This window comes from Nostoc sp., from assembly GCF_036916575.1.
Taxonomy (GTDB): Bacteria; Cyanobacteriota; Cyanobacteriia; order Cyanobacteriales; family Nostocaceae; genus Nostoc.
Window position 1 is genome coordinate 57,672 of sequence record NZ_JBALGC010000123.1, and the last position, 91,836, is coordinate 149,507.

The 91,836-nt window shown below is 41.6% G+C and carries 88 protein-coding genes and 4 pseudogenes (1 of these 92 cut by a window edge); 52 read left to right on the forward strand and 40 right to left on the reverse strand.

The window, feature by feature from the left end:
* The 4 genes from cax to V7L29_RS27360 all read left to right on the forward strand — a co-directional run.
* Position 1 carries a 1-nt sliver of a calcium/proton exchanger gene (gene cax, locus V7L29_RS27345; RefSeq protein ID WP_334689701.1) on the forward strand. Its footprint begins 1,133 nt before the window's first position, so only 1 of the gene's 1,134 nt is visible here; the start codon falls outside the window, past its left edge; its stop codon straddles the left edge of the window (only 1 of its three bases is visible, at position 1).
* Between the two features lie 121 nt (positions 2-122).
* Positions 123-284 carry a hypothetical protein gene (locus V7L29_RS27350; protein ID WP_334737420.1) on the forward strand — a complete coding sequence of 54 codons (162 nt, stop codon included), beginning with the start codon at positions 123-125 and terminating at the stop codon, positions 282-284.
* Entirely contained in the window at positions 268-1,473 is a 1,206-nt protein-coding gene (locus V7L29_RS27355) for a serine/threonine-protein kinase (protein ID WP_334737421.1), read from the forward strand. The genes V7L29_RS27350 and V7L29_RS27355 overlap by 17 nt, the downstream gene beginning before the upstream one ends.
* Entirely contained in the window at positions 1,470-2,207 is a 738-nt protein-coding gene (locus V7L29_RS27360) for a DarT ssDNA thymidine ADP-ribosyltransferase family protein (RefSeq protein ID WP_334737422.1), read from the forward strand. The genes V7L29_RS27355 and V7L29_RS27360 overlap by 4 nt, the downstream gene beginning before the upstream one ends.
* A 675-nt stretch (positions 2,208-2,882) precedes the next feature.
* Here V7L29_RS27360 and gndA read toward each other — a convergent pair.
* Together gndA and V7L29_RS27370 are read right to left on the reverse strand one after the other, a co-directional pair.
* Positions 2,883-4,304: pseudogene (gene gndA / locus V7L29_RS27365) on the reverse strand (NADP-dependent phosphogluconate dehydrogenase); the annotation flags it as partial.
* 755 nt (positions 4,305-5,059) lie between these two features.
* Complete coding sequence (locus tag V7L29_RS27370) at positions 5,060-5,977, reverse strand: LysR family transcriptional regulator (protein WP_334689699.1); 918 nt, start codon at positions 5,975-5,977, stop codon at positions 5,060-5,062.
* Between the two features lie 131 nt (positions 5,978-6,108).
* Between V7L29_RS27370 and V7L29_RS27375 the strand changes: the two genes are divergently transcribed.
* The 7 genes from V7L29_RS27375 to V7L29_RS27405 all read left to right on the forward strand — a co-directional run bounded on the left by V7L29_RS27375 (position 6,109) and on the right by V7L29_RS27405 (position 11,841).
* Positions 6,109-7,017, forward strand: coding sequence for an NmrA/HSCARG family protein (locus V7L29_RS27375; RefSeq protein WP_334689698.1), 909 nt, complete (start codon positions 6,109-6,111; stop codon positions 7,015-7,017).
* Positions 7,018-7,073: 56 nt separating this feature from the next.
* Positions 7,074-7,838, forward strand: a complete 765-nt coding sequence (locus tag V7L29_RS27380) for an SDR family NAD(P)-dependent oxidoreductase (protein WP_334689697.1) — start codon at positions 7,074-7,076, stop codon at positions 7,836-7,838.
* 201 nt (positions 7,839-8,039) lie between these two features.
* On the forward strand, positions 8,040-8,783 hold the full coding sequence (locus V7L29_RS27385; protein WP_334737423.1) for an SDR family NAD(P)-dependent oxidoreductase: 744 nt from the start codon (positions 8,040-8,042) through the stop codon (positions 8,781-8,783).
* A gap of 135 nt (positions 8,784-8,918) precedes the next feature.
* Complete coding sequence (locus tag V7L29_RS27390; RefSeq protein ID WP_334737424.1) at positions 8,919-9,269, forward strand: cupin domain-containing protein; 351 nt, start codon at positions 8,919-8,921, stop codon at positions 9,267-9,269.
* Positions 9,270-9,716: 447 nt separating this feature from the next.
* Positions 9,717-10,526, forward strand: a complete 810-nt coding sequence (locus V7L29_RS27395; RefSeq protein WP_334737425.1) for an alpha/beta fold hydrolase — start codon at positions 9,717-9,719, stop codon at positions 10,524-10,526.
* Positions 10,527-10,666: 140 nt separating this feature from the next.
* The gene (locus V7L29_RS27400; RefSeq protein WP_334737426.1) at positions 10,667-11,404 is read left to right on the forward strand and encodes an SDR family oxidoreductase; all 738 of its coding nucleotides are present in this window, start codon (positions 10,667-10,669) and stop codon (positions 11,402-11,404) included.
* A complete protein-coding gene (locus tag V7L29_RS27405; protein ID WP_334737427.1) occupies positions 11,401-11,841 on the forward strand; it encodes a hypothetical protein in 441 nt (146 codons plus the stop codon). The genes V7L29_RS27400 and V7L29_RS27405 overlap by 4 nt, the downstream gene beginning before the upstream one ends.
* A gap of 634 nt (positions 11,842-12,475) precedes the next feature.
* Here the strand turns inward: V7L29_RS27405 and V7L29_RS27410 are convergent.
* Complete coding sequence (locus V7L29_RS27410; RefSeq protein WP_334737479.1) at positions 12,476-12,703, reverse strand: hypothetical protein; 228 nt, start codon at positions 12,701-12,703, stop codon at positions 12,476-12,478.
* Positions 12,704-12,750: 47 nt separating this feature from the next.
* On the opposite strand from V7L29_RS27410, the gene V7L29_RS27415 reads away from it, so the two are divergent.
* The gene (locus V7L29_RS27415) at positions 12,751-13,488 is read left to right on the forward strand and encodes a Ycf66 family protein (RefSeq protein WP_334737428.1); all 738 of its coding nucleotides are present in this window, start codon (positions 12,751-12,753) and stop codon (positions 13,486-13,488) included.
* 53 nt (positions 13,489-13,541) lie between these two features.
* On the opposite strand, the gene V7L29_RS27420 is transcribed toward V7L29_RS27415, so the two are convergent.
* A complete protein-coding gene (locus V7L29_RS27420; RefSeq protein WP_334737429.1) occupies positions 13,542-13,736 on the reverse strand; it encodes a hypothetical protein in 195 nt (64 codons plus the stop codon).
* Positions 13,737-13,772: 36 nt separating this feature from the next.
* Positions 13,773-14,171: a hypothetical protein gene (locus tag V7L29_RS27425; protein ID WP_334737430.1), complete on the reverse strand. Its 399-nt coding sequence runs from the start codon at positions 14,169-14,171 to the stop codon at positions 13,773-13,775.
* Positions 14,172-14,443: 272 nt separating this feature from the next.
* Between V7L29_RS27425 and V7L29_RS27430 the strand changes: the two genes are divergently transcribed.
* The 3 genes from V7L29_RS27430 (at position 14,444) to V7L29_RS27440 (ending at position 16,575) form a co-directional block, all read left to right on the forward strand.
* On the forward strand, positions 14,444-14,629 hold the full coding sequence (locus V7L29_RS27430) for a hypothetical protein (protein ID WP_334737431.1): 186 nt from the start codon (positions 14,444-14,446) through the stop codon (positions 14,627-14,629).
* Between the two features lie 345 nt (positions 14,630-14,974).
* A complete protein-coding gene (gene bchI / locus V7L29_RS27435; RefSeq protein WP_334737432.1) occupies positions 14,975-16,099 on the forward strand; it encodes a magnesium chelatase ATPase subunit I in 1,125 nt (374 codons plus the stop codon).
* A 176-nt stretch (positions 16,100-16,275) separates the two neighbouring features.
* The gene (locus tag V7L29_RS27440; RefSeq protein ID WP_334692764.1) at positions 16,276-16,575 is read left to right on the forward strand and encodes a hypothetical protein; all 300 of its coding nucleotides are present in this window, start codon (positions 16,276-16,278) and stop codon (positions 16,573-16,575) included.
* Between the two features lie 137 nt (positions 16,576-16,712).
* Here the strand turns inward: V7L29_RS27440 and V7L29_RS27445 are convergent, their stop codons facing one another.
* From V7L29_RS27445 to V7L29_RS27455, 3 genes are all read right to left on the reverse strand, one after another.
* A complete protein-coding gene (locus V7L29_RS27445; RefSeq protein WP_334737433.1) occupies positions 16,713-17,801 on the reverse strand; it encodes a nucleotidyltransferase domain-containing protein in 1,089 nt (362 codons plus the stop codon).
* Positions 17,802-18,150: 349 nt separating this feature from the next.
* Entirely contained in the window at positions 18,151-18,384 is a 234-nt protein-coding gene (locus V7L29_RS27450) for a Nif11-like leader peptide family natural product precursor (RefSeq protein ID WP_334692765.1), read from the reverse strand.
* 231 nt (positions 18,385-18,615) lie between these two features.
* Entirely contained in the window at positions 18,616-18,804 is a 189-nt protein-coding gene (locus tag V7L29_RS27455; RefSeq protein WP_334737434.1) for a hypothetical protein, read from the reverse strand.
* A gap of 136 nt (positions 18,805-18,940) precedes the next feature.
* On the opposite strand from V7L29_RS27455, the gene rplU reads away from it, so the two are divergent.
* From rplU to V7L29_RS27495, 8 genes and pseudogenes are all read left to right on the forward strand, one after another.
* Positions 18,941-19,348: a 50S ribosomal protein L21 gene (gene rplU / locus V7L29_RS27460; RefSeq protein WP_334692767.1), complete on the forward strand. Its 408-nt coding sequence runs from the start codon at positions 18,941-18,943 to the stop codon at positions 19,346-19,348.
* Between the two features lie 30 nt (positions 19,349-19,378).
* Positions 19,379-19,675 carry a 50S ribosomal protein L27 gene (rpmA, locus tag V7L29_RS27465; RefSeq protein WP_334737435.1) on the forward strand — a complete coding sequence of 99 codons (297 nt, stop codon included), beginning with the start codon at positions 19,379-19,381 and terminating at the stop codon, positions 19,673-19,675.
* A gap of 666 nt (positions 19,676-20,341) precedes the next feature.
* Positions 20,342-20,854 carry a hypothetical protein gene (locus V7L29_RS27470; RefSeq protein WP_334737436.1) on the forward strand — a complete coding sequence of 171 codons (513 nt, stop codon included), beginning with the start codon at positions 20,342-20,344 and terminating at the stop codon, positions 20,852-20,854.
* 116 nt (positions 20,855-20,970) lie between these two features.
* Entirely contained in the window at positions 20,971-21,582 is a 612-nt protein-coding gene (locus tag V7L29_RS27475) for a thioredoxin family protein (protein ID WP_334737437.1), read from the forward strand.
* A gap of 8 nt (positions 21,583-21,590) precedes the next feature.
* Positions 21,591-22,310: a cytochrome c biogenesis CcdA family protein gene (locus tag V7L29_RS27480; protein ID WP_334692771.1), complete on the forward strand. Its 720-nt coding sequence runs from the start codon at positions 21,591-21,593 to the stop codon at positions 22,308-22,310.
* Positions 22,311-22,644: 334 nt separating this feature from the next.
* The gene (locus V7L29_RS27485) at positions 22,645-23,241 is read left to right on the forward strand and encodes a cytochrome b/b6 domain-containing protein (protein WP_334692772.1); all 597 of its coding nucleotides are present in this window, start codon (positions 22,645-22,647) and stop codon (positions 23,239-23,241) included.
* Between the two features lie 7 nt (positions 23,242-23,248).
* On the forward strand, positions 23,249-23,965 hold the full coding sequence (locus tag V7L29_RS27490) for a molybdopterin-dependent oxidoreductase (RefSeq protein ID WP_334692773.1): 717 nt from the start codon (positions 23,249-23,251) through the stop codon (positions 23,963-23,965).
* A gap of 231 nt (positions 23,966-24,196) precedes the next feature.
* Positions 24,197-24,313, forward strand: a pseudogene (locus tag V7L29_RS27495) (hypothetical protein); the annotation flags it as partial.
* A gap of 130 nt (positions 24,314-24,443) precedes the next feature.
* Here V7L29_RS27495 and V7L29_RS27500 read toward each other — a convergent pair.
* The 12 genes from V7L29_RS27500 to V7L29_RS27555 form a co-directional block, all read right to left on the reverse strand.
* On the reverse strand, positions 24,444-25,235 hold the full coding sequence (locus V7L29_RS27500) for a WecB/TagA/CpsF family glycosyltransferase (protein ID WP_334692787.1): 792 nt from the start codon (positions 25,233-25,235) through the stop codon (positions 24,444-24,446).
* Between the two features lie 150 nt (positions 25,236-25,385).
* Positions 25,386-26,537, reverse strand: a complete 1,152-nt coding sequence (locus V7L29_RS27505; RefSeq protein WP_334737438.1) for a glycosyltransferase family 4 protein — start codon at positions 26,535-26,537, stop codon at positions 25,386-25,388.
* A gap of 121 nt (positions 26,538-26,658) precedes the next feature.
* Positions 26,659-27,552 (reverse strand): glycosyltransferase family 2 protein, encoded by an 894-nt coding sequence (locus tag V7L29_RS27510; protein WP_334737439.1) that lies wholly within the window; start codon positions 27,550-27,552, stop codon positions 26,659-26,661.
* A gap of 110 nt (positions 27,553-27,662) precedes the next feature.
* The gene (locus V7L29_RS27515; protein WP_334737440.1) at positions 27,663-28,679 is read right to left on the reverse strand and encodes a hypothetical protein; all 1,017 of its coding nucleotides are present in this window, start codon (positions 28,677-28,679) and stop codon (positions 27,663-27,665) included.
* A 24-nt stretch (positions 28,680-28,703) separates the two neighbouring features.
* The gene (locus V7L29_RS27520) at positions 28,704-29,975 is read right to left on the reverse strand and encodes a glycosyltransferase family 4 protein (protein ID WP_334737441.1); all 1,272 of its coding nucleotides are present in this window, start codon (positions 29,973-29,975) and stop codon (positions 28,704-28,706) included.
* 75 nt (positions 29,976-30,050) lie between these two features.
* On the reverse strand, positions 30,051-30,878 hold the full coding sequence (locus V7L29_RS27525; protein ID WP_334737442.1) for a class I SAM-dependent methyltransferase: 828 nt from the start codon (positions 30,876-30,878) through the stop codon (positions 30,051-30,053).
* A 42-nt stretch (positions 30,879-30,920) separates the two neighbouring features.
* A complete protein-coding gene (locus tag V7L29_RS27530) occupies positions 30,921-32,141 on the reverse strand; it encodes an O-antigen ligase family protein (protein WP_334737443.1) in 1,221 nt (406 codons plus the stop codon).
* A 36-nt stretch (positions 32,142-32,177) separates the two neighbouring features.
* Positions 32,178-33,104, reverse strand: a complete 927-nt coding sequence (locus tag V7L29_RS27535; RefSeq protein WP_334737444.1) for a glycosyltransferase family 2 protein — start codon at positions 33,102-33,104, stop codon at positions 32,178-32,180.
* Positions 33,105-33,156: 52 nt separating this feature from the next.
* A complete protein-coding gene (locus V7L29_RS27540; protein ID WP_334692781.1) occupies positions 33,157-34,479 on the reverse strand; it encodes a flippase in 1,323 nt (440 codons plus the stop codon).
* Between the two features lie 92 nt (positions 34,480-34,571).
* Positions 34,572-34,703, reverse strand: a complete 132-nt coding sequence (locus V7L29_RS27545; RefSeq protein WP_334692788.1) for a glycosyltransferase — start codon at positions 34,701-34,703, stop codon at positions 34,572-34,574.
* Positions 34,704-34,794: 91 nt separating this feature from the next.
* Positions 34,795-36,051 (reverse strand): glycosyltransferase family 61 protein, encoded by a 1,257-nt coding sequence (locus V7L29_RS27550; protein WP_334737445.1) that lies wholly within the window; start codon positions 36,049-36,051, stop codon positions 34,795-34,797.
* A 37-nt stretch (positions 36,052-36,088) separates the two neighbouring features.
* Positions 36,089-38,293 carry a GumC family protein gene (locus V7L29_RS27555; RefSeq protein WP_334737446.1) on the reverse strand — a complete coding sequence of 735 codons (2,205 nt, stop codon included), beginning with the start codon at positions 38,291-38,293 and terminating at the stop codon, positions 36,089-36,091.
* 994 nt (positions 38,294-39,287) lie between these two features.
* Here V7L29_RS27555 and V7L29_RS27560 point away from each other — a divergent pair.
* The 6 genes from V7L29_RS27560 (at position 39,288) to V7L29_RS27585 (ending at position 43,243) form a co-directional block, all read left to right on the forward strand.
* A complete protein-coding gene (locus tag V7L29_RS27560; RefSeq protein WP_334692784.1) occupies positions 39,288-39,452 on the forward strand; it encodes a hypothetical protein in 165 nt (54 codons plus the stop codon).
* Between the two features lie 146 nt (positions 39,453-39,598).
* Positions 39,599-39,991 (forward strand): hypothetical protein, encoded by a 393-nt coding sequence (locus tag V7L29_RS27565; protein ID WP_334692785.1) that lies wholly within the window; start codon positions 39,599-39,601, stop codon positions 39,989-39,991.
* A gap of 272 nt (positions 39,992-40,263) precedes the next feature.
* Entirely contained in the window at positions 40,264-40,491 is a 228-nt protein-coding gene (locus V7L29_RS27570) for a hypothetical protein (protein ID WP_334737447.1), read from the forward strand.
* Between the two features lie 261 nt (positions 40,492-40,752).
* Positions 40,753-40,962, forward strand: coding sequence for a DUF3172 domain-containing protein (locus V7L29_RS27575; protein WP_334737448.1), 210 nt, complete (start codon positions 40,753-40,755; stop codon positions 40,960-40,962).
* 651 nt (positions 40,963-41,613) lie between these two features.
* Complete coding sequence (locus V7L29_RS27580; protein WP_334692372.1) at positions 41,614-42,633, forward strand: RNA polymerase sigma factor, RpoD/SigA family; 1,020 nt, start codon at positions 41,614-41,616, stop codon at positions 42,631-42,633.
* A 115-nt stretch (positions 42,634-42,748) separates the two neighbouring features.
* Entirely contained in the window at positions 42,749-43,243 is a 495-nt protein-coding gene (locus V7L29_RS27585) for an ureidoglycolate lyase (protein WP_334737449.1), read from the forward strand.
* A gap of 29 nt (positions 43,244-43,272) precedes the next feature.
* On the opposite strand, the gene V7L29_RS27590 is transcribed toward V7L29_RS27585, so the two are convergent.
* Positions 43,273-44,277, reverse strand: coding sequence for a nucleoside hydrolase (locus V7L29_RS27590; RefSeq protein ID WP_334737450.1), 1,005 nt, complete (start codon positions 44,275-44,277; stop codon positions 43,273-43,275).
* Between the two features lie 240 nt (positions 44,278-44,517).
* Positions 44,518-47,160: an alanine--tRNA ligase gene (gene alaS / locus V7L29_RS27595; RefSeq protein WP_334737451.1), complete on the reverse strand. Its 2,643-nt coding sequence runs from the start codon at positions 47,158-47,160 to the stop codon at positions 44,518-44,520.
* 251 nt (positions 47,161-47,411) lie between these two features.
* On the opposite strand from alaS, the gene V7L29_RS27600 reads away from it, so the two are divergent.
* Both V7L29_RS27600 and V7L29_RS27605 read left to right on the forward strand, forming a co-directional pair.
* Positions 47,412-47,612, forward strand: a complete 201-nt coding sequence (locus tag V7L29_RS27600) for a heavy-metal-associated domain-containing protein (RefSeq protein WP_334692376.1) — start codon at positions 47,412-47,414, stop codon at positions 47,610-47,612.
* A 938-nt stretch (positions 47,613-48,550) separates the two neighbouring features.
* Positions 48,551-49,576 carry a GGDEF domain-containing protein gene (locus tag V7L29_RS27605; protein ID WP_334692384.1) on the forward strand — a complete coding sequence of 342 codons (1,026 nt, stop codon included), beginning with the start codon at positions 48,551-48,553 and terminating at the stop codon, positions 49,574-49,576.
* Between the two features lie 59 nt (positions 49,577-49,635).
* On the opposite strand, the gene V7L29_RS27610 is transcribed toward V7L29_RS27605, so the two are convergent.
* The gene (locus V7L29_RS27610; RefSeq protein ID WP_334737452.1) at positions 49,636-50,313 is read right to left on the reverse strand and encodes an ATP-dependent Zn protease; all 678 of its coding nucleotides are present in this window, start codon (positions 50,311-50,313) and stop codon (positions 49,636-49,638) included.
* A 245-nt stretch (positions 50,314-50,558) separates the two neighbouring features.
* On the opposite strand from V7L29_RS27610, the gene V7L29_RS27615 reads away from it, so the two are divergent.
* Both V7L29_RS27615 and V7L29_RS27620 read left to right on the forward strand, forming a co-directional pair.
* Entirely contained in the window at positions 50,559-50,774 is a 216-nt protein-coding gene (locus V7L29_RS27615; RefSeq protein ID WP_094348753.1) for a DUF2945 domain-containing protein, read from the forward strand.
* Positions 50,775-50,783: 9 nt separating this feature from the next.
* Entirely contained in the window at positions 50,784-51,113 is a 330-nt protein-coding gene (locus V7L29_RS27620) for a DUF3140 domain-containing protein (RefSeq protein ID WP_334692378.1), read from the forward strand.
* Positions 51,114-51,158: 45 nt separating this feature from the next.
* Here the strand turns inward: V7L29_RS27620 and V7L29_RS27625 are convergent, their stop codons facing one another.
* From V7L29_RS27625 to V7L29_RS27645, 5 genes are all read right to left on the reverse strand, one after another.
* Entirely contained in the window at positions 51,159-52,001 is an 843-nt protein-coding gene (locus V7L29_RS27625; protein ID WP_334737453.1) for a CheR family methyltransferase, read from the reverse strand.
* A gap of 11 nt (positions 52,002-52,012) precedes the next feature.
* Entirely contained in the window at positions 52,013-53,074 is a 1,062-nt protein-coding gene (locus V7L29_RS27630) for a protein-glutamate methylesterase/protein-glutamine glutaminase (protein WP_334737454.1), read from the reverse strand.
* 438 nt (positions 53,075-53,512) lie between these two features.
* Complete coding sequence (locus tag V7L29_RS27635; RefSeq protein WP_334737455.1) at positions 53,513-54,817, reverse strand: methyl-accepting chemotaxis protein; 1,305 nt, start codon at positions 54,815-54,817, stop codon at positions 53,513-53,515.
* A gap of 17 nt (positions 54,818-54,834) precedes the next feature.
* Positions 54,835-55,305, reverse strand: a complete 471-nt coding sequence (locus V7L29_RS27640; RefSeq protein WP_334737456.1) for a chemotaxis protein CheW — start codon at positions 55,303-55,305, stop codon at positions 54,835-54,837.
* Positions 55,298-57,562 carry a chemotaxis protein CheA gene (locus V7L29_RS27645; protein WP_334737457.1) on the reverse strand — a complete coding sequence of 755 codons (2,265 nt, stop codon included), beginning with the start codon at positions 57,560-57,562 and terminating at the stop codon, positions 55,298-55,300. The genes V7L29_RS27640 and V7L29_RS27645 overlap by 8 nt, the downstream gene beginning before the upstream one ends.
* Positions 57,563-58,184: 622 nt before the next feature.
* Here V7L29_RS27645 and V7L29_RS27650 point away from each other — a divergent pair.
* From V7L29_RS27650 to V7L29_RS27660, 3 genes are read left to right on the forward strand one after another with little or no spacing between them, the layout of a single operon-like run.
* Positions 58,185-58,550 carry a response regulator gene (locus tag V7L29_RS27650; protein WP_334690276.1) on the forward strand — a complete coding sequence of 122 codons (366 nt, stop codon included), beginning with the start codon at positions 58,185-58,187 and terminating at the stop codon, positions 58,548-58,550.
* A gap of 6 nt (positions 58,551-58,556) precedes the next feature.
* Positions 58,557-59,165 carry a chemotaxis protein CheC gene (locus tag V7L29_RS27655; protein ID WP_334690275.1) on the forward strand — a complete coding sequence of 203 codons (609 nt, stop codon included), beginning with the start codon at positions 58,557-58,559 and terminating at the stop codon, positions 59,163-59,165.
* Positions 59,166-59,219: 54 nt separating this feature from the next.
* Complete coding sequence (locus V7L29_RS27660) at positions 59,220-60,833, forward strand: ATP-binding response regulator (protein ID WP_334737458.1); 1,614 nt, start codon at positions 59,220-59,222, stop codon at positions 60,831-60,833.
* An 18-nt stretch (positions 60,834-60,851) separates the two neighbouring features.
* Here the strand turns inward: V7L29_RS27660 and V7L29_RS27665 are convergent, their stop codons facing one another.
* Entirely contained in the window at positions 60,852-62,093 is a 1,242-nt protein-coding gene (locus tag V7L29_RS27665; RefSeq protein ID WP_334737459.1) for a hypothetical protein, read from the reverse strand.
* A gap of 89 nt (positions 62,094-62,182) precedes the next feature.
* Between V7L29_RS27665 and V7L29_RS27670 the strand changes: the two genes are divergently transcribed.
* Positions 62,183-63,448, forward strand: coding sequence for a hypothetical protein (locus tag V7L29_RS27670; protein WP_334737477.1), 1,266 nt, complete (start codon positions 62,183-62,185; stop codon positions 63,446-63,448).
* A 203-nt stretch (positions 63,449-63,651) separates the two neighbouring features.
* On the opposite strand, the gene V7L29_RS27675 is transcribed toward V7L29_RS27670, so the two are convergent.
* Together V7L29_RS27675 and V7L29_RS27680 are read right to left on the reverse strand one after the other, a co-directional pair.
* On the reverse strand, positions 63,652-64,497 hold the full coding sequence (locus tag V7L29_RS27675; RefSeq protein ID WP_334737460.1) for a GNAT family N-acetyltransferase: 846 nt from the start codon (positions 64,495-64,497) through the stop codon (positions 63,652-63,654).
* 76 nt (positions 64,498-64,573) lie between these two features.
* A pseudogene (locus V7L29_RS27680) lies at positions 64,574-64,684 on the reverse strand (ATP-binding cassette domain-containing protein); the annotation flags it as partial.
* Positions 64,685-64,974: 290 nt separating this feature from the next.
* Here V7L29_RS27680 and V7L29_RS27685 point away from each other — a divergent pair.
* The 9 genes and pseudogenes from V7L29_RS27685 to V7L29_RS27725 all read left to right on the forward strand — a co-directional run bounded on the left by V7L29_RS27685 (position 64,975) and on the right by V7L29_RS27725 (position 74,356).
* On the forward strand, positions 64,975-66,306 hold the full coding sequence (locus V7L29_RS27685) for an ABC transporter substrate-binding protein (protein WP_334737461.1): 1,332 nt from the start codon (positions 64,975-64,977) through the stop codon (positions 66,304-66,306).
* A gap of 337 nt (positions 66,307-66,643) precedes the next feature.
* A complete protein-coding gene (locus V7L29_RS27690; protein ID WP_334737462.1) occupies positions 66,644-67,555 on the forward strand; it encodes a carbohydrate ABC transporter permease in 912 nt (303 codons plus the stop codon).
* A gap of 3 nt (positions 67,556-67,558) precedes the next feature.
* Positions 67,559-68,443: a carbohydrate ABC transporter permease gene (locus tag V7L29_RS27695; RefSeq protein ID WP_334737463.1), complete on the forward strand. Its 885-nt coding sequence runs from the start codon at positions 67,559-67,561 to the stop codon at positions 68,441-68,443.
* Between the two features lie 8 nt (positions 68,444-68,451).
* A complete protein-coding gene (locus tag V7L29_RS27700) occupies positions 68,452-69,552 on the forward strand; it encodes an ABC transporter ATP-binding protein (RefSeq protein ID WP_334690268.1) in 1,101 nt (366 codons plus the stop codon).
* Positions 69,553-69,998: 446 nt separating this feature from the next.
* The gene (locus tag V7L29_RS27705; protein ID WP_334737464.1) at positions 69,999-71,063 is read left to right on the forward strand and encodes an HlyD family secretion protein; all 1,065 of its coding nucleotides are present in this window, start codon (positions 69,999-70,001) and stop codon (positions 71,061-71,063) included.
* A 56-nt stretch (positions 71,064-71,119) separates the two neighbouring features.
* On the forward strand, positions 71,120-71,491 hold the full coding sequence (locus V7L29_RS27710; protein ID WP_334737465.1) for a hypothetical protein: 372 nt from the start codon (positions 71,120-71,122) through the stop codon (positions 71,489-71,491).
* Positions 71,492-71,495: 4 nt separating this feature from the next.
* Positions 71,496-71,546 (forward strand): annotated as a pseudogene (locus tag V7L29_RS27715) (hypothetical protein); the annotation flags it as partial.
* A 16-nt stretch (positions 71,547-71,562) separates the two neighbouring features.
* Entirely contained in the window at positions 71,563-71,838 is a 276-nt protein-coding gene (locus V7L29_RS27720; RefSeq protein WP_334737480.1) for a hypothetical protein, read from the forward strand.
* Between the two features lie 250 nt (positions 71,839-72,088).
* Positions 72,089-74,356, forward strand: a complete 2,268-nt coding sequence (locus tag V7L29_RS27725; protein ID WP_334737466.1) for a glycoside hydrolase family 10 protein — start codon at positions 72,089-72,091, stop codon at positions 74,354-74,356.
* Positions 74,357-74,509: 153 nt separating this feature from the next.
* Here V7L29_RS27725 and rpaB read toward each other — a convergent pair whose 3' ends face one another.
* Positions 74,510-75,250, reverse strand: a complete 741-nt coding sequence (rpaB, locus tag V7L29_RS27730) for a response regulator transcription factor RpaB (RefSeq protein ID WP_334690262.1) — start codon at positions 75,248-75,250, stop codon at positions 74,510-74,512.
* 354 nt (positions 75,251-75,604) lie between these two features.
* On the opposite strand from rpaB, the gene V7L29_RS27735 reads away from it, so the two are divergent.
* Positions 75,605-78,034, forward strand: coding sequence for an ATP-binding protein (locus V7L29_RS27735; protein WP_442944274.1), 2,430 nt, complete (start codon positions 75,605-75,607; stop codon positions 78,032-78,034).
* A complete protein-coding gene (locus tag V7L29_RS27740) occupies positions 78,031-79,326 on the forward strand; it encodes a sensor histidine kinase (RefSeq protein ID WP_334737467.1) in 1,296 nt (431 codons plus the stop codon). Before V7L29_RS27735 ends, V7L29_RS27740 begins: the two co-directional genes overlap by 4 nt.
* Before the next feature lie 610 nt (positions 79,327-79,936).
* Here the strand turns inward: V7L29_RS27740 and V7L29_RS27745 are convergent.
* Positions 79,937-80,890: a 1-aminocyclopropane-1-carboxylate deaminase/D-cysteine desulfhydrase gene (locus V7L29_RS27745; RefSeq protein WP_334737468.1), complete on the reverse strand. Its 954-nt coding sequence runs from the start codon at positions 80,888-80,890 to the stop codon at positions 79,937-79,939.
* A 219-nt stretch (positions 80,891-81,109) separates the two neighbouring features.
* Between V7L29_RS27745 and V7L29_RS27750 the strand changes: the two genes are divergently transcribed.
* The 4 genes from V7L29_RS27750 (at position 81,110) to V7L29_RS27765 (ending at position 85,734) form a co-directional block, all read left to right on the forward strand.
* Positions 81,110-82,840 carry a diflavin flavoprotein gene (locus tag V7L29_RS27750; RefSeq protein WP_334737469.1) on the forward strand — a complete coding sequence of 577 codons (1,731 nt, stop codon included), beginning with the start codon at positions 81,110-81,112 and terminating at the stop codon, positions 82,838-82,840.
* Between the two features lie 106 nt (positions 82,841-82,946).
* Positions 82,947-83,459 carry a phosphate-starvation-inducible PsiE family protein gene (locus V7L29_RS27755; protein ID WP_334737470.1) on the forward strand — a complete coding sequence of 171 codons (513 nt, stop codon included), beginning with the start codon at positions 82,947-82,949 and terminating at the stop codon, positions 83,457-83,459.
* A 205-nt stretch (positions 83,460-83,664) separates the two neighbouring features.
* Positions 83,665-85,401 (forward strand): diflavin flavoprotein, encoded by a 1,737-nt coding sequence (locus tag V7L29_RS27760; protein WP_334690256.1) that lies wholly within the window; start codon positions 83,665-83,667, stop codon positions 85,399-85,401.
* 183 nt (positions 85,402-85,584) lie between these two features.
* Positions 85,585-85,734 (forward strand): hypothetical protein, encoded by a 150-nt coding sequence (locus V7L29_RS27765; RefSeq protein WP_334737471.1) that lies wholly within the window; start codon positions 85,585-85,587, stop codon positions 85,732-85,734.
* 151 nt (positions 85,735-85,885) lie between these two features.
* Here V7L29_RS27765 and V7L29_RS27770 read toward each other — a convergent pair whose 3' ends face one another.
* The 7 genes from V7L29_RS27770 to V7L29_RS27800 all read right to left on the reverse strand — a co-directional run bounded on the left by V7L29_RS27770 (position 85,886) and on the right by V7L29_RS27800 (position 91,583).
* Positions 85,886-86,674 carry an SDR family oxidoreductase gene (locus V7L29_RS27770; RefSeq protein ID WP_334737472.1) on the reverse strand — a complete coding sequence of 263 codons (789 nt, stop codon included), beginning with the start codon at positions 86,672-86,674 and terminating at the stop codon, positions 85,886-85,888.
* A gap of 18 nt (positions 86,675-86,692) precedes the next feature.
* Complete coding sequence (locus V7L29_RS27775) at positions 86,693-87,514, reverse strand: NADPH-dependent oxidoreductase (RefSeq protein ID WP_334737473.1); 822 nt, start codon at positions 87,512-87,514, stop codon at positions 86,693-86,695.
* Between the two features lie 113 nt (positions 87,515-87,627).
* Positions 87,628-88,746: a sulfonate ABC transporter substrate-binding protein gene (locus tag V7L29_RS27780; RefSeq protein ID WP_334737474.1), complete on the reverse strand. Its 1,119-nt coding sequence runs from the start codon at positions 88,744-88,746 to the stop codon at positions 87,628-87,630.
* Between the two features lie 237 nt (positions 88,747-88,983).
* Positions 88,984-89,745 (reverse strand): class II aldolase/adducin family protein, encoded by a 762-nt coding sequence (locus V7L29_RS27785; protein WP_334689433.1) that lies wholly within the window; start codon positions 89,743-89,745, stop codon positions 88,984-88,986.
* Positions 89,729-90,403, reverse strand: coding sequence for a cysteine dioxygenase family protein (locus tag V7L29_RS27790; protein ID WP_334689434.1), 675 nt, complete (start codon positions 90,401-90,403; stop codon positions 89,729-89,731). Before V7L29_RS27790 ends, V7L29_RS27785 begins: the two co-directional genes overlap by 17 nt.
* Positions 90,404-90,754: 351 nt before the next feature.
* On the reverse strand, positions 90,755-90,964 hold the full coding sequence (locus tag V7L29_RS27795; protein WP_334689435.1) for an RRXRR domain-containing protein: 210 nt from the start codon (positions 90,962-90,964) through the stop codon (positions 90,755-90,757).
* A 325-nt stretch (positions 90,965-91,289) separates the two neighbouring features.
* Positions 91,290-91,583 carry an LLM class flavin-dependent oxidoreductase gene (locus V7L29_RS27800; protein WP_334737475.1) on the reverse strand — a complete coding sequence of 98 codons (294 nt, stop codon included), beginning with the start codon at positions 91,581-91,583 and terminating at the stop codon, positions 91,290-91,292.
* Between the last annotated feature and the right edge of the window lie 253 nt (positions 91,584-91,836).

A 91,836-nucleotide genomic window follows, 5' to 3' on the forward strand; every position in this document is an offset into this window, starting at 1 on the left:
GGTAACTAGCAGTGCAATCGCTCATAGTTTAACCCAACGCGATGTCTACGACGGGCTGCGCCTACGCTGTTGATTATGGGTGATAACCAAGCCAATTTTAGATTTTAGATTCTTTTGGTGTCATGCCGAACCAACGTCTTGCTACGCGCTTTCATTCCTTGTGGGTGACACAAATCCAAAATCCAAAATTTAAAATCCAAAATCTGTTAATTACACCCTTTTACCTGGGACAGGAGAAAATAAAGACATATAAGAGCGATCGCCTGTATGAGCTACTGCCTTAATCCCCATTGTCCCAAGCCTGAAAATCCTAATGATGTCAAGTTTTGCCGGACTTGCGGTTCCAAGTTACTTCTCAAAGAACGTTACCGTGCTATCAAACCAATCGGACAAGGTGGTTTTGGCAAAACCTTCTTAGCTGTAGATGAGGATAAACCCTCCAGACCACGCTGCGTGATTAAGCAATTTTATCCCCAAGCCCAAGGCACTAACACTCTGGCAAAAGCCGTAGAGTTATTTAACCAAGAAGCGGTGCAGTTAGATGAATTGGGCAAACATCCCCAAATTCCGGAACTACTGGCATATTTTACCCAAGAAGATCGGCAGTATCTTGTACAAGAATTTATCGACGGGCAAAACTTACCCCAGGAATTGGCACATAAAGGTGCTTTCAATGAAATACAAATCCGGCAACTATTAAATGATTTATTGTCAGTTTTACAATTTTGTCACGCCAAACACGTAATTCACCGCGATATCAAGCCAGAAAATATTATTCGTCGATCTCCCCTTAGTTCCCCCTTGAAAAAGGGGGAAGAAAATATTGCTCCCCTTAATAAGGGGGGTCGGGGGGATCTAGTTTTAGTAGATTTTGGTGCTGCTAAATCTACCACTGGCACCGCCTTAAATAAAACTGGTACTAGTATTGGCAGTCCAGAATATGTTGCCCCTGAACAAATGAGAGGTAGGGCTATTTTCGCCAGCGATATTTACAGTTTGGGTGCGACTTGTATTAATTTATTAACTGGGCGATCGCCCTTCGATTCTTATGATACTAACAACGATACTTGGGTCTGGCAGCAATACTTACAAACTCCCGTCAGTAATGAGTTGAGCCGCATTCTCAACAAGATGTTAGAAAGTATTCCAATTCGGCGTTATCAAACAGTAGATGAAGTTTTCAAAGATTTAAATCAACAGTCGCAAGTAGTAGCCACACCTGCTTCCCTAGCAAAACCCCTGAGTACACAACCAACTTCTCCACCTGCGGTTGTCCCGAAAACTCCCAGCCAAATGGATTTAGAATTAGAGGAAATGAAAACTCTATTTATTGGCAAAGCTAAACCCCAAAATAACAATCAAAATCAACCGAAAACACAATCAATCCAGCCTTCTAGTAAAAGCCAAATAGATGAAGAATTAGAAGAATTGAAAGCCAAATATCTTGGGAAGAATAACACGCCAAATCAATGAGAAAACCAGATATAAAAAGCCTCTATTACATCACACATATTGAAAATCTACCCTCGATACTTCAAAGAGGTATCTTATCTCACAAAAAAGTTGAGGAACTAGGAGTTTTATATACACCAATCTACGATAGTGAAATTGTTAGCAAGCGTAAAGACAAGTCTACGCCTGCAAGGAGTAGTTTGTGGGAATACGCTAACTTATATTTTCAGCCATGTAACCCAATGATGTATCGGGTGGTTCATGAAAAGGACAAAAGAGATATTGCTGTTGTTGGAGTCAAACCCGATGTACTTACAGCAGTAGGAGGACTAATTACAGATGGAAATGCTGCCAATGAGCCAACTCAATTTTTTGCTATTAAGGAAGGAATAGAAATACTTCAGAAACAATGGAAAATTATTCAAAATGAATGGTGGAATGAACTTGATGGTTCCAAACGAAAGATAATGGCTGAGTGCCTGGTTCCTGAGCAAATCAGCCCAGAACTTGTTCATTCAGTTTTTGTAGCAGACTATAAGGCTAAAGAGCGAGTCGAAACAATTATAGGTTCAGCTAAAATACCTGTTGTTCCTGAACCAAATATGTTCTTCCAATCTATATCTGCTGCCCGTATCGGGACTAATATTTCCTTGATTGATGGGGATATGTTTTTTTCAAATATGCAAACTTTGACGATTAGTGTTAATCTTCAAGGCATAATGGGCAAAGGATTAGCGTCACGGGCAAAATATTAGTTTCCTGACGTATATGTAGTTTATCAAGATGCTTGCCGGAATCAACAGCTTACTGCCACAAAACCTTATCTTTATAAACGGGAAGCTTCTTTAGATCAAGAACTAGCTGATCTTAGCCTTCCGCTAGTGTCCTCCAATGCTGTAAAGTGGTTCTTGTCGTTTGCTACTAAAAGACAATGGCGAGAAAACTCTCGTTTAGAAGACATTGAAGGTGGCTTAGACTGGGTTAGAAAAAATTGTCATGAAATTGGTATTTAGTCTTTGGCAATGCCAGCTTTGGGTTGTGGTTTAGGCAACTTAAATTGGGCTGAAGTAGGGCCGCTAATGTGTCGTTATTTGCATAATATAGGAATTCCGGTTGCGATTTATCTTCCACGGGAACACCAAATTGATTCCAAATACTTAACTAATGATTACTTGCTAAATCGTTCTTGATTCGCACGTTGCCGTAGATGCTTTTACTTCAAAATGAAAAAGATGCAAATTAAAAGTGCATTAGTCTAACAATGAATAATTAACAATTAATAGTGAGAATTGACAAAAAAAGTGACTCTCAAAGAGCCACTTTCTTTGTTTACAAACTAAAACTCTCTAAACTTTTGGAGAAGTTGTAGATGTTGTAGGTGTAGTTGGTTCTGAAGTTTGCAGCTCTCTTGGTGTGGAAGTTTGCACTGATGCTTCAGAAATCGGTGTCCATTCGGTGTGGAAGACTCCGGGCTTATCAAGTCGCTCGTAGGTGTGCGCCCCAAAGTAGTCGCGTTGGGCTTGAGTAAGGTTTTGGGGCAAGCGATCGCGTCGATAGCTGTCAAAATAATCTAATGACGCACTGAATGCTGGTACTGGAATTCCCAGTCTTGCTGATGTTATCAACACTTCGCGCCAAGCTGTTTGTCTATCGAGAATCGTCTGCTTGAATTCCGGAGCCAACAGCAGGTTAGGTGGCGCTGGATTTTCATTAAATGCGTTCTTAATCTTATTCAAAAATCCAGCACGAATAATACAGCCACCCTTCCAAATCCGCGCCAATTCACCTAAATGCAAGTTATAGTTGTAGGTTTTTGAAGCTGTAGCTAACAGTGCCATGCCTTGAGCGTAAGAACAGATTTTCGAGCAATATAGAGCATCTCGCACCATATTGATAAAAGCTTTGGTATCTCCTTCATACTTGCCAGAAGGGCCTGTAAGTATCTTAGATGCTGCTACCCGCTCTTTTTTGAAAGAAGACATTATTCGGGCGTTCACCGCTGCAATCATTGTCGGTACAGCAACCCCCAAATCCATTGCAGTTTGCACTGTCCAGCGTCCGGTTCCCTTTTGCCCTGCGGCATCAACAATCAAATCGACTAAGGGTAGATTTGTTTCAGGGTCAATGTAGGGGAAAATCTTTGACGTAATTTCAATCAAAAACGAATTGAGTTCGTCGGTGGTGTTCCATTCAGCAAAAACTTCGTGTAGCTGATTATGGTCTAGTCCAGCAGCATTTTTCAGCAAGTCGTAGGCTTCTGCAATCAGCTGCATATCGCCGTACTCAATACCGTTGTGTACCATTTTGACGTAGTGACCTGCACCACCAGGACCGCAATAGGTTACGCAAGGGCCATCATCAACTTGGGCAGCAATTTTATTAAAAATTGGTGACAGATATTCGTAGGAGCTTTCTGTACCTCCTGGCATCAGTGAGGGGCCATTTAGCGCACCTTCTTCACCACCACTAACACCCATACCGATAAACCGAAGTCCAACGGGTTCTAATTCCTGAGTGCGTCGTTCTGTATCTTCAAACCAAGAGTTGCCACCGTCGATAATGATATCGCCTTCGTCTAACAAGGGTTTGAGTTGAGAAATTACTGCATCTACTGGCTTACCAGCTTGCACCATTACTAGGATTTTGCGAGGACGTTCCAATGCAGCGACAAATTCTTCTAGGGTAAAGGCGGCTTTGACGTTCCGTCCTGGCGCACGCTCCGCCATGAATTTGTCGGTTTTATCGCGTGAGCGGTTGTATACTGCGATTGGGAAGCCATTGCGCTCCACGTTTAGAGCGATGTTCTCACCCATAACGGCTAATCCAATCACACCAAAGCTTTGTAGTGTCATAAAAAATTTCTGGCTAACTCTTGCAGATCCTTTTACTTTAAGCGTAATCCGAGATTTTCCGTTCTCTCCTAAAGAAGACCTTAAGAGTTGAATAAACGACAAAAATCCACAACTAACACGGATAATTAATTTTAAATTGTATCTAAATCAACAATTAACTTGCAAAATTGTTAGTTAAGGGATTGCGAACTGGGGACTAGAGACTGGGGACTGAGAAACTCTTTCCTACTACCTCAATACCTTCGCCAAAAAAAGAGGATGAAGAGATAGGGCCGATGTAATAGAGTTATTGTCTTCCACAACGACAACTTAGAAGCTACAAACAGCCCATGTTCGACATCCTAGCACTGTTATGTTATAATACCTGCTACCAAAGATTAGTGTAGATTAGTGTGACTACGATGCGCCAATTGAACCAGATAATCCTGGCCATGTTAGCAATGAGCGTCCGAGTCACGATGATCTTGAATATCTCATTGAACATCAAAATTAAAAAGTCAAAAGTATTATGGAATAAGCTCTTTAGGGCTTTTCAATAGTCTGCTTATTTACGCCGTGCTGTACTAGCAAGCTTTCCCTATATCAGGACTATTTTTCTTTACATTATCGTTAGTAAGTATCGAAGAAAGACACTCCTTTCCGATTCAAATAGAACAGGTGATAAAGTGCTGTTTCTACAGGTGTTGAACTTTCGGAAATTGGCAACGGTATTGGGTATAATTTACCATCTTTCCTGTTCGTGCAACAACGCCCTTTCAATCTACAACATCATCTCGCTTTAAAGCAGCCGTCAATTCTCTCATAAACTCAACAAAGACGCGAACTTTAGCCGAGAGATAGCGTTTTTGCGGATACAACACTGCGATCCGTAATCCGACTGGGGTCGCGTAGGCTTGGAGAATCGGTTGGAGGTCGCCCCGGGCGATCGCGTTTGCTGCAATAAATTTGGGCAATTGCACCACACCGGCTCCTTGAATGACCGCCTCTAAAATGACTTCTGAGTTATCAAATCGCAGATAACTGTCAACGGCAAGATCAATCGATTTTCCGTCTTGTTCAAATTTCCAGTTAGCTTCTCGCCGAGTCTGTGGATAGATAAAGTTGACACAGCGATGCTGCGATAGTTCTGTGGGCGTTGTGGGCGTACCATACTGAGCGAGATACTGCGGCGAGGCACAAGTGATGTAGCGTGCAGTTGCCAGGTGGTGCATGATTAAATTGCGATCACTGCTGATTCCAATCCGCACAGTCGCATCAACGCCTTCCTCAATCAGATCGATCAGGCGATCGTTAAAAGAAACATTCAGATTTAGCTTCGGATATTGTGCGGCAAATTGCAGCAGAGCCGGAGCGATATGCATTTTGCCAAACACAAAGCTCAGCTCCAATCGCAATGTTCCCATCGGCATGGATTGCGATTGTTTGACTTCGAGTTCGGCTTCTTCCAAATCGTTGAGAATTTGCTGAGTGCGTTGATAAAATCGGTTGCCATCTTCGGTCAGCGTCAAACTGCGAGTCGTCCGCTGGAGCAAGCGCACCCCCAACTCATCTTCTAAGCGCAATACAGCCCGACTTACGGCTGACGGAGCCATGCCTAACTGTCGGGCTGCCTCAGAAAAGCTGCCATATTGAGCAGAGCGCATAAAAATCATCAGGCTTTTAAGCTTGTCCATTGACGCAACCACATCTTTGAATTTTTTGCATAAGTGCTTTGAATTTTAACTACTTTCTCTCTTTATCTGTATAAGCTACTGTTAAAACTGTCCGGAAATTTCAGATACGCAAACAGTATCAAAAAACAAGCATGACACAGCAAATAAACGCAGAACGACTTATCTTAGTCACCGGAGCTACGGGCAATCAGGGCGGCGCGGTGGCGCGTCATCTTTTGCAGCACGGAAATTTCAAGGTGCGTGCCTTTGTGCGTGACCCAAACAAGCCCGCTGCTCAAGCACTCCAACAAGCAGGGGCAGAACTCGTAGTCGGAGAATTTAGCGATCGCGCTTCCCTTGATCGCGCTCTACAAGGTGCCTATGGCGTTTTTTCGATACAGACCTTCCTCAAAGGCGGATTAGAAGCCGAAATCCGCGACGGCAAAACGGTCGCAGACGTAGCTTCATCGGTGGGCATCCAGCATTTCGTCTACAGTTCGGTGGGGAGCGCCGAACGCAACACGGGCATTCCGCATTTTGACAGCAAGTTTCAAGTCGAAGAATACATCCGATCGCTTGGTTTGCCTTACACGATGATGCGTCCTGTTTTCTTTTTCTACAATTACAACGCGATGCGTCCAATGGTTGAAGCCGGAACGCTTTCGCAGCCGCTCAGTCCTGAGACGAAATTGCAGCAACTTTCCGAAGAAGATTACGGGGAAATGGTCGCTGAGGTGTTTGATCGTCCCACTGATTTCTTGAACCGTGAACAGGAAGTCGCCAGTGTAAATATGACAATGACGGAAATCGCTGCCACATTCAGCCGCGTTTTCGGAAAAAACGTCGAATACCAACAAATTCCGTTTGAAGCGTTTGAGCAGCAAGCCGGGGAGGAAGTGACCATCATGTATCGCTGGCTTGAGAACGTTGGCTACAGGGCGGATCTAGCGCAGTTGAAACGCGATTTTCCAGCACCGACCGACTTTGAATCCTATTTGCGCGACCACAACTGGGCAAAACCAGCCGAAAGCGCGTCTGGTGTTGAGTCAAAAGGTCTATAGGATAGTGATTTAGAGTCAAACAACAGATTGTTCACTCGCAGAAAATCAGGTGTGAAATGAAATTAAACGGAAAGATTGCAGTTGTTACTGGGGCAAGTCGAGGCATCGGAAAAGCGATTGCAACCCGACTGGCAAGCGAAGGTGCGATTGTCGCCATCAACTATCGCGAAGATGCCAAGCCCGCTGAAGCATTGGTTTCTGAACTAAACAGTAGGGGGTTCAAAGCTCAAGCGTTTCGTGCTGACGTCAGCAAACCGACCGAATGCCATACTCTTTTGGACGACGTCGTTAAAACTTTCGGACGAGTAGATATCTTGGTGAGCAACGCTGGTATCGAGCATTTCGGAAAGCTGGAGGAGATCACCCCGGAAGATTTCGAGCGTGTGTTCAGTGTGAATGTTGCCGGTCAGTTGTTTGTCACGCAGGCTGCTTCTCGCTACCTTCCGTCCGGTGGACGTATCGTGCTGACTTCCTCCGTTAGCGCCCAGATTTCGATCTTCTATCACACGCTCTATGCCGCAAGCAAAGCTGCTGTTTCGGCGATGGTACTCAACTTGGCTCCTGAACTGGGAGAGCGTGGGATCACCATCAACGCAATTGCACCAGGCGGTACAGCGACGGACATGGCGAAAGAGAATGGGAAGCTTTACACACACCCGGCTCTACAGGACGTATCGACCGAGGCTTTGCTCAAAAGCAAGGCGTCATTACAGCGCCTAGCTCAACCGGAAGAAATCGCTGCAGCTGTAGCATTTCTAGTCTCCGATGACGCTTCCTATGTCACCGGCAGCACGCTTGCTGTTGACGGTGGAAGGCTCTAAAGCTACTTCATCCGGGCGCGGAAGATGGGTTCTTGCTCAGTTTTGGTGACTGAAGAATGCGTGAATATTGTGAAACCTGAAATTCCATTGAATGAAAAGTGCGATCGCACCCGTTTTCACCAAAAGCTGACAATAACCTGTAATTGATGCCTCACAGCCCAATTGGCACGAAACCTGCTAAACATTCTAAAGGAGCAAACGATGCGATTCTCGAACAAATTCGTAGTTGTTACTGGTGCTGCTGGAGGAATTGGTAGCGCAATCACGCGCCGCTTTCTGTCAGAGGGCGCGAAGGTCTGTGCGGTCGATAACAGAACGGAAGCGCTTAACCAATTGGTACTTGATCTCGGCTCAGCAGATGCGTTGCTGGCGATCGAGGCAGACGTAAGCAGTGAGTCAAGCTGCAAGACTCTCTCAGTCCAGGTACAGCAGACATGGGGTGCAGTCGATATTCTGGTCAACAACGCAGGTAAATTTCCAGTCACACCTTTCGAGGATATCTCGTATACTGAATGGCGCGAGGTTTGTGCAATCAATCTCGATGGTCCTTTTCTGGTCACGCGATCGCTCCTTCCATTGCTCAAGGTCAGCAAAGCCGGGCGGATCATTAATACGAGCTCTGGAAGTATTTTTGCAGGAACGCCAGATCAATGCCACTACGTCGCTGCAAAGGCGGGCGTGATTGGGTTCACCAGGTCACTTGCGAACGCACTCGGACAACACAACATCACCGTCAATGCCATTACTCCGGGCATAACGGATACACCACCCGTCATTGCGCTTTTTCCTGCCGGTGTACTCGACAAGCAGGCAGAAGCAAGAGCGATCAAGCGACGAGAAACTGCCGATGATCTGGTTGGGACAGTACTATTCCTTGCATCAGATAACGCAGCATTCATAACCGGTCAGACAATCAATGTTGATGGTGGAAACAACTTCGTCTAGTGAAGGGAAATACCATCGCGTTTGGATGACCACAGATAATTTTCTACTTACAGTTCGGGCGCTCAGTGCGACGTATTGACCGTGGATCGAAATAAGGCAACTTGGTAAATCTAAAAAAGGATCGAATTCAACATCATGGAAAATCCAATCAATGACCTTACAACTGTAAATGCTCAGGACGGCCAGATTCTGTCGGTTGTAGGTGATACCTACCGCCTTGTTATCACCGGTGAACAAACTGGAGGAGCTTACGCCGCCATTGACATGCTCATACCGCCACAAGGTGGACCAGGTCCTCACGCACACGCCAACTTTCAAGAATCTTTTTACGTCCTGGAAGGGGAAGTCGTGGTTAAAACTAAAGCCCAGTCCTTTGTTGCCCGGAAGGGTTCTTTTGTCAACATTCCCAAAGGCGGGGTGGTGCATAACTTTAAGAATGAGACAGATACAATAGCGCATCTGTGGTGCGTGGTAGTTCCCGCCTGACTATCTTGACTAGCGAACCGTGCTGATCCGCCTAGATTGCAGTTCACCGAATTTTAGATTTTAAATTTTGGATTTTGGATTGAATAGGACTTGCATCCAAAATTTAAAAAGGTTTGAAACTTGCGAATTTAAACGCGAGAATAATTCTTTAATCCAAAATCCTTGCATTAATTGACTTGCCCCTGGCTTGATTGCTGGGGTCAATCTAAAATCTAAAATCTAAAATCCAAAATTGATTGACCTTCATTACCCACGACGTGGAAGCTCCCTACGCCGCCGCGCTGAAGCAAAGTGCATTGGGCGTTTTCGAGCCAACAAATCCACTGGTTTAGAAACTGGTATATGCGACACCAATGGCGTGCTGGTGTCGCTGCTCCCATCCTTGTTTTAGCAAACACTTAGTATCACTACTGGCAACACCAAATTTTAGGCTTCAGGTAAATACACATGAACACGCTGCCTGGTATTGACCCAACCGTTTTTACCCATCACACTGCCCAAGCTAACGGCGTGCAACTGCACTACGTGCGCGGCGGACAGGGCCCCGTTGTGCTGCTCTGGCACGGTTTTCTGGAAACCTGGTACTGCTGGCGCAAAATCATGCCCGTGTTGGCAAAACAATACACTGTCATCGCCCCCGACATGCGTGGCTACGGCGACTCCGACAAGCCCGACCACGGATACGATGTCCGTACCCTGGCTGAGGATTTTCGCACGCTAGTGCAGCACTTAGGACTAATGGGAAAAATCATCCTCGTCGCCCACGATATGGGTGCTCCTCCTGCCCTGCTCTACGCTGCCGAATACTCAGATGAGGTGCAGGCGCTGGTCTACCTCGACAACCCAGTGCTGACCGCGAAAAATATCCAACAAATCCACGCTTTCACCCCAGAAGGCACCAAAAACGGGGGGCTATGGTGGTGGGATTTTGCCTTAGCCACCGACATTCCTGAGCGGCTGCTTATCGGTAAGGAACGAGAATTCCTGACCTGGTTTTACCAAGGCGACACCCACGATCAAGGTGCCTCTATCGAAGAAGTCGCCGTGACTGAGTACCTACGCACGTTTAGCGGAGCGGTCGGCGTGCGCGTGGGACTAGGTGGAGTTCTGGGCTTGGGCGAGAAGGTGAAGCCGATGCTTGAAGGCGTGGCTCGTCATGTGCAGGGCGGTGTCGTACCCGACTGTGGTCACTTCATCCCCGACGAGCAACCGGATTACCTGCTGCGGCTGAGTGAATTCTTGATCCAACAGGCTTAACCCAGAGTCTGTTACTTTCAGTGCGCTTCAGGTATAAGATGTTGATTTTCTTGCCTAGCCCGTAGGTAGCACAAACCATCGGTAATGTGGCAATCGAATTGACGAGCACGAAGACAATAAGATAGCGAAAGGAGGTAACGATGAAAGTGTTGATGGTGGGAGCAACTGGTAAGTATGCCAGCCTCGTCATGCCTGAGTTGAAGCAGCGGGGCGTTACGGTGCGGACACTGGTGCAGGATGAGAGTAAGTCGGATGCGGCGCGACAACAGGGAGCGCAGGAGACCACGATCAAAGACCTACAAAATCCAGACAGTCTTCGCGCTGCCGCCAGTGGTGTGGACAGTGTTTTTCATCTCAACCCTGCCTTCGCACCGGATGAAGCAAAGTTGAGCGTGGCGATGGTTGAAGCTGCCAAAGCGTCTGATGTGCGTAAGTTCGTCTTCTTTGGTGTCATTCACCCATCGATCTCCAAGCTGAGTAACCATCCAGCCAAATGTCCGGTTGAGGAAGCGTTGTACGAGTCGGGCATGGAGTTCACCGTCTTGCAGCCGACCATGTTCATGCAGAATCTTGATAACGGCTGGAGCGCCGCACTTGAGCAGGTTTCCTCCTCTCCGCCCGACTCCAAACAAGTGAAGGCGTGCTACATAGACTACCGTGATGTGGCAGAAGTGGCGGCGCTGGCGCTGACGGAAGATAAGCTGGGCTACGGCACGTTTGAGCTATGTGCCCCTGGCATGGTCAACCGCGTAGAACTGGCGGCGATGATTAACATGAAAACTGGCACGATTGGTACAGGGAACATGGCAAGGTCTTTAGGGATCTTATGGGCAGAGCAAGGTTGCGAGGTGTCTTTCGGTATCGAGGTGGTTTTATGAGCCAGCGAAGCAAGCCAATCATTTTGCGGCTGAGCCGCGTTCTACTCTGCCTGGGGGTGGGCTTCAGTGCCGTCAGCATATACCAAACGCTAGTGCTGGCTTTTGATCCGGCTTTTCAGGCGCCAGCGCTGCCGTTAGGACCTCGACACACCAACTATCATGCTTTCCGTGGGTTTACTCTTGCCTTTGGGACAGTAGTCATTATGCTTTTTGTGATGTTCCAGCCAGCGCAGCGGCGTCAGCCAGTACTTTGGACGATTATGCTTTTGTCCGCATTGTTTTACTATGGGGGCTGGTGGTTGCCGTGGCCGCTGCTGGGCCTGCACACGCCCAACTTGGCTGCTGGGGTTGATCACGGGTTAGCCACTTTCTTCTCGCTTGCAGGGATTTTGCTAGCACGTGGCGAATTCAACGTGAGAGATTGTCAAGAGAGATGATGTAATATGCTTGGCTGAAATACACTTAGGACTTACGCAAAAATCGCCAAAAAGCTTAATTTCTCGAACCGCCAAGACGCCAAGAATCGTAGAGTGTGCGTAAGTCCTAACAGTGAAGAAGGCAGAAGATTTGCAATCAGTGTAGGCTGTCGGGCGTTGCCCGCCCGCTTCGCTAACAGACCTACACTGATTGCAAGACACCAAATCAAAGATTTTGGTGTGGGGCTTCAACCCTTACTCCCTTCTGTGCGAGACGCTGCGCCAACGGTCGTGGCAGAGGGCAGGAATCAGAATTCCCTTCTGCCTTCTGCCTCCTGCCCTCTGCCTTTCTTGCTAACTGAACTCTGTTTCCCTTGCGTATTTTCGTACACAATAAGGGCAGGGGGCAGGGAGCAGGGAGCTTTCTAGCAGGGGCAGGGGGAGAAAGATTCTGGAATTCCCCAGTAATCAAGGGTCTCAGAGCAACTAAATTTATTTATGCTCAAGGGAAAAATATTTATTTCCAGCAAAGAGTGCAATGAGAAATAATGCGCCCAGGCGAGACGCTCCGCCTTCGGTCCAAGTTTTCAGAGCCAATAAATTTATTTATAGGGTTTTCCCCTCTGCAAGAACTGCCCCCTCCCCCCTTTCCTCTTTAGTGATTGGGCCACTCATTGCTAACATGGCCATGATTATGTGGTTCAATTGGCGCATCGTCGTAGCGTTTATTTGCGGTAGTAGGTATTGTAGCAGTGATAGGATATCGAACATGGGCAAGTTGTAGCTTTTGAGTTGTCGTTTGGGAAGACAATAACTCTACTACAGAGCGCCCTCTCTCTTCATCCTCTTCTTTTGGCGAAGGTATTGAGTACCCAATACCCAATACCCAATCCCTAATCCCCAATCCCTAGTCAAAGGAGTAACCAAATAATGCTGGCATATGTCCTAGCCTTGGTGGTCGGTCTTGGTAGTTTAGCCATTTACATAGCAGCTTTCTTTTTCCCAGAAATCCACCGCAAAAATGACTTTATCTGGAGTGGTGTAGGACTATTCTACGCCTTAGTCTTATGGGTGTTTGCACCACGCATTACTGGGGGTTTGTTGCTGGGTCATGTGGCTAGTGTGACTCTTTTGGTCTGGTTTGGCTGGCAAACTCTATCATTACGTCGGCAACTGACTCCGCAGGCACAACAAACCCAAGTACCCAGTCCTGAGACGGTGAAAACTGGTATTCAGGAACAGGTGAATAATTTGTCCCTTCGGGAACGGCTGGGCCAGTTGCAAAAAGGTCTTGGTAGCAGCTTCAGTGGCGTGAAAGATAAGGTACAACAGACTGTGAGTAAAAAGCCACCCACAACCCCCAAACCTGAAGACATTACCTCTATACTGGCAGAGAAACCTGCTGTTGAGATTATCAACAAAACTACTTCTATACCAGAACAACCAGCAGAAAAGACAGTTACTATCGACACCGAAGCAAAAACCGAGAGTGTACCAGAAGTGATTCCACCAAATCCCCCATCTCCTGAATTGGTGGAAGCAGCGCAAGCAGATTTTGAAATTGAGGACAAGCAACCGATTCCCGTAGAAGAAATTACGCCGGATGCGGTACTTGCTCCTCCGGCGGAAACGCCACCGGAAGCAATACCGCCAAATCAAGCTAGTTGAATGCAGTGAAACCCAACGTTAACCTAATATGATGTTGGGTTTCACTATTTCTATTAGACTATTTTAGGGCTAATTTCCAATGCTAATTCAAAACGATAGAAGCACACATCAAACGCTAAAAAGAAATTCATGTATCCTAAAATCAATGGGACGTTTCTATCTCTTGTCCAAGCAAAAGCTAGCTCTACTGTAAGAAATTGCTCAACATTTGCCATCAACACCAATGCCCTCGCCTCAAACCTAGCCAAATTACCACCCAATGGAACGGAAAGCCTTTGACCTTCTCAAACTGCTCCCAGGCTTAACCCGATTTCGTAAAGCAATACGTTGACACTAGAACCAGTATTTAGTAAACCTGATACACTTATAAAACGATTCTTAGAAGTGAAAATTAGCGGTAGATAAGGCAGCATACTTAATGCACTGAGTTCTGGATTTATTTCAGTAAATACAAATCTAACTTTATCAACCATGTGTTGCCGCTTTTTTTCTACTAGTGTCTTTGCTAAAACAGCAGCAGTTTCAAAAGAATCATATAAGCCTTGACTAGCTATTTTATTCTGAGCATCCAATGGGACTAAACTTGATTCCTTCAACAATTTGGCTGCCAGGAAATGTATTAGTAAAAGTTTATCAGTGTGGGATAATTCTTTAAGCGGCGGTATGAGTTCTGTAAAAAGCATAAATTAAGGCTTTAATGAATTTAGATAAATTTTAGAGCATAGTTTGGGGAACGCTCTTAACTAATTAGGGATAAAAATTCTGAACATCCAACTTCAAGCGGAATACGAGCAATTTATACAAACCCGAATTGCTACAGGTAGATAGAGCAGATTGCAACTTCTCTACTTTGGGCTATGCCAAGGTGAGGTACAGATAATCGTAGGGAACATGGTTGTGCCCCTACCCGTGTACTTCATTTACCTGAAATACGCTGTATGAAAATGCTGAAGATGTGATTGCTAAAGCATTGAAACTGCTGGAAGAATGGGAGAAGGGTTATCAGGAATGGGAAGAAGAAATCCAGAAAAAAATAGCTGTTGGGCTTGCTTCTATCGAACGTGGAAACGTAGTAGATGGTGAAGTTGTGATGGCGCGACTGTCAAAGAAATTACGCAAAGCGCGTGAGACTCAAGGATAATGGAATATTTTATTGCCAAAGAAGCAAGCCAAAATTTCATCTAAATTTTGGATTATTTTCTAGTTCGCAATATTAACGCAGGGGAAAGATTTATTCTACAATTTAATAAGAAGTGCCAAAACATCGCTTAATTTCAGAATATAGGACGAAGTTACGTTAAGAACGTTGCTAAATCTGAGCCTTTGAGGGCAACTAGCAAGGAAGAAACTTGTTTAGTAATTCTCCCTTGTCCCCCTGCTTCCCGTGCTTCTGTGCTCCTCATCTGCCTCATCTTCACAATCGCCCACGCCCTACCTGTGTCACAATAAAGAACTGTAATAAGAAAAATATTGTTAAGGTAATTTAGTGAGTCCAACTGCTCAATCCACGGCCAGTGCGCGTCGCGTAGTATTTCCTTTTACGGCAATTGTGGGCCAGGAAGAAATGAAACTGGCGTTGCTATTGAACGTGATTGACCCCAAAATTGGTGGTGTAATGATCATGGGCGATCGCGGTACCGGGAAATCCACAACTATCCGGGCGCTGGCGGATCTGCTGCCAGAAATCTCCGTGGTTGCCAATGACCCTTTCAGTAGCGATCCTAGCGACCCGGACTTGATGAGCGATGAAGTCCGCCAACTGTTAGAACAAGGGGCGGAAATTCCTCTAACTCAGAAAAAAGTCCAAATGGTAGACCTGCCGCTAGGAGCTACAGAAGACCGAGTTTGTGGCACAATCGACATCGAGAAAGCTTTATCTGAAGGTGTCAAAGCCTTTGAACCGGGACTGCTAGCAAAGGCTAACCGAGGCATTCTCTATGTGGATGAAGTCAACTTACTAGATGACCACCTTGTAGACGTGCTACTCGACTCCGCTGCCAGTGGATGGAACACTGTAGAACGGGAAGGTATTTCTATCCGTCACCCAGCGCGTTTTGTTCTTGTGGGTTCTGGAAACCCGGAAGAAGGCGAACTGCGCCCCCAACTGCTTGATCGCTTTGGCATGCACGCAGAAATTCACACAGTAAAAGAACCAATCTTGCGGGTGCAAATCGTGGAACAACGGGCGGATTTTGACCAAAATCCTCCAGTATTTCTCGAAAAGTACAAACCCCAACAAGAAGCATTGCAAGAGCAAATTGTCAATGCTCAACAGCTTTTGCCAGAAGTGAAAATTGACTATGAACTGCGGGTGAAAATTTCTGAAGTCTGCTCAGAACTGGATGTAGATGGTTTGCGGGGTGACATTGTTAGTAACCGCGCCGCCAAAGCCTTAACAGCATTTGAAGGACGGACTGAAGTTACAGTTGATGATATCCACCGCGTAATTACGCTATGCTTGCGTCACAGACTGCGGAAAGACCCCTTAGAATCGATTGATTCTGGTTACAAAGTCGCCAAAGCTTTTAGCCGCGTCTTTGGCGTCGAACTACCAGAAAATGATGCTGCACAAAAAAACGGCACAGGTCAAAAGTTAGGGGCTAGGAGTTAAAAGTTAAAAGTGAGGAGTTAGGAGCAAAGCCGGAGACGCTCCGCCTCTGGTTAAGAGTTTTGAATGGAAAACTGCTTCATAACTCACAACTTTAATTCCTCACTCAACACTAACTATATAACTCACAATCCCTAACTTCAAACTCCAAACTCTTAACTCAACATTCAGCACTGACTATGAGATTTTGGTCTTTTTGGTTCAACAGCTTTGTTCTATCTAGCCAATACAATCCGCCCAGGTTTGTAGAATTATTGATGCTCTTATTAGCGATCGCTATGCTGGCAATAGCGAGTTTTTTACCCGACAGACGACCATATTTAATTTTAGGCTTGAGCTTAGTAGTTGGGGCATCTATTTCTATCTTAGTGCGGGAAGCGATCGCCCCCTCACCCCAGACGCGAATAACCCAAGTAACAGCATCTCTATTGCTCATCATCAGCCTCTATGGCTTTGCTGACTTAATGTACACTCTTTAAAATTAGTTATAAATTATGAGTTATGAGTTATGAGTAAAAAATTAAAAAATTAATTAGAAACTCCAAACTCCAAACCGGAGGCGAAGCGTCTCTGGCTCCGCTCCTAACTTTTAACTTTTAACTTTTAACTTTTTCATTTACCAATTCTGCATTTCCACCAATTCCATACACAACTCATTAATTTGCTCCAAATCAGGTTTGTGAGGTAGGGCAGATTGTTCATAAACAATTTCCATTTCGGCGACCAAATCTTCTGCCATTTTCATCACCTGCTCATAAGAATACTCACACTTTAAAATAGCTTTTAAATCCTCAACATCACCAGCTATTTTCCTATCTACAATTACTTCACCTTGCTGCAATATTTCTACTCCACTGCGTAACAATCTAATACAGTGCATCCCATGTTTGAGGTCAAAACCTGACTTTCTTTCCATTTCTGCCCTAGCCGGATTTCTATTTTCCTGCCAAGATAAGTAAGCCTTCCATTCTCTTAAAGCTATTTGATAATTTTGGCTTTTCTGAATCAGGCGGATAAAATCTTTACGGCTATTGGTTAACTGTTGGGTATATTCCAAAGTTTGGTCGGGTAAAGTATATTGTTTTAACACTCCTTTAAAATCAATATCTGCTGTCAGCAATTGGTATAATTGTTCTGCCTCTTCCAAAAACTCAATCCGTCCTTTGATTAAGTTATAAAGATACTCCAGAAAAGCATTTAGCTCATCTTTGCTGAGGGGTGCTTCGTCTTCTATGGCGAAGTCAGATGGGATTGGTTTTTTTTGCGGTGGCTTTAACAACCACTTTCGATGACTTTCCATCTTTTTGATTTGTGCAAAGGCATAACCAGTATAAGTATGTTTAACCTTCTTGCTCAAAAATAACTGTTTATAATTAATTAAATGCTGTCCTACTGCGCTTAAAAAAGGATAGTTATTTAACCATAGCAATTCTAAAACATTGGGATTCGCGCCCGCTAATAACTGGAGGATTTTTCTTAATTCATATATAACTGTGTCTTTGTTGCCATCTATAAATGGAAATATACCTGGTTCATCCCAACCAGCATCTTTTTGTTCTATCCGATCAAATCCCAAGTAATACTTTTTGGGTGCGATAAATACTCCCCGATAATCAAAGTCTGAATCTGGACGATTTAAACCATAACCGTGGCTACCTGCCAAACCAATTAAAATAGTTCTTTGCTCAACTTCTATTCTTTTCATATCACCTGATTAAAATATAGTCATACTAACTCATGAGTTAAGCAGGTGGGGAGATAGGAAACAGAAAAGCAGAGAAAGGATTTTTAACTCTTGACTTTTGAGAGCCAGTTCGCACAAGTCGAGCCACTGCATTGCAGAGGTTCCCGCGGCTATCCGTTGTAGCAAATGGCGTGAGAAACCGACGGCTGCGACTGGCTCCATGTCCGGTTATGAAAAAAAGCAACTCTGGTAAAAGAGTTGCTTAGTTTAATAGGAATGTCCCTAAAGGAGATGATGCAATGGTATTCTCTTGAGGAGCAAAACTTGTTAATTCAGTTATTTCTATACTTTCGGTTTCCTAGAGCAGGAATTATCTAGGATTAATGTGGCGTCTATTCCCCCATCCTGGATTGACAATGGCGGCTAAATCTTCTTCAGACAATTTGCTGATTTCACTCTCCAGTTCTTCAGCGGTGAAGTCATAGCCGCGCTCTTGAGCAATCTTGATGAAGGCTTTTGGATCAGCTGTTGCTTTGAGTCTTTGCTGTAATGCTTGATCTTGTTTTACAGCTTGAAAAAGTCGGGCAGCATTTTGGTGTGTCATAATAATCCATCTCCTGTTTGAAATATCAGGTTTGAATGTGATAATTTAACTCCTGGGGATTCACTAACTTCTGTAAATAATTTATAGATTAAGCATCTATTGTTTGATTTTAAAACAAAGAAAAAAAATGTGTTGATTTTGATAAAAAAATATAACTTTTAAGCTAAGACGAATGTTACTGTTTTGTAATATTCAGCCCTAAGATAGTAGCAATATTTAGGTAAAAAGTATTTATTCTGCCTTGTAAACGCAATTTACATTCGTGCTAGTGGGTGATTGCCCATGACAATCGTTGTCTAATTCCTTTCCACTCTTGAAAAATGAGCGATCGCAAAGTAGTGAATTAGCTGATTTTTCATCTTCAGGCTCACCAGACACCAATGCCAAATCCAAAAATCCTGTTAGAGCTTGACTTGACACCTGTTAATAAAATATTATGTTAGATTGTCTGTCTAATTCCTGCTCGGATCAGGTAGACATATTACAAAAGCTGGCTGCATCGTCTCTACAGGAGATAAAAACCAGCTACCTGTACGGCAACCTCAAGGACAATTCCATGACTTACGCAATTATTGAAACTGGCGGCAAACAAATACGAGTAGAGCCAGGGCGGTTTTACGACATTGAACTGCTTACGACCGAACCAGATGAAAAAGTTACAATAGACTCCGTATTACTCGTGCAGCACGATGGTGAAGTCACCATTGGACAGCCACTAGTGACAGGTGCGACTGTAGAAGGGACTGTACTGCGACATTTTAGAGGTCGTAAAGTTCTGGTATACAAAATGAAGCCGAAAAAGAAAACCCGCAAAAAGCGGGGGCATCGTCAAGAAATTACCAGACTTATGATTGACTCCATCACTCTTAACGGTGCAGTGTTTGCTGCCCAAGGAGAAACGGAGAAGGAAACCCCCGTTGCAGATGACACTCCTGCCGAAGAAGTTGAAACCGCTGCTGAATAATAAAAAGAAGTAGATACACAAGAGGAAATCATGGCTCATAAGAAAGGAACAGGTAGTACACGCAACGGTCGTGATTCTAACGCCCAACGTCTGGGTGTCAAGCGTTATGGCGGTCAAGTTGTACGCGCAGGAAACATTCTTGTGCGTCAGCGCGGCACCAAATTTCACCCTGGTAACAACGTTGGTATTGGTAGTGATGACACTCTGTTTGCCTTAATCGACGGTGTTGTAACGTTTGAAAGAAAGGGCAAAACCCGTAAAAAAGTTAGTGTTTATTCACCCGTAGCTGCAACTGAGGCAGCCCCTGCTGAGGCAGTAACAAGTTAGAGTGTTAGGGTGGGTAATAGTGCCCACCCTAATCGCTAGTTAGCGCTGACATGATGGTCAGATTTGCATAAATATTCCCAACAGTTGCTTAAAAGTCGTTTTCTTCCTCTGTCGCCCATAGGTTAGTATCAGAAGCATCAAAGCGCACATCTTCTTCATAAACAAAATATTACACAAAGAAATTGGATTGCGTAGCTTGCCGCCGTAGGCATCGCTATCCTATGAAGTCTTAGGCATCAATTTCCATTAGCTTTCGGATGATTGCACTAGATGTTCCAAAGTTTAGGATAGCTAGAGATATGTTTGTTCTAAAACTCTGTGGATTAGGCGATGTGGACTTCTGGGTCTAGTCACGATAACATCAGTGCAATGAAGCCATTCCTAATTATGCTGGCGTTGCGTCCATTCACTTCAGAATGAGGTTTTGCTGAGAGAATACTTACAGCAGTTTTTATGTATTTGAACCACATCTGTCGTAGGGGCACAGCATTGCCGTGCCCTTACTGCGTGGTCTATTTACCTGAAAATAGCTGTAAATTAGGCTGTGACTTTGAGCTACCATGATTGCCTGATAAAATGCTGAGAATCAACTAAATTTTCTCAAGGCATAAATTTATGAAAATCATGGCTTAGTTTCAATAAGCTCTCAGTACTAACTGAGATACTTTGGATGTTCGAGATAACTCAAACATCATTAGTAAAAGTCTGATGGAGTCCTCTACAAGAAGGCATCTTCTTTACTCCAATAGTTTTTATGAATCTGCTTCTAGCTTAATTTCTTCTGATCAATCAATACAAAAAGAACTATCCAAAGGACGAAAGAAGACTATGAACTGGAAAACACTTTCTTTAATTGCTAGTCTGATTTTAACTACCAGTCTCACTGCTTGCTCTAGCACTCCTGCAACCAATAATCAAGTTGCTCCTGAAGCCTCTCCTGCTATGAGTAAAGATAAAGCCGGCGATACTATGGGCAAAGATAAAGCTGGCGATGCTATGGGTAAAGATGCTATGGGCAAAGATAAAGCCGGCGATGCAATGAGTAAAGATAAAGCCGGCGGTGCCATGGGTAAAGATAAAGCCGGCGATGCAATGAGTAAAGATAAAGCCACCGATGCTATGGGTAAAGATAAAGCTGGCGATGCGATGAAGCAATCGCCCGCTTCCAGCAAGCCCTAGCCACAACTAGCTTGGCATCTCACTTTTCTTCTACTGAATACTAGGGACTGGTTACTAGGAAAATCTAATCCCAATCCCTATACTTTGGCGCTTTGACCTCAACAGGAGAAATTCTGATGAATCACAACTTGCTCTGCCGGCGTCAGTTGCTTTTTTATCTTGGGTTAGGGGTTGTCGGAATCGGTGCAGCCACAACAGCTTTTCCCAACTTCAGAAAAGTGAATGCCTATTCTATCTCTTCTGCAAATCGTGACAATACGCAAGACTCAGAAACTATTGTAGTCAAACCTTCAGCAGGCAAGAGTCTGCCAGAGTTTCAGGGGATCAGTCAGTGGCTTAATTCTACACCTTTGTCGATCGCTGACCTCAAAGGTAGTGTTGTTTTAATCCAGTTTTGGACTTTTGCTTGTATCAACTGCCAGCGTACCCTGCCCTACATCACAAGATGGCATCGGCAGTATGAGTCGCAGGGACTCAAGGTGATTGGTATCCACACACCAGAGTTTGCCTTTGAGCGAGATACAAACAACATAAAAAAGGCGTTACGACAACACCAAATTACTTATCCGGTTCCAGTTGATAACGAGTATAAAACTTGGAACGCTTACGAAAATCAGTATTGGCCCCATATGTTTTTGGCCGATCGCCAAGGTTCATTACAATATGACCATATTGGGGAAGGGGCATATGAAAAAATAGAACAAACTATCCGTCAGCTATTAGGGTAGAAGTAATTATGACGACTTCTACTTTATCAATCAGTCTGGCTTTATTGGGGGGCGTTTTGAATGTGCTTTCACCCTGTGTTTTACCGATTTTACCAGTGTTATTGGGTCGATGTCTGACGACAAGTCGCTCTGCGTCTACGCTCCGATCGCATACTTACGGCCCAGTAGCACTGGTAGCGGGATTAATCGCTGGTTTTGCACTAGCAGGTAGTTTGCTAGGTGTAACAGCAAACTGGTTTACAGGCGTGATTAGTTTATTACGGAATGCAGCGATCGCACTCCTTTTATTTTTGGGATTACTGGCAATTTTCCCCACCTGGAGTTACCGAATATTTACTTACATTCCAGTTGGTAAGTGGGCTAAAAAACCTCCACGAATCGGACTTATGGGAGAGTTTTGGCTAGGAACTCAGTTGGGGCTTTTGTGGACTCCCTGTGCTGGGCCGGTTTTAGGAGGAATTTTAGTACTAGCAGCAGTTAATCATCAAGTCGTAGGTGCATTTTGGCTACTGATTGCTTATGGAATCGGAGCAGGTTTGCCTTTGTTAGCGATCGCCTACGGTGGGCGAGTACTCAGCCAACGAATCCTCAATCTCCGCTCCCATAGTGCAGCATTGCAGCAGATTGGTGGCGTAGCGATCGTGGCGACAGCAATTGCTATTCTTCTGGGTTGGGATGTCCAAGTGCAACTTTGGCTGGCTCCGTTCTTTCCCACTCAACCTCTGTGAGACGTGCCAATTTTAGATTTTGGATTAGAAGACCCAATCCGAAACTCGGTGTTGCATAAATGCGGGATGAATTGGCGGTTGAAACCATTGAATATTCGTGACAAATTGGGTGAAATCATCCCATGATTCAGCAACGCCCGAAACTCTAACTGGGAACAATATAAGTAGATGGACAAAAATATTTACCGTCATTGTGTAATTAATTCTGTCCAACTACTTAAAAATCTCAAATCCAAAGGTCTGACTGAGAACAATCTAAAAATCCAAAATCGTTCCACTGAGCGAACGCAAAAGCGTCTCGCACAGAAGCCGAAGTCCAAAATCTAAAATTGGTATGACCTCATCTAAACGCAAAGTCCGCTCAACACCAAGTCAGACTTTTCTATCAAAGACCTTTCACTGGATTAATATCATCAGTCTCATCTTGATGATCACTAGCGGACTGCAAATCTATAATGCTAATCCAGTATTTGGCGGGCGTGAAGGTTGGCATTTTCCTGATTTTCTGTTGCTAGGAGGTTGGCTAGCGGGTGGCAGACATTGGCATTTCGCTGCTATGTGGCTGTTTTCGCTGAACTTACTTTGGTATGGACTTTATATCTTTATAACTCGTCGTTGGCAACGTCGATTTGCCGATCGCGGTGACTTAAAAGCATTGCAAGTCAGCCAGAACCCAAAGCGCAAGAACTACGCATGGCATCGGCTAGTTTATACTGCGATCATTCCAGTGCTACTGCTGGCAATCTTGAGTGGTCTGGCGATGTACAAACCTGCCCAACTACATTGGCTTTCGGGGCTGTTTGGTAGTTGGCAAAATCTCCGCACTGTTCACTTTATCACTGTTCCCACAGTCATACTGTTTACAATTGCTCATTCCTTACTTGCCCTGAAGGTAGGAAGCATCCGTCTAGTTAAGTCTATGTTCCTGTAGAGGTAATATGAGTCTGATTCTTCCCAAACGCACCCTATCCCGTCGTCGGTTACTGCAACTATCTGGACTTTCAGGAGTAGGCTTTCTTTTAGGTGGCTGTGGGACAAATTTGTTCTCAGATAATGTGTGGCAAATATCTGAGCCACTAAACCAACGTCTTGAAGCACTCCTGCTAACTCAAAAACCAGTACCTGAATTTCCTGTCAGTGCCATAGAAGCAGACAAATTGCTGATAAATACCTTTGACTTCACCCCGCAAATTGATCCGGCGCAGTTTCGGCTGAAGATTGATGGCGAGGTTAGTAACGCAATGCAATTGAGCATGAGGGATATTCAAAAACTTCCCTTGACTTCAATGGTGATTCGCCATGTGTGTGTTGAAGGCTGGGCTGCGATCGTTGAATGGGGAGGCGTGCGATTACGAGACTTAGTAGCGCTGGTACAGCCTAAGTCAAACGTCCGCTATGTCTACTTCAAATCTGCTGATGGCTATTATGAAAGCTGGGATCTTGCCTCTGCTATACATCCGCAAACTCTCATGGCTTATCAAAAGAATGGACAACCATTATCAGTTGATAATGGTGCGCCCATACGCCTAGCATCCCCAATTAAACTGGGCTACAAGCAAAGCAAGTGGGTGACTCAAATTACATTCGTCAGCAATTTGTTACCTACTAAAGGCTATTGGGAGGATCAAGGCTATGAGTGGTTTGCAGGGCTATAGTCACCGAAACAGTAGTGAGTAAAGAAGTGGGAAGGGTTTGAGATTGCCACGGTGCGATCGCAATTGACTTGTGTTTAACCGCAGATGATATAGCAATCCTATCTGATTTCGTTCAAATTCGCAGTGTCCAGATCCCCGACTTCGTAAAAGTTGTCGGGGATCTAACTTTTCACGAGTGATTTAGGACTGCTAACTGCTATATGATGGCGATGCCTCAAGAAAAGCGACCTTTTGGGTCGAAAGGGCGATGGAGAACCGGGTATTAAGACGATTTGGTTAGGGCTACGGCGATTACACGATATCGCTGCAACCTGGAAACTACTTCACCCAAATTCTCGCCTTTTGTAGTTAGCGATCGCCTAGAAAATTTTCCTTGGCTAGATTCTCCTGCTTTTGTCAAGTATCCACATATCGCCTTGTTGTACAATCCTTTTCCTGACTGTAAGGCTTGCAGAGATTCGATAACGCTACAAACTTGTTAAGTCTTGTACTTATTATTTTTTTGTTGACTTGAGATACTCCAAATTTCTCGTAAAAATAATGTGCCAACAAACCAAGGCTCAAGTAAGTAACGTCTCCAAAGTCTTTTAGGTTCAGATAACAAGCGATACAACCATTCCAAGCCCATCTTTCCCATCCACCGAGGAGGAGTAGGTATTGCTCCTGCTACATAGTCCATGCAAGCTCCACTAGTCAAAATAGTGTTGGTGTCAATATGTTCAAGATTTTCGGAAATCCAATACTCTTGGCGTGGCATACCCATCCCCACCATTAATACATGGGGTTTATAAGCATTAATTGCAGCCAGAGTAGCAAGATTTTGTTGACTATCTTTATCCATGCCAATATAGCCATGAGCGCAAGCAATCTGTAAACCAGAAAATCTCTGGCGCAAAATACTTGCTCCTTGTTCAGCAACTCCTGGCTTTGAACCTAAATAAAATACACGCCAGCCTTTATTAGCTGCTTCCGCCATCAGAGGCCATATCCAGTCAACATAGGTTACTCTTTGTTCTCGTTTCATTGGAAAACCCAATAGCTTTCCAATAAATACTAGAGGCATACTATCAATATGGGTATATTCTGCCTTGGCATAAAAAGCTTGCATTTTTGGAGCATTATGGAAGAGATAAAGACTATGCAAGTTGTGATTAGCAATAATCCATTTATCATTATTATAAATAGATTCTTCAATCAATAAATTTAAGTCGCGGATAGAGAGCGCATCTACTTTAACACCAAGAAGTTTATAAGAAAATCGCTTTTTCATGTCTGGTTTTTCTTTTGAAAGCATGAGAGGTTTTATCAGAAATAAAGTGAGTGTTTTAAAATGAATTCCTAGCAATATTCCAATCTGTAAGTATTGAAATATTTAAAAAATCTAAATTTTTTTTAATCTGGTTTTTTGAAAAATATATAACTAAGACTGATTTACTTTCATGAGGATTTCCCCGATATTTTGTGCTTTTGCATTCCAGGAATGTTTTTGTGTAATTAAGGTATATGCTGTATCTACAAGTGATTGATATTTTTCCAGATTTGAAGCTGCATCCAGCACTGTGTTAGCGACTTCTTCGCTAGAGTATCCTGTTACTAAAAGATGTTCCAAGTGGCGAAATTCTTCTAAACCTCGCAGGCCTTCTGGTGTTGATACAACTAACTTTCTACTAGCGAAATAATCTAATGCTTTATTGCGAGCGCCACCTGCTACTGCTTGTTTTGAGAATGGCAACAAAGCAATATCTGCATATTTAAGATGTGCAACAAAATCCTCTCTTTTAGGTAAAAAGCCTAAAAAAGAAATATTAGAGGGAATTGGTTCTGAGATATCACTACTATCCCTACCAATAACAACAAAATGCACTTTGTACTGATAATTTTTAAGATATTTAGCAATTTCAATAGTCATCGACACAGACATATCATTAGTTGGAAATTGAAATGTTTTGGGAGCAATAAGAATGACTATTTTCGCTGGTCTAAATGCTTGATAGGGGTCTTGATTGGGAAAATCTTTTGTATTGAGTAAGTCTTCAGTCACTCCATTGCCGATGCAATAAATTTGCTGTGGAGTTTTACCATACCACTGGGAAATTAGTTTAGGAATTGATTCACCTGCTGCAATAATTGGACTGCCAGAAAATATCAAAATTCCCTGAGCAATATATGTCTTAATACATTGTGCTAACTCTTTAAAAGGATTGTCAACTGAAAACAAGCGCATCCAGTATTCATATGCCGAAAATGTATGAAAATCTAATACAAGAGAGTAATTACTATGTTTTCTAAACTTCAATGAAATTAAAGCAGCCAATCCAGGTAGTGTTTCTTGAGCATACACAATATCTGGACAAAACTCGTCGATGCACTTTTCTATAGTTTGAATATATGACTTCAAGCTTCTTGAGCCAATCGAAACAGAAGGTGCATAATTAACAGATGAACAATCTAATCCTAACTGAAAAACATCAAAATATTCAGTAAGATATTGTCCTAAATAAAAAGGTCTAGTAAATGCACCAAATGGTTTACTAGAATCGAGAGTTGAGACAATTAATAAGCGTTTAGCCATAAAATGATTGTTGATTATTTAAAAATATTAAAAATTGATTTTTGAAACAGTAGTTGTCAATTTATTTTTAGTTAGTTATAAATTGTCAAAATATTATTGGTTAATCACTTTTATGTAAATATCAAACTTCTGAGTTAGTTTGATTGATATCCTCAGAAAATGTAGGTGAAATTGCCAAATTTTTGTAACCAATAATTGCTCTAATATAAGGTAAGAACCAGTAAAATATCCAGAATGCTCCAGAGTGTCTGCTACAAAATATAGTCCAGGATTTCAATGGAAATCCTTTAATATCTAGCACCTTTTTCAAGCGTTCTAATATATTTAAATTGGTATCTGCCCAACTATTGCGGATAGAATTTTTAGTACAAGTACCAACATATCCAGGAGCTACCCATATTTGACAACCCAATTTACCCGCTCTGAGAGCATAATCTAAATCTCCTAAACTGTGAACAAAAGCTGTATCAATATTGCCAACTTTTGCGGCAACACTTTTAGGAATTAGTACGCAATTTCCATACATAGCATCGCATTTTTGGATAATGGAACTTGGTTGTAAAAATTCAAACTTGTTAGAATACCAATTTTTAGATTTTACTGCTCCTCCATAGGTTGCTCTTCCTGTCATTGAGTCTTTAGTTGAACCAACTACAATTGAGTCTGGATAACCTTGTTCAGTCAAATTTTGATGAATCTGCAATAATTTACTCAAAGCATTGGCTTCCATAAATGTGTCATCATTCAACCACAGATAATAATCATATTGATTTTTTATTGCCTCACCAAAAGCGAGATGCATTCCTCCCACCCAGAATAAATTGCCATTACCCTGAAGAATTTTTACCTCTGGATATTCTTCTTTGACAGCCTCTGCCGTCCCATCAGAGCTACCATCATCAGTTAAATAAACATCACAATGATTTTTTTGCTGATATAAAGCATGTAGACAGGTAAGAGTTGTATTACGCCTGTTATAGCAGGTCATAATTACGGCTAGGTTTGCTTGCTTCATCTCATTCTCCTCAGATAATATCTCTGAATACAATTAATACAAAATTTTTACAAACTTCACTTTATAATCAGAATATGAAATTATTTACTTCCATATATTTTTAGAGAAGCTTAAAGTTTAACCATTCTTTCTATCCAGCCACTCAGGTTAATATTTAAATGAAAGTTTCGTAATTTTTGTTCCATTCTTCTGACTACCAACATATATCGATGCAAAACTGATACACGAGGCATATTGAGTCTGACAACCTCTTGACACAACCATCGATATTTCTCTGAATTGATATTAATTTTTTTTAATTTTTTGATTTGTGCATTCCAATCGTTATAGAAGAATAAGTTGAAATAATGAATGGATATAATATCATCCCAATGTTTAATCTGTAGTTCTGTTGATAAACGGTTATGTAAAGGTAATGGATAACTATAATTAGAAGAAAGATGTTCGACGTTTTCTTCCAAGGCACATAAAGTAACAGACAAAACAGACTGCTCAACAAAATAAATACCCTGGGGAGGAGTAATATCCAGCCGCATTACTTTTACAAAATTCTCTTTCCAAGTTGTAAATATACCTGCACTCCTTCTGACAGCGACCAAACCAGAATTCCAGTACGCTCTGATTCTTTTATTACCAATTGGTGTGTCAACAAATACCTCACGCTTTACTCCCAGCACTTCATATAGTTTTTGCCAATACCATTCTTGAGGGTCTCGTAGACCTGTAGAACCAATTCCTTGACCATACTCAGGACGTATACGAACGTTACAATTTACTGGCAATAAAAATTCGTTTGGCTCAGAAAAAAAGCATTTATCACTGTCTAAAAAAACTAATATTTCTGCATCGATACTTTGTTCTGCATAGGCACAAACGAGGGGTTTATTGGCTAAATAATATTCATGAAATTCTCGATTTATCGGGATTTGTTGATGAGTCACCTGCAACGCTTCAAATGCCTGTCGGGTTTGGTTTGATATCGGTTCACCTACTCTTGGATGAAAACTATATATAGGTGTATGTTTCAATTTACCGCAGAACTTACGAATACTTTCTGCAAGCATTAAAGATTGAGCTTCTAAACGACCAGGTTCTGTACAAATTATAAATGCTATAGGTATTGACATATTATGAAGTATTTGTTTACTAAGTTAATTACTGAATGAAGATTTATTTGTTATCATCAAGATTTCCTGAAACAAAGCTGAATAACGACGTGCTTGAAGTTCCAGAGTGAATTCTTGTTCTGCTTTCTCGCGAGCATAGAATGACAGCTTTTGTCGCCTCTGTTCATTTTCAAGTACCCAGGTAATTCCTTTGGCAAAATCCTCAACTTCATAAGGTTTAGCCAAATAGCCATTCTGCTGATGATCAACAATATCTTTTAAGCCAGTAGAATTAAACGCCACAACTGGAGTACCACAAGCGAGCGATTCAGAAGCTGTCTGTCCAAAAGATTCTTGAAGAGACGGTACAAGCATCACATCAGCTGCTGAGTAAACAGTTGCTAAAGATATATCATCGTGTAAGTGCCCCAAATAGTGTGTTTTTAAGCCCAAATCAGGTGGGTTTTTCGGTTGAGATGCACCGAAAATAACAACCTCAAACTTATCTTTCCAGCCAGATTTGCTTAATTCATCTAGTGCTGGTTGCAGGTAATGAAAACCTTTTCTACAGTCATTGGTTGCATCTAGCGCTCCAAATAGAATAAGTTGTTTATCTAGAGGTAAATTTAGTAATTCTCGTGCTAAACGTTGATTAATCGGTTTATAGTTTTGAGTATCCAGCCCATTCGGTATTACTTCAATTCGCAAGTTATTAAACAGAGAACTAGACTTGGCGCATTCGGCTAACCAAGAACCTGGAGAAACAATGGTCAGATTTAAATTTTTCAAAGCTTTGGCTTTACGTTGCCATACCCAATGTGATAAATCCCAATCGTTTTTGCTGTTCAGTTGAGGACAGGCTCCACAGGAGATTTGGTAACGATCGCAATCTCCAGCATAGCTGCATCCTCCAGTAAATGCCCACATATCATGAGTTGTCCAGACCAAAGGGCGCTTTAGTTTAGCAAGAGTTTCTATTTGCATAAAAGCTGCGCTAATCCAATGCAAATTGATTATGTCTGGATTGATCTGAGCAACTTGAGAAATAACTCTATCTGGCAACCATTGAATAAAAAATGGAGTGTTTTGCTTTTGAGAATAAAGCTTTAAAGGTGAAGTTTCAAATGTCAACTTTGCCTTAGCGATGCCTTGAAATAATCTGAGCTTAGGTGCAATTACTGTTTTGTCATCAGTATATTTTTCTTGCACCAGCATTTGTGATTGTAAGTTAATATTTTGTAAACCTTTGTGCAAGCGATATGCAGCACGAGCCGCACCACCAGCCACATCCTGGGTACTAAGGAGCAAGATGTTCATGTTAGTATTATTGAATTTTAAAAAAATATATTTGATAATACTAATCTTCTATTGCAGAGAATCAGTATTATTTGATTATTTGTTTGGCTTAATGCCCTCACAATATAACGAGCCTGGTAGATATACTGTTCCATCAGCATTAATATCTAAGACTTCAGTACTAAAGTTTGGAATCTCACTTGTATAGGCATCCAAAAATTTAATATCCGAAAAACCAACTTTTTCAAAGAGGGTTTTCATACTATAGCTATCATACATCCACTTATGTTTTTCACCAAGAGAGGTTTCATCTATCATAGACTTGCGGACATACCGTGGTATCAACCTCTTTACCATGTCAATATAGAGGTATTTGAATTTGTTTCTGAGTTTATTTTGATTGATATTAAATACCTTTTGCAACAAAGAACTAGTATTATTAGTTGTTATCTCGTCTTTAATGTTCACACCTGTTCTTGATTCTACATAGTTGATCGATGGTTCATCATTGTTTTCAAGCACTTGTCGCCAATAAGTTTTCATCAAGCCACCATGTTCTGTTCTAACCAATTGGTCGATTAACTCAATAATAATCCATTCGTATTGTTTCCTTGCTTCCTCATTTTCAAGACTATCGATAATTCTTAAATATTCACGACATGTTCGCTCTAAGTCAGGAACAACGATGCGTAAAATCCCTTGAGGTTTTAGAACCCTATAGCATTCTTTCACCAGCATTTCTCCCGTATCTTGAGAGAAATGCTCTAGGACATGACTGCTATAAATTACATCGAAATAATCTTTAGGGTATGGAAGTGGTTGCAGTAAGTTATGGGCAATTACTTCAGGATGCTCAGAATTAAAATCTATATTTATCCATCCAGTAGAAAATCTGTGTCCACATCCAAAATTTAGCTTTTTCATGCTTTTTCTCCTTTTAATTATGCAAGTATGTAAACTATTTACCTATTTATATATTGGTGTGCGTTGAAAACTAAGAGTCAGAGATAGAGAAGTCGTGACATACATCAACCAATTCCAACTGGGAGTTAATAATCTTGCTTCTGAGAAATTCACTATGACAATGAGAACTAGGATCTGCATTGGCCAATAATCTTCCGGTTTTTCTGCCACTGAAACAATTCGAGTCAGTGCCATTGCGAAGAATCGGACAAATCCTGCTGCAAAAGTCAAGAAACCTAAAAATCCTAATTCTAACAATAGTTGTAAAAAGCCATTATGAGCATTACTTGCCCAATCATAAGTAGCTCTCAGATTAGATGCAGCATTACTAGTCCAAAATCCAGAAAATCCATAACCTAGCCAAGGTCTTTCCAAAACCTTTGGTATCACTAATTCCCAGAGATCAGAGCGTCCATTGAAGGTAAGGTCTTTACCAGAAGTACCAACTACAGTTTCGGCATTATTGATCAGTAATATTGAAAAAATAATGAGTAACATTAAAGCTGAAGTAATCATAATAACTTGTAATTTATAATTAGTTTTTTTAAAGGATTGATAGAAAGGCAAAAGTAATATCATCGTCAATAGGATCGCCAAAGATGTTGTTGAACGTGTAAGGATAATTAGACATATAGATAACCCACATAATGCCCACATCAACCAGCGATACCGATAGCTACTAAGGGCAAGATGTAAAAAAACTCCTGCACTCCAATTCATCATGTAACCTAATTCATTTTTATGACCGTAAATTCCGCTCCACATATCTACTAATTCAGGTGATTTGTGAATATAACCTGGTATGAAGGCAGAGAATATCATAGATAATAATGCCGCTACACCAAGCGCCCAAGCTATTAGCCTCATTTGTTCTCTAAGGGGATAACGCATTGCCAAATAGATTGCAATAAAATATATTCGGATTAGACCTTTTATATCTTTTAGAGTAGAACTTAGGTCTTCTGACCACAATATAGAAAATATAACTATTGCTAGTAAAAAAAACTGTAATGGACTTTTGGCAATTACATAAATAAAACCTTTCCAGTATAAAATTAGGAAATAAAATAAGATTAAGTATGAAACTATATTGAACAAAGTATCTACCTTATTGCCTCCAAGGGTAGACATAGAAACTTCTTGTGCAGGGTGTATTGTTAATGCCCCTACAGCAATGAGTAATAGCAAAATAGTTAATATTTTTTCTGTTACTTTTACCTTCATCGTTAATATTTATTTATTAGTTTACTAAATATATTACTATTTTTTGATTGTTGAGTAATTCAATCTTTTCTTCACTTCCTCTTTAAAAATATTCAATGTAGTTGCTTTATAGACTGTTTTTTGCGTAAAATTATCTGCCTCTACATTCCTCACAATATACGGTGGATGTTTTAAAGGAAATTCCATTGCTTGCATCGACATATTGATGAATGAAAATCCTTGGCTGGAAGTGAAATGAGTCGAGTCTGGACCAACACCAACATTAGAGATTAAATTGACATTGGGAATAATGCTTAAGCTACCCTGTATCCAGCAAGCAAATGTCCATTGGTAATCCCAGATTGTCGCTGTAGGATTGTTATAAACAGACTGAAATATTCGTCGCCAATAACTTACTGCTTTTGGGTCTATAAGAATGTCATGTAAAAGGTTTTCTGCTTGCACTTCTTGCCAGAGTTTGAGGGTCAAATCATAATGCTGCCAAGCACGTCTCCAACTTGCCCAACCCCAGCAGAGGGTGTAGCGAGAAAAATAGTAACTGTAATTAGTGCGTTTTCGTCCAAACTGAAGATTTTGAGCAGAGATTGTGGAGATTCTGGTATCGTCTCTATATTTTTCTAGCATTTCTTCGCTAAATCTGAAAAATGTAGGATGAGGGATACAATCATCTTCTAAAATAATTGTCTCTTCAACATTATTAAATACCCAATCTAAACCACTAGATACTCGTTTTGCACAACCTAAGTTGATATCAGAATAATTTTTGATAACCTCACAGTTCCAATCAACTCTTTCAATAATTGCGCGAGTTGCTTCACATTTTTCTGCCTCACCTTCGCGGTCAGTGCGGGGTCCATCTGCAATTACAAAAAGTTTTGTTGGCTTGGCTTGGCGAATAGCATCAAAAACTTTTTCTGTTGTTTGCGGGCGCTTGAAAATAATAAAAGTTACTGGTGTTTCCATCTTTGATTAATTTGGTTAATATACTTGATATTGAAAGGTGAAATAATCACAATCAATATTTATAAAAAGTAAGAAGCGATCGCACCTGAATCTGAAATATTTTTTGTGTTCTTGAATCAAATGCGTTGCATAGAAAAGTAGCAGCAGCTTGAGATATTATTGTTGCGATCGCAGCCCCAAGTCCGGCATATTTAGGAATAAGTAATAAATTCAGAATAATGTTTAGTATCGCTCCAAATAAAGTTTTACCTAAAGAAACATGGTTCAAACCCTCAGCAATAAACCAAGGTGATGTTGCAAGACCCATAAATACAAATAAAGAAGTCCAAATATGAACTGCTAATATTGTTCCTGCTTCTGTATATCCACTTCCAAACATCACCATAATTATCTTGTCAGACAGAAATGACATTGGAAGAGCAATTGCCAAAGATATACATGTCATTAGACTGAGTAATTGTCCTATTCGCTGATAGTAAAGACTTTCTGATTTTTCCTTAGCTGCGTAAATTGAAGGAGCAACAGAAGAAACAATAGCCCCCGGAATAAAATACCAAATTTCAGAAATACGGACAGCAGCCGAATAAACTCCAACCTCACTATTTCCGATCATTTGACCTAACATAACCTGATCTATTCTCATAAAAATCATGATGGCGAACCCCGAAAAAATTAGAGGTAAACTCTCTTTCAGAAGAGTTTTAGCAGCAGAAAAACTCCAACGCCATAACCACAACGAAGACCCTTTGACTTGGTAAACAATCAGCAACCCAATTGCACTCATCGCAAATTCTGCTAATGTTACCCAGGCAAAAGCTAACAATGGTGCTTTTGTTAAAATTAGTGCGATTTTGATGACAGTATTCAACAGAAATGCTGTGTTTTTAGCGATCACAGTGTATTTTGACTGCACCTGTGATTGAAACCACAGTTCAATAGTATCAGCCGCCCTAAAAATTCCTGCCATTGCTAAAATTGCAACTAGCCATATCTTCAGTGTTTCAGGCTCACCTAAGAAAAACATAGTGCTAACTGCTAATAAGACAGAAGCAATTCCACCCAGCAATTTTAGCCAAAAAGTGGTTCCTAAAATTTCCTCTTTGTTTGATGATTGACGGACAATATGGCGAACTACTACGTCGTCCAGTCCTAGAGTGAAAATTGGGCTAAATAAGCTAACAAAAGCTAAAGCATAGTTAAAGAGACCATACTGCTGTACTCCTAAGTAGCGTGCTACCCATACTCCTACGACCAAACTTGCACCCATACGTAGAATGCGGTCAGCAAACAACCAACTGGTATTGGCAATAATTGCACGCAGCCCAGAATGATATTTAAATTTTGATAAACTTGGAATTTTTAATTTATTTAACATTATTTTTAAGAGTTAATTTTGTAATATTTATTTGTGTATTAATTTTACTATTTAAATATTATATATATCCAAAGTTTTACATCATTTATTATCTACAATATTTTAAATTTACCGTTAGCTAATTGAGTAAACTCAGTGAGGAATCCCGCAGAATTATCTGTGGATGCGTCATCAATAATAATAATTTTATCAAATTGAACTATTTGATTTAAAGCGCTCTCAATTGCTTATGACATAAAACATGCATAATTATAATTATTAATCAAGCAAGATGTTTTAATTTTTGTTACATCCATATAAAATTTGGTGTAGACCTTATTTCAACATGGTTTTTAAAATCAAGGTAAGCTCATCTATCGGAACATTTATATCATCATGAACTAAATGTGGATCAAAATAATCAACAGATTTTTTACCATGACCAATTAGATAAAAATACTCTAATTCAATTTGGTTAGCAATTGCCCAAAAGCATACATTGACATAGTTTGGAGAAAATATTTCTAATACTTTAGCTCCAGGATTGCACCAGAGCAGATTACTTAATCCAGCTCCATGAGGAGCAACAATAACTTCCGCATTCGACAGAAGAGCTATTTGCATAGTAAAACTATGTTCTTCAAGGTAAACTGCTGTGAACCCATAATTTGACAAGCATTTAACTACATTTTTCTCATTCTTAACTCTTCTATATTCAGCCTTGGCTCTACTTATATATAGTCTGCTTGGCGTGTTAATATCTGCTTTATTTTTGAGAAAATTTTCTCGCAAAAACTTGCATACCCAAGCTGGAGGATCACCGATACTACCAGGAAGAGAAGGAATTACAAGAGATGTAGGCTGAATGTGGAAATTGGAATCACAAAATAGCAATTTGTTTGATGAAATTCCTAGAATTTCTAGGGATTCAGGTATTGCAGAAATTCCTCTATTGACAATATATTTATCGATACTATCTAACCCCTTTGGAAGAGCTTTTTTAATAATTTCTAGTCTTGGTAGAGCATCTAATAACCAATGAAAATATTTTCCTCCAGCACCAGTTGCTAAGACAGCAACAGTTTCAGATACTTGCTTGCATTTTGGTAGCTTGAAATAAGGAAATACATGATGTTCACTACTTTCAATACCTGAAACATCGTAAAGAAATCTGTCATCATGTGTAATGACTGTACCCGCGTTACCAATAACTCTACCATTGGCGATAGAAATCACAAATGTTTCAGGGTTAGAATGAATGTATCTACCATCAAATTTCCAATGAGTTTCTCCCGATATTGATTTAGGAGAACTTCTCTGGGATACAGATGGTGGAAGAAATTTTGTATAGGTTACATCATTTAGATTCTTTGTTTGACATAGCTGCCAATATTCTACAGATGAAGCATAGTAGCCTTTTGGTAAGTTAATATACTTGGAAAGTAGAGGAAGAGATTTAGCAGCATTAACAAACCAATTCGTAATTTGGTTTGCAAACAACCAAACTTGGTTTTTATATACAAATGATTTGACTATCTTTTTTAAAGTAATCATATTTGTGAACGATACACAAGTCTTTGAAGGAGTAGACATAAACCAAATCCAAAAGTGATAGTTGGGATAGTAATAATTAACGCTCTTTGGAAAATTTGGTTAAGCTGCTAGATACTAAATCTTGTTCAATTTGTCGTTTTTTGGTGTCATAAAAATAATTATTAGGTTCATTTTTAGTATTCACATCATTAATGACTATCCCTAACACCTTCTGACCTGACTGAGTTAAAAACTCTTTAGCTGAATTCGCACTGTTAAGGTCAACCACTCCAGGACGAACGACTAATAAGATACCGTCAGTGAGGGTGCTTAAAACAGCAGCATCTGCTATTCCTGACAAAGGTGGAGTATCAAAAATTACAAATTCATAATCCCTCCCAAAGTTACTAATTAATGTTGCCATGCGTTGAGAATCTAGCATTGCTACTGGATTGGGAGGCAAAATTCCGGAAGTAAGAACCTCCAGATTAGGCATTACTTCTTGCACGGCTGCATCTAAAGAAACTTCGCCAACAATGACATTACTTAGTCCCATTGCATTTGTTAGCCCCCAGATATGATGCTGTATGGGATGACGCATATCTGCATCCACTAATAACACCCGACGCCCTGCCTGAGCCATAGTCACAGCTAAATTTGCAGATACGTCAGACTTTCCTTCTTTGGCAACGGAACTTGTAACTACAATGCTTTTGAGCGGTTTATCAGAACGGAGGAACTTCAAGTTCACTTGTAGTATTTGGTATGCGTTACCAAGAGGGAAGTAAGGAATATCTCTGCCAATGATTTTGGGAATAGGTCTATCGAGTCCTGCTGTAGAAAAATGAGCTTTACCATTTCTACCTTGTGTCGGAATCACTCCCAAAACATTGTATTTCAAGACTTCTTTGGCTTCTTTGACGGTCTTCACCGAGCGGTCTATCAAGTCTAAACTAAAGGCAATAATGATACCTAGGAAAAGACCAACTCCTCCTCCACCAACAATAAACAGGATTTTGCGAGGACCTTCTGCTTTATCAGGGATTAAGGCATAGGAAATTACACGAGCATTAGGAATCTTTTGGTTTTGTGCAACATCAATTTCTTGGCGTTTCTTTAAGAGTGTTTCGTAAGTTGTTTGAGCTGCTTGCAGCTTCCGTTCTAGTTCTCGTTGACTCTGTTCTAACCTTGGCAAATTATTTGCTCGTTTGATGTAGGCATCTTGCTGTCGCAAGAGTGTGGCAATTTGTCTTTCTAGACCGACACGTTCTGCCTGAGCACGAGTAATATCTGCAATTAGGCTTTGCCGCAGTTGTCCAACCTGTAAACTTCCCTCTGTTATCTGCGCTGCACCCGCTACTTGTCCTGTCCGCTCTTTTAGCAAGCTCTTAAGAGCTACGACTTTTTGTTTTAAGTTAATAATTGTAGGATGTCCAGGTTCAAAACGAGTCTGCTCTAGTGCCAGTTGGCTTTCTGTTTCTTGGAGTTGGGCAAGCACTTTCTGAACTCCAGGTGCTTGACTCAATTCAGATGCAATTACACCTTGCTGTGAATCCACCTGAGCTTCACTGCGTAACTGTTCTAAACGACCTTTGACATCATCTAGTTGAGCTAAAGCTTGAGAAATTTGGTTTCCTAACTTGGAAATCGTATCGACTGCTGCGGTTGCTTCTTGTTCTAAGACAACAACTTTATTCTTTTCTTTAAATAGCCGCAGTTTTGATTCGGCTCTTGTGACAGCTTCCTCAGCTTTGGGTACTTCCGTTACGAGAACCTGTTTGGCTGTCAGTGCTTCATTCTGATTAGCCTTGATATTTAGGTCGATATAACTGTCGATAACTTTATTGACGATTTTGGCAGCTAGATCAGGATGATTGCCTTTATAAGAAAGTTGTACAACATCAGTGCCTTTGATTCCTTCTATTTTTAGTTGTTTTACCAAGTCGGGAATTGACAGCGGTTTGCCTTGACTATCTTTGAGGTTGAGGGAATTAATTGTTTTCTCAATCACTGGATTTGATCCAATAACTCTCACTTGAGTTTCCAGGGGATTGTCGTTTATATTCAAAGCTTCTAGGCGTCCTATATCTTCCGGTAACCCTGTGAGTGAGGAAGAGCGATTTGTTTTAATCATCAAACTTCCTTCTGCCTTGTATGAGGGTTTTAGTGAAAATGCATACAAGCTTCCAAGGGTAACAGCTATAGCAAAAATCCCGACTAGAGGGAGCCAACGCCGTTGAAGAACTTCTAAGTATTTCTGAATATTTATTTCTTCAAAGCTGGGTAAAGATTCCATCGTCATAATATATACAAAGTTTATAAAAAAAGACTATTTATTTACGACATATTTTTCTCAGTATTTTCCTCGCAATAGCACTGTAGTCTACTTTGCAATGGTAATATTTGCGTTAATTGTCAGCTAATGCCTTTTTGTTGGGTTTGTTCAATATCGAAAGTAAACTAATAGTTTTATTAGTCGCAACTTTAACTGAGATTGCTTGATAAACTGGCAACAAAAACAGGATAACTCACAACTTTCTCCTTGATTTAGAGGCTTTCCATTTTTTGAAACCGATAACTTAGTTTTGGGTTATTAGTGAAGCAATTACTGATTAGTCATCTCATACTCAATATCATATTCTGTAAAAAGACTTAATTGAAAAACTTTACAAAAGATTCACATACTTCAGTATATTTACTGATAAGATCCTGATTTTGTCAAAGATAAGAGTAATTAATTCTTTAAGGATAAAGAATAAGGCAATTGTGCCAGTCTATAAGCAGTGGAACTACTTCAGAGAAAAACTTTATACAGTGAAAAAAGACACTTGGAAAGACAAGATGGATATTTATGTAAGCTGTTCAAAAGCTTTCAGCAATAATTAATTCTTTCTCTAAATAATAGACAATTTTGAAAAATATATGATAATTGCAATACTAAAATTGTGTGATTTAAGTATGAAACTTATAAAGACTTGCGATCAGTTGAATTTGCCCAGACTGGTGAAAGACTTTTTTTAATGTGGCTTAAGGTATGAAAATTACAACCATTGTCCGTCTTTGGGTTTATATCCTCTATTTTAGGTTTCCCCGCAAACTTGAAATCGCTTTGTTTGTATTCTGCAATAGACGCAAAATACTCCTTCCAAGATTTATCTAACAATATGTTATCTTATCTGTGTAACTGGATGGTAACACGCATGACAGATAAACGGCTAGTACAGCACGGCATAAATAAGCAGACCATTTAAAAGCCCTAAAGAGCTTATTCTATAATACTTTTGAATGAGTGACTTTTGACTTTTGACTTCCGCCTTGCGGTACTAGTAGTACGGGTAAAAGAATATGAGTTAGCACAGTTACAGCAAGAGGCAGATAATAGAGGAGTATCAAATTACGACGTGGTTAGAGCATGGATTGCTCAGCTGCCTCCTCCCAGACAAAAGTCTACATCTGACTAGACTTCACTATATTTTTAATGAAGTTTAGCTATACTTATTACTAGCTGTGTTAATCCGAAGTACTCAAACTAGGCTGCTATTTTTTGGTTTCTATATCTAGGCAATTGTAATTATTAAACTGACATTAAATGTTAATAAATTGAATTATGAAATCCTTTTCCATCACTTTAATCGTTGTAATTAGTGCACTTGCTCTCTCCCATAGTGCTTATGCCAACCAAGAGAATGTTCCCATGACAACAGGTGAGCGCAATCAGGCTGGAGTTTTATTGACGGAACCAGCCACGATTAACACTACATGGAGTCATTTTATCGGACAGACTAATAATCCAAAACAAACTCCTGAATCAATTTCGCTAATGCGGGAGCGAGGATGCGAAAAAATCAACCCGTTTGAGTTCATCAATAACCCAGACGCTTTCTTTAAGCAATGTCAAAAGCCAACAAATACCCAAAGTTCTCAAAGTACTGAGCCAATTGAGTATCTCAAGGTTCCTAAACTCGATTCTGGTATTAGTGTGACAGTTACTAAGTTTTGATAGAGGAATTTTTTTAACAAGAGATAACTAATTATTGGTAGTGTAATTATCTAGATGATTTACTCTAAAACATGGATGAAATATTTATGCTGGCTGCTTTAGCTCAAAGCAGAAAAGCTTTGCCGGAATTTTTGCCGAACCCACCAGTAGGCTGTGTGATCGTAGATGTCCAAGAGATAGTAGCTCAAGGATACACGTGACCACCAGGAAAACACCATGCTGAGGCTGACGCACTTAACCAGATTCAAGGCAAAGCTTTCGACTTCTTGAAAATGTATGTAACTCTTGAACCTTGTTATTTTCATGGACGCACACCCGCATGTGCTTTAGCGATCGCTCAAGATCGTCGGATACATGAAATATATGTATCAATAGTTGATCCAGACCCCCGTAATAATGATCAAGGATTAGACATTCTTAGGAATTCAGGAAAGACAGTTAATGTCGGGTTATGCGCTAATGAGGTGAATGCTTTTCTTAACCAGTATCTAATAAAGTGATGGTTGAAGAGTTAGGTTAAAATTGCAACGTAGTACCATTTTTCCAAAAATCCTTGCAACAAGTCAATCATCTATATGAGTACATAACTGTGTAATTGTGTCAAGTTAAAGTCAAAATTAGTAAAGCCAGAAAGCTTTAAGATGTTGTTTCCTTAAGAACTCAGATGATTTGTGACTGATTGGAGAAGTGGAGAATCTTGTTGTATCAACCATCCACCTCTAAACGTAAATCTTTTCGCTTCAATTAGAATATTAGTGGCAATGCCTACGGCGGCAAGCTACGCGGGTGTTGCTGTCTTGCCAAGTATTATGCTTGGTGTTAATCTGACCACTGTTACTACTTTTAGTTCAGAAAATGTCTCCAGGAGTAATTACATTGATAATACTGCACTCAATGCAGATGTCTGCGTCCAGTATGACACAAGCACAATTGTTGCAAATACCCGCGTCTTTGTCATCCTAAATCCCTAATTACAAGTATTTAACCGGACTCCTAAAGAAAGGTGTTCTTGAGCAGGGGGAGTAGGAGAAGGACTTTCTTTCATAGTTAATGATCGCCCGCTACGTACCCAAGTTGATATCATTGAATTATCTAGCAAAAAATTAGAGGTAAAAAATTGACATTTCATATTTAAGTAATTTCCATTTAGTGAGAATTACATGTAAGTATAACGAGACTATTAAGACTTCCCAAAAATAGATATTCTGTGGTTTAATAAATCCGAATTATGTTGGTATTTATTGTTAGTAAATTGTCTTTTATAAATGAAGTGATTACTTGGGCAATTTTTTCTTTTTTATATTAACCGCATTGGATAATTAAACTAAACATAATTGTGTTTAAAAATCTCCAATTCTCAATAATAAAAGAGTGTAATTACTTCAAAGGCTATGCTAATGAACCTTTGGGTAATTGATTTGTCACTGCTGATGATGTTAGTATTAAAGGGTGGGTTGATTTTGGGTTTATTATCTCCAACAATTAACTTGTAATGTATCATAGACCAAAATTCATCAGTATTGCCAATTAATTGATTAGCAAGTGTGAAATGGCTATGGGTCTGAATATCTAGCTAGACTTGATACCAATAAATTGATAAGGTTACAGAGGAGCAAATAACCATGAGCAACTTAATATCTCCACATACCGAAGTTCAAAAAGCGAAGAAAAAAAGTTTAGCCGCAGATAAAAAACCTCGAGCTACAGATGATATTGTGCGTAGTTATCTGCAAGAGATCGGGCGTGTAGATTTGTTGACTCGCGAACAAGAAGTTATTTTTGCCCAACAAGTGCAGCAAATGATGAATTTACTAGCTGCTAAGGAAGAATTGGCTGTGAAATTAAAGCACGAACCCACGCTGCAAGAATGGGCAGATCAGGTGGAGTTAAGTGTTGAGGTGCTAGAGCAACAGCTAAATTTAGGACACCAAGCCAAGCAGAAAATGATTCAGGCTAATCTTCGGTTAGTGGTAGCAGTGGCGAAGAAATACCAGCACCGCAACCTGGAATTTATGGATCTAATTCAAGAAGGTACTTTGGGTTTAGAGCGAGGGGTGGATAAATTTGATCCCGCTCTTGGTTATAAGTTTTCGACCTACGCTTACTGGTGGATTCGTCAAGGAATCACCCGAGCGATCGCTCAACAAGGACGGACAATTCGTTTACCTATCCACGTCTTTGAGAAACTGAACAAAATTAAACGCGTGCAGCGAGAATTATCTCAACAGCTGGGCCGTGTTCCCACTACTGCTGAAATTGCTAATGCGTTATCTTTGACACCCAGCCAAGTTCGAGAGTGTTTATACTTGGCCCGTCAACCCTTCTCCTTAGAAGCGCGAGTTGGTGAACAACAGGATACAGAATTGCAGGACATACTGGAGGATGATGGGCCTTCTCCTGAAGACTATGCTGTTGAAGAATCTCTCCACCAAGACTTACAAGACTTGTTGGCAAAGCTGTCTCCCCAGCAGCGAGAAATATTAACCTTGCGCTTTGGTCTGAGTGATGGATATGAACTTTCTTTAGCACAAATTGGCGATCGCATGGGTATTAGTCGAGAACGGGTGCGTCAGATAGAGCAAAAAGCTCTCAGTCTCCTCCGACGCCAAAAGGAACAGGTACGTAGTTATCTAGCTAGCTGAGGTTATTTTTTCACAATGTAGGGCATTTAAACTTAGGAAGTCACCATCATGACTGTATAAAATTCAGTCATTTTGGAGGAAAATAAACCTAAGTAATCTATCTCAAAGATTTGATATGAGCACATCGAAGACAGTGCAACAATTGCAGGCACAATGGGTGACTTCTGAAAACTTTCGGCGTTATGGACAGGTGATTTTTGCTAGTCAAGATGGCAAAGCTTACGATGGGGAAGATGCCCAGTTAAAGCTGCAAAACGGGATTCCACGATTTTATGTTATGCGGTTGGAGAAGAGAGGGCGAAAGTTTCACAAAATTACTCGCCATGTGCAATGCACTCAATGTCTGGGTTCTTTGGAAGGGAAGGATTGGTTAATTGCAGTTTGTCCTCCTGATAATCATGTGAATGAACCAGTATTAGAAGAGATTGCTGCTTTCCGCATTCCGGGGAATTGTTTTATCAAGCTACATCAGGGTACTTGGCACGCTGGGCCCCATTTTGACCATGAAGCTGTGGATTTTTATAATTTGGAACTAGCTGATACAAATGTGGTGGATCATTTTACCCATGATTTTCTTAAGAGTCATCAATTAGAATTTGAGATGGTTTAGGTGAGATTGGGTTTAATTATATTTAAATTTCACATTCCTACAGGCAGATTACCAAGTTGAGCAAACAGCTGCATAAACCGTTCAGTATCCACATCTAAACAAACTTCTACATTGGGAGGATTAGCTGACTCATTTCGGCGATCGCGTCGATCTGCCAATGACATTCCAGTAGTAAATCGTCCTTGGGTTTCCACTGTTATATAGAGGCACTCTGTTTTGACTAAACTAGGATCAATAGCAACCGCCATCGCTAAGGGATCGTGTAGATAACACCCGTAAAAGCCTTCGTTGTCACGATGGAAAGCCATATAAATTCTAGTGCAATCGGCAATAAACTGGCTAACTTTTGAAGGATGATGCTGTAAATTTTCTTCAACAACTTGGCGTGTTAAGGGGACTTTCATCGTTACATCTAAACCAACTAAGGTCAGAGGAATTCCCGATTCCATCACGATTTGAGCCGCATCGGGATCTACAAAAAAGTTAAATTCCGCCGCTGCTGTAATATTTCCAGGTACAGTCACAGCCCCACCCATGATCACAATTCGCCCGATTTTTTTCATCGTTGCGGCATCTTTCTGAATCGCTGTTGCGACATTCGTAAGTGGCCCTAAAGTAATAATAGTCAGACTGTCGCCGTACTCTTGAGCTGCCTTAAGAAGCAGATCAATCGCATTCTCTATAGATGGCTCAATAGTAAGTTTGGGATAGCGAGGTGTACCATCAGCTTCCTTAAAGCGATTTAGTTCACCAAGACCATCTGCACCATGAATCCCTGCGGCATTCAAGATAAGTTTCACCAGTGGTTTTTCACAGCCTTTAGCAACGATGGGCAAAGTATTGGGTTTAACAATACTCACTACGCGCAACACATTATTAGCAGCCTGATCTACGTTAATATTGCCAGCTACAACAGTGATTGCTTTTAAGTCTAATTGGGGTGAATTCAATGCCATAATCAAAGCCAAGGCATCATCAACACCACCGTCTGTATCTACTATCACTGGAACGGGGTGATTTTGAAGATTTATCATGCTGATTGCTACTTGATAGAATAGACAAGGGGCTGAAGCCCCCTGTTATACCATTTCACTATAAGATTGATACAAATAGGCAGCAGGGGAGCAAGGAGCTCTTAGCAGGGAATAGGGGGAAAGAGTTAGAGATAAATCATTTGTATCAAGCAAGCATTTCGTGAAATGGTATTAAAGGTATGCAAACTATCAATTCGAGTGGTGCGTTACACTTCTCCCTCTCGTTGAACCAGAAGATAGTTAACTCAACGCTGACTTTAACTCACTTTGGGCTTGTTCCAACGCTTCTGGTAATTTACTCGCATCGCGTCCGCCGGCTTGGGCTAAGTTCGGTCTTCCACCGCCACCGCCACCACAGATTTTAGCGATCGCACCCACAAATTTACCAGCTTGCAAACCTTTTTTGTTCACTTCTGGACTAAAAGCTGCAACTATACTAACTTTCCCAACTTCTGGAACAGAACCCAGCACTACCGCACCGTTACCCAGTTTTTGCAGTAAGCGTTCGGCTGCGGTTTTCAAAGATTCTGGATCAACGTCTTCTAATTGAGCGACGATAATTTTATAATCGCCTACAGTTTGGGCTGTTTGTAGCAAACTGTCAGATTTTGCGATCGCTAACTGTACCTTTAAGGTTTCTAATTCCTTCTGGCTAGTTCTGAGTTCACTTTGCAGACTTGTGATTCTGTCTGGTAATTCTTCGGGTTTTACTTTAAAGCGATCGCTCAAATCCTTAACTACTTTATCTCGAAGATTGAGATAATCCAGTATTGCCGGCCCCGAAACAGCTTCAATACGCCGCACCCCAGAAGCTACGCCAGCTTCTGAGATAATCTTGAAGACGCCAATTTCAGCAGTATTACTGACATGAGTTCCACCACATAGTTCCATTGATACGTTAGGGAAGTCAATCACCCGCACTTCCTCGCCGTATTTTTCGCCGAACATGGCAACAGCACCCCTAGCTTTCGCCTCTGCTAAAGGTAATACTTCTACCTTTGCAGTATGGGCTTCGGCAATCCAAGTGTTCACCTGTTCCTCAATTTGTTGGACTTCCTCTGCTGTCAACGCACGCGGACAGTTGAAGTCAAAGCGCAACCTGTCAAAGGAAACCAGAGAACCAGCTTGAGATATGCCATCATCAACAATTTTCTTCAACGCCGCTTGCAACAGGTGCGTTGCGGTATGGTTAGCTTGGGCGCGACGCCGACAAGCCGAATCAATTTGGGCTGTAACACGATCGCCGACGCGCAGTGTACCGCGTTCGATGCGTCCGAAGTGAATAAAGAAATCAGATTCTTTCTTCATATCTTCCACCCGGACTAGAATACCATCACCAGATATATAACCGCGATCGCCGATTTGTCCGCCGGATTCAGCATAAAATGATGTTTTGTCAAGGACAATTTGCACCTGTGTTCCCGCTTCTGCTTCCTCTTGGGAAACACCTTCTACCAAAATTGCTTCGACTTTCGCCGTCGTTGCAGGTTGGGTATAGCCTAAGAACTCCGTGGCTTGGATGTGTTCTGCAAGTTTGTCGAGGGAACCTTGCACAGTTAAATCGATGGTTTCGTGTGCATCTCTACCACGTTCTTTTTGGATTTCCATTTCTGCCTCAAATTCCTCAACATCAACTGTGAGGTCATTTTCAGCAGCAATTTCCTGAGTTAGTTCAAGTGGGAAACCGTAGGTGTCGTAGAGTTTAAAGGCACTTTTACCGCTAATTTGGGTGTTTCCCTGCTGTTTCAGTTCTTGGACGATTTCTTCCAGCAGTTTTTCGCCTCTGTCGAGAGTTGTGAGAAAGTTAGATTCTTCTCGTTGCAGTTCAGCTTTAATTGCTGCTTCCCGTTGGTGTACATTGGGGTAAGCTGATTCAGAAAGAGCGATCGCAGTTTCGGCAACTTGGGTGGTAAATTCGCCATCAATGCCAATTAATCGTCCATGACGTACCACGCGCCGAATTAATCGTCGCAACACATAACCCCGTCCCACGTTGGAGGCGCGGATTTCATCGGCGATCATGTGGACAACAGAACGAACGTGATCACCAATGACTTTCAGAGAGACTTTGGTTTTTTCATCACTTTTGTGGTAATCAATACCAGCAATTTGGGCTGCTGTTTGGATAATTGGAAAAATCAAGTCAGTTTCGTAGTTATTGGGCACTTTTTGGAGGATTTGCGCCATTCTCTCCAAACCCATGCCGGTGTCGATATTCTTGTTTTGCAGCGGCGTTAAATTCCCTGACGCATCCCGGTTATATTGCATGAACACGAGGTTGTAAAACTCGATGAACCGGGAATCGTCTTCTAAATCTATATTTTCGTCACCGCGTTCGGGGTGGAAGTCGTAATATATTTCTGAACAAGGTCCACAAGGCCCAGTCGGCCCAGATACCCAAAAATTATCATCTTCGCCCAGGCGCTTAATTCTCGCTACCGGCACACCAATTTGATCACGCCAAATCCCAAAGGCTTCATCATCATCTTCAAAAACGCTGACAACCAGATTGTTTGGCGAGAAGCCAAAGACTTGTGTGGAAATTTCCCAACCCCAAGCGATCGCTTGTTCTTTAAAATAATCACCAAAGCTGAAGTTACCCAGCATCTCAAAAAACGTGTGATGCCGTTTAGTGCGTCCGACATTTTCGATGTCGTTGGTGCGGATACACTTTTGGGAAGTCGTAGCCCGCTTAAATTCTGGTGTGCGTTGCCCCAAAAATATCGGCTTAAATGGTAGCATCCCCGCGATCGTCAGCAGCACGGTTGGGTCTTCTGGCACGAGGGAGGCACTTGGGAGAATTTGGTGTTCCCGTTGGGCAAAGAAGTCGAGGAATATGTTGCGAATTTCGTTACCGCTTAGGTACTGGGGATTTGAAGACATGGGTGTTTTTAACTTTAGACTTTAGACTTGGGCGTAGGGGCACTAAATAGGTGTATTTTCATAAATAGCTTTATATATTCTTGCATTTTGTTTTATATTACTGCCAGCGAATCGTGCCAGTCGATCAGCTATATGCAGGTATTATGATGCTTTTACACCACTACCTTACCTTAGGAGGATGTGCGATCGCATATTGGTGGTTAAAATTAATGCTTAAGAAATAATTTCAAATTCGCATATTGGGGTAACAAATGGCACTAAAACTGAAAGTATCAAATATTGCTTGTGAGGGATGTGCAGAAACAATTACTGAATCCATCCACGTTATGGAACCTGAAGCCAAGGTGGATGTGGATGTTAATGCTAAAACTGTGACGGTAGAATCCGCAGCTTCTGAGGAGTCAATCAAACAGGTAATTGTTGCCGCTGGTTACACTGTTGAGGGTTATTGATCCGATTCTAGCTTTTCACAAAAGTTTAGATATTAATATCTTAGGTTACGTTAACAAAATTTTTTTCTATTATTTCTGCTTGTGGAAAAGCTAGAAACTAATTAATTTCCCGAAATTAAGCGTAAGCAGAGACATCTTGTTTATCCTATTAATATATTTTATCCTTTGATTCAGACCTCATTTAAATTCTAAATTTTTTATCCGATAAATTCGATCTGTAATTGTAGAAATGTTAGTGCCAGAAAAGTACTTGCTTTAATAAAAATGAGTTTTGCTGCCTATTTAATTCGCGTTTTTTGGCAATTCAACCCCTAACTTGATACTTGATAAAAGCCTAGTACACTGTAGCGGGAGTTGCCTACCCTTAACAAAGGGCTTAATCAATTAGCCGATTAATTGAGATGGTAGCTGGATTTACGCGCCCGCTGTACTAGTGCTTAAACAAAAAGGCTTAAGTGCTCTTTGGTAAATAAGATTTTGCATTCAATGAAAAAGTTTTGGCTTTTGTAATTGAATGAAAAAATTTTATTTTATAAATTATTTTTTTACTTAGGGAGAAAATTTGCTCTCTAAGTTGCAGTGATTGCAAAGTATTTATTTTTGTAATTTCATCAGGAAAATAATACTTAAGAAACTACAGTAATAGTTTTTAGGCTACAAATAATATTCAGTGTTTTTACTGTTTTAAAAATATACTGTAAAGAAGACATTAGTTGTCATCAGAGAAGGTTTCAGAAATTGTAGTAGTAAATATTAAAGTCTTAAGAGGAGATGAGAGTTAGAAATTTATTGTAGATTGAGGGTAAAAAAAAATCAGAGAGCAATAAATATAACTCTGCCTCAAGCAAGATATTTAGTATTTAGTATTAGGCAACAATCACAGTAAGCTTTAGTTAAGTTAATCTCTTGAAAATTTAAATATGATAAAAAATGAAGCAATTAATATTTCTATTCTGGTCTTTGGAAAGAATAACTTTATCGCCACACTTCCAGATCAGATCCGTTATCCAACTGCTTTTAGTGTAGAAGTTATAGACAATCTTAATCAGGCAGTGTCGCGGATTCAAATTACACCCCCTGATATAATACTTGTGCAGGCTAGCCTGGATGGCAGTATGGAACTATGCAGTTGGTTGAAAGACCAGACAAAGCTATCCTGCATATACTGTATTCTCTTCGAGGATCGTCTCCAGCAGCTTACTGATAGAAATATGTATGGTTGGCAAAGTGAATTGGAGATGAGTGCTGCGGCATTAAAGCAAGGAGCCGATGCTTATATTTGGCATCTTATTGAAGAAAAAACAGACCATAGTTTGGCAGAGTTAACCGCCAATCATGGACTAATACTTGCTCAATTAACTGTTGGCTTGCAGATAGCGCAAAGATACCGAGATTTGATCCAGACAAATGATATGTTATCAGCGATCGCCTTAACCGATTCGTTGACAGAATTAAATAATCGTCGTGCTTTACAATGGGAATTACCCAGACAAATTAAAAGAGCTAAAACTCAAAAAACTTCTCTGAGTTTGATTATTCTGGATATAGATCATTTCAAGAAAGTTAACGATACTCATGGGCATTTAATAGGCGATCGCATCTTGCAATTGCTGTGTCAGCGTCTGCGATACAATTTGCGCTGTCAAGACATACCATTTCGCTATGGTGGCGAAGAATTTGTAATTCTTCTGGCTAACGCTACCGATGAAGAAGCAGTAGTCGTCGCCCGTCGTCTTAATCAGGTAGTTTCCGAGGAACCATTTTCACTTAGCAATAAACTGACAATTAATATTACGATTAGCCTGGGCACAGCCTGTCTGAAAGCTGAGGATGATGATCAAGGAGAGAGTCTGTTGCATCGTGCCGATCAATGCTTGCTACAGGCTAAAACTGCTGGGCGTAATCGGGTTATTGCCTCGAACTATTTATGTCATGTCCCACATCTGAAGGTTGTTTCTTCTTGAAAGTGTGAATTGGGCATTGGTTATTTTCCCCCTGCTCCCCCACTTCTAACTCCTAACTCTTAACTCCTATCTCTTAACTCAGTATGACAATCTTCTACTGAAGTGCGTTGTCGCATGGCATTAACTAAAGCCTCGTAGCTAGAGCGATTTTCTTCCAGTAGGGTTTTTGCTTGCAGGGTATGAAACCGCAATTTCTGCTGATAAACTGATTCAGGAAATCCCAAAATTGTCAAGACTCCTATCAGCTTGTTTTTATCATCAGATCCACCCTCAGCATTATTAAAAACTAGGGTTTCAGCAGCAATACCCGCCATCCAAATAGTGCAGTAGCGGTCTAGCATTTGGGCACTGATTTTACCCACTTCTAGTTGAGATGCTAATTCCCCATCATCAAAGCTAACGCCGCCTTGCCCAGGTTGACCCTGTTTCCAAGCTTCCCAAGCGCTAAGGGTGTAGCCGGTAACGGGAATACCTAACAGGTAAGCGACCAAAAAATGCCCTGCTTCGTGGTGAACGATACGATCGCGGTGTTCACTTGAAAAACCAGCAATCCAATCTAAAAAGATAGTACCACCTTTGCCTTGCAAGCTAAAACTGTCAAAAGTCGCTATTCCCAAAATAGCGAAGGTAGCAAGCGCTGGTACTGCGGGCGACAAGTGAATGAATGGCCCCAGTAGGCTGGACATGGTGATCAGAAAAACAGATATTGCAACTAAATTTAGCGTGGTCTGGCTCATTGAGAGTTTTCTGAGGATCTGCTTAATCTTTTTTCATTATGAGGCAATGTCTTACGACGGGCGTAGCTGCGGCACAGCTATTGTATCAAGCTGGTTGTAGCGATCGCCTAATTTTTCATCTTACACCTAATTAAATTACTGGCTTAATAACGGATGTTTTCTCTATCACTAGAATGATGGCTGCTTTTCAAGTCGTAGACATAATGTGACGTTAGTAGGTATAAAACATCAAATAGGAAATGAATGTGGCTGAACAATTCAAAAAGGGTGATCGGGTTGAATGGAACACTTCACAAGGTAAGACAACTGGCAAAGTAGTAAAGAAACTCACTTCACCTACAGATATTAAAGAACACCATATCGCTGCAAGTGAAGATAACCCTGAGTACTTAGTTGAAAGTGATAAGACAGGAAAACAAGCTGCTCACAAGCCTGATGCTTTGAAGAAAGTAGAGGAGTAATGTTTAATCATGAGCAAAGATGTTAAATCAGTGATTGACGAGTTTCATCAAGTTGTGAATATGACACCCAAGGAGCTAGAGTCTTGGCTAGATACGGATGAGTCGCAAACTGTGGGGCAAAAGGATGGCGATGATGAGTCAATTGGTCATAAATCTGGGCGGCGTATCATCCAGTTATTGCAGAAAAAAGATGACTATACCGATGATGACCTTTCGCACATGAAGAAAGTTATTAGTTACGTCCACCGTCACATGGCGCAGCAGCCATCGGGTGACGACTTAGAACACACACGCTGGTGCTACTCTTTAAAGAATTGGGGACACGACCCGCTCAAGTAAAATACCTCATAGGTGGCTGCAAATAGCAGCTTGCTAATTTTTACTTTAATTGGAAATTTCAACTTCAGGATTGTGCAATTGATAGCAGATAGCTTTGTCAAATGAAACTCGCTTGAATGATTCATCTAGGCTGATAGTCGTTTCACCACTACCGAGAAACAAGTAGCCATCTGGTCTTAATTGCTGCTTTATCTTTTTTAGCAAGGCTTTCTTGGTAACAATATCAAAGTAGATTAAAACATTCCGTAAAAAGATCACGTCAAATTGCGGCAGAGATGACCAAGATTGCAAAAGATTCAACTGACGAAAATCAACCATCTGGCGAATTCGCTCGTTTATTCGCCAGTTGGTATCTAGCTTTTGAAAGTAGCGATCGCGAATATTTTTAGGTAGTCCCCGATTAATTTCAAGTTGGTTATAATGCCCTTCGCGGGCACGCGCTAAAACCTTAGTAGAAAAATCACTAGCAATTAGCTTGTGCGACCAATTGGTAAGCATGGGAAAATGTTCATAAATTAGTATGGCGATGCTATATGGTTCTTGTCCATTCGAGCAGGCAGCACACCAAATGTTGAGCGATCGCTCAATTGCGCGTTGTTTAATTAACTCTGGTAGCACGTATTGTTTCAATGCTTCAAAAGGGTGTTTATCACGGAAGAATGAGGTTTCGTTTGTGACTAGCGCCTCAATTGTCTGGACGTGAAGACTATTAAACGGCTGAGTTCGCAAGTAAGTAACCAAATCAGCGATCGAGACGAATCCTGCCGATTCAGCAATTGGCTGTAAATGTAACTCTGCTAAATAGGTTTTATCACCAAACAACACAACCGCTGAATGAGCATGAACTAATTCACGAAGATACTCAAAATCAATGGTGTTTACACCCATAATCTGTTTTATTACAGCCCTGAAAGAGGAAGTTGATTGAAACGAATTCTGTGCATAATTTCATCTGCGATTTGGTTAAGCGGAAGAATTTGATTGGCAAGCCCGGCATTAACAACAAAACTAGGCATTCCCCAGACGACGCTAGTAGCTTTGTCTTGTGCAAGTACCTGTCCACCCGCCTCCCGTATGCACTTACAGCCATGCAACCCATCTTGCCCCATACCCGTGAGGATAACTGCGATCGCCCCAGCCCCATAAACCTGTGCAACTGATCGCAACAGCACATCCACTGAAGGACGACAGGAATTTTCTTTTGATGCTTGATGGGTGGCAAGTCGAACCACAGTTTTGTCGCGTTGCACAATTAAATGAAAATCTCCCGGTGCAATCCAGGCATGTCCAGGTTCTAGTATCTGTCCAGAAACCGCTTCATTTACTGGAATTTGACACTTGGAAGATAATTGTTCAGCTAGTAGTTTCGTAAACATTGGCGGCATATGTTGCACAATCAAAATCGGCACTGATAAATCTGCTGGAAACTCCCTAAGCACTACAGTTAGAGCATTCGGGCCTCCAGTAGAAACCCCAATTGCCACAACCTCCACCTGCTGTATGTCGCTACGAACGGGGAAAATAACTGGAGGTGTAATTGCCCTTGGTGGGAAAAATCCACCAAATACCTTGATTTTGGGAATTAATTCTTCCCGAATATGTTGAGTTGTTGCCTCTACATTTCCTAAGTTACTAGGTTTTGTGGCATAGTCAGAAGCACCTAAAGAAAGAGCTTCCAGCGTTGCGATCGCTCCGCTGCGTGTGGAGGTACTATACATAATCACTGGTAAACGTGGATACATTTTTCGGATAGCGGACAGGGTTTGCAAACCATCCATCTCCGGCATCTCGATATCCAAGATAATTACATCGGGATTAACTTGGGAAATCTTGGCAAGGGCAATGCGACCGTTAGCCGCGACTCCTACCACCTCTAGTTCTGGATCGCTAGACAAAATTTTACTTATTCGACTCCGTACTACTACGGCGTCATCAACAACGAGTACCCGGATTTTGGGCATTGGGAATTGGGGATTGGGGACAAGGGGACAAGAGGAATTTTTATGCTTGTTTAGGAGTATCAAAGACTCTTTAATGGAGTTCAAAGACTCTTTAATGGAGTTCAAAGACTCTTTAATGAAGTTCAAAGGCTCTTTAATGAAGTTCAAAGGCTCTTTAATGGAGTTCAAAGACTCATTTAGGACTTACGCACTGTACAAATCCATTGTGATGTGCGTTAACAAAAATAGGTTGTTTCAGGCTTTGATTAATTCTCCTTTGATCGTAAATAGACGATGCTGTAGGGGTTTAGCATGCTAAACCCCTACGTAAGATGTGGTTTTTCACGTTTTACATATTTGGTATTTATTGTCAATGCGTAAGTCCTATCATTGTTGTATTCTAAAATAATCTCCTCTCGCCCCCTGCTCCCCCTGCCTCTTCTTTGAGACTGCCTCCTGTTAATATTTGAACTGGTTGACGACTTTCTGCAAATCTACTGCCATACGGGATAGTTCTGTGGCTGCTTGTAACGTATTACTACTTCCAGTAGTAGTACTTTGAGTATTGAGTGCCACAATTCCAATACTTTTGGCAATATCTGATGTTCCTTTGGCTGCCTCAGCCATATTTCGACCAATTTCATTCGTAGTTGCAGTTTGTTGCTCAATAGCGCTGGCGATCGTGCTTTGGAAGTCATTGATTTGATTGATAATACTAGTAATCTGAGTGATGGCTTGAACGGCACCCTTTGTATCTGTCTGAATTGCTTCAATTCGCAAGCTTATATCTTCAGTAGCATTTGCCGTTTGTTTGGCTAATTCTTTCACCTCGTTTGCGACTACGGCAAATCCTCTACCTGCATCTCCGGCTCTAGCCGCCTCAATTGTCGCATTGAGTGCTAGCAAGTTTGTTTGCCCTGCGATCGAGGTAATAACTTTTATAACTTTGCCAATTTCGATGCTGCTTTGACCGAGTTTGTTAATTGTCTCGTTCGTGTGGTCAGCTGTTTTAACTGCCTCAGTCGTCACCTTTGCTCCTTGGGTAACGGTTTTAGCAATTTCTCGAATGCTAGCATTCATCTCTTCCACGGCAGTTACAACTGTATTGGTATTCTGACTTACCTGTTCAGCAGAGGCAGAGGCGGAAATGGCCTGTTCGGCTGTTTGTTCGGCGTTCTCAGTCATTTCTTTGCTGACTGCTGTCAGTTCTTCTGAGGAAGACGCAACTGCTGTTGCCACCTCTGTCATCTGTCTGATTGAAGACCTGAGGCTGCTAATCATCTGATTTGCATTATCCGTGAGTTGCTTAAACTCTCCTGCATTGCTTGCCTCGATTTGCTTGGACAAATTTCCTTGAGCGACGGCAAGGCTGACCTCATTAATACCTTTTATCTGTTCTCTTAAATTCGTAGACATCTGATTTAAGTTGTCGAGCGATTCTTTCCAACTCCCACCTGCTTTTTTAACAACGGCTTGAGAACCGAGCTTACCTTGGATACCAATTTCGGATGCCAAGCGATTAACTTCGTTAACAAAGTTTTGATTTAAGCTCACCAATTCATTAAAAACTAAGGCAATTTCACCTAGTTGATTATTCTCATCAGCTAAACGGACGGTAAAATCACCGTTTTTTGCAGCCTTCAGTGCTATTAGTAACGCTTGCAATTGCACTTTTGTCACACTGTCATCGGTCGGTTGCAAATCTGCACTATCCACCGAGGGAGATTTAGAGTTGGCTGTTTTCCCAGCCCGATTCGTAGTCATTGCAAAGCGCTCCTGAATTATTCGATAATCTGACTTGTGAAATTCACATCTAGAATTTTATCGGCGTCTAGAACTAACAGAAATCCGTCTGGGAGCGGGTAAGCTCCTGCTAGCATCTGATGCATTCTACCTTTTAAGGTTGCGGGTGGAGGTTGAAAGCTGTTTTGTGCGAACTCTAAAACATCTCCCACATAATCGACGAGCAGACTGACTACTTCATGAGCCGAACATACAACAATATTAAATCCCTGGGCTGCATCTACAAGGTTTGTAGTTGATTGTGTCTGCGGCTCACTCATCTCTAATCGACGCTGCAAATCGATCACAGTAATAATTTGTCCACGTAAATTAATCAACCCACAGATATCTGGTGGTGCTAAAGGTACACGAGTTATTGCCTGTGGACGAATCACTTCTTGAACGTGTTGCACGTCAAGACCAAAGTAAACTCCTTTGAGAAAAAATGTGCAAATTTGTTGTTCAGTCATGAGTGGCCAGTTGCAGCAAATGAGGGTTAGCAATGCGAATTACAGTCTCAATGTCCAGAATTTCTGTGATTTTTCCTTGAATTACAGCACAGAAAAGCACACCAGGTCTACTAGAGATACCTTTAATAGTCAGTGGTTCTTCCACAATGTCGAGAATGCGCTCAACCACTAGCGCAACACTGAGTTCTGCATAAGGAGAGACAATAATTATCTGGAGCGTTTCTGCAACTGTCGCCAAAGCTTGATCATGAAGGTGATTGCGTTGGCGTAGCCCGCCGTTCGCGTAGCGTCTCGTAGAGAAGGCATCGCAATCGGCAAATATCTTCTGAAGATCAATCAGTGGCAGAATTTGACCGTAAGATTGCAAGACATCCTGATTACCCACTTTTTCGACAGCAGAAGCAAGAATCTCTTCGAGGCGCAGGGCGATCGCCAGTGGAATGCCCATGCGTGCGCCTTCGGGCCCCTCAAACAGCAAAATTTTTTGGCGATCGGCTGTTTGCTCTTGACTATTTGCACCATTCTCGCTCAACAACTGCTTTTGTTTTGCGGTTATACCAGTTCGGTTTGCCAGACCGACAACATCAATAATTAATGCCACTGTGCCATCTCCTAAAATAGTGGCTCCTGCAAATAGGGATAGGGCTTTTAACTGTTTTCCTAAAGGTTTAACCACAATGTCTTGGATGTCTTCAATTGTGTCCACGACCAGTCCAAAGCGATAGTTATCAACTTCCACAATTACCAAACTGAGTGTTTCTAAGTTGGTGACACTATCTTGGTGTAACACTTGATTGAGGTAAACCAATGGCACAAGATTACCCCGCAAGCGATACACAGGCACATCGTATAACATCTCAATCCTATTAAGTGCTTGTGTTTCTAGGCGTACTAGCTCTTGTAGACTCGCTTGAGAAATAGCATAGTGATCGCCGCCACTACTGACAATCAATGCTGGAATAATTGCCAATGTCAACGGAATCTTGATTTTGAAGGTCGTTCCTTGTCCCTGTTGGCTGTGAATTTCAACCGTTCCGTTAATCTTCTCAATATTGCTCTTGACAATATCCATCCCAACACCCCGCCCGGAAAGGTTAGTCACCTGTTCAGCAGTCGAGAAGCCGGGTAAAAAAATTAAGTTCATTGCTTCTGACTCGCTCATGGCCGCCGCCTGTACAGCGCTCACTAAACCAAGTTGCTGCGATCGCTCTTTAAGTCGTTCTAAATTCAGACCGCGACCATCGTCGCCAATCTCAATATTCACTTTGCCACTTTCGTGAAAGGCTCTGAGAAATAGCCGTCCTAAGCTTGGCTTATCACAAGCAACCCGCTCGGCTGGTAATTCTATACCATGATCGATGCAGTTGCGTACTAAGTGCGTCAAGGGGTCTTTAATTGTTTCAATAATACTTTTGTCTAGTTCAGTATCTGCCCCCTCCATCTCCACCTCAACTTGTTTACCGGAAGCGATCGCTAAATCGCGTGTGACGCGAGGGAACTTTTGCCAGATGGAACTAATTGGTTGCAGCCGAGTTTTCATCACCCCTGACTGCAACTCGGCTGTAAGTAGGTTAAGGCGCTGGCAGGTAGCAGCAAAACCATTATCCTTAAACTTCCTACTAAATCGAATTACCTGGTTACGGGCTAAAACGAGTTCACCCACTAGGTTCATCATCTGATCTAGCAGATTAACATTGACTCGGATATAAGCAGATTCTGATGTTGTCATTGATATTTCTGTGAGCTCGTGATTGAGAAATTCAACAGACTCACTACCTACTGGATCTCTTTGAGCTTCTGCCTCTATTTGTGGCGTTTGTATATTCACAACAGGCTCATGCCATTGAGAGACTTTTGAAGTCTGTTGAGTTTCTGACAATTGGGTTAAAGCTCTGAGCAGTGCTGAATAATCGCGATCGCCCTCATGCTTTGTTGTTTCAATTTGAGACAAGATTTGCCGAATCGTGTCAACTGTTTGTAGTAAAGTACTAATCATGTCAGGGGTGATTGCTAGCTGGCGATCGCGCAGACACGAGAGCAAATTCTCCCCAGCATGAGCAAGTGATTCCAAATTAGGAAACGGTAAAAAGCCGCAATTTCCTTTGAGCGTGTGGAGTGAGCGATAAATGCGAACTAATGCTTCATCTTTTGATGATGCTTTTTCTAGCTCAATAATATCTCGTTCAATTTGATTCAGGTTCTCATAGCTTTCAACCAGAAATGCTTCTATATCATCGTCAATTTCATTTAACTCCATTGGTTAATCGATTATAAATTTCTATATCTTATGCTACTACTAATCTCATTTGAAATCTCAGCAATATCTCTCTAAAGAAAGATGTTTGTCTTTTTTAATGTTGAAAAGATAATGTTTGCCATAATAATATAGTAAGAGACATACAATGTTTTCGTCGCCATTCAACTCCAACTTTCAAAAATGGTCGTCGTCAAGACAGACTTTTGTTACAAGTGCAAACAATGCGATCGTCAGTTTCTCGAATCTTACTAACCTTGATGCTACTCAAGCGATGTCAAGCAACTATGACTCGAAATCTATCTTAATGGCATGACCCGGCGAGAAATCGAGCGGGTATCCAATATCCACCACACAACAATTTTGCATTGGCTTTTGAAAGCAAAGCTGGAATTAAATCGGATTGAAAATACTTAACCAATTTTAAAAAGTTTCCAATATTAAAAATTTTAGTTACACAACATAGCATTATAGTCTCAGCAAGCTTAATCATTTTTGCGAAACTATTCAGTTTAATTGTAAAATTATATTTTTTTATGATTATACAGCTTAATTTTAATTAATAATAGAGGTTACTTGACCTAAATCAAGAATTATTAAGCTAAAGCACAAAAGGGCAAACTTGATGGCAATGGTTTTGATTATCGATGATGCAGCCTTTTCTCGCAGAATGATCCGCAAGTTTCTGCAAGTCGATGGTTATGAAATTATAGAAGCAACTAATGGGCGTGAAGGATTAGAAATGGTTTACAACCATAAGCCAAATTGTGTGTTAGCGGATCTTCTAATGCCAGAGATGAATGGGTTTGAATTTCTAAAAGCTATGCAAGATCAAGAATTAAAAATTCCGACAATTATCATTTCAGCTGATATCCAAGAAGGGGCACGCAATCAAAGTTATAGCCTGGGGGCAGTAAACTTTATTAATAAACCGCCAAAAGAAAATGAATTGCGAAAGGCAGTCCAAGAAGTTCTTAATACCAAGGAATGAGTTTTCATGAATGTGACAGCAGAAGAACTGGATGCCCTACAAGAGTTAATTAATATTGGAGTTGGTCGAGCAGCAAGTCTACTTAATGAGATGGTAGACTCTCACATTCGCCTCAAAATTCCAGTTGTTAAAGTGTTAACTGCTGCCGATGCCTATCAAGAATTAACAACACGATTTCATGAGGAGACTTTGGCATTTGTAAAACTGCCCTTTACAGGCTCTTTTTATGGCACTGCTAGCTTGATTTTTCCAACTGACAGCGCATCAACATTGGTTGCAGTGCTTACAGGTGAAGATCCAGGCTCAGTTGACCTAGATGCAGTGAAAATTGGCACCCTGAGCGAAATTGGTAACATTGTAATAAATGGGGTAATGGGTTCACTCAGTAATGTCCTAAAGCGCCATATAAACTATACATTGCCTGTCTATTTAGAAGATACAGTTGAAAATTTATTGTTATCTGCATCTGAAAGCGATTCAAAAATTTTACTAGCACAAGCGCGATTCACAATTGAACGCTTGGAAATTATCGGAGATATTATTTTAATCTTTCTAGTGGGTACTTTTGATGTACTCATCAATGCAATTAACGAAGAAATGGGAATAAGAAAATAATCCAATTAGTCACAAAAAGCGTTGATAAAAGTCTGAAAAAAGTTTGATAATCCAATGAATATAATTGAACAAGCTCAGGAAAAATTTAGCCTTTTAGATAAAATTCCTTTAGGAGCTTTTGTTCTACAGTCAGATTATATTGTTATCTTCTGGAATTGCTGCTTAGAAGAATGGACGAAAATTCCCAGAAGTAAGATTTTAGGAATTTCTATTCAGGAATACTTTCCTCATCTGAATCAATCTCGTTATGCTAGCCGATTGTACCAAATTTTTCAAGGCGGGCCTCCGACAATCTTTTCTTCTCAACTGCATAAATATATCATTCCTGTACCTATATCCCAAGATAAATACCGGATTCAACACACAACCGTTACTGCTGTGCCTGCATTTGATGGAGATAGATTTTATGCTCTGTTCTCAATTGAAGATTTCACAGATTTAACGTTCCGAGTTCAGGAATATAAAAACCTCCGTGATCAGGCTTTAGCAATAGCAGAAGAACGCCAACGGGCAAAAGAAGTTGCTGAAACTGCAAACCGGATTAAAGATGAATTTTTAGCAATTGTCTCTCATGAACTTCGTTCTCCTCTTAATCCAATTTTGGGGTGGGCAAAGCTACTGAAAAATCGTTCATTAAACGAAGCTACTACTGTGCGTGCCCTGGAGACAATCGAACGAAATGCTGAACTACAGGCTCAGTTGATTGAAGATTTGTTGGATATATCTCGGATTCTCCAGGGCAAGCTAGCACTTAATTTAGAAACCGTTAATCTTGTTTTTACTATTGAAGCTGCCTTAGAGACAGTGCAATTGGCAGCAGAAGCCAAGTCTATTCAAATTAATCTTCATTTGGATACAGCAATTGGACAGGTGAAGGGTGATAGTAATCGTATTCAACAAATTATTTGGAATCTGCTCTCTAACGCCGTTAAATTCACACCATCTGGTGGACAGGTAGAAGTCTACTTAGAACAGATTAATTCTCAGGTACAACTGAGAGTCAGTGATACGGGTAAAGGTATTAGTCCCGACTTTCTGCCACATGTATTCGAGTATTTTCGTCAGGCAGATAGTGCTACAACCAGAAGTTTTGGTGGACTAGGACTTGGTTTGGCGATTGTGCGCCAACTTGTCGAGTTACATGGTGGTACAGTTTGGGCAGAGAGCTTAGGAGAAGGAAAAGGTGCGACGTTTACAGTTAGCTTACCCATATTTCAACATCTGGAATTAGAAAAGGAAAATCACAATGTATCAGACGATTCCTATTCATTGGGTATGCTTTATGCTCCACTAGAAGGAATACGTTTGTTAATTGTTGATGATAATGCTGATACCCTTGAGTTTCTGTCCTTTCTATTGGAACAGCAGGGAGCAATCGTGACGATCGCAGCATCTGCCAGTGAAGCACTGACTGCGATTATGGAATCAAAACCAGATTTGCTGTTAAGCGATTTAGGTATGCCAGAAGTTGACGGTTACACTTTAATCCGCAAGTTACGAGCGATGCCCGCCAATTTAGGTGGACAAATTCCGGCGATCGCCCTAAGTGCTTACGCCGCAGAAACGACACAAAAACAGGTTTTTACAGCCGGATTTCAACTCCATATCGCAAAACCAGCCGATCCTGCCAAACTGGTAGCTGCGATCATCGCACTTGTTAAGAACTGAAGCCTGTAAGCAAGGCGATTAAATAATAGTACATTTACTGAGAATGACTTCCAACCCATTTTGTACTTGCTCAAGTTCTTCGCGCTTTTGATAAATCCACATCTTTTCAGCCTCACGTTGTTCCAGAGTTTCGTTGTGAGCTTTTTCCTGTTGTTCTAGGAGATTTTCGTAAAGTGCGATCGCTTGTGCAATGACTTGACTGGCTGATTCAACTCGGTTTTCAAAGACTGAGCCAACTATTTCATCTAACTTCTCAGAGAATTTATCCATTGACTCATCGAATTTTTCAAATCCTAGTTCAATTACTTTCCCTTTTATTTGGTCTTTTAGTCCATCAAAATCTAGCATTCCTAAACCAAACGAACCAGCTATTGCAGCAGCTAGACTTGCAACAACTACGGCAATAAATCCAAGCCCTGAAAATACCATAAATCCAGCAGCTAAAGCACCAATCCCAAGACCACCACCAATTCCTCCCATTCCCGTAAAGTCATCATTTATACCATTAATTGAAAGTTTAAGTTGTTGACCTAAATTTGTTTGTATATGCATATCTATACTTTGAAATTCACTTTGAATTGCATTTAGCTCATAAGCTATTTTTGCATCTAAATCCTCAATAGTTTTGAGCAAAATGACATCTCTAAGTTTTGTATTACCCCATATATCTATCTCTCGTGACACAGTTTCAGTAAATTGATTTATGTAGTCTTGAATGAGTTTGTCTTGACTAACAACAGGACTGTGTAATGAATCCCAGTGTTTACTTTGATGAGTAATATTTTTTTTGAGTTCTTCACGCCACTTAGTCCATGACTCACTAGCTTTTTTAATTACTTCTTTTTTTTGAATTTCTGCGAAACTTTTAATTTTGACATCTCGCCCACTTGCTTCTCCTATTTTTTCAAATATTTTCTGCTTTTCTGCTTCAGAAATTTTAATTTTACCCTTTGATATATCCTCAAATTGATACAATCCATCTAAATTTATTTGTACCACCTTATTTATTTGAGTAATAAAATACTTGATTTTTAGTTTTCCACCACTGTCAAAATTCGGAAATTTATCAATTATCACTCCCAGGAGCACCGTGACTAAATTTCCCAGAAATATCACGAGCGGCGTGATATTTTTTTGAATCAGCTTTTGTCCGGTAATCTGTGACAATAGCTCAACCGTCTTAGAGCGAACCAGTGAAGTATCCATAAAGTATATGAGGCGATAGAGTTTTTCAAGCTTAGTATGCCCAGATTTAGACAAAATTAATAAATATCCCGAATAAATACGGTTATCTTTGCTTTTTTATACCAGTTAAATTCAAGAAAATTAGCTTTTAGCAACTTATGAATATGCTGTTCCAATTTCCGCCTGGAATTCAAGCTGGTATTGATGCTGGGAAATATCTACAAGTCTCTAGCAATGGAGTACCCTTAAGCATAGCTAGAGATGCAGTCACCGGGCAGTTTGTTGGCCATGCTATTGGTGCTACAGTCAACAACAGCCCTTTATCTCCACTGGTAACTGATTATAATTTGATTCCGAGTAGGGAAGGTTTGACAGCAGTACTGAAGGGATTGCAAACTATACAAACTAGCTTGGGTGTGCTGCAAGCAACTACAGCCTTGATTGGTGTGGGAACAATAGCAGGTGTAGCGTTGACAGCAATCAACCTACACCAAACAATGAAATTAAGAAAAGAAGTAGAGCAAATGAGGCTGGAAGTCAAAAACGGTTTTATTGACTTGAAACAAGCCTTAAAAGACCAAGGATTAGAAATTAGACAAATAATTGAACAAGTAGCCCAAGATATCAAATTTGAACAGCATCACATAGCTTTAGTGAGGGCGTATGGAGTGTTTATCCAGGCGATGAACCGCTTCCGATCAGCGATGCAATTGCAAGATTTCAGCCGGAGAAACGCTGAAATTGATGGCGTCAGGGGAATGTTATTTGCGGCTTTAGCAGATTACAGCAATCCCCATCTACTAGAAGAAACCTGTGCAGCTGGCCAACTACGCAGACTCGAATGTGCTTGGGCAATTGAACAGGTGATTGTTGCAACTTATCAAGTGCAGAATGAGGTTTCAGCAGTGAGCGATCGCCTGTCTCATCTCCAAGATAAAATCTCTCAAGATGCTCTCACTGTGATTAATCGTTGCGAATCACATGATGAGCTTGATTTTCTCTTTCCTGAAATTATTCGCATTAAAAATCATGATTTAGCAGTATTGGATTCGTGGCAAAATCATGTTGATTGGATACAATCGCTTCCTTCATCAGATTTAAAGCTTTTAAGTAGCGCTGATTTTAATAGTCTAGAGATTCACTACTCTACAATTAATTTAGCAGAACCGCCAGAACAATTAGTATATGAGAGTTTAACTGAAAAATCTCATTTCTATTCGCTTCGTGACCAGTTACTATTTATCTTCGAGCCTGAACTACGTCGAGAGTACGAATTTTATATTAGTGAACAAGCTGTAATTACTGGTTATCAAACATTAGTTACATCTAATTTGCAGCAGGCATCAGACTTAACTGTTGCTAATCTTTATTACTACTTTAACATTAGAGATAAATCGAAAAATGAGACAGAGGTAGTTTCAGCTAACTAAAACGCCTACGGCAATTCTTGAAATAACTATTTTTTAAAGTCTGCGTAGGCGGACTTTATTTGTTGGTAGCTGCGATCGTAGCACTTATTAAGAACTGACCTCTTGAAAGTCATCAAGTTTGACCTACGCGGACTAACAGAAAAACTCAGGCGCTTACTAGTGGGATTGTATATTAGGGGTGTAAACACGTTGTTTGTCCGTCTCTAACCTAGTTCCAAACTTGTCACAGCAAAGACGCGATTAATAGGTAAATTAGGAATTTCTTTAGTGTACATCCGAGCAGTTTGAGAGACTGGCTGCAATTGGTAACGTTGAACTAGGTTAATCGCTTGTAGATTTGCATCCGGCACATCCAAAAATACTGGAGCATGAGGATTTTGTGCAAGCAAGGCTTGAAATAAAGCTTCAGCAATCTGTTCGTCATTAGCAAACAGTGGTCCAATCCTAAAACCTGTGTGGGCAGACCGGATAACTCCGTAACCAACAAGATATCCATTTTTGAGAAACCCTAAGGCAGTACTTTCTGGCTGTTCAATCCAATGTCGCAGAAACAGCGATCGCTTAGAAGGAAAAAGTTGGCGATCGTAAGCCACCAACTCTTCAAAAGGCACTGTTTTCAGTTCCACGATCCCAGCAGGCACAACACCGCCACCCACCCCTTCATAACGAATATGGTTATAAGCGATTTGGAAACCAGACTTTTTGTAGTTATCTTGTTGAGCTAATGCACCATCCAAACCGATGTTACGGTCAGCACCTAGATAGTCTATTGCTGTCTTCCAAATTTTTATACCCAACCCCTGCCCACGAAACTGGGGTTTCACAATGTAAAAACTTAGAAAGCCGAAGTGTGCATCGTAAGCAACAGCAGAAATGCACCCCACCGGCTCACCATTCAACTCGCCCAATAAAAAACCGCTCTCGTCAGTTTGATAAATAGATTCAGCATCATAGCTTCCTGGATTCCAACCTTCGCTTGCTGCCCAAGCAATCGCCAAATCCATTTCCGATCTTTTCATTAGGCGGACGATGAAATTGTCAGTAGTCATAATATCTTCTTACTACTAGGCTGTTAACTATTTAACTTCGCTTTCGCAAACTGAGTGATCACTGTTAATATTTTTATGGCAAATTAACAATTGCACGCGTGATCGCCACCCTTTGTTGCTGTCCCCCAGAAAGTTGATTGGGTTTGTTGTTGAGGCGGTTTTCCAAACCTACTCGTTTTAAAGCTTCACAGTAGAAGGTGCGGAATGTAGGTTGATATCAACAACATCGCGTGAATTTCCTGCAACGTTACATTCCATCACTAATTCAGCGATATACAACTTTGCGTTATCAGAAGTGTATGCCATTGTTCATAAACCTTATAACTAAATGGTATGATTTTGAACTGAATACTGAAAACTCTATCTAAAGCAGATTCTATCTCAGTTTCCCTCTGCAATTGTTTGCCCTCCCCTTCCGAATCCTGGTCAGAGCCTAAAGTGAATTTATTTTTTCAAAAAAATATTTTTTTATTGATAATGTTATACCGAAAGCCAATAAAAAAGTTACAAAAATTCATCCAAAAACAAAGTTATTTCCATATAGGGGTTTTCCTGGCAACTCTGTTGAGCATCATCATATTGTTCAGTTGGGTAGCACTCTCACAGCAACCAGTTACCCTCAATATATTAATGACTGCTCCTGATGCCGAACCTTGGAGGCAGGGTTTAATTAGAGACTTTGAGGCTGAGAACCCTGGTATTCGCATTAACCTAGTTGAAGGGCCCAATGCCACAAATTTGCTCGAAGACCTATATACCTCATCTTTTATCTTGGGTGAATCCCCTTATGACCTGATTAATATGGATGTGATCTGGACATCCAAGTTTGCTGCTGCTGGATGGTTACTACCCCTAGACGATCGCATTTCTAAAAAAGAGTTGGCAGCATTTTCATCACAAGATGTAGAAGGGGGACGTTACCAAAACAAGCTGTACCGCATTCCAGTGCGTTCCGACGTGGGAATGCTCTACTACCGGGAAGATTTAATTAAACAAGCAGGGTTGAAACCGCCCGAAACCTTTGATGATTTGATTAGAATTTCCCAAATTTTGCAGAAGAAAAAGGAAGTGAATTGGGGCTATCTTTGGCAAGGTCGCCAATATGAAGGACTTGTGGCGATGTTTGCGGAAGTCCTCGATGGCTTTGGTGGCTTTTGGGTTAATCCCAAGACGCTCGAAGTTGGACTAGATCGACCAGAAACATTACAAGCCATTGAGTTTCTGCGTAGTACCGTTAAGGAAGGCGTTTCTCCTCCTGGAGTCACGACCTACCAAGAAGAAGATACCCGACGCTTGTTTCAAAGTGGTAAAGTAGCGTTTTTACGCAGTTGGCCCTATGCGTGGCCTTTAGCCCAGGCAGAAAATTCGCCAATCCGGGGCAAAATTGCAATTAAACCGATGGTTCATGCTCCTGGTAAGACGGGAGCCGGTTGTTTAGGGGGCTGGGGTTTAGGGATTGCGAAATCCTCTCACCATCCTGAAGAAGCTTGGAAAGCAATTCAGTATTTTACCAGTCAAAAAGCACAGCGTCGATTCATTTTCAGTGCAGGCTATGTGCCAAATCGCCGGGATTTGTTTACAGACCCAGAGATTGTTGCTAAATACCCCCACTATCCGCAGTTATTGCAGGTCGTGGGCAATGCAGTTTTACGTCCGCCGATCGCCCAATATGCTCAGACATCAGATATTTTGCAGCGTTATCTCAGCGCCGCCTTATCCGGTCGGATAAATCCTGAACGAGCAATGCAAGCTGCTGCTGCTGAAACGCGGCGACTGCTGGCGGCAGGGGGCAAGGGAGTTAGAAGTTAAAGCATTGGCTTAAAGACTCGTTCCATCTACCTTGGATAGTCATTCATCCACCTTAAAGACTTATTAATCCACCTCAAAGACTCATTAATGGAGTTCAAAGGTTCATTAACGGAGTTTAAAGACTCATTAATGGAGTTCAAAGGTTCATTAATGGAGTTCAAAGGTTCATTAATGGAGTTCAAAGGCTCATTAATGGAGTTCAAAGGCTCATTAATGGAGTTCAAAGACTCATTAACGGAGTTCAAAGGCTCATTAATGGAGTTCAAAGGCTCATTAATGGAGTTCAAAGGCTCATTAATGGAGTTCAAAATCCCCAATCCCCAATCCCTTATAACAAATGACAAATTTACATACACTCAGAAATCGAGAACAACAGACAGCCTGGATTTTACTAACACCCGCATTACTGCTGCTGTTGTTTGTATTTGCCTACCCGATTTTACGAGCATTTTGGTTAAGCGTATTTACTAAAAATTTGGCAACAGAGCTACAACCTGTATTCTCTGGTTTGGAGAATTATGTGCGGATGGCGGGTGATGGTCGTTTTTGGCAGAGTTTGTGGGCGACAATCGTGTTCACAACAGCATCAGTAATTTCAGAACTACTGCTAGGACTAGGGATTGCCTTAGTTCTCAATCAGGCGTTTCTTGGACGGGGCATAGTGCGTACAACTGCAATTATCCCTTGGGCTTTGCCTACTGCTTTGATTGGTCTGGCGTGGTCTTGGATTTTTAACGACCAGTTTGGGGTTGTGAACGATATTTTGCTGCGGTTGGGGCTGATTAAGACTGGGATTAATTGGTTAGGAGATCCAACGCTGGCGATGATCGCAGTAGTTTTTGCTGATGTTTGGAAAACTACGCCGTTTATTAGTATCCTGTTGCTAGCTGGGTTGCAGTCGATATCAAAAGACCTCTATGAAGCTTACTCAGTCGATGGAGCAACTGCTTGGCAAAGTTTCCGCAATATTACCCTGCCATTACTGCTGCCGCAAATCTTAATTGCAGTGCTATTTCGGTTTGCTCAAGCTTTTGGGATTTTCGACTTGATTGCTGTGATGACTGGGGGTGGCCCTGGTGGCGCTACGGAAGTGGTGTCATTGTACATTTATTCCACAGTGATGCGCTACTTAGATTTTGGTTATGGAGCAGCCCTTGTAGTAGTGACATTTTTAATATTGATTGTGGCGGTGGCGATCGCTAGTTTCTTGCTTAACAAATACCGTGCCAAAACATCAGGAGCTATTTAACCCATGAGCATAACTCCACAAGCAGTTTCAACGACTCCAAAACAAACAGAGGGAACAAAGTTTTCTCTAAAAAAAATCTTGCTGTTTATAATAGTTGCCTTAGTGATGCTATTCAGCCTAGCGCCAGCCCTATGGCAATTGCTGACCTCGTTTAAAGTGAATGAGGATATTGCCGCCGTTCCTACTGTCTATTTCCCCACACGATTCACTTTCAATCACTACATTGAGTTATTTACCCGTCGCCCATTTTGGCGCTACATCTTCAACAGTGCCTTTGTGTCGATTACTTCTACAGCTGTAGCTTTAGCGATCGGCGCACCTGCGGCTTATGCTCTGGCACGGTTACGCCCTTGGGGTGAACGAGTTATCCTCGCCAGCGTTCTAATCGTGACCTTATTTCCTGGAATTCTGTTGTTCTTAGGACTGTTAGAAATTATCCAGGCGCTTAGATTGGGCAACAATTATCTGGCGCTGATTATACCCTATACTGCGATCAATTTGCCGTTAACAATTTTGGTGCTTAAAAGCTTTTTTGAACAATTGCCAAAAGACTTGGAAGATTCTGCTAGAGTCGATGGCTACAACACCTTTCAACTACTGTGGCAAATCGTGCTGCCTATGACCCTTCCCGCCTTGGTGACTACTGGAATCCTCACCTTTATTTTTGCTTGGAACGAGTTTATTTTCGCTCTCACGTTTATGACGCGTGAAGAGTTGAAGACAATTCCCGTTGCTGCTGCTCAGTTGGGTGGTGCGACAATATATGAAATTCCCTACGGCCCGATCGCCGCTGCTACTGTTGTGGGGACGTTACCCCTGATTTTACTAGTTTTGTTTTTCCAGCGCCGGATTGTCCAAGGTCTTACCGCTGGTGCTGTCAAAGGATAAAAATCAAAATGGCTAAACTCGAACTCAAAAACTTGAATAAAACCTACAATCCTAAAGTCATTCCTGTCAAAGACGTTAGTTTAACTGTAGAAAACCATGAGTTTCTGACTTTACTTGGCCCTTCTGGCTGTGGTAAATCCACCGTCCTACGCATGATTGCGGGTCTTGAAGAACCAACTCGCGGTCAGATTGAAATTGGGGATGTAGATGTTACCTATAAACGAGCAGCCGATCGCAACATTGCAATGGTATTTCAAAGCTATGCACTCTATCCCCACATGACGGTGTACGAAAACCTTGCTTCTGGACTGAAGCTGAAAAAAGTATCACCTACAGAAATTAAACAGCGAGTGGCAGAAGTGGCAGAAGTTTTAGGATTAGCAGAGTTAATGAACCGCAAGCCTGGTCAAATGTCGGGAGGTCAACGGCAGCGGGTTGCTGTCGGTCGGGCTTTAGTGCGTAATGCTAATGTCTACCTGCTGGATGAACCTTTAAGTAACCTGGATGCACTGCTGCGGGAAAGAGTCCGAGCCGATATCAAGCAAATTTTTGCAGCCCAAAAAGTGCCAGTTGTCTACGTCACTCACGACCAAACAGAAGCGATGACGCTCTCTACGAAAGTTGCATTACTCAACGATGGCTATGTCCAGCAACTTGACCCACCTGACCGCATCTATAACCATCCAGCAAATCTATTTGTAGCTGGATTTGTTGGTAGTCCGCAAATGAATTTGCTGACTCTACCTTGTAAAGGAAAATACGCGATCCTGGGTAACTTTCAAGTGCTTCTCCCAGATATACCAACTGTACCACCGCAGATTGTTCTAGGAATCCGCCCAGAAAATGTCCGCATTGCTCAACCAGGTGATACCCAGACTATCCAAGGGCGAGTGTTTTTAGTAGAAAACTTGGGTATGCACTATTTGGTCAGTGTCAGGATTGAAGGTTCACAAACCGAAGCAATTACAATACGTGCTTTGTTAGCAACAGACCAAAATTGGAGTGGCGAGGATATTACACTAGCATTGCCCCCTGAGGATATTCACTGGTTTGATGTTCAATCTGGCCATGCTCTTGTTAAAAGACAAATGTTAGGTGTCAGGAGTTAGTACTACAGTTGTAGATACCTATAGATAGCCCAACTCCTGATTGGCGTTGTACCAAATGAAAAACGCTAGTTCAACTAGGGAGCGTATGAATGTAAAGTTTTAGTAGTAGATATTAACGAATTGTGTCCAAAAAACTTTCACTCTGAGCGCCGGCTGACGGCGTTGGCGCAGCCCGCTGTAGGCATCAGAACTTCGGTGGGAATAAGAGTTTGAGAGGTTTTTGCGTAAGTCCTATTTACATGACCAGATTATTTTCTTAACTGAACTGTATTGGGTTATATATACGCCCTTAGCTCAACTTTACCTAAATTACTTTTGTTTAGTTGACGATGAAGCTATTTTGAGAGTAATTATGTATTCAAGTAATATTTGCCGTACTCTGTAAGCAAACTAGTTAAGCAGTGCTAAGATTTATACTGAAATCTTTACTTACATAAATATCACTGATGAAACTTAAAAATTTTTTACAACAGTCCCAACAAGTTACCAAATTCTTAGAACGAAAAACTCCCGTTGTGTCGCAACAGGAGCTAACTAACACTTCTAGTGAATCGAACAATGCTTTTAAGGAAAGATTATCATCTCCTTGGATTCGGTATCTGCTACCACTTACAGGATTAGGAGTGTTGTTTAGTGTAGTTGCAGTTTATACAGGAAATTCTGCTTATGAGCAATGGCAATATATGCAAAGATATTTAGAAACTGATAATGCTTATGTTACAGCAGAGATTAACCCTGTGACTACTCGTGTATCAGGAATAGTCACTGAAATTACATTCAATGATAATCAAATGGTACCTCCAGACATGGTATTAGTGAAACTTGACAAAAGCAACTATCAATTATCTTTGGCACAGGCAAAAACATCTTTAGAATTAGCTAAACAGCAAGCAAGATTGGCACAGGAGAAAATTCCAAAAATTGCTATTGAGATTCCATTACCTCAACCAGTTGCTGAAAATGAAAAAGCTCAAATACAACAACAAGCTTTCATAAAAAAAAGAACTTTACAAGCACAAGTTCTTAATCAGCAAAAGAAGATAAATGAGCAACAATATAAAGTAGCGTTAGCCACTTTTACTCAAAAGCAGCTAGAGGTAAAAAAAGCCCAACTGGAGTTGAACTACACTAACATTACGACTTCGGTCGGTGGAGTAGTTGCAAATAAAAACGTCCAAGTAGGACAGCAGGTGCTTCCAGGACAAACTCTTTTATCAATAATACAGCTACGTCCTTGGATTATTGCCTATTTTCCCGAAAAGCAGTTAGAAAAAATACAGCCAGAGCAAAAGGTAAAAATTACAATCCCAGCCTTTGCTAATCACCAGTTTCAAGGCAAGGTAGATAGTATTGCCTTCATCCCACAAGATAATCTGACAAGCAATTCGGCTTCCAGTAATTTACTACATGAAATTCCCGTCAAGATTCTGTTTGATAAATCAAGTATTCAAGGTTACGAATCTCGATTTACTCCGGGAATGTCAGCAGTTGTCAAAGTTGAAACTAAGTAAAACTTATTCAAAAGAGGCAAAAGTGTCGGCACTTTCAAAATTGGACAATCAACATATTGGGTAGCAGACGTGACTTCAGGCAATCCAGCCCAATCGCTCCCGCCAACAACAGCGATTACAGCAACAAAAAGATTCACAAAGAAAAAGCCCACACGTTTCAAACCCAGAAGGTTGCTCTCAATAGGAACATGCGTCCTTTGCCTTCGCCTGTCTTGAAAAGTGACGCTCCTCTAACACAAAAGGCGGGAAACGACGCGATACACTTTTGGCTGCGGCAAGCCGAGTCAGCGTCTACGTTATTTCAAACACCCTCTAAGTCAAAATACCGTATTAAAATAAACTTGCACATTTGGGATGCTCCCTTTGAAACCAACTTTTGGGGTGTTGTCCGCGTTACCAATGCTGTTTTGCCAGTTATGAGACAATAGCATAGTGGGCATAATTATCAATATCAGTTCAGTAGCGGGATTGATTGGCGCACCAAAACAAGGTTTTTATAGTGCAAGTAAGTTTGCACTCGAAAGTTATAACGATTATCGAAGCTTTTGCAGAGCTTCAAGACTCCCGTCGCCGAGCGGGACAACGTTATAAGCTACCATTATGCCTAGCGTTATTCACCCTTGCGCTCGCCGCAGGAGAAAATAAAGGGTTTTTAGCCATCGAAGATTGGTTTGAGGCATTCGAGCAAATCCAACCCGGAGCGATGGCGCAAGCGCCTGCTGTAGGCGATCGCAACGCACTGGATACTAATGGAACGCAGTTTGTGGCAAATTGAAAACTACCAAAACAAAGGTTTTTGTGCTTTTAGTTTTGTTAATTTTAAATGCGTTTGCCCTGATCCCCTGGTGGGTGAGGCAACTTAATTACAGCTTACATTTGAAACATTTCTATTTGGCACCACTAACCTTATAACTGCGTCAACTATCTTGCAGCTAAATTACTGTATCAGTTTTCCTGGTCTAGCAATTTAACGTTTATATGGAATGAAATATAACTAATTAACCGACGTTGAGTAAGTAGAAGTAATGACAACTCAGTTTTGGGAAAAAAGCAGAGAAATGAATACGACTCTAACTAACTTACTATTTAAGCCTGTAAACAGACGGGTACAGCTACGTGTAGCGAGTCAACAGACATGGCCTTTGATTCCTCAAGCTTGGTGGCTTTTAAAAAAGCGTCTGCTGCCATTATTATGTCTGATATCATTCTTTGCGGTATTGCAACTCAACAGCTTTGCCCCTGCTGTTGCCCAGCTACCTCCTCAACTTCGTCAGGAAATTCGGGGCGTGTGGCTAAGTGGTAACGATTTCAGCGTTTTCAGAGATCGTTCACAGGTGCTTGCAGCCATGAGTCAACTGCGGCAGTTAAACTTTAATACTGTTTATCCCGTAGTCTGGAATGATGGTTATACACAATACCCCAGCGCCATAACGCAAAAAATGGGTATCCCCTTTTTCTTCAAGGGAACAGATGGACAAGATGTAATTGCAGACATTATCACTCAAGCCCGTAGACAAGGGCTACTAGCAATACCCTGGTTTGAATTTGGTTTCATGGTTCCTCTAACTTCAGAACTCGCATCGTCGCATCCAGATTGGCTAACACAAATGCGAGATGGGACTCAAACTTCAATTAGTGCTGCGGGTGAAGTAGCGTGGTTAAATCCCTTTCACCCCGAAGTGCAAAAGTTTATCCGCGAACTCGTCATGGAAGTTATCACTCAATACGATGCTGATGGCGTTCAATTTGACGACCACATGAGTTTACCTGTGGATTTTGGTTACGATAAGTACACGATTAGTCTATATACTCAAGAAACTGGGAATCCTCCTCCACCCAATCCCCAAGCTCAAGCATGGATCAAATGGCGGGCAGATAAAATTACTGCATTCATGGTAGATCTCCACCAAACTGTAAAAGCCAGAAAACCGAATGCCATTTTCTCACTTGCTCCCAATTACTATGATTTCTCCTATAAGATACAACTGCAAGACTGGCTGAACTGGGTACGGTTGGGTATTGTCGATGAGTTGATTATGCAGGTATACCGTAATGATTTAAAAAGTTTTATCGCTCAAATTACCCGTCCAGAAATTTTAGAAACACAACAAATCATCCCAACTGGTATCGGTATTATGGCGGGGTTACGAAATCGCCCAGTTTCCATACCACAAATCCAATCTCAGGTAGAAGCAACGCAACAACGTGGTTTAGGTATCGGCTTTTTCTACTACGAAAGCCTTTGGGATATTGCGCCTGAACCAGCAGCACAACGACAGTCAGCATTTGCGGCTCTTTTCCCAAATTCAGCGTTGCGCGACATCTCTCAAAATACACCCCGCAAGCCAACTTTTGACACCATATCCTTACCTTTATACACAAAACCTTCTCTCGGTCAACGTGTTCGCGGCTATTTTCTGGAAGTAGCGATCGCAAATGGTCAGCCAAGACGTATTTTATTCGATACAGGGTCAGCAGGGCTAAGAGTTCCCAAAGAGTTTTTAGGTAATGCCCCGATCCGCACAACAGGTCAAAATATTAAGGAGGTATTAAGTGATGGTACTATCTTGGAGGGAGAATTAGTTTATACTAATGTCCGATTTGGTTTGATTCCCACCGCAGAACCTGTTCCGGTACAGATTGTTACTAGTCGCCAATGTACTGCCCAAAAACCTAAATGTTCAGCAAATACTGGTCTGCCATTTTCTGGTATTGTCGGTGTCAACTATTTTGAAAAGTCACTTCCTTATAACCCATTGAGAAAATTACCAGGCAATCTGAGTAACGGATTTATCGTGATTGGAAATGGTGGTAGTAACAACAATGGCAGCCTACTTCTCGGTTTAACAGCTGAGAATCAAGCAGGTTTCAAAATGGCTTCTTGGAGTCAACAACCCGAAATTAATAATGTACCCGGTAACAGATGGGACTCTCGACTGGGCAAAGTTTGTTTAACTATTGCTGGGAATTCTGCTAAAAATTCTTGTAATGGCAGAATGATTGCTGATACTGCAACTATTAATGGTTTGACTGAATTCAAATCAGCTTCTACAGCAGGTAAACTCAAACCAGGAGTATTAGGTTCAGCAAATGCCGTGAAAGTAGCAATAAATAGCATTTTTGATTACAGTCTGATTCCAGGAACCCGTGACGGATTTAATCGCTGGAATTTAAGTATCTCGCCACAGGCAGAACCGACTATATTTGTAAATCCTGGAATCGCATTTTTTGATAAATACGATGTCCTCTTTGACCAAGTTAATGGAAAACAGGGTTTTCGCAGTCGGCGGTAACAAGAAAGTAAAGACTTGCTCCCTCAGATAGTGTTCAATTAATTATCTGTGAATAGGCACTTGCCCGCTCATAAAGATCCCAGCCATCACAAGTCTACATCCACCTCCATATATATCGATGACAACTATAAAACTTAGAGAGCAAACTTTACTTTATTCTTGCTCTGATTCAATAATTCGCGCGAAAAAATAACCACTACCTCTTGCTGTCAATATAAATTCTGGGTCATTGGGGTCGGATTCTACCTTTGTCCGCAATCGCGAGATATGCACATCTACCACACGGGTGTCTGTATGAAGCTCTGGTACAAAACCCCACACTTGGTGTAACATCTCTAATCGAGAAAAAACTTTTCCAGCATTGTTTACTAACAACTCTAGTAAGCTAAACTCCACACCTGTCAACCGAATCCGCTGATCGTTTTTATGGACTTGCCGCTTATTTGTATCGATTTTGAGATTGCCTAGATGGATGATTCTAGAATCAGGAATAGCATTGATACTGGTTTTATGGAAGCATCGCCGTAGTATACAGGCAATTCGAGCTTCTAGTTCTTTGGGGGAGAAAGGTTTTGTCATGTAGTCATCAGCACCTAATTCCAGCCCAGCAATGCGATCTGCGACATCTGCCAAAGCTGTAAGCATAATAATTGGTACATCTGACTCTTTCCGTAATTCTTGGCATACTCCATAACCATCTAGCTTTGGCATCATCACATCCAAAACTATCAAATCAGGAGCCTCTTGACGAAAAGCTGACAAAGCTTCTTCGCCATCGTTAGCTGTAACTACATTGTAGCCAATCATCTCTAGACGCGTCTGTAAAATCCGGCAGATGCTGGCTTCGTCATCTACTACCAGAATTTTTTGTTTATCACCTTCTAAATTTCTCAACGCTGTTCCTCCACAGCGAGAACTCTTAAGCTTCCATTATCTGCTTATTAGGAGTCAAAAACACAAAATTGCCTTGGACTTGCTCTAAAGCAGTAATCTAAAAAAAGAGTTCAATAAGTTAAAGATTTCTTTATGTTGGCATCGCGGTACATGAGCTACCTAAACTGGAGCAATCAGTACCTCAATTTTATGATGTTGCAGAACGGTGGGATGAATTGGGGCAAGCTCTTGAGGCAGGGGAAATATTGATTATTTGGCTATGGGTAACAATCAAGGCTGCGATTATCAATAATTTTTTGGGCAATCTAAATATAGCCCTTTTTTCTGTTTAGCGATTGTTTAAGGAAGGAACCTTTGATAAGAGCCAACTCCAGCGCATCTGATCCCAAAATGCATTCCTGGCACAATTTGCTGATCCGATTTATTCTCGGCGGCACTACTCTTATTGTAAGTATTTCTGCTTATTTTAGCTATGAAGCTGCTCGAAAAATAACGCTAGAAGAGTTGAGAGGAAGAGCTTTTTTAGAGGTACAAAGAGGGGTTGATGAAATTGAGGAATGGTTGCATGTTCGCAAAGTGGAGGTGCAAACCCTTGCTCATACTTCTACTGTACGTTCCTTAGACTGGTCTGTGGCAGATCCCTATTTAAAGTCAGAAGTTGAGCAGATCGATGAATTTTTCTTTTTTCAAATGGTTACTCCAGATGGTTCGTATTCTAATACTAAGGTTGGTCGGTCAAATAAGAATATTAAGGATCGAGACTACGTTCAAAAAGCACTAGCCGGAAAAAGCAACATTTCCGATCCCTTTATCAGCCGTTCCACAGGCATTCCTTTAATTGCGATCAGCACTCCGATCTGGTCAAATTCTCCTACCATTCGTTCACCAATTGGCACCTTCCAAGGCGTCGTTAAAGTTGATCACATTGCTCAGGTGGTCAACTCTCTGCACTACGGTAACAACAGCTATGCGTTCGCCCTCAATTCTCAAGGACAAGCGATTGTCCATCCCAACTCAACTTTAATGTCAACGCTCGAAAAACCTGCACCCAGCCTGCTGAAAATTCCAGATGGCAATTTAAAGGTGATCGCGCAGCAGATGGTAAACAAACAACAGGGAATTCAGTTGATGGAAATTGACGGCGCAAAGAAGTATGTTGCTTTTGTGCCGTTGCGAGAAGCTAATTGGTCTGTGGCTCTGGTGATTCCACGCCAAAATATTGAATCTCGGCTGCAATTCCTCGATTTTATTGCCCTGATTGTGGGTGGACTAACAGTGACGATGATCACTGTCTTGTGGAGGGTGCAAGCATTTGAACAGGCTCAACTGAAAAAGTCCAAAGCAGCGGCTGATACTGCAAACCATGCTAAGAGCAAATTTTTAGCCAACATGAGCCATGAACTGCGAACGCCCTTGAATGGTATTTTGGGTTGTGCTCAAATTTTGCTGCGTTCCAAAGGTTTGCCAGAGCCAGAGCAATATCATGTAAACATCATTGAACAGTGTGGCTCTCATCTGCTGACTTTAATCAATGAGATTTTGGATCTTTCTAAAATTGAAGCGCGAAAACTGGAACTGCATCCTCATGATGTGCATTTCCCGTCTTTTTTACAGGGGATCGGGGAAATTTGCCAGATTCGGGCAGAACAAAAGGGTATTTTGTTTGTCTATGAACCTGCGATCAACTTACCTACTGGGGTTCATGTCGATGTCAAAAGGTTACGTCAAGTTGTCTTGAATCTGCTGGGGAACGCCATCAAATTTACGGATGAGGGTAAAGTTACTTTCAAGGTTGAGGTAATCGATCAACTTCCTGGTGATGGGCAGACAGTGAAATATCGCATACGCTTTAGTATAGAAGATACGGGAATTGGGATAACTCCAAACGAGTTGGGCAAGATTTTTTTACCATTTGAACAAGTAGGTGAGAAAAAACGTCAGACCGAAGGGACGGGGTTGGGGTTAGCTATTACTCGGCAGTTAGTGCAGATGATGGGTAGCGATGTCCATGTTAAGAGTCAGATCGGTCAGGGTAGTACTTTCTGGTTTGAGATTGCGATCGCCGAAGCAAGAGAATCGGTACAGTCTGCTATGACTGCATCAAAAGGACAAATCATTGGCTTTGAAGGTAGCCCCCGCACCATCCTGATGGTGGATGATCGCTGGGAGAATCGCACAGTAATTACAAACTTACTGCAACCACTGGGTTTCAATGTAGTCGAAGCTACCAACGGTCAAGAAGGTTTAGAAAAAGCGATCGCCCTTAAACCAGACCTGGTGATTACAGATTTGATCATGCCAGAAATGGATGGGTTTGAATTGATTCAACACCTGCGTCATACCCCAGATATCGTGGATGTCAAGATTATTGTCTCTTCCGCTAGTGTCTTTGAAGCTGACCAACATCGCAGTCTAAAAGCAGGAAGTGACGCCTTTTTGAGCAAACCTGTATATGCAGATGAATTACTGCATCAATTAGAGTTCCACTTAGGTTTGGCATGGATTTACCAACAGTCTCAGTCTGAGGAACAAAGAATCAATTCGGCTACAACAGGCGATCGCCCATCAGATAAATTGACTCCTCCTGACCCCGATGTATTGCGCGAATTGGCGGCCTTAGCCAGTAAAGGTAACTTCAATGCCATTCTCAAATTGGCCACTCAACTAGAGGAAATAGACACAAACTTTGCTCCCTTTGCTCACCAATTGCGGCAACTAGCGAGGCAGTTTGACGAAGATTTAATCCTCAACTTCTTGACTCAATATGGAGTGGAAACAGTATGAGTGCGACGATAGGCGACCAAAAAAATTCTCTAAATTGCGATCCTGCTAGAGAAATTGTTTTAGTCGTTGACGATAACCCTGCCAACTTACAAGTTTTATCGAGCTTTTTAGATCAGTCTTGCTTTGAAGTTTGGGCGACTCGTAGTGGTGAAAAAGCCATTCAAAGATTAGACAATGAGCATTTACCTGATTTAATTTTGCTTGATGTAATGATGCCAGGTATGGATGGATTTGAAACTTGTAAACACCTAAAAAGCGATCCTCGTATCCAGGATATTCCAATCATTTTTATGACTGCTCTTTCAGATCCGGCTGAGAAAGTTAAAGGATTGCGATTGGGAGCCGTAGACTACATTACCAAACCTTTTCAGTATGAAGAGGTTTTGGTGCGAATAGAACACCAACTGAAGCTGAGAAATTTGACAAAAACCTTGATTACCAAAAACACCGAATTACAACAGGTTCAAACCCAACTGATCCAAGCAGAAAAGGTAGCAGCCTTGGGTCATCTAACAGCAGGAATTGCCCATGAGGTGAATAATCCGATCAATTTTATAGCTGGCAACTTAAATTTTGTGGAACAGTACGTTCAAGAGGTTGTCGATTTACTCAAGCTATATCAAAAGTATCTGCCTGACCCACCTGTGGAAATTCAAAATGCTATTAAAACAAAAGATATCAGCTTTTTGTTAAATGATTTCTCTAGAATTATTCAATCTATGCAAGTTGGTACAGAGCGCGTTATAGAAATTGTTTCATCGTTGAATAACTTCTCTCGCCACAGAGAAGCAGGCAAGAAATTTGCTAACCTGCATGAAGGTCTAGAAAGTACGCTACTCATTCTCGGTCATCGACTTAAAGCAAATGCTCATTGTCAGGCAATCAAACTAATCAAAGAATATGGAGAATTGCCACCTATTGAGTGCTATCCCGGCGAACTAAATCAAGTCTTTATGAATTTGATTTGCAATGCGCTCGATGCAATTGAAGAAAGCCAAAAGAATCAATACTTTGAGGAAACTTCCAAATATCTTGGTGTGATTCGGATTCAAACTGAGTTAGTTGGAGAACGAGTTATTCTCCGAATTGCAGACAATGGCTCAGGAATCAGCGAAGCAGACCAGAGAAAAATGTTCGATGCTTTCTACACCACAAAAACCATCGGTAAAGGAACAGGGCTAGGTTTATCTATTGCTTACCAAATTGTAGTTAACAATCATCGCGGCAAGCTAACTTGCCATTCAACACAAGGTGAAAGCACAGAGTTTGTAATTGAATTGCCTATCCGATAAATGAAAATCTGCATAGCATAGATTACTTGGTAAAACTAAATAAAAATGATTCTTCATTAGATGATATGCAAAACTAATATTTGAAATGCCAATTTAACAAGCATCTAACTTGGAAGTTTTTAAAGTTTTTAAAGCCATAACCGAAGCATTTAATCAGCTTACAGCTATTTTCAGGTAAATAATATCATGTCCGGTTAATTAGTTATAATTCACGCATCTGTGCAAAAACCAGGAAACCCTCTTTCCCCCTGCTCCCTGCCCCCTGCCCCCTGCGGTCTTAATGAGAAGTCTTTAACCGGACATGATATAACCCTCTTCTGTGACTCTGGGAAAATAAAAATAAAAGCCAAATATTCAACCATAGATAGAACGGGCATTTGAGCGTTTATTTTCTAACAGAATGCTTAAAATCAAGGTTTTTGGTAAAAGTCTTATGCTGTAAGCATCCCAGATTATTCTCTCCCGAAAGTGACAGAAGAGGGATAAGACCACGCTCTACGGGCACAGCAATGGTGTGTCCCTACGACAGATGTGGTTCAAATACATGAAAACTGCTGTAAGTTTGTTATTAATTCCTTCAACAGCACGTAATCGACTACGGAGCGATCGCCTACGGCGGGCGCTTGCGCCATCGCTCCTCTATCCCGACGTTACCCTGTAAGCCTCCTGTGTGTACCAGGAGCAATGAATCGCCTCTACGAAAAAATCCCTGCTTTAGTAAATCCATCACTCCGTAAAACATTTTGGCAGTATATACGTAATCAAGGGGTACGCCATGTTCCTCCCTGAACTGTTGGCTGAACAGTAGCAGCTCATCGTTCACCTTTGCATAGCCGCCAAAGTGGTAATCACATACCAATTCCCAGGAAGCTGGAGAGGTATATGGCGAGGGGAAACCAGAGGCGAGGTAATTTGTCAGCACACTTTCGATTTCTTGTGCAAGAAAAGCCCCATTTTTCAATACTGAAAAAGCGATCGCTTTTTGCCTTTGATCCAACGAAAGCGTAATACCAGCCAGTGTAGTAGCTGTACCGCAGGCTACGCATATATGATCAAATGCGTAGGCGTAGCCAGCCGTAGGCATCGCATTACCAACTATCTCTGTGCAGCCGCGCACACCATTTAAATTACTCCCACCTTCGGGAATGATAAACACCTTACCGAAGCGTTGTTGCAAATATTCCTGTAGCGCTGGTGTGTTGCGCTGTCGATACGTCTCGCGGTTCAGGTACACAAGCTGCATACCCTGCTGTACAGCAAAACTCAGCGTCGGGTTCAATAATAGCCTCTGTTCCCCACGAATTACACCAATGGTGCGAAAACCGAAAATATTACCAGCCGCAGCAGTTGCATAGATGTGATTGGAATAAGCGCCGCCAAAGGTAAGCAGCGTCGTGAAATTTTTCTCTTTGGCCTCCAAAAGATTGTATTTCAGCTTGAACCACTTGTTGCCGTTAACCCACGGGTGCATGAGGTCGAGGCGTAGCACATACAGATCAACACCAGCGTGGCGGACAATTTCGCTGTTAATTTGTTGTAGAGGAGGAAAAAAGGTTAACGACATGTGTCAACATTCTAACTTAGAATTTACATTCTCTCACGTTGATTATTGAACATAAAAGTAATGATAAACATTGGGGAATTCAATGGTAAGTCAATCAAAATGAAGAATAAATCTTTCTGATGATTAGCTTTAGAAATTGGCATTTTACTAATTGAGTATTTCAGGTAAATATAAGAAACATAACACTCGCTCCAGATAATATCTTTTTGGAGAAAACAAATGGTTGCACTCACACAGCTTACTCAAGTTATTCCCAATCCCGGACGTTTGACGATTCAAACTGTTGAAATTGCTCCTCAAACGACTGCTATCCGTTGTCTCGACTGGGATAGAGAACGTTTTGATATCGAGTTTGGTTTACGGAATGGGACGACCTATAATTCTTTCTTAATTCAGGCAGAAAAAGTTGCCTTAGTTGACACATCTCACCGCAAGTTTGAGCAGCTATATCTGGAGATACTGGTGGGATTAATTGATCCGACTAAAATAGATTACTTGATTATTAGCCACACAGAACCAGACCACAGTGGCTTAGTGAAAAATATTTTACAATTAGCTCCCTCGATTACTGTTGTCGGTGCTAGGGTAGCTATTCAATTTTTAGAAAATATGGTTCACCAGCCTTTTAAATCAAGGCAGGTGAAAAGTGGAGAGCGATTAGATTTAGGCAACGGACACGAATTAGAATTTATCTCTGCACCTAACTTACACTGGCCTGACACAATCTTGACTTATGACCACAAAACTTGCACTCTCTACACCTGTGATGTGTTTGGGATGCACTACTGTGATGACCACACCTATGATGAAAATCTTCCCTCAATAGAGGAGGATTTTAAATATTATTATGATTGTCTCATGGGCCCCAATGCCCGGTCTGTTTTGACAGCTTTAAAGCGGATTGAAAAATTAGAAATAGGAACAGTTGCCACAGGACATGGCCCTTTATTACAACACTATATCTCCGAATGGCTCGGACGGTATCAAAACTGGAGTTTAGAACAAGCAAAAACAGAGACTTTAGTGGCTCTATTTTATGTTGAAGATTACGGGTATAGCGAGCATTTAGTTCGTACCATAGCACATGGATGTGCGAAAACAGACGTGGCAGTAGAATTAGTAGTTCTCAATAGTGCCGAGCCTCAAGAAGTTCGAGAATTAGTTGCACAAGCTTCAGGTTTAGTAATTGCAATGCCAGCTCAATCTTCGGTGATGTCTCAAGCGGCTTTAAGTACCATTTTAGCTGCTGTTCACAAGAAACAGGCAATTGGTTTATTAGAGTCGGGAGGGGGAGAAGATGAACCTCTTTATCCTTTACGTAATAAGTTTCAAGAACTGGGATTAACTGAAGCTTTCCCACCTATCTTAGTTAAGGAAATTCCTACCCAAGCAACGGAACAGCTTTGTGATGAAGCGGGGATAGATATGGGTCAATGGCTGAATCGTGATCGCACCATTAAACAGATCAAATCCATCAATACCGAGCTAGAAAAAGCTTTAGGACGTGTTAGCACAGGATTATATATTATCACTGCCAAAAAAGGAGAAATTCAGAGTGCAATGTTGGCTTCGTGGGTGACACAAGCGAGTCTTGAACCTTTAGGAGTGGCGATCGCAGTTTCCAAAGATCGGGCAATTGAATCTTTGATGCACGTTGGCGATCGCTTCGTTTTAAATGTTTTAGAAGAAGGCAAATATCAAGGATTAATGAAACATTTCCTGAAGCGTTTTGCTCCTGGTGCAGACCGCTTTGCCGGAGTCAAGACATATCCAGCTAAGAATGAATCGCCTGTTCTCGCTGAAGCCCTAGCTTACATGGAATGTGAAATTACTAGCCGCATGGATTGTGGAGATCATTGGGTAATTTATAGCACAGTCCAAACTGGAAGAGTTGCCAAGCTAAATGCACTTACCGCCGCCCATCACCGCAAAATTGGCAATCATTACTAAATGGTCATTTGTCATTAGTCATTCTCCTTGTCCCCTTCTCTTTTTCTCTCCTTGTCTTCTTATTTCCCCCTGCTTCCTACTCCCCACTCCCCAGTCACAAAAAGCTATGTATAAATCTGTTGAAAATACCCCAATTACCATGTACGAAATCAATCGGGCGCGTGTCGTGCGAACCTTGGAATTTATCCAAGATGTAATTGTGATTTCTTTGTGTATCGGTTTATTTAGCTTCATGGTGCTTCAGGTGAGAGATATGTTTCTCTCCTTACTTCCACCTTTAGATTTTCATGCTGTTACTGCCGATATTCTCTTTTTACTCATCTTAGTTGAGTTATTCCGACTGCTGATTATTTACCTACAGGAACATCGAGTATCTATTGGGGTAGCTGTTGAAGTTTCCATTGTTTCTGCCTTGCGAGAAGTCATTGTAAAAGGGGTTTTAGAAACAAATTGGAGTCAAGTCTTAGTAACTTGTGCCTTTTTATTAGTGCTGGGAATACTACTGTTCCTCCGAGTTTGGCTACCCCCTACATTTGAAGGTATCGACCCGGAACAAGAAGCATCTAAACGTTATAGAAACCGAGCCAAGCCTGAATTAACACAAACCAATGGTCATTAGGAATAGGGAGCAAGGGAAACAGGGGAAGCAGGGGAAGCAAAGGGAGACAAGCAAGACAAGGGGGACAAGTGGGAATTATTGAACAAGTCTCTCCCCGAAGTTCTGCTCGCCCCAAGTCGGCGCTCAGACTTCTCTCCTTGTCTACCTGTCTCTTCTCCATGCCCGATGCCCCATGCCCCATGCCCTTTAATTAAGAGAGGTTATTATGTCTGCAAATAGTTTAACTACCAGCCATCCTAGAGATGTACAAGTTGCTGAAATTGGTAAAAATACTCTGATTCTACGATCGCGGACTTGGGACAGACTAAAATTTGAGGTGGAATATTCCCGCCAACGGGGAACTACAGCAAATTCTTATCTGATTCAAGCTGATAAAAAAGCTTTAATTGACCCTCCCGGCGAATCTTTTACCGAAATTTACCTTGAGCAACTGGCACAACATCTAGATTTTATCTCCCTCGATTACATTATTCTCAGTCATGTCAACCCAAACCGCAGAGCAACCTTGCAAGTATTGCTCTCTCTGGTTCCTCAAGCCACTCTCATTTGTTCTCGTCCCGCCGCCAATGCTCTAAAAACTGCCTTTCCCGAATTTGAATCACCTATTCAAGCGATGCGATGGGGAGATACTCTAAATTTAGGACAAGGACATCATCTATCATTTATCACTGTACCAACTCCCCGTTGGGCGGATGGACTTTGTACCTACGATCCCGCCACCAAAATTCTCTACACAGACAAACTTTTCGGCGCTCATATTTGCGAAGATACCTTGTTTGATGAAGATTGGAAGGAATTAGATGCGGAACGTCGTTACTATTTTGAATGTCTCCATGCACCTCAAGCCAAACAAGTTGAAGTAGCCTTAGATAAATTTTCAATTTTGGGAACCAGATGTTACGCCCCAGCACATGGCCCGGTTGTTCGTTACAGCCTTAGTCGTTTTACCTATGATTACCGTCAATGGTGCCAAGGGCAAAAATCTCAGGAGTTGAGTGTTGCTTTGCTCTATGCTTCTGCTTATGGTAATACAGCAATTTTGGCGAATGCGATCGCTCAAGGTTTGATTCAAAATGGCATTAATGTAGAATCGATTAACTGTGAACTAGCAGACTCTGCGGAGATTAGCCGCATTGTAGAAACCTGCGATGGTTTTATTATCGGCTCACCCACCTTAGGCGGACATGCACCTACTCAAATTCAAACAGCTTTAGGAATAGTCCTTTCGGTGACGGCTAAAACTAAGTTAGCAGGGGTGTTTGGTTCCTACGGTTGGAGTGGCGAGGCAATAGATTTACTAGAAAGCAAGCTCAAAGATGCTAATTATCAACTAGGGTTTGAAACAATTCGGGTGCGTTTTAGTCCTACTCCTGAGATTCTTCAGCAGTGTCAACAAGCCGGTGCTTCCTTTGCCCAAAACTTGAAGAAAACTAAAAAACTGCGTACTTCGCGTCAGGTTGTCACAGGAGCTTCTGTAGATCGTACCGAACAAGCTGTGGGCCAGATCATTGGTTCTCTGTGTGTTGTGACAACTCGTGATCAAGAAACCCACAAAGGGGTTTTAACTTCTTGGGTATCTCAGGCAACTTTTAACCCACCAGGAATCATGATTGCGATCGCCCAAGAGCAGAATGCAGATTTAATGCATCATCCTGGTGATAAATTTGTGCTGAATATCCTCAAAGAAGGAAGAAATGTGCGACGCTATTTTTCTCGTCATAGCACTTTAGGAGATAATCCCTTTGCAAATCTTGCCACACAAACTGCTCTTAATGGTTGTTTGATTGTGAATGAGGCATTAGCCTATTTAGAATGTACGGTGCAAAATCAGCTTGAATGTGGCGATAGATGGTTAATTTATGCCGTGATCAATCATGGTGAAGTGTTGGAAAATGATGGTGTCACTGCTTTGGAGCATCGGAAATCTGGCAGCTATTATTAACCTGACTTTTCACAGTATTTCAAAAACCTCACTTCTATTTCTCTCCTAAAAGGAGAGAGACTTTGAATTTTCCCCCTTAGAGCGTCGGGAAGGGGGTTAGGGGGTTAGGTTTTTCATGGGCTTTCATACATAATGTGAAAAGTTAGGTACACACAAGTCTTTTAAAGTTGCAATGGCATTGTTTTGACTAACAATGCGATTGTTTCGACTGACAATGCGATTGTTTTAGCTGACAATGCGATTGTTTCGCCTAACAATGCCATTGTTTTAATTGACAATGGCATTGTTTCACGGGATCTGGAAAACCTCACTTTCATTCCTCTCTCCTCTTAAGACTACGGTGTACACACAAGTCTTGCCGCAGCCATATCTTTATTAATAAATCTCGCACTACGTGTGGTTCGTTCCTTTACCTTTCAAACTTTGCTTGAGAGAGTACTAGACTATGGCCCAGTCCAATGGTCTGGTTGCGTTGTCAAACTGCTCAAAATGTTCCTTGAATAATTCCGCCATCTACTTGCAGCATGACTCCATTCACAAATGATGCGGCTGGTGAACTTAGAAATACCGCGACATTGGCAAACTCTTCTGGTGTCCCTATACGACCTAAAGGAACTGTCGCATTGACTCGAGCAATTTCTGCTGCTTTTGTTTCACCACTTTTAACAATCCGGGCGTTGATTAATTCTTCTACCCGTTCTGTATATGTCCAACCTGGTAAGATGCTGTTGACGCGAATTTTATCGCTACCCAGTTCTTGGCTGAGAGTTTTCGTTAAACCAATTACAGCTAACCTAATGGAATTAGACAACACGAGATTTTGGGCTGGTTGCTTAGTTGAGGTTGAGGTGATGGTCAGAATCGCTGGTGTAGTAGATTGGCGTAAGTGAGGTAAAGCGTACTTTACCAGACGTACCGCACTCAGCAAAGTCAAGTTGATCGAAGTTTCCCAAGTTGCCAAATCGATATCGTCAAAAGTGCCAGCTGGTGGGCCTCCGGCGTTGGTAACCAGGATATCCAACCCGCCGAATTTTTCCACTGTGGCATTAATTACCCGCTCAATATCTGCTTGACTGGTAACGTCTGCACGCAAAGCTAGCACTTCTGTACCTGTTTGGCTTTCAATCTCCGCAGCGGTTTTGTCAATTAACTCACTGCGGGCACAGATGGCAACTTTTGCACCCTCACGGGCAAATTGCCTTGCTGTAGCTTTGCCCAAACCTTTACTAGCAGCTGTCACTAAGGCAACTTTGCCACGGAGTTGCAAATCCATAATCTTGATTATTGTTGTTTACAGTAACTTAAAGCCGAGGTTATTCAGAACTTCACGCAAGCGATCGCGTCCTTTCAATGACTCCACAGTTGCGATCCGTTGGGCTGAGTGTTCTGACCAATCACCGGAGATATTCATCTTTTGTTCAGTATAAAAGTCTTTGATGATATCGTTATAGTGAGTGATCGCTTCTTCTTGATCTGCCAATTTATAAGTTTCACGGTGCAGCACAGCTGATTGGGGCAACCGTGGCTTAATCGCTGCTTCTACCTCAGGATTTGGATAGCCTACACATAGCCCAAATACAGCATACACAGAGGAGGGCAAATTCAATATTTCTGCTACCTCTTGCGGGCGGTTCCGGATTCCGCCGATATATACTGTTCCTAAAGCAAGTGACTCAGCTGCAACTGCTGCGTTTTGCGCCGCCAAAGTTGCATCGATTGTTGCCATCACAAACATTTCCAAGTATTCCAGCGCATCATGAGATATGCCGCGACTGTCAGCAACGTAACTTAGACGCGCCAAATCTGCTAACCAAACCAAGAATAAAGGCACTTGCTTAATATGTGCTTGGTTTCCCGCTAATTTAGATAACTCCTCTTTGCGCTGTTGATCTTCGACTGCTACCACACTCCAGGTTTGCAAATTAGAGGAAGTAGATGCAGATTGGGCGGCTGCAATTAATAACTCCAGAGTTCCCGCTGGTAGAGAATCAGATAGATAAGACCGGATTGAACGGTGAGATAGTAGTGCTGTCAAGGAATCATTCCATGCAATTTCGGGATTGAAGGGAATTTCACCGTAGCGCGATCGCAGTAGTTCTGTCGGATTAGTCATAATCAATTCCCAGATTCACATTTCAAAAATTTCCAGTTGTTTTATTACTAACATCAATTCCATTTGTCGGGGTATACATCTGTACGCCCCTACAGCCGATTCATTGTACTAGTTCAAGTTTTTGGTGAAAATGCAGCGTATTGCTCTTTTGTCAACACTGCATCCTTCACATTTACCTCTTTGGGAATTAACTTCAATTTATAATATGTATCTGCAACACCTTGTTGTAAATTTATTAGATTGTCGTCAATTGGCACAAGTCCAAAAGTCCGTCTGTTAGTTGCTTTTTTCATCGTTTCTAGATCAATTGCTAACACAGGTGCTAGAGTTTTTGCTACCTCTTCTCGATTCTTTTTAGACCATTCTTCTAGATTTTGAATTTCCTGCACTATTGCCTTGACAGTTTGGGGATTTTCAGTGACAAATTTGCGGGTCATCAAATAATATCCACCCTGTTTATTAATTCCTGTGCCATCAATCAAGACTCTGGCTTTAGTTGCCTCTTGAGCAGCTGCATAGAAGGGGTCCCAAATCACCCAGGCATCTACACTACCCTTGACAAATGCAGCGCGGGCATCAGCTGGTGCCAAATATTTAGGTTCAATGTCAGTATATTTCAATCCCGCTTTATCTAAAGCTTGGACTAACAATAAATGGGCGCTAGACCCTTTTTGAAAGGCAACTTTTTTACCTTTGAGGTCAGTAAGTTTTTGAATTTGTGAATTCTGAGGAACAAGAATTGCTGAACTAGCCGGAGTAGCCGCAATACCAACAACATAAGTTAGTGATGCTCCCGCTGCTTGAGCAAATATTGGCGGTGATTCTCCTACAGGGCCGATGTCAATACTACCTACATTCATGGCTTCTAGTAGTTGGGGCCCCGCTTGAAATTCAGTCCACTTTACAGTGATACCTTCTGGTGCCAACCGCTTTTCTAAAACACCCTTAATTCTAAGTAAAATAGTCGATTTTTGATAGCCAAATCTGACTACTGTTGCTTTACCGTCAGCAGAATTACCAACAGATGTGGCACTGGGATTAGGAGAATTAACAGTCGATGTCGATGAGCAGGCGGCAAATAACACGCTCAGACAAAGACCTGTAACAAAAGCCCCCGCAATTGGCAAAAGAGAAGAAAAGAATAATTTATGTCGGTTGTTAAATGGGATATTTCTGAATTTTCTCAACGATATCCATTTGGTAATTAAGCGGCGAAAGATTAGGTTAATCATCAAAATGATTTCTCGGAAATATAATAATACTATAAACTTATAGGTTTACCGGAGTATATATTTTCAAGAAAAGTTGATATATAGCAAGGGACTGGGGACTGGGTGAAAAGCCTTTTTGTATCTAAGTTTTATCATATGTTAATGTCCTAACCACCAAGGCTTCTGCTATAAAAAGAGCGGGAAGTGCAGCAAATGGAAACTTCCCCGCCTATTATCCCAGTGCCAAAAAACACAGCACTAATTGAGCAAATCAGGTTCCTCGCGCACAATTCTGTCGTAAAGTGGCTGGAAGCTGAACCATCCACTTATATGTGACCCCACTTGAGTTTGTGTTAAACGGGCTGTTTCGTGTTTGATAGTAGTGGGTCTACCCGCAGCTTCTGCTAGCAGTTGGGCTTGGCACGATCGCTCTAAGCTAATGTACCAAAAGGCAGCTTCATCTACTGTATGTCCCACAGTTAAAATGCTGTGGTTACGCAGGATTATGGCTTTCTTTGGCCCCAAGGCTTGCGCCAGTCGCTGACCTTCAGAAGTTTCTAAAACAACACCTGTAAAATCGTCAAATAGCGCATGGTCTTCGTAAAAAGCACAGGAATCTTGTGTTAATGGGTCAAGGAGACGACCTAAACTAGACCAGGCTTTACCATAAAGTGAATGGGCGTGAGCCGCTGCGATCACATCAGGTCGAGCTTCATGAAGCTGAGAATGAATGGCGAAAGCAGCTCGATTCACCTCAGCATCGCCTTTAACCACCTCACCTTCTCTGTTAACCAAGATCAGGTCAGAAACTCGGATATGACCGAAGTATGTTCCAAATGGATTGACCCAGAAATGGTCTGTAAACTCCGGATCACGAGCCGTAATATGGCCGGCGATTCCTTCGCTGAACCCAAACTTACCAAACAGGCGAAAGGCAGCGGCGAGGCGTTGCTTGCGGTGCAGGCGTTCGTCTTCAACTCGCTCGAATACGGGGGGTTGTGGTCTATCGGACTTGGGCATGTTCTTTTTCCTCTTCCTCTTTACAAGGAGCGTTAGAATATCCAGAGCGAAAGGATTTGACGCTGTGAGATTCTGGGATGAACTGGTGACGCAGGACGCAGCCAGTATCATTACCCAGAAGATGGATGGATACAGATGCGCTCTGGGATGTGGTTTTGACGGCGTGGATATCACCATCTGGGGGTAAGAGGCGGTAGATATCCCCTGGTTGAAGCCTACGCACTTCAGTTACTTGTAATTGTGCGTGTCCTTCGGCGTCGCCGTTATCTACACGGCGATAGACTGTTTCTTCTTGATTGCCTTTGTATAAACCAATCAATCCCCAGGCCAAATGGTCGTGGACGGGAGTCGTGGAACCTGGGGGAATCACCAAACTGAAGACTGAGAGGGAACGGTCTTTGGCGCGATAAAGCAGCCACTGACCAATACCGCCGCCCATCTTGCTTTCCGGATTGATTTGGGTAAACTTTTCCGAGAGCCATTCCTGTTGGGCGAGCAGTTCTTGAAAATAGGGTTCTAGTCTGGCGAGAGTTTGTGTGCGATCGTTAACAGTGCTAGCGCTAATTTCTTGCACTGTTGCTACAAAAGATCGTAGTTTCTGGCTCTCAATAAACCATTGGTCTTCTGGTAATGGTTCCAAGATGGTATGGTTTGTCATCTATATTCCTGGTTTTGGGAAGCGACTAAAATTAACTAATTACTAATGACGCTCCTACGTCGCTCTAAGCGTACCCCTGCGGGGAAGCAAGCTACGCGCAGCGTCTCGAAGAGAAGCTATGCCGGAGGCTTTACGCTGCGCTAACGTAATTCATAGTTAAACGCGATGTGCTAGTTATTCTTAAAACCCTGCTTCCATTCCTCTCTCCATTTCGAGGAGGCGCTTTGATTCTTCCTCCCCAACCCTTGTAGGGAAGAGGTTGGGGATTAGGTTTGAGAGTAAAGTTGCACACAGCGTTAGTTAAGAATTCAATTACGAATTACGTAGCTTGCTTCTTGCCGGAGGCGAGTATTACGAATTACGAATTATTTTAATGCTAGGGTGAATCTTGAAGCCAAGTTGCTCAAGTTTTAGACGAGAAAGAGACTCCTTCAAAATGATAGTAAAGGGATATCGCTGGAATACGGTAGCTTTACCTTGTGACAATAGCAGCCTAGCACGGCTGATGCGTACTGGATACAAGGGTTGTTGGTTGGCATCGAGAATAAATACTTTGGTCATGTATGATATTCCTTACGAATAAAGTTGTTAAGGGACTATCAAAAAATCAATCATCCAATCTTGATCTAAGGGATTTCTAACAAATAAATTATTCCATCTTCTGGAGTGGCCAACATGAGCGCCTTTGGCTACGGGCGGGCTTTTCGTCCCACGCCACAAGAAGTAGTTGAGTATTTTTTTATTTGTCAGTCCCTAAGCAACAACAGTGGCTTGTCGCTCCCGACGTTGCACTTCTGCCCGGACTAGCAAAATCACATCACGACCGTAAGCGATCGCATCTCCTAATGGATCAAATCCCCGAATCAAGAGAGTAGTTACCCCTGCATCATAGTAATCTATAAGGGACTCTGCTACTTGCTCCGGTGTACCAACAAGGGCGGTGGGCGATTAAAAACTTCAACCGTTCTGTTGCCGCCGCCGCGAACGAAGCTACAGTTAAGCCATCGGGGCCAGTTGAGCCATAACCAACTAGTACCTGATCAAAGCCACCATCCTCATGTGCCTTAGCAAACTTGCAGACATAGGCGGCATCTATCGAACCGCCGATGATCGAAACTGTCGATCCATCTAACTCAGATATTTGTCGCGTTCCAATCATTCCAATAAATTCAATCGGCATAGTGCATCACCTCAAAAATTACAAACCATAATCAACAAGGATTGGGCATTGGGCATTGGGGATTGGGGAGCAGGGGAGTGGAGTTTTTATGCTTGTTCACGAGTATCAAAGACTCATTAACGGAGTTCTGAGGTGGATGAACGAGTATCAAAGACTCGTTAACGGAGTTCTGAGGTGGATGAACGAGTATCAAAGACTCGTTAACGGAGTTCTGAGGTGGATGAACGAGTATCAAAGACTCGTTAACGGAGTT

Excerpts from the sequence above, each read along its gene's own strand:
- V7L29_RS27350 (WP_334737420.1), top strand. The coding sequence starts at position 123 with ATGCCGAACCAACGTCTTGCTACGCGCTTTCATTCCTTGTGGGTGACA.
- V7L29_RS27355 (WP_334737421.1), top strand. The coding sequence starts at position 268 with ATGAGCTACTGCCTTAATCCCCATTGTCCCAAGCCTGAAAATCCTAAT.
- V7L29_RS27360 (WP_334737422.1), top strand. The coding sequence starts at position 1,470 with ATGAGAAAACCAGATATAAAAAGCCTCTATTACATCACACATATTGAA.
- V7L29_RS27370 (WP_334689699.1), bottom strand. The coding sequence starts at position 5,977 with ATGGACAAGCTTAAAAGCCTGATGATTTTTATGCGCTCTGCTCAATAT.
- V7L29_RS27375 (WP_334689698.1), top strand. The coding sequence starts at position 6,109 with ATGACACAGCAAATAAACGCAGAACGACTTATCTTAGTCACCGGAGCT.
- V7L29_RS27380 (WP_334689697.1), top strand. The coding sequence starts at position 7,074 with ATGAAATTAAACGGAAAGATTGCAGTTGTTACTGGGGCAAGTCGAGGC.
- V7L29_RS27385 (WP_334737423.1), top strand. The coding sequence starts at position 8,040 with ATGCGATTCTCGAACAAATTCGTAGTTGTTACTGGTGCTGCTGGAGGA.
- V7L29_RS27390 (WP_334737424.1), top strand. The coding sequence starts at position 8,919 with ATGGAAAATCCAATCAATGACCTTACAACTGTAAATGCTCAGGACGGC.
- V7L29_RS27395 (WP_334737425.1), top strand. The coding sequence starts at position 9,717 with ATGAACACGCTGCCTGGTATTGACCCAACCGTTTTTACCCATCACACT.
- V7L29_RS27400 (WP_334737426.1), top strand. The coding sequence starts at position 10,667 with ATGAAAGTGTTGATGGTGGGAGCAACTGGTAAGTATGCCAGCCTCGTC.
- V7L29_RS27405 (WP_334737427.1), top strand. The coding sequence starts at position 11,401 with ATGAGCCAGCGAAGCAAGCCAATCATTTTGCGGCTGAGCCGCGTTCTA.
- V7L29_RS27415 (WP_334737428.1), top strand. The coding sequence starts at position 12,751 with ATGCTGGCATATGTCCTAGCCTTGGTGGTCGGTCTTGGTAGTTTAGCC.
- V7L29_RS27425 (WP_334737430.1), bottom strand. The coding sequence starts at position 14,171 with ATGCTTTTTACAGAACTCATACCGCCGCTTAAAGAATTATCCCACACT.
- V7L29_RS27440 (WP_334692764.1), top strand. The coding sequence starts at position 16,276 with ATGAGATTTTGGTCTTTTTGGTTCAACAGCTTTGTTCTATCTAGCCAA.
- V7L29_RS27445 (WP_334737433.1), bottom strand. The coding sequence starts at position 17,801 with ATGAAAAGAATAGAAGTTGAGCAAAGAACTATTTTAATTGGTTTGGCA.
- V7L29_RS27450 (WP_334692765.1), bottom strand. The coding sequence starts at position 18,384 with ATGACACACCAAAATGCTGCCCGACTTTTTCAAGCTGTAAAACAAGAT.
- rplU (WP_334692767.1), top strand. The coding sequence starts at position 18,941 with ATGACTTACGCAATTATTGAAACTGGCGGCAAACAAATACGAGTAGAG.
- rpmA (WP_334737435.1), top strand. The coding sequence starts at position 19,379 with ATGGCTCATAAGAAAGGAACAGGTAGTACACGCAACGGTCGTGATTCT.
- V7L29_RS27475 (WP_334737437.1), top strand. The coding sequence starts at position 20,971 with ATGAATCACAACTTGCTCTGCCGGCGTCAGTTGCTTTTTTATCTTGGG.
- V7L29_RS27480 (WP_334692771.1), top strand. The coding sequence starts at position 21,591 with ATGACGACTTCTACTTTATCAATCAGTCTGGCTTTATTGGGGGGCGTT.
- V7L29_RS27485 (WP_334692772.1), top strand. The coding sequence starts at position 22,645 with ATGACCTCATCTAAACGCAAAGTCCGCTCAACACCAAGTCAGACTTTT.
- V7L29_RS27490 (WP_334692773.1), top strand. The coding sequence starts at position 23,249 with ATGAGTCTGATTCTTCCCAAACGCACCCTATCCCGTCGTCGGTTACTG.
- V7L29_RS27500 (WP_334692787.1), bottom strand. The coding sequence starts at position 25,235 with ATGAAAAAGCGATTTTCTTATAAACTTCTTGGTGTTAAAGTAGATGCG.
- V7L29_RS27505 (WP_334737438.1), bottom strand. The coding sequence starts at position 26,537 with ATGGCTAAACGCTTATTAATTGTCTCAACTCTCGATTCTAGTAAACCA.
- V7L29_RS27510 (WP_334737439.1), bottom strand. The coding sequence starts at position 27,552 with ATGAAGCAAGCAAACCTAGCCGTAATTATGACCTGCTATAACAGGCGT.
- V7L29_RS27515 (WP_334737440.1), bottom strand. The coding sequence starts at position 28,679 with ATGTCAATACCTATAGCATTTATAATTTGTACAGAACCTGGTCGTTTA.
- V7L29_RS27520 (WP_334737441.1), bottom strand. The coding sequence starts at position 29,975 with ATGAACATCTTGCTCCTTAGTACCCAGGATGTGGCTGGTGGTGCGGCT.
- V7L29_RS27525 (WP_334737442.1), bottom strand. The coding sequence starts at position 30,878 with ATGAAAAAGCTAAATTTTGGATGTGGACACAGATTTTCTACTGGATGG.
- V7L29_RS27530 (WP_334737443.1), bottom strand. The coding sequence starts at position 32,141 with ATGAAGGTAAAAGTAACAGAAAAAATATTAACTATTTTGCTATTACTC.
- V7L29_RS27535 (WP_334737444.1), bottom strand. The coding sequence starts at position 33,104 with ATGGAAACACCAGTAACTTTTATTATTTTCAAGCGCCCGCAAACAACA.
- V7L29_RS27540 (WP_334692781.1), bottom strand. The coding sequence starts at position 34,479 with ATGTTAAATAAATTAAAAATTCCAAGTTTATCAAAATTTAAATATCAT.
- V7L29_RS27550 (WP_334737445.1), bottom strand. The coding sequence starts at position 36,051 with ATGTCTACTCCTTCAAAGACTTGTGTATCGTTCACAAATATGATTACT.
- V7L29_RS27555 (WP_334737446.1), bottom strand. The coding sequence starts at position 38,293 with ATGACGATGGAATCTTTACCCAGCTTTGAAGAAATAAATATTCAGAAA.
- V7L29_RS27565 (WP_334692785.1), top strand. The coding sequence starts at position 39,599 with ATGAAATCCTTTTCCATCACTTTAATCGTTGTAATTAGTGCACTTGCT.
- V7L29_RS27570 (WP_334737447.1), top strand. The coding sequence starts at position 40,264 with ATGTATGTAACTCTTGAACCTTGTTATTTTCATGGACGCACACCCGCA.
- V7L29_RS27575 (WP_334737448.1), top strand. The coding sequence starts at position 40,753 with ATGCCTACGGCGGCAAGCTACGCGGGTGTTGCTGTCTTGCCAAGTATT.
- V7L29_RS27580 (WP_334692372.1), top strand. The coding sequence starts at position 41,614 with ATGAGCAACTTAATATCTCCACATACCGAAGTTCAAAAAGCGAAGAAA.
- V7L29_RS27585 (WP_334737449.1), top strand. The coding sequence starts at position 42,749 with ATGAGCACATCGAAGACAGTGCAACAATTGCAGGCACAATGGGTGACT.
- V7L29_RS27590 (WP_334737450.1), bottom strand. The coding sequence starts at position 44,277 with ATGATAAATCTTCAAAATCACCCCGTTCCAGTGATAGTAGATACAGAC.
- alaS (WP_334737451.1), bottom strand. The coding sequence starts at position 47,160 with ATGTCTTCAAATCCCCAGTACCTAAGCGGTAACGAAATTCGCAACATA.
- V7L29_RS27600 (WP_334692376.1), top strand. The coding sequence starts at position 47,412 with ATGGCACTAAAACTGAAAGTATCAAATATTGCTTGTGAGGGATGTGCA.
- V7L29_RS27610 (WP_334737452.1), bottom strand. The coding sequence starts at position 50,313 with ATGAGCCAGACCACGCTAAATTTAGTTGCAATATCTGTTTTTCTGATC.
- V7L29_RS27620 (WP_334692378.1), top strand. The coding sequence starts at position 50,784 with ATGAGCAAAGATGTTAAATCAGTGATTGACGAGTTTCATCAAGTTGTG.
- V7L29_RS27625 (WP_334737453.1), bottom strand. The coding sequence starts at position 52,001 with ATGGGTGTAAACACCATTGATTTTGAGTATCTTCGTGAATTAGTTCAT.
- V7L29_RS27630 (WP_334737454.1), bottom strand. The coding sequence starts at position 53,074 with ATGCCCAAAATCCGGGTACTCGTTGTTGATGACGCCGTAGTAGTACGG.
- V7L29_RS27635 (WP_334737455.1), bottom strand. The coding sequence starts at position 54,817 with ATGACTACGAATCGGGCTGGGAAAACAGCCAACTCTAAATCTCCCTCG.
- V7L29_RS27640 (WP_334737456.1), bottom strand. The coding sequence starts at position 55,305 with ATGACTGAACAACAAATTTGCACATTTTTTCTCAAAGGAGTTTACTTT.
- V7L29_RS27645 (WP_334737457.1), bottom strand. The coding sequence starts at position 57,562 with ATGGAGTTAAATGAAATTGACGATGATATAGAAGCATTTCTGGTTGAA.
- V7L29_RS27650 (WP_334690276.1), top strand. The coding sequence starts at position 58,185 with ATGGCAATGGTTTTGATTATCGATGATGCAGCCTTTTCTCGCAGAATG.
- V7L29_RS27655 (WP_334690275.1), top strand. The coding sequence starts at position 58,557 with ATGAATGTGACAGCAGAAGAACTGGATGCCCTACAAGAGTTAATTAAT.
- V7L29_RS27660 (WP_334737458.1), top strand. The coding sequence starts at position 59,220 with ATGAATATAATTGAACAAGCTCAGGAAAAATTTAGCCTTTTAGATAAA.
- V7L29_RS27670 (WP_334737477.1), top strand. The coding sequence starts at position 62,183 with ATGCTGTTCCAATTTCCGCCTGGAATTCAAGCTGGTATTGATGCTGGG.
- V7L29_RS27675 (WP_334737460.1), bottom strand. The coding sequence starts at position 64,497 with ATGACTACTGACAATTTCATCGTCCGCCTAATGAAAAGATCGGAAATG.
- V7L29_RS27685 (WP_334737461.1), top strand. The coding sequence starts at position 64,975 with ATGTTATACCGAAAGCCAATAAAAAAGTTACAAAAATTCATCCAAAAA.
- V7L29_RS27690 (WP_334737462.1), top strand. The coding sequence starts at position 66,644 with ATGACAAATTTACATACACTCAGAAATCGAGAACAACAGACAGCCTGG.
- V7L29_RS27695 (WP_334737463.1), top strand. The coding sequence starts at position 67,559 with ATGAGCATAACTCCACAAGCAGTTTCAACGACTCCAAAACAAACAGAG.
- V7L29_RS27700 (WP_334690268.1), top strand. The coding sequence starts at position 68,452 with ATGGCTAAACTCGAACTCAAAAACTTGAATAAAACCTACAATCCTAAA.
- V7L29_RS27705 (WP_334737464.1), top strand. The coding sequence starts at position 69,999 with ATGAAACTTAAAAATTTTTTACAACAGTCCCAACAAGTTACCAAATTC.
- V7L29_RS27725 (WP_334737466.1), top strand. The coding sequence starts at position 72,089 with ATGACAACTCAGTTTTGGGAAAAAAGCAGAGAAATGAATACGACTCTA.
- V7L29_RS27740 (WP_334737467.1), top strand. The coding sequence starts at position 78,031 with ATGAGTGCGACGATAGGCGACCAAAAAAATTCTCTAAATTGCGATCCT.
- V7L29_RS27745 (WP_334737468.1), bottom strand. The coding sequence starts at position 80,890 with ATGTCGTTAACCTTTTTTCCTCCTCTACAACAAATTAACAGCGAAATT.
- V7L29_RS27750 (WP_334737469.1), top strand. The coding sequence starts at position 81,110 with ATGGTTGCACTCACACAGCTTACTCAAGTTATTCCCAATCCCGGACGT.
- V7L29_RS27755 (WP_334737470.1), top strand. The coding sequence starts at position 82,947 with ATGTATAAATCTGTTGAAAATACCCCAATTACCATGTACGAAATCAAT.
- V7L29_RS27760 (WP_334690256.1), top strand. The coding sequence starts at position 83,665 with ATGTCTGCAAATAGTTTAACTACCAGCCATCCTAGAGATGTACAAGTT.
- V7L29_RS27770 (WP_334737472.1), bottom strand. The coding sequence starts at position 86,674 with ATGGATTTGCAACTCCGTGGCAAAGTTGCCTTAGTGACAGCTGCTAGT.
- V7L29_RS27775 (WP_334737473.1), bottom strand. The coding sequence starts at position 87,514 with ATGACTAATCCGACAGAACTACTGCGATCGCGCTACGGTGAAATTCCC.
- V7L29_RS27780 (WP_334737474.1), bottom strand. The coding sequence starts at position 88,746 with ATGATTAACCTAATCTTTCGCCGCTTAATTACCAAATGGATATCGTTG.
- V7L29_RS27785 (WP_334689433.1), bottom strand. The coding sequence starts at position 89,745 with ATGCCCAAGTCCGATAGACCACAACCCCCCGTATTCGAGCGAGTTGAA.
- V7L29_RS27790 (WP_334689434.1), bottom strand. The coding sequence starts at position 90,403 with ATGACAAACCATACCATCTTGGAACCATTACCAGAAGACCAATGGTTT.
- V7L29_RS27795 (WP_334689435.1), bottom strand. The coding sequence starts at position 90,964 with ATGACCAAAGTATTTATTCTCGATGCCAACCAACAACCCTTGTATCCA.
- V7L29_RS27800 (WP_334737475.1), bottom strand. The coding sequence starts at position 91,583 with ATGCCGATTGAATTTATTGGAATGATTGGAACGCGACAAATATCTGAG.